Origin of the sequence: Streptomyces sp. NPDC029041, from assembly GCF_040637515.1 — a bacterium.
Lineage (GTDB): Bacteria > Actinomycetota > Actinomycetes > Streptomycetales > Streptomycetaceae > Streptomyces.
The window spans coordinates 265296-366155 of record NZ_JBEZWO010000005.1 but is presented as its reverse complement, the minus strand read 5'-3'; the positions used below and the strand labels follow the sequence as shown (position 1 = coordinate 366155).

Sequence of the window (100860 nt, the reverse complement as noted above, 5' to 3'; positions counted from 1 at the left end):
GTAAGGCCTGGGGCCCGCCGTCGTCGTGTGCCGCGCCGCGGGGGCTTGTCGCGCAGTTCTCCGCGCCCCTGGGGTGGGAGCGGTGCCGGCCGTTACCCGTCCGGGGCGGTCAGGTGGGCGTAAGGCCTGGGGCCCGCCGTCGTCGTGTGCCGCGCCGCGGGGGCTTGTCGCGCAGTTCCCCGCGCCCCTGGGGTGGGCGCGGCGCCGGCCGTTATGCGTCCGGGGCGGTCAGGTGGGCGTAAGGCCTGGGGCCCGCCGTCGTTGGCTGCCGCGCCGCGGGGGCCTGTCGCGCAGTTCCCCGCGCCCCTGGGGTGGGAGTGGTGCCGTCCGTTATGTGTCACCCGTCCGGGCCGGTTGTCTCAGTCGTCCGCCCTCCCCGCGCGATAATTAGGGCATGGCCGCCCCTCCTCCCGTCTCCGAGCCCGTTGGGCGGCTGCTCGGTGATCTGGTGGCGGTGGGGGAGGAGTACTCGCTCGTTCTCGCCGGGAGCTGCGCCGTGCTGGCGCACGGGCTGGTGGAGCGGGCCGGGCGGGATCTGGACGTGGCCACCGAGCACCCGGCCGCGACGGAGGTCGTCGCGGGCGCCGTCCGGAGCGGACTGGTCGGACGCGGCTGGCTGGTGCAGACCCTGGAGGCCGGGCCGTTGTCCGCCCAGTTCCTCGTGACCGACGCGCCGAGCGGCGTGGAGTGCGAGGTCGCCCTGCGCAAGGAGGTGCTGTGGCGCCCGCCCGTGGTGACGGAGCTCGGGCCGGCGCTCGCCCTCGACGACCTCGTCGGCACCCGGGTGCGGGACCTGGCCGACCGCGGGCTCGCGCGCGACCTGGTCGACGTGCACGCCGCCTCGGCCCGCTGGAGCCACCCCGAACTGGAGGAGCTGGGCCGCCGCCACGCTCCCGACACCTTCGACCTCACCGACCTCCAGGCCCGGCTGACCGGCACGGACTGGCTCGACGACAGGGCGTTCACCGTCCACGGCGTCGACGCCGCCGCCGTCGCCGGGCTGCGCCGCTGGGCTCAGGAGTGGGCCGACGACATCGCCGAACGCCTCATCGAGGGCGGGGCCCCGGACGAGGAGTGACCCGCAGCCCCGCACGGCGACCTACCGGTCGGTACCCTGACCCGATGGGGAACGGGGCAGCCGGGCAGGTGGGGGTCGTCGCCGCGCTGGTACGCATGGCGTTCCTGGTCGACGGTGTGTACGCGGAGGCCGGGCGGTCGTACGGGCTGACGCCGCAGCAGGGGCAGTTGCTGTGTGTGCTGCTGGATGGGCCCTACGGGATGAGCGAGTTGGGCGAGACGCTCGGGCTGGCGAAGTCGAGCCTGACCGGGCTGGTGGACCGGAGCGTACGGCGGGGGCTGGTGCGGCGGGAGGCCGACCCGCGCGACGGACGGGCCGTGCGGGTCGGGCTGACGGACGAAGGTGCCGCACTCGCCGGGAAGTTCCACGCCGAGACCTGCCGTCGTGTGGAGGCCCTGCCGTCCGGGCTGAGCGGTTCCGAGCGGGACCGGCTGGCCGTCCTGCTGTCCCGGGTCGTGGTGGACAACGAGGTCCCCGAAGTGTTCGCGGAGGCCACGAAGGCCCAGGCCCCCGGCGCCGGCTAGCGGGCTCCCTCCCCGGCCGGTCGGCGGACCTCCCCCGTCCTGCGTTCCTCCCGCTTTCCCGCGCGCATCAGCAGCGACGTCACTCCGGCCGAAGCCACGGCCATCACCGTCATCGCCGTGGCGGCGGACGTGAGTTGGGCCACCGACCCGGCGAGGACCGCCGCCACCCCCTGCGTCGTGAGCATCCCCGCCGAGTGCAGGCCCAGGGCGTGTCCCGTGAGCCCGCCGGGCGTGAGGGCCACCAGGCGCTCCTGCTGCACGAGGCTCGCGCCGAACCCCACGGAGGCCAGCGTGACCGCGGCTGCCGCGAGCGGCAGCGCCGGGTGCAGGAGGAACGGCACGTACGGGAGGGCCAGGAGCAGCAGGAGCGGGAAGCCCAGCCGGTGGCGACGGCGCGGCGGGAGCACCCGGCCGACCAGCACGTCCCCGGCGAGCATGCCCAGCGCGGCGCACGCGAAGAGGATGCCGGCGGAGTCGGGGTCGTAGGAGACGAAGAGGGATTCGCAGCCGACGACCAGGCCGTTGGGGATCCACAGGGCCAGGTAGACCTGGCGACGCGGCGGGGCGGACCAGAGCAGCGCGTTGGCGCGCCAGGTCGCCCCCACCGAGGGGCGGCCCGCGGTACGGGGCGGGCGGCGGGTCAGGCCGAGGCGGACGACGACGGCCGCCAGGACGTACAGGGCGGCCGCCGCCAGCAGGGACAGCCGTGGGGACAGCAGGGCGACGAGGGCGCCGCCGGCGGCGTAGCCGGCGATCTGCATCAGGCCGCTCATCATGTTGAACACCGAGCGGCCGAGCAGATAGCCGTCCTGGGAGAGCATCTCGTTGAGCAGGCCCCAGCGCACTCCCCCGCCCACGGACTCCACCAGCCCCTTGGCGAAGACGAGCGCGAGGACCGTCCAGACGGGCAGGCCGGGCAGGGCCAGGGCGGCGGTGGCCGCGGCGAAGAGCAGGGGCAGGGCCGTCAGGGCCGCGCGCGGGGGCATCCGGTCGGCGGCGGAGAGCAGGAACGTCGCGCCCAGCACCTGCACCAGCGACGAGCCGAACATGCTCACCGCGGACAGCAACGGTGATTCGGTCGCCCGGTACACCAGGACGCCCAGGGCGAGTCCGCCCATGGTCTGGGCGACCGTCTGCGCCGACGCGGCCAGGAAGAACGGGCTGAACTCGGGTGTGCGGAACAGATCGCGGTAACTGCGCATACGCGGAGTCTTCGACGCCCCTGCGCGCGCGGATATTGTTTCGCGCAGACGCGAAACCTCGTGAAGGGGACCGGCGGGAGGGGGGCCCGTGGGCTGGTGGCAGGTCAACGCCGACACCCTGGCGGGGAGCCGGTTCGTCATCTCGCCGTTCGCCGAGGCCTTCGCGAGTCTGCGGCTGCTCCAGACGGCCGAGGCGGCGCACCCCGGTGAGCGGCGGTGGCTCGACGCCCATCTGCCGGCCTATCGGCGGCGGCTGGCCGGCGACCCGGTGACCGCGGAGCTGATCCGCGCCGGGATCGGGCGCGAGTGGACGGCGGACTTCCTCTCCCCCACCCCGCGTGACGGTGAGTCCTTCGAGCAGGGCGTCGCGCGCGTGGGGGCGGCGGACCCGGACGCGGCCCGCGCCGACCTCACCGTCTCCCTGGACGGCCCGGTCCCGGCCCTGCTGCACCGGGGTGATCTTCCCGAGCGGGCCGCGGACCTCCTGACGTACGTCTGGACGTCGTCCGTGCTGCCGTACTGGCCGCACCGCCGACGCGTCCTCGAAGCCGATGTGGTCGCTCGGACCGCGCAGGTCAGCCGGGGCGGCTGGGCGAGTGCGCTGGACACGCTGCGGCCGGGGACGCAGTGGCTCGGGGAGAACCGGCTCCAGGTGAACGCGCGCGCGTACCCGCCGCGCGAGCTGTCCGGTGCCGAGCTGGTGTTCGTGCCCATCACGACGCAGCGCATCGGCTGGGTCGCCTGGGAGGGCACGGACCGGTACGCGCTGGTCTACCCGTGTGCCGGGGCCCTCGCCGACCCCGGCGGCAGGCCCGTGCCCACGAGCCTCGGCGCGCTGCTCGGCCCGGCCCGCGCCGGTGTGCTGGTCCGGCTCGGGTCACCGCTGAGCACCAGCCAGCTGGTCGCCGTGACGGGGCAGGGCCTCGGCTCGGTGGGCCGGCATCTGCGGGTGCTGCTGGACGCCGGTCTCGTGGAGCGGCGGAGGGCCGGCCGGTCGGTGCTGTACTCGCGGACGGCGGCGGGTCAGGTGCTGGTGGAGGCCGGCAACCGGCCCGGCACCCGGCGGAGCTAGCATCCGCTCATGACGACCAGCAACGGTTCCTCTCCCCTCGACGTCGAGATCGGTGCGCTGCAGGGCGGTCCCGCCGACCTGTCCCAGTACGCGGGCAAGGCGGTGCTCGTGGTGAACGTCGCCTCGAAGTGCGGCCTGACCCCGCAGTACACGGGCCTCGAGAAGCTCCACGAGCAGTACGCGGCGCGCGGCTTCACCGTCCTCGGCGTGCCCTGCAACCAGTTCCTCGGGCAGGAGCCCGGCAGCGCCGACGAGATCGCCGAGTTCTGCTCGGCGACCTACGGTGTGACCTTCCCGATGACCGAGAAGGTCGAGGTGAACGGTGAGGGGCGGCACCCGCTGTACGACCGCCTGACCGGCTTCGCCGACGCCGAGGGTCACAGCGGGGACGTCCGCTGGAACTTCGAGAAGTTCCTCGTCGGCCGGGACGGCGAAGTCGTGGCCCGCTTCTCGCCGCAGACCGAGCCGGACGCGCCCCAGGTCGTGGCGGCGATCGAGGCCCAGCTGGCCTGAAGCCGGGCCCGCGGGGCGTTGACCTTGCCCCTGGGTCAGGCCCGAGTGTTCTCGTCGTCGGGCGGAGAAGCCGCCCGGTGACGGAGGATGCCGCGGTGGACGGACCGGACCAGGAACTGCTCACCATCGGGGCGTTCGCCGCCCGCGCCCGCCTGTCGGCGAAGGCCCTGCGGCTGTACGACCGGCTGGGGCTGCTGGCCCCGGCGCATGTCGACGAGGCCACCGGCTACCGCTACTACCGCGCCGGCCAGGTCGAACGGGCCCGGCTCGTGGCGATGCTGCGGCAGCTGGACATGCCGCTCGCCCGGATCGCCGAGGTGGTCGGGGCGGGCGACGGGCCCGCGGCGGCCGGGCTGCTCGGTGCCTACTGGGCGGACGTCGAGGCGCGGGTGGCGGCGCAGCGGACGCTCGCCGAGTACCTCCGTGGACGACTGTCGGGGAGGAGCTCCGAGATGTACGGGAAGTTCACGGTCGAGACGGTGGAGATGCCCGCCCAGGTGGTGATCTCCGAGAAGCGGCACACGCTGGCGGACGAGCTGCCGGCGTGGATCGGGGCGGCGCTGGGCCGGCTGGAGGAGGCGGCCCGGGAGTGCGGGGGCATGGCCGGAGTGCCGTACGTCGCCTACCACGCGGAGGTGTCGATGGAGAGCGACGGCCCCGCCGAGGCGTGTGTGCCGGTGGCCGACGAGGCGGCGGCCCGTGCCTGGGCGGAGCGGCGGGGCCGGGCGTGGGAGACGACGGTGCGGGTGGAGCCGGCCCGGCGGCTCGCGTACACCAGGATCACCAAGGCGCAGGTGGCGCACCCGCAGATCCTGGCGGCGTTCGAGGCGGTGGAGGAGTGGATGGCGGCGCGGGGGCTGACGGCGACCGGGCCCTGCCGGGAACTGTACTTCGCCGACTGGGAGGCGTCGGGGCCCGGGGACCCGGTGTGTGATGTGGCGTTCCCGGTGAGCTGATCTCCCTCGCGGGGGCCTCCGGGCACCAGCGGAGCCCTCTCGGCTAGGACGGCGATGCTGGTCGAGAGGGCTCTGGCGGTGGTGCTTGTGGAGCTGCCGATCGCGGGGTCAGGCCTTGACCGAGGCCACGAAGGCGTTCCACGCGTCGGCGGGAAACGCGAGCTTGGGGCCCTCGGGGACCTTGGTGTCCCCGAGCTCGAGGGCCTCGTCGACGGTCGACCTGACCATCACGCACGCGCCGTTGTTGTTGGTGTAGGAGGAGGTCGTCCACGTTTCCGTGGCGCCCAGACGAATGGCCATGTTCGCTCCGTTGCGAGTTCCGTTTACGCCAACCTGTGCTGGTGGTTGGCGTGATCGACGCTACTCGCCACCTTCCTCGTTCGGCGCAGCCATTCACTCGACCGGATGGCATATTCCAGGGGAGTCTTCCAGCGGGCCTGCCAGGGGTGTAGCATCCCGCGCCTCGTCCGTCGGAAGGTCATCCTCCGGTTCCGGCTCAGCGCGCGTACTCCTTCGCCACGCGCTCGATGAGCTGCCGGGACTGGTCCACGTTCAGCGACTGGGCGCGCAGGTGCTCGTACATCACCGTGTACTTCTGCACGTCCAGCGGCTTCTCCAGGTACAGGTCGCTGGTGACGCCCTCGATGTAGACGACGCTCGAGTCGGCCGCGTCGGCGAACTCCAGGATCGAGTACTGGCCGTTGATGCCCGCGTGCGCGCCGACCTCGAACGGCAGGACCTGCACGGTGATGTGGGGCAGCTGCGACATCTCGATGAGGTGCTCCAGCTGTTCGCGCATCACCGGCCGGCTGCCGACGACCCGGTGCAGGGACGCCTCGTCCAGGACCACCCACAGCCGCAGCGGTTCGGTCTCGGCGGTGATCCGGCCCTGGCGGCGCAGCCGCACCTCGACGCGCTTGTCGTTGTCGGCCTCCGACGCCTCGGGCGAGCCGCCGCGGATGATGGCCTCGGCGTACGCGCGGGTCTGCAACAGGCCGGTGATGATCTGGGGTTCGTAGACCCGGAGCGACTCGGCGTCCGTCTCCAGGCCGATGTAGACGCTGTACGGGATGTCCCCGAAGGCGTGCCACCAGCCCTGCTGCCGGGAGTCCTTGGCCATCTGCATCAGCGATTCGACGATGCGCTGGTCCTCGACCTCGTAGACCCCGCACAGGTCGCGGACGTCGCGCTGGCTGATGCTGCGCCGGCCGTTCTCCAGCCGGCTGATCTTCGACTGCGACACCAGCAGCCGCTCCGCCACCTCTTCGGCCGTCATGCCCTTGAGCTCGCGGAGCCTGCGGAGCTCCTGGCCCAGCCGGCGCCGCCTGACGGTGGGATTGACATTGGACGCCACGGGACGTGCACCTCCGGCTGCGTGCCTCTACTTTGCGTGTCTGCTGTTGAGCAGACTGCCACCAAGGTGCTTACTACCGCTGGGAAACGGTGGATATGCGACGGGTACACGCCAGTTCGGGCATCGTGCACGGCACGCCGAGCGGGGCGGAGAGAGTGTGCGCTCTCTCCGCCCCGCTCGGACAGCGGCTCCCGTGACCGGGTTCGTGGGTCCCGTGGTGCGTGCCGGTCGTAGGTCGTGCGGGCGCGGCGCGCGGCTCAGTGGGCCACGGCGCGCGCCATGGTTCCGTGGCGCGGCTGCATCGGAACGCCTCGGGCGGGTTCCGTTGCGGGCCTGCTTCCGCCGACCGCCGGACGGCCGGGCGGTGCCGGGCTGCGGCGCGGCTGGGCCGCGACGCCGTTCTGGACGTCCATCACCGCGTGCGCGACGAGACCGCCCATGGGGTCGTGCCTGATCAGGTCCCTGAGCCGGGAGCGAGAGGAACGTCCCTCGTTGCCCGGGTACAGGTGCTTGCCGAGGCCGACCGCGTGAGCGAGGGCGGCGAGTGCCGCGGTCCGCGGGTCCGGCGGTACGCCGGTGCGGATCGCGGAGTCCAGACGGGACCTGATCTCCCGGCTGATCTCGGTGTCCGTCGCCTGGTAGCGAGTCGTCGGCAGCACTCCGCACATCTGGCCGACCACGGCGTGCACCATGCCGCACCGCTCCAGATGCGAGAGGTAGGTCTGGCGCAGCCCCAGTCGCGGCCCGCCAATCCAGTTCACTGCCCGCACGGGAGCGCCACGCCTTCGCAGCAACTCCAACGCGCAGTCCAACGTTGGGTCTCCAGTCGGCCGTGGTGCCACCACGGCGATACGATCCCCGTCTGGGGCTATCCGTCCGGCCAGCGCCAGCTCCACTAGCTGTGCTCCGGCCAGACCGAGGTCGAGCGACTGCGGCTGTGCGGTGGTACCCGTGGTCGGGTCCAGCGCCAGCAGCAGAAGCTCCTCCGGAAGTGTTCTGCGGCTCCTGCCCATCCATGCCTCCCCGCGTGGATGAAAGACAGGGTGACCCCTCTCACATTGGTCTGTCGAGGGTGCGTGACCGGTTCGTAGTGGAACCAGTAGGTATGTCGTTCTCGTCTACCGGATGGGTTTGGCCCGCGCACAGGACACTGGTACATGGTTCGGACAGCGCCGGGCGGTGTCACGGGCGGCGGTTCACGGTTCGGTACGCGCACGCGGGGAGTGCGGCGCGAGGAGGAGGCATCGGTGGCGGGCGAGTCCCCCGACAGGTCGAAGCAGCGCGAGTCGTCGGCACGAGAGACGTCGGGGAGCGCGAGTCCGGTTCCGGAGGCCAGGAGCAAAGCCGCCGACCCGCGGCTCGCGGTGGCCCGGGACGCGGAGAAGTCCTCGGCACGAGGCGGCGCCGATACGGCGACCCGTGTGCTGTCCACGCGGACGGCGGAGGAGCCGAAGAACTCCGGGCGGCCCGCGAGCGACTCGGACGCGGAGGGGGCTGCCGGCGACTCGGACGCCGAGGGGTCCGGGAGCGGTGGGTCCTCCGACGGCGAGGGCGGTGACGGGCGGCTGCGGGATGCCGTGGCCGCGTGGGTCGCCTCGGCGGACGGTGAGAAGGAGGCTGCCGCCGAGAGCGACGACGAGGATCCTGCGGCCGAGCGCGCGCAGAAGCCCGGGAGGGCGGATGCCGGGGCCCAGGAGGCCGGGAAGGCCGACACGGGCACCCGGGGCGGTCGGGAGGCACCCGAGGGCCCGGGAGAAGGCGCGGGCGCGTCCGCGGGCCCCGACCGGGGCGACGAGGACGACGCGGTGGCCGCGGAGGCGGCGTCCGAGGGCTCCCAGACGGGCCAGGACGACGCCGACGAGCCCGAGGCGGACCGTTCCGCCACCGCCGGGACCGACACCGGGTCGAAGGCCTCCGACGCCGAGCCCGAGGCGAAGACGGCCGACGCCGACGCGAAGGTGACCGACACCGACGCGAAGGTGACCGGCACCGAGGACGAGACCGGGTCGAAGGCGGCCGACACCGAGGACGGCGCCGACGCGAAGGCGACCGACGCCGAGGACGACGCTGCCGAGCGGACCGGCGACAACGGCCGCGCGCCCGCCGACCCTCGGGTCTCCGCCGGCTCCAAGGCCGCACCGAAGGCGGCCGACGCGAAGACCGGCGACGCCGCGACCGCCGACGATGTCGAAGCCGTGGAGGACGAGCCCTCGGCCACCGGCACCCCGGAGGCCGAGCCCGGCACGGGCAAGGCCCCGAAGCCCGGCGGTACCACGGCCGCCTCCGCGGACAAGCCCGAGACCGGCAAGGCCTCGAAGCCCGGCGAGGTCACCGGCACCCCCGACGCCACCGGCACCCCCGCGGACAAGCCCGGCACCGGCACGACCCCGAAGAGCGGCGAAGCCGCCGGCAGTGGCTCCGCCGCGGACGACGCGCGCGAAGACGGCGACGCCCCCGCCGAGCCCCCCGTCGACCAGCCCACCGCCGTCTTCAAGGTCCAACGGCCCCCGGTCGATCAGCCGACCACCATGCTGAAGCTCGGGGGCGCGGCCAAGGACCTTCCGAAGTCGGACCTCCCGAAGACGGCCGCCCCCGCGACGGACGGTCCGAAGAAGGCTGCTCCGGAGAAGGCCGCTGCAGAGAAGGCCGCTCCGGAGAAGGACGCCGAGCGGACCAGCAAGTTCGTCGCGCTCAAGCACCTGGACGACCCGGCGACCAGGAAGCCGCCCGCACCGCCGGAGGCCACCGCGCCCGTCCCCACCGTCGGCCCCGAGCGGACCACGCAGCAGCCGCTGCCGCCCAAGCCGCCGCTGGACCTGCTGGCCGAGCTGACGAACACCCCGCCGCCCCCGGACACCCCGCTCCGCACGGCGGCCCGGCGGGTGAAGATCTGGACCCCGCTGGTGCTGCTGCTGGTGGTCGTCTTCGCGGTCGTGCAGAGCGTGCGCCCGCTCCCCACGCCCACCCTGGAGCTCACCGCCAAGGACAGCTACACCTTCGAGGGCGGCAAGGTCGACATCCCCTGGCCCGCCGACGGCCAGGCCGCGCTGGACGTCCAGGGCATCGGCACGTTCGGGTCCTCCGGCGAGCAGAAGCCCGTCCCGATCGCGAGTGTCGCCAAGGTCATGACCGCCTACCTCATCCTGCGCGAGCACCCGCTCAAGAGCGGTGAGGACGGCCCGAAGATCCTCATCGACCAGACCGCCGAGGACCAGTCCGACGCCGGCCAGGAGTCCACCGTCGACGTCACCAAGGGCGACAAGATCACCGAGCGGGAGGCCGTGGAGAGCATCCTGATCGCGTCCGCGAACAACGTCGCCCGGCTGCTGGCCCGCTGGGACGCGGGGTCCGAGAAGGGGTTCGTGGCGAAGATGAACGACGCCGCCAAGGACCTCGGCATGAAGAACACGACGTACACCGACCCGTCGGGCCTGAACAACACGACCGTCTCCACGGCCGTGGACCAGGTGAAGCTCGCCAGGGCCGCCATGCAGCAGCCCGCGTTCCGCGAGGTCGCGGCGATGATGTCGTACGTCGACTACAAGGGCACCAAGCACGACAACTGGAACCGCCTGGTCGGCTCCAACAACGTCACCGGCATCAAGACCGGCACCACCACCTCGGCGCTCGGCAACCTCGTCTTCGCGGCCAAGAAGGACGTCGACGGCGAGACCCACCGGATCATCGGCGCGGTCGTGCGCCAGCCCGCCGGCGGCCCGGACAACACGATCCTGGGCGCAGCGCTGCACGAGGGCGACAAGCTGATCCGGGCCGCGCAGGGCGCGCTGGAGTCGGCGACGATCCTGAAGAAGGGTGACGTCGTCGGGTACGCAGACGACGGTCTCGGCGGCAAGACGCCGGTCGCCGTCACCGAGGACGTCACGGCCGTCGGCTGGGCGGGCCTGTCCGTCAAGCTGACGTTCGCCGGGGACGACCTGCCGCACACGGCCAAGGCCGGTACGAAGGTCGGCACGCTCACCGTCGGTGACGGCACCACCAGTGCCGTGAAGGTCCCGGTCGCCCTCCAGAAGGACCTGACGGAGCCGGGCTTCGGGGCCAAGCTCACGCGCATCGGCTGACCCGCGGCGCGACCCGCACCACCGCACCCCGCCGGTAACGGCCCGTCCGGGCGCCGCCCGGCGGGGTGCGTGCTAGCGTCCCGAACCGGGACAGGTCGCCGCTCGCGCCGGCGCGGCGGCGGAAGTCGCAAACAGAAGACGGGACACGGGGAGTGCCTTCGAGTGGCCACTGCGGAGCCGACACGCGCAGACGACACCGAACCGGGCTCGGTATCAGGCCCGCGAATACGCCTGCCCGAAGCACCGGAAGGCAGCGGGCCGGACGCCGACGCGCCTGAAGGCAGCGCATCCGGAACGAACGGGCCGGGCTTCCAGTGGCCCGCCCCCGTCCTGGCCCTGCGCGAGCGCATGCTGCGGCACCCGGTCCTGTCCGTCACGGGGCTGGCCGCGGCGCTGCACGTCCTCTGGTTCTTCACGTTCGCGAACAGTGGTGGCGATCTGGCCGCGCAGGACGCGTGGGCCGAGTTCGTCGGCCGGCACCCGGACTCGGCGTACAACCTCGCCTGGTACGGCGGGATGCACCCGGTGTCGTACAGCGTGGTGTCGCCGTATCTGATGTCGGTGCTCGGCGTGCGCACCACGATGATGATCGCGGGGACGGTCTCGGCCGGTCTGCTGACCCTGCTCCTGCTGCGCAGCCGGTCCGTCCTCAACCCGCTGTGGGCGTCGCTGGCGGGCGTGTTCGGGCTGTTCTGCAACGCGGTGTCGGGGCGTGTGACGTTCGGTCTCGGCATGATGTTCGCGCTCGGCGCGGTCGCCGTCGTGTTCTGCTGGCCCTACCGGTGGCGGTACAAGCGCTGGGCGAAGGCCCTGAGCGCGGCGCCGCTGGCCGCGCTGGCCACCATGGCGTCGCCGGTGGCGGGCCTGTTCGTGGGCCTGGTGGCGGTGGCGCTGTTCCTGCAGAAGCGGCGGCCGGGCGCGTGGGCGCTGGGCCTGGCGCCGACCGCGGTGGTGGCGGTGTCGGCGTGGCTGTTCCCGTTCTCGGGCACGCAGCCGATGGTGTTCGGCTCGGTGCTGCTGCCGCTCGCGTTCTCGATTCTCGCCTACGTGCTGGTGCCGCGGGAGTGGAAGACGGTCCGGCTCACGGCCGCGGTGTACGGCCTCGGGGTCGTGCTGGTGTGGCTGATCAGCTCCCAGATCGGTTCGAACATCACCCGGCTGGCGATGCTGTTCGCCGGGGTCGCGCTGGTCGCCGCGCTGCCGTTCACGGTGCCGCGCAGCCGCAAGTGGTACGCGGCCGTCGTGGCGCTGTGCGGTTTCGGGGTGTGGATCGGCTTCAAGACGGTCGACGACATCGTGCACACGGCCCCGGCGGCGTCCTGGTCGCGTGAGCTCGCGCCGCTCGTCAACGAGCTGCAGCAGGTCGGCGCCGAGAAGGGCCGGGTCGAGGTCGTCCCCGCCCGCTCCCACCGGGAGGCCTCCGCGCTCGCCCCCTACGTCAACCTGGCCCGCGGCTGGAACCGCCAGGCCGACATGGAGCGCAACCCCCTCTTCTACGACGACACGCTCAACTCGGCGAACTACCACGAGTGGCTCAAGCGCTGGGCGGTGCACTACGTCGTGCTGCCGAAGGGCGAGCCGGACGGCGACGGGGGGCAGCGGGAGCGGGCGCTGGTGCAGCGCGGGCTGCCGTATCTGACGCAGATCTGGGGCAACGACACCTGGCAGCTGTTCAAGGTGACGGCGCCGACCCCGCTGGCCGAGCCGAACGCGGTGGTCGACCGGGCCGAGCAGGGCGAGATGATCCTCCAGGTGAAGAAGCCGGGCCGGATCCTGGTGCGCATCCCGTACTCGCCGTGGCTGAGCATCGTCGACGCGGAGGGCAAGAGCCTGAAGCCGCCCCAGGAGACCGAGGAGTCCAGGAACCGTCCCGAGGGCGAGCCGAAGACGTACGTGAACGTCAACGGCTGTCTGATGGAGACGGAGGAGGACGCGCAGGGCGACAAGTGGACGGAGCTGCTGGCGCCGAAGGCCGGGACGTACCGGCTGGCGGCGCCGTACCAGCTCCCGCGGGGCACGCCCTGCCCGGATGAGCTGCGCTGAGCCTCAGCGCAGCCGGTCCACGTACCGGTCCGTGCCCGGCACCGTGGGGATGAACGGCGCGACCAGTTCCACCCTGCCCAGACCCGATTCCGCCACCGCCGCGTCGAGGCCGGTGAAGCAGGGGTCCCAGCACTCCCTGGGGTCGGTCTGGAGGAACCACAGCAGCGTCAGGCGGGTGTCGACGCCCTCGACCTGTTTGACGTAGGTCATGCGGTCGCCGGGAAGGGGTGTCGGGCGGAAGAGCGTCACCAGGGCGGCCGGGGTGCCCGTCAGGCGCTTGGGGAGGTGGCGGGTGCGCAGCCAGTGGAGGAGCGGGGCGCGCTGCTCGGGGGTGTCCGCCTCGACGACCTGGAGGACCAGGCCCGCGTAGGGGTGGTCGAGGGCGTGGATGTCGCGGGGGCCGGCCGCTCCGTCGCGGTACACCGTCGCCTCGTGGTTCTGGAACGCCGTGAGGACGTGCGTGCGGTGGTGGTAGACCCGGGCGTCCCGGTTGAGGCGTGTGTTGATGGCGACGGTCCAGCGCATGTGGTCGTCGTAGCGGCCGTCGGTGATCCAGTAGGTGGAGAGGTAGCAGCCGGCGGTGACGGGCTGGGCGACGGCCGACTTCTCGGGGTAGCGCAGCAGCTGGAGGTCCCGGGTCGCCACCCAGCGGCGGCCGGCCTGCATCCAGGGCATGGCCATCGCGCCGGCGTAGTAGTGGTCGTCCTCGTACCAGCGGTTGTAGGCGTACTCGTGGCCGGGGTGCGGCTCGACCATGGTGATGAGGGCGTGTCCGGGGTGGGTGCTGTAGGGGCCGACGGCGGCCAGTTCGGCGTACTGCGCGCTGCGGGTGTCCTCGCTCATGGCCTTCCCCTTCGTCGGTGACTGACCCATACTCTGACGCTCCGTCAGATAGAGCGCCAGGGTTCCGGTCCGGGGAGGTCCTGCCATGTCACTGCTCGCGGGGAAGACGGTCGTGGTGTCGGGGGTCGGGGCCGGTCTCGGGCGGCAGGTCGCGGCGGCCGTCGTGCGGGACGGCGGGCGGGCCGTGCTCGGGGCCCGTACGGAGGCGAGCCTGGCGAAGACGGCCGCCGAGGTCGATCCCGGCGGGGCGCACACCGCGTACCGGGCCACGGACATCCGTGACGAGACGCAGTGCGAGGCGCTGGCCCGGCTGGCGCGGGAGCGGTTCGGCGGGATCGACGCGGTCGTGCACGTGGCCGCGCTCGACAGCTACTTCGGCGGGCTGGAGGACGCCGACTTCGAGTCCTGGCGGTCGGTCCTGGATGTGAACCTGCTGGGCACGCTGCGGATGACGCGGGCCTGTCTGCCGTCGCTCAAGCAGGGCGGCGGTTCCGTGGTGTTCGTGGGGACGCAGTCGGCGGTGGCCGCCCCCTCGCAGGTGCGGCAGGCGGCGTACGCGGCGTCGAAGGGGGCGCTGACGAGTGCGATGTACTCGCTCGCGCGCGAGCTCGGACCGCACCGGATCCGGGTCAACACCGTGCTGCCGGGCTGGATGTGGGGGCCGCCGGTGCAGGCGTACGTGCAGTTCGCGGCCCATTCCGAGGGTGTGCCGGAGGCGGCGGTGCTGGAGCGGCTGACCGAGCGGATGGCGCTGCCGGAGCTGGCCACGGACAAGGACGTGGCCGACGCGGTGGCGTTCCTGGCGTCGGACAGGGCGCGGGCGATCACCGGACAGTCGCTGCTGGTCAACGCGGGAGAGCTGATGCGTTGAGTTCATGTGCATGAACTGCAACCAGCACACAGAACTTCTTTACCTCCCTTTGACTCAACGATCACTTGTCGTGTCCACGCGGCAGCGCCCACGATGAGCGCCGGGCTGATCCCTGGGAGGGCGCACATGAACGGTCTCGACTGGGCCGTGCTCGTCGGCTACTTCGCCGTGATGGTCGCGATCGGCGTCTGGTCGCACAAACGGGTCGACAACGTCAGCGACTTCTTCACCGCCGGCGGCAAGATGCCGTGGTGGCTCTCCGGCATCTCGCACCACATGTCGGGCTACAGCGCGGTGATGTTCACCGGGTACGCGGGCATCGCCTACACCTACGGCGTCACGTCCTTCGTCACCTGGTCCTTCCCCATCGCCCTCGGTATCGCCATCGGTTCGAAGCTGTTCGCCCCGCGCATCAACCGGCTGCGCTCCCGGCTCCATGTGGCCTCCCCGCTGGAGTACCTGAAGAACCGCTACGACCTGAAGACGCAGCAGGCGCTGGCCTGGTCCGGAATGCTGCTGAAGATCGTGGACGTGGGCGCCAAGTGGGCCGCCATCGCCACCCTGTTGTCGGTCTTCACCGGGATCTCCCTCAACCAGGGCATCCTCATCACCGGCGGCATCACGGCCGTCTACTGCACGATCGGCGGCCTGTGGGCGGACGCGCTGACCGAACTCGGGCAGTTCGTCATCCAGTTGCTCGCCGGCGTCGCGATGTTCGTGGCGGTCTTCGTGCGCCTCGACGACCACGGCGGCTTCTTCGGCGTCTGGGACGCACCGGAGCTCCAGGGCCACGGCAAGCCGCTGGTCGGGCCCTACGGCACGGTGTTCCTGCTCGCGTTCCTCTTCATCAAGCTCTTCGAGTACAACGGCGGCATGCTCAACCAGGCGCAGCGCTACATGGCCACGCCGAACGCCAAGGAGGCCGAGCGCTCCGCCCGGCTGTCGGCGATCCTCTGGCTGGTCTGGCCGCTGGTGCTGTTCTTCCCCATGTGGATGTCGCCGCTGCTGGTCGAGTCGCAGAAGCAGGACGGCTCGGACTCCTACGCCCTGATGACCGAACAGCTCCTGCCGCACGGTCTGCTGGGGCTGGTCATCGTCGGCTTCTTCTCGCACACCATGGCCATGTGCTCCTCCGACGCCAACGCCATCGCGGCGGTGTTCACCCGGGACTGCGCGCCGGTGATCTGGGCGCGGGCCCGGGCCTGGAACCAGAGCCAGGGCCTGCGGGTCGCCCGGGTCGCCACGGTCGTCTTCCTCGGCCTGTCCATGGCGGCGGCGACGCAGGTCAACTCCCCCGCGTTCAAGGACATCATCACGGTGGTCATCAAGTGGGTGGCCGGCCTGATGGGCCCGATGGCGATCCCGATGATGCTGGGCCTGCTGCGCGCGTTCCGCCGCTCCGGCCCCACGGCCGCCCTCGTCAGCTGGTCGATGGGCCTGTTCGCGTTCTGGCTGGTGAACTACCCGATCGACTCGCACGTCGAAGGCGGTGTGCCGCTGCAGTACCAGGTGTCGATCCCGCTGGCGGTGTCGCTGGTGTTGTACGTCCTCATCGGCTTCATCCGCCCCGAGGACACACCGGAGCGGCTGGCGCTCATCGAGAAGATCAACACGGACGGCGACGGGGCGGCGGCCGCGGCTCTCCCGGCACCGGCCGGGGCGGCGGACGAGGTGGCAGGGACGACGACCAGGGACTGACCGCTTCCCCCCTTCGTGGCACGGAGATTCCGACGCACCCGACCGACGGCGCGAACGTCGACCGTCACAATGTGTACGTCCGGGTTGTCTGCCGTGACCAGGGTTCGTTCATCCCGGACGACTTGGTGAACGAGACCACAGCTCCACATGCCGGGCCCAGGCTGACCTCCTGGGCCCGGTCGCTTCTTTGGGGGAAGCCATCAGTACGTCAGAAGTCCTGTCCGCCACGGGCGTCGACCTCTCCTACGGCGAGCAACTGGCTGTCCGTGACGCCCACCTGTCGATCTCCCGCGGGGAGGTCGCGGCCATCACCGGCCAGAGCGGATCGGGAAAGTCCTCACTGCTGTACTGCCTCGCGGGAGTGCTGCCTCCGGCGCGCGGACAGGTGAGGTTCGAAGGGCAGTCGCTCGGCGATCTCACCGACGAGGAGATCAGTGAACTCCGCCGTGAACGCTTCGGCTTCGTCTTCCAGTACGGCGAACTGCTCCCGGAGCTGACCATCGAGGAGAACACCGCCCTGCCGCTGCGCCTGGCCGGGCAGCGCAAGCGGCCCGCCCTCGCGGCCGCCGGCGAGGTCCTCACCCGGCTGGGCCTGGGCGAGCTGCGCGAGCGCCGTCCGTCGCAGGTGTCAGGTGGTCAGAACCAGCGCGTCGCCGTGGCGCGAGCCCTGGTCCACCGCCCGGCCGTCGTGTTCGCCGACGAGCCGACCGGGTCACTGGACAGCGCCAACGCGTCCGCCGTGCTGAAGGAGTTCCTCGGCCTGGCGCGCTCGCAGGGCACTGCCGTCATCCTGGTCACGCACGACCCCGGCGTCGCCGCACAGGCCGACAGCCACTACACGATGTCCGACGGAGTCCTCACCCCCCGGGGGGCGGTGTGAGGGAGCTCCTGCTCGGCCTGCGCCTGCTGTTCGGCGCGGGCCGGGGCAACCGCATCCGCTTCTTCCTCATGGCGGCCGGCGGCTCCCTCGGGGTCTGCTGCCTCGCCCTCGTCCTCACCATTCCGCAGATCCTCGACGCGCACGACGGCCGGGCCGCCGCGCGCCAGCCGCGGACCACCTCCGCCCAGTCCGCGGACTCCACTCTGCTCCTCCAGCGCACCGACCCCTACGGCTCCAAGGCGTTCACCCGGGTGTTCATCGCCAAGGGGACCGAGAACGCCGGCGAGGTCCCGCCAGGGCTGAAGGAACTCCCCGGCCCCGGCCAGGTGGTCCTCTCCCCCCGCGCCCACGACCTGCTGCGCGACCAGCCCGGCGTCAAGGGACTCCTGCCGGGGCACGAGACGGGGCTGATCGGCGCGAAAGGTCTCGCCCACCCCGACGAGCTGTTCGCCTACATCGGCACGACCCGCGACAAGATCGCCGACGACGGCCGCGCCCTGAAGGGCTGGGGATACGACTACGCCCCCTTCCCCGCCGTCGAACCCTCGACCCTGACCTACATCCGCTTCGCCCTCGGATCACTGGTCCTGCTCCCCCTCGGCATCTTCCTCTCCGTCTGTGCCCGGCTCTCCGCCGCCAGCCGTAACCGCCGCCTCGCCTCCCTGCGCCTGCTGGGCCTGAGCACCAAGGGCACCCAGCGGGTCAACGCCGCCGAGACCGTCGTCGCGGCCCTCCTCGGCGCGCTTCTCGGCCTCGGCGAGTACTGGGTCCTCAACCAGGTCATGACCCGCACCGGGCTGCCCAGCCTCAGGTGGTACCCGGCCGACGGCGCACTGTCCGCGACGACCATCGCCGTCTGCCTGATCGGGTGCCCGCTCCTCGCCTGGTTCGTCGGCCGCGCCGGCGCACGCGAAGCCGCCGCCAACCCCCTGGCGGTACGCCGCACCGCCGCCCCCAAGCGCCCCACCAAGTGGGGCGGCCTGCTGCTGGTGACCGGCGTCGGCATCGTCTCCGGCTACTGCGCCACCGGCCTCACCGACCACCCCGCCAACAGCCTCGGCCCGAACGCCATCGTGATGCCGGCGGGCATTCTGCTGACGGGCCTGGGGCTGGTGCTGACGCTGCCCCTGATCTCCTACGGCATCGCCCGCGTACTGGCGCGCACCACCCAGTCCCTCACCCTGAACCTGGCGATGCGCCGCAACGAGGTCGAGCCGGGCAGCACCATGCGCGTCGTCACCGGCCTCGTGCTGCTCGTCTTCTCCGCCTCCCTCGCCCAGGGCGTGCTCCTCCAGCTGGAGCAGGTCACCCGGCCGTCCGCTCCCGTGCAGGACAACGCCGTCCCCCTGGCCTCGCTGACCACCCGGCAGCAGAAGGAGGTCGCCGACGTACCGGGGGTGCGCGCGCACGCGGTGACGATGATGTCCTGGACCGGCCCCGACGGATCCTCCGACCAGCCCTGGGCCAGCGCCGTCGTCGCCACCTGCGACCAGCTGGCCGAACTGGTACGGCACTCCGAGGGCTGCGTGGACGGCAAGGTGATGCGGCTCAGCGACCCGAACGCGGGCACCGGCCAGGGCGCCCGCCCCGGCGACGCGCTCCCCTTCCGCCTGTCGAAGGGCGGTCGTGACACGACCCTGACCCTCACCCTTCCGCACGACGAGATCAGGTACAGCGCCTACGACCCGTCGGCGGTCCACGGAGCCGATGTGCTCGTCCCGCCGTCGGCCGTGCTCGGCGCGGGCCGGCCGCAGGGCGCGCAGTACGTCCTCACCAGCAGCTCCGACCACGACGAGGTCCGCAGGGTCCTCGACGGTATCGCCGCCGTCGCCCCGACCGTCGCGGTGGAGCCCATCGGCGTGAACATCGAGGGACTCCAGCAGATCGCCGTCCTCGAGACCCTGCTCGCCGTCGGAATGATCATGGGTCTGGTCATCGGGACCGCGGCCTTCGTCGTCTCGGCGACCGACCGGGCGGTGGAGCGGCGCCCCCAGGTCACCGCCGTCACGCTGATCGGAGCCCGGGCGCGGACGATGCGAGCCGTGCAGTGCGTGCAGGTCGTGCTCCCCCTGAGCGTCGGGCTCGTCCTGGCGCTCGTGACGGGCAAGCTCGCCGAGTCCTGCTACCTGATCACCGGGGGCAGCGAGATCTACTGGGACTCCGCCGGTCTGCCGGTGCTCGCGCTCGCGGCAGCGGGCGTGGCGGCCGTGTCCGCCGTCGGCACCCTTCCGCTCGTCGGACGGCGCATCGACCCGGAACTGATCCGCCGCGACTGATCTCGCGTGCGCAGCCGCCGACGGCTCGGCCGCGGCGCGGACTCAGGCCCTCGGATAGCGGGCGAGCCAGCCGGGGGACGAACCGCCCGGGCCGTGCAGGGCCGGGCCCTGGGTCATCTCCATCGCGAAGTCGTCGGCCAGCTCCAGCATCGTGGGACGGCCCTCCAGCTCGGCCAGCCAGGCCGGGGGGAGGGCCGTCTCGCCGTGCAGGGCACCCAGCAGGCCGCCGGTCAGCGCGGCGGTGGCGGCGGACGGGCCGTCGTGGTTGACGGCGAGACACAGCCCGTGCCGGACGTCGGCGGCGACGAGGGCGCAGTACACGGCGGCGGCGACGAGCCCCTCGGCCGTACCCGCCCCGCTCAGCTCGGCCACCCGCTCCGGGCCGGGCATACCCTGCCGCACGGCGCCCAGCGCATGCTGCAGCGCGTCCGCCACCGGCTGGTGCCCCGGCCGGGCGGCCAGCAGCCCGAGCGTGCGCTGCACGGCCGAGTCGAGGCTCTCGCCCAGCGCCAGCGCATGCACGATCACGGCGTAGGCGCCCGCCGCGAGGCAGGCCGTGGGATGGCCGTGGGTCTGCGCGGCGCACTCGACGGCGAGCTGGGCGACCAGCTGCGGTTCCCAGCCCACGAGCAGCCCGAAGGGCGCCGACCGGGCGGCCGCCTCGGGCCCGGCCTCACCGGGGTTCTTCGGCGCCTCGGGCGTCCCCATGGTCTCGTCGCCGAGCCCCAGCAGCAGGGTGCGGCTGGGGTCCCGCCGCGCGTAGAGCCACTCCTCGCGCGCCAGCCAACCGTCCTCCTTGCGCCGCTCGTCGGGCCCCCAGTCGCGCTGGGTGGCGGCCCAGCGCAGATACGCCCGGTGCAGATCGGTCGGCGGATGCCAGGCACCCGTGTCCCGTCTGACCTGGGCCCGGATCAGCCCGTCGACGGAGAACAGGGTGAGCTGGGTGAGGTGCGTGACGGCGCCGCGTCTTCCGTAGGCGGGGGCCAGGTCCACCAGGCCCTCCGCCCCGTGCGCCTCCCGGATCCCCTGGAGGGTCAGCCCGTCGACGGGCGTCCCCAGCGCGTCACCCACGGCCACGCCGAGCAGGGTCCCCCGTACCCGGCTGCGGAAGTCCTGCTGCTCCGTACGGCCCCAGACGGCGCCGGCAGTCGCACCCACCTCGACCTCCCAGGGAACCGTCCACACGTACGACGCCCAGCACTGTAATCGAACGGGGACGGGGGGTTCAGAGGCCGGAACGCCAGCCTTCACAGGCGGCTACGGACCATAGCTCTGAGCATTCGAGGGTATCGGACAGGCGTGCGAGGATCCCCGGGTGAACGATCTACACGTACGCCCGGCCGCCGAGGCCGATCTGTCGACTCTCGTCCGCCTCCGCGACGACGCGGCCCGCTGGATGCTGGCCCGGGGCGTCACGGGGCAGTGGCAGCCGGGAGAGCTCGACGAGTCCCACTTCCGCCGGGTCATGACCCACGGCGAGGTGTGGCTCGCCGAGGTCGGAGGGCACGGCGCGGGCGCCTGGGAACTGTGGTGGGAGGACGAGGCGGCCTGGGGCCCGCAGCCGCCCGTGGCCGGGTACGTGCACCGGCTCATGGTGGACCGGAGCACCGCCCCGCCCGGGACGGGCCGACACCTGCTGTGTTCCGCCGAACACCGCGTGGCCGCGGCCGGACGGACCTGCGTACGCCTGGACTGCCTGGCCGGCAACGTGCCGCTCACCACCTACTACCGGAGCGCCGGTTACCGCGTCGTGGGCCACAACGAGGGCAAGCCCCAGCCGGGCGGGACGCCCAAGTCCTTCACGCTGCTGGAGAAGGAACTCGGGCGGGCTGTCTGAGAGACGTGGCGGGGTTGCCGGACTTCCGCGTCGTCAGCGCGGTCTTGATCGATGACGGGTGGATGTCAGCCGTACCAGATCACATTGCAGACGTAGACACACGCGTGGCGTGGTACGGCCAGAAAGCCGAGGTCGAACGGCCTACCGACTCTCACCGAATCATGGCCCAGCGCTGCCAACTCGGCTGCGAGTCGCTCGACCTCCGCCACGACTCCGGGCGGCAGCCCGTCCGTCACGTACTCGGCACTCGGGTTGTACTCCCAGGACCAGTCGGTGACAGCCCTGCCTCTGCCTCTGCGGCCTCCCGCATGGTGCGGATCTCGGCGATGGCGTCGGAAGGGTCCTGCTCTCCGGCGTCCACGATCCGTTCCAGCTCCCGCAGCCGCTCGGCCCGCACGGGGTGCCGTTCGATCGCGACGAAGACCGCCCAGGAATGTACGAAGGCGCGCAGGGGGGCGAGGCTCTGGGTCTGCTGTGCGTTGGTGGTGGCCTCGAAAAGGTGCTGTGTGAGCGCGGGCAGCCGACTCGGGGCGATCCGGGCGACGGCATCACGCAGGGCGTCCGGGGTCACCTGAGGCATGGGGATCAGCGGTGCGTACGGGCCGTCGCTCTGAGCACTCACGGTGACCTCCGGTGCTGGTGCTTCGCTCCTCGTACGGTACCGGCGAACGCCCCGATGTGGCGCGAGGCCGCCGGGCTGAAGCAGGCGGAGCTGGGGTCGGCCATCGGGTACGGGGAGGAGATGGTGTCGTCCGTGGAGCGGGCCCGGCGCATCCCCAAGCCGGACTTCCTCGACAAGGCGGATGAGGTACTGGGGGCGGGCGGCAAGATCGCCGTGATGAAGGAGGATGTGGAGAGGGCTCGGTATCCGAAGAAGGTGAGGGACCTTGCCAAGCTGGAGGACGAGGCCCTCGAACTCGGGGCGTACGACACCCACCAGATCAACGGGATGCTGCAGACTCCCGAGTACGCCCAGGCGTTGTACGCCATGCGAAGTCCTTCCTTCACGGAGGACGAGATCGAGCGTCATGTCGCCGCCCGCATGGCAAGGAAGTCCGTCTTCGACCGCCTGCCGCGACCGCTCATCACCTTTGTCCAGGAAGAGTCGACGCTTCGGCGACCCATCGGGGGCAAAATGGTGCTGCGCCACCAGCTCGAACACCTCTTGGAAGTCGCCACGTTGCGGCATGTGTCGATCCAGATCATGCCGGTCAACCGGGAGGACCACGCGGGCATGGCAGGTCCGTTCCGGCTTCTGAAGTTCCAGGACGGCAAGACGCTGGGGCACTGCGAATCCCAGCTGCACCACCGCGTGATCAGCGATCCGCGGGACGCCCGGATCCTCGACATGCGCTATGGAATGATCCGGGCGCAGGCCCTCTCACCCCGAGAGTCCCTGGCCTTCATTGAGAAAGTTCTGGGAGACGAGACGTGACCACTGAACTCGCCTGGTTCAAGAGCAGCTACAGCAGCAATGACGGGCCCGACTGCGTCGAGGTCGCCATATCCTCGCCCTCCATCCACATCCGCGACTCCAAGAACAAGCACGGCGCCCAGCTGTCGTTCACCGGCGGTGCCTGGTCCGAGTTCCTGGAGTTCACGGCAGGACGCTGATGTCCGGGTCGAGTTCCCGGACGCGGGCCATGTCGGCCCGGGCCTCCTCCGGATGCCCCATGGCCGTGTGGAGCACGGCCCGGCGGCGCAGGGCCCAGACGTATCCCGGGCGCATCTCCACCGCCTTGTCCAGGTCGGCCAGGGCTTCCGTGTGACGGCCCAGGCGGGACAAGGCCTCACCCCGGCTCGCGTAGGCCGACGTGTACGTGGGGTCCAGGGCCAGGGCGATGTCCAGGTCGGCGACCGCCTCCTCGTCGCGGCCCGCGCCACGCAGCGCGTCGCCGCGTTCGCAGCGGGCCCAGGGCCAGTCGGGGCTCTGGGTCAGCGCCCGGTCCAGGTCGTCCAGTTGGCGGACCGAGTCGCCCAGTGCCCGCCACACCCGGGCGCGGCGGGCGAGCGCCCACGCGTAGTCGGGGTCGAGGTCCAAGGCCCGTCCGAGGTCGGCGAGGGCCGCGTCATGGTCTCCGGCGCGCTCGTGCGTGGCGCCCCGGGAGGCCCATGCGAACGCGGAGGCCGGGTCGAGGCGTAGCGCTTCGGTCAGGTCCCGGATCGCCTCGGCGTCGCGGCCGGCGGCCCGGTGGTGTTCCCCGCGCAGTGCGACGTACCAGGCGTTGTCCGGGTCCAGCGCGACGGCCCGGTCCAGGTCGGCGATCGCCCCGTCGTGGTCGCCCAGGTCGCCCCGGATACCGGACCGGTGCCGGTAGGCGAGGGCCAGTTCCGGATCGAGCGCGACGGCCTGGTCGTACTCGGTGAGGGCCTGAGCGTAGGCGCCCTCGCCGCGCAGCTCGTCGCCCCGTACGAGGCGGGCGCGGGCCTGGGCCGGAGCGTCGAGTACGGCACGGCGCAGGAGCAGGCCGAGGGCGGCGGCGATGCCCTCCGCCTCGAGTGCCGCCGTCAGCTCGGTTCCCCACTCGGCCACGGGCCGGAGGTCGGCGTCCTGCCCCGCGTCCACCAGCACCCGTGCCCATCGCACGGCCATGACCTCACCGGCGCCGCAGGCGTGGACGAAGTCCCGCAACGCCTGCGGCAGCGTCTCCCGTTCACCGGAACAGAGCTGGTGGTAGGACTCGGCTTGGCGCAGGTCCCGCCAGGTGTCGTCGAGCCAGGGATCGGCCACGTCCCGTCCGGCCTCCTCCCGCCACTGCCGGAACGTGCCCGCCAGGCGCCGCTGCCGCTGTGCCCACTCCCGGGGTGCCCTGCGGCGTTCCGCGCGCAGCATCGGCGCCCGTACGACGTCGTGGTAGCGCAGCCGTCCCCCGCCGCGCTCACTGACGAACGGCATTCCCCGCAACCACGTGTAGAGGGACTCCAGTTGCCCCGGTGGGCCGTCGACCGCGGCCCGGAACACATCGCCGTCCAGCCACCTCGGCAGCGCGCAGGACAGGGCGGCGGCCCGCCGGACCGGGTCCTCCTCCCACTTCAGGAAGCGGTCCACGGCCGTCACGCTCGGGTCGCCCACGTCGTGCGGGGCGGTGGGGCGGGACTCGGCGAGGGTGGAGACCAGGACGGGAAGGCCGCCGGTGAGGCGCAGCACCTCCTCGACGACCGGTTCGGACGTCACGCCCTTGGCGGCCAGCAGGCCGCGTGCCTCCGGCTCCGTGAAGGGGGCCAGCGGGAAGTCCGCCACGAAGTCCGCCAGTCCGCCCCAGCGGGCCGGGTCCAGGGGCGTCCTGCCCGCCGTGGTCACCACGGTCGTGGCGGGCACGCTGCCGTGGCGGTCCGTCGTCATCGTCTCGTGCAGCCAGGGGTCCAGGTAGGGGCCCGTCCGCTCATAGGTGTCCAGGAAGAGGGCGGTCCAGGGCGCGTCCGTGTCCGCGAGCTCGCGCAGGAGCACCGGGGTGAGCACCTGCTCGGGGGTGAGGACCAGCCGGAGGTCCTCGTGGTTGCGGAAGCGGGCGACGAGGCTCGCCCGCAACCGGTCGGCCACGCCCGCGAGTTGCTCCGCGTCCAGCATCCCGGCCAGCGGCCCGACCACCGGCACCATCCCGGCGGCGACCACCCCGGCCCGTGCCGCCATCCGGCCTCCCGTGGAGGGGCCGGTCTCCTCGGGCCCGGTGCCCAGGACGGCCAGTGCGGCCAGCTCCGCCTCGTGCCGGTGTGCGCGGTGGGCGGCGAGCAGGCGGTCCAGTTCCTTCAACCGCCGTCCCTGGGCGGCGAACTGGCGGCTGATCTCCGCCATCGCCTCCGGCACGCTGCCCGCGCTGTCGTCGACGTACGCCGTCAGTGCGCCGTGTTCGCGGGCGGTCTGCTCCAACTCCCGCAACAGGAAGGTCTTTCCGACACCGGCGTTGCCGTGCACGTGGAAGCGGAAGCGGTGGCGCTCGTCGTGCGGCGCGGTGCCGAAGTTGGCGCGGAAGGCGGCGCGTTCGGCGGAGCGGCCGACGAAACCGGCCCGGCCGCGCTGCCGTATCAGCTCCTGCATGGACGGTTGCTGCTGCGCCATCCGTACGTTCCCCTCGTCTCGCGCGGTCGGCCAGGATCCTCATTCTCGCTCAACCGCCGCCGGGTACATCGGATGCGTGTGCGCGGGGAGAATGATCAGTATGGCCACCTCCACCTCCACCTCACGCGGCGGGCTGTCGCTCGCCGCCACCCTGCTCACCGCGACCATCGCCCTCTACATGGCACTCGTCGCCTTCGGGAACATCACCGACTTCGGGACCAACCAGCAGTTCGTCCGGCATGTGCTCGCCATGGACACCACGTTCAAGGACGAGGACCTGATGTGGCGGGCCGTCACGAGCCAGGGCCTCCAGGACGCCGCCTACGTCGGGATCATCGTCTGGGAGACCCTCGCCGCGCTGGTCCTCATATACGGGAGCTGGCTGTGGGCCAGACGCGATGAGCGGCGCGCCCGGCAGTGGTCCACCTACGGGCTGCTGATGGTGATGCTGCTGTTCGGGGCCGGGTTCATCGCGATCGGCGGTGAGTGGTTCTCGATGTGGCAGTCGAAGAGCTGGAACGGGCTGGACGCCGCGACCCGGATCTTCCTGTTCAGCGGGGTCGTGCTGATCGTCAACCAGCTGCCGTCCCGGCGGCCGGAGACGCCCGCCTCCTGAGCGCCGCTTCTGGGCACCGCTCCGGCGCGACCGGGCCGTTACCTGACCACGGTCACGGTCGTGCCGACCGTGCCGAACGTCCACAGGGCCGTGCCGTCCGCCTTCCGCATCCTGACTCCGCCCGTCGCGGTGCCGGAGGCGGCGGGTGGCGGTGAGGCCCCGTCGACCGCGTTGGAGAAGGCGACCGAGACGCCGGACTTCGCGGCGAAGTACAGGATGTGCTCGATCTGGACGCCGTCCGAGCCGGTCGTGGCCGGGTTGCGCGAGGACACCGTGTAGCGGCCCGGGTCGGGGCTGACCGAGCCCGGCCAGACGGTGAACGTCCGGCGGGTCGCCTCGCTCGCGTCGACCAGCCAGACCCGCTTCTCGCCGAGGGAGTAGACGATGCGCCGGCCGGTGCCGGAGCCGTCGGGCAGCCGTGCCGGGACCGAGGCGGTCGGGGTGGGCTGCGCCGAGGCCGTGGCTCTCGGCTTGGCGGAGGCGGCGGTGGGGTGCGTGCCCCGGTCCGCCTGCACGCCCAGGACCGTCACCGCGGCTATCGCTCCCACGGTCAGCCCGGTCACCCAGGCCCACGAAGGAAGTCGGGCAGGCACCGGCACGCATCTCCTCAGTCACGGGACCCCGCGTCGAAGCGGGGCTCCGATCATCGTACTGCGCGCCCGCGGCCCCTCGGCTCCCTCCCTCAGGCGCCCCCGGCCGTCTTGCGGACCGGCACCGGGCCGGTGCCGGCGCCGCGGGCGGTGTAGCGGGGGGTGCGCACCGGGGCCGGGTAGGAGAGGTGCACCAGCCGGGTCTGCTCCTGGCGCATGTGCGTCAGCGATTCGAGGATGTAGCCCACGAGCAGCACCAGCGCCGCGATGGTCATGATCGCGGCGGCGAGGATCGCCGTGGGGACCCGGGGCACGGTGCCCGTCTCGACGAAGTCGGCGATCACGGGGATGCCGAGGATGACGGAGACCAGGGCGAGGACGCCCGCGAGCACGGTGTGGACCAGCGAGGGGCGCTCGCGCCGGGCCAGGTCGAGGATGACGCGCAGGATGCGCCAGCCGTCCCGGTAGGTGCGCAGCTTGCTCTCGCCGCCGGCGGGCCGGACCCGGTAGTCGGTGAGGATCTCCGCGGTGGGCAGCCGCAGGTGCAGGGCGTGGATGGTCATCTCGGTCTCGGTCTCGAACTCGCGGGCCAGCGCCGGGAAGGACTTCACGAAGCGCCGCGAGAAGACCCGGTAGCCGCTGAGCATGTCGGTCACGTCGTTGCCGAACAGGGACCGCACGGCCCCGGTGAGCAGCTTGTTGCCGACCGCGTGCCCGGCCCGGTAGGCCCCGTCCGCACTCACCCGGCGGGCGCCGACGACCTGGTCGTAGGGGCCTTCGAAGAGCAGGTCGACCAGGTCGCGGGCGCGGGAGGCGTCGTAGGTGTCGTCGCCGTCGATGATGAGCAGCGCGTCGGCGTCGACGTCGGCGAAGGCGCGGCGGACGACGTTGCCCTTGCCCTTGCGGTTCTCCTGCCGGACGAGCGCGCCGGCGGCCCGGGCGACCTCGGCGGTCCGGTCGGTGGAGGCGTTGTCGTACACGTAGACGACGGCCTCGGGCAGGGCCAGGCGCAGGTCGCGGACCACCTTGCCGACGGCTGCCTCCTCGTTGTGGCACGGCACGACACACGCGATCGTCGGTTCCACGAGCACTCCTTCCTCGACCGGTCCCGCACACCGTCAGCACCTCATACATCAGCACCTCATACAGTGGGACATAGTGCGATATGAGCGCGCCTGACCGGATGGAGCACGCCGGGTCGTTACGCTCGCCGTGTGCCGGTCCTCGACTCTGTGACGCTGCGTGCGCGGGACGCCATCAAGGGCATCTGGCGCGAGGCCGCGAAGTTCGGCGTCGTCGGGATCCTGGCGTTCGTCGTCGACAACGGCGGCTACAACCTGCTCGTCTTCGGCCTGCCCGGCGGCACCGGAGGCGGGGTGATGCGGAGCGCTCCCGTGCAGGCCTCCGTCGTCGCGACGGCCGCCGCCGCGCTCTTCAGCTGGGCCGGGAACCGCTGCTGGACCTACCGCGGCCGGCACCGCGCGAAGATGACGCACGAGCTGGCGCTGTTCCTCGTCGCGAACGGGGTCGGGCTCGCCATCACCGCGGGCACCGTCTTCGCGTCACGGCACCTGCTCGGGCTCGACTCGGCGCTCAGCGACAACACCGCCCGCATCCTCGGCTGGGTCCTGGCGACCCTGTTCCGCTTCTACGCCTACCGGCGCTACGTCTTCGTCGCACCCTGACCGGCCCGCGTCCGCCTACCCGTTAGCATCCGGCATATGGGACAAACAGGATGGGTCTGGTGGGGGCAGCGGTACTGGGCCTGGGGGCTGGCCGCCGTCGCCGCGGTCTGCTGCCTGGCCACGATCCTCGTCTTCGCCCCCGGCTACCTGAGTCCCGACAGCCTCGACCAGCTCCGCCAGGCCGAGGGGAAGAAGCCCCTGACCGACTGGCATCCGCCCGTGCTGAGCCTGGTGTGGCGGGCGCTCATCGCGGTTACCGGCTCGATCGCGTCCCTGCTGGTCGTGCAGTGCCTCGTCCTCTGGGCGGCGCTGTGGGTGCTGGCGCGGTGCGTGTGGCGGCTGACCGCGAGCCGGGGCGGATCGCTCGCGGTGCTCGGCCTCGGGCTGCTGCCGTACGTGCTGACGTTCGCCGGGGTGGTGTGGAAGGACGTGCACGCGGCCTTCGCGCTGCTCGCCGCCTGCGCGGTCGCGTTCACCGGCCTGCTGCTGCGGGACCGCGGCCCCCGCCCCGCCGTGCGCTGGGGCCTGCTCTGCCTGGGCGTGCTGTTCCTCGCCTACGCCATGCTGGTGCGCAAGAACGCCTTCCTCGCCGCGATCCCCGTCTTCGTCATGCTGGTCCTCGCGCTGTGGGGCGCTCCCGGACGCCGTACGTGGGTGACGTGCACGGCGGCCCTCGCGGCCGCGCTCGTCGTCCCCGCCGCCGCCGTCTCCCTGTTCGCCGCGCCGCTGCAGACCAAGCAGGGCGCGCAGATCATGCTCGACGACCTCGTCCACGTACTGACCGTGGACGAACTGCGGTCGGCGGACGTGTCACCCGCCCTGCGGGACCGGCTCGTGGCCTCCGCGCGGGAGTGCGAGCGCGTCGGCGCCCTCTCCGACGCCTACTGGGCCTGCTACCGGCGTCCGGCGGACGGGCTGCGCGGCGACTCGGGCGAGATCACGTCCCTGTGGCTGCGGGAGATGAGCGGGCACGTGCCGCAGTACGTCGCGTACCGCCTGCTGCTCTTCACGACCCTGCTGTTCGAGACCGACTACCCGTACAAGGCCGGCGTCTCCCGCAACGACCTGGGCGTCGAGGTGGCACACCCCCGGCTGCGGGACATGCTCGGCACCTACGTCAAGGGCATGGCCCGGGACCTGCCGTGGCTGTTCCGCGGCTGGTTCTGGCTCGCCGTCGCGCTGGTGCTCACCCTCCGCCCGGGCAGGGGCGTGTGCGCGATGCCCGTCCGGGCGCTGGGCGTCAGCTCGGCGGCCTACGTCCTCGGCTATCTGCCGATCATGCCCGCGACGGACTACCGGTACGTCTACTGGCCGGCGATCGCCTGCTCCCTCGGCGTGCTGCTGCTCCTGCTGGGCCGGGGCAGGCAGGCGCCGCCCCCGACGGCCCCCGGCACCACGGCCGAACGCACCCTGACGGCGCGTCGGCCGGCGGATGCCGGGAGCCAGTAGGCCACCGGTCCGTCGAGCACCGGTCAGTCGAGCACCGGCAGCAGCTCCGGCAGGTGTCCGTCCGACGCGGTCGCCGCCCGCTGCCGCTCCTCGGAGACCTCGCCGTAGAGGGTGTTCCGGGGCCGGGCCGGACGGCCCGCGGCGTCCGCCACGGCGATCAGGTCCTTCACCGACTTGTACGAGCCGTACGACGAGCCCGCCATGCGGGAGATGGTCTCCTCCATGAGCGTCCCGCCGAGGTCGTTCGCGCCCGAGCGGAGCATCTCGGCCGCCCCTTCCGTGCCCAGCTTCACCCAGCTGGTCTGGATGTTGGGGATGTGCGGGTGCAGCAGCAGCCGGGCCATGGCCGTCACCGCGCGGTTGTCGCGCATGGTCGGGCCCGGACGGGCGATCCCCGCCAGGTAGACCGGGGCGTTGGTGTGCACGAACGGCAGCGTCACGAACTCGGTGAAGCCGCCCGTGCGCTGCTGGATGCCGGCCAGGGTGCGCAGGTGCCCGAGCCAGTGCCGCGGCTGGTCGACATGGCCGTACATCATCGTCGAGGACGAGCGGATGCCCAGCTCGTGGGCCGTCGTCACGACGTCGATCCAGTCGGCGGCGGGCAGCTTGCCCTTGGTGAGGATCCAGCGGACCTCGTCGTCGAGGATCTCGGCGGCGGTGCCCGGGATGGTGTCCAGGCCCGCTTCCTTGGCGGCGGCCAGCCACTCGCGGATCGACATGCCGGTGCGGGTCGCGCCGTTGACGACCTCCATCGGCGAGAAGGCGTGCACGTGCATGCCCGGGACACGTTCCTTCACGGCCCGCGCGATGTCGAAGTACGCCGTGCCGGGCAGGTCCGGGTGGATGCCGCCCTGCATGCACACCTCCACCGCGCCCACCTCCCAGGCCTGCTGGGCCCGGTCGGCGACCTGGTCCAGGGAGAGGGTGTAGGCGTCGGCGTCGGTGCGGCGCTGGGCGAAGGCGCAGAAGCGGCAGCCGGTGTAGCAGACGTTGGTGAAGTTGATGTTGCGCGTGACGATGTAGGTGACGTCGTCGCCGACGGCCGACTTCCGCACGTCGTCGGCGACCCGGGCGAGGGCGTCCAGCGCGGGGCCGTCCGCGTGCAGCAGGGCCAGGGCCTCGTCGTCGGTGAGCTTCGTCGGATCGTCGGCGGCCGTGCGCAGCGCCTCGCGTACGTCGGTGTCGATACGCTCGGGCGCCATGCCCGGGGCGGCTGCCTCACGCAGGGCGCCCCAGTCGCCGTACACCTCGTCGAAGTCGTCCCGGCGGTCCGAGGTGCGGCCCTCGGTGTCGATGGAGCGGTGCAGGTCGGTGCGGCCGGACGCCGTGAAGGCCTCCTCCGGCTCCTGCCAGGGCAGCCCCTGCGGCAGGGCGTCGGGGCGGGCGAGGCCGGTCTCCGGGTCCGCCAGCGCCGCCACGTGCGGGCGCAGCCGCGGGTCCAGCCAGGGCTCGCCGCGCCGCACGAACTCCGGGTACACGCACAGGCGTTCGCGCAGCTCGAACCCGGCCGCCCGGGACTTCTCGGCGAGCTGCTCGATCTGCGGCCAGGGGCGCTCGGGGTTGACGTGGTCGATGGTCAGCGGGGAGACGCCGCCCCAGTCGTCGATGCCGGCGCGGATCAGCCGCTCGTACTCGTCGTCGACGAGGTTGGGCGGGGCCTGGATGTTGCCGCTCGGGCCCATGAGGAGACGGGCGACGGCCACCGTGGCGACCAGTTCGTCGAGTTCCGCGTCGGGCATGCCGCGCATCGCCGTGTCCGGCTTGGCGCGGAAGTTCTGGATGATCAGTTCCTGGACGCCGTGGTAGGCCCGGGAGACCTTCCGCAGCGCGAACAGCGACTCGGCGCGCTCCTCGTAGGTCTCGCCGATGCCTATCAGGACACCCGAGGTGAAGGGCACGGAGGACCGCCCGGCGTCCTCCAGCACCCGCAGGCGGACGGCGGGCTCCTTGTCGGGCGAGCCGTGGTGGGGGCCGCCCGGCTCCGACCAGAGGCGGGTCGCGGTGGTCTCCAGCATCATGCCCATGCTGGGCGCGACCGGCTTCAGGCGCTGGAAGTCGCTCCAGCTCATGACGCCGGGGTTGAGGTGGGGCAGCAGGCCGGTCTCCTCCAGGATGCGGATGGAGATGGCCCGGACGTAGGCGAGGGTGTCGTCGTAGCCGTGCGCGTCGAGCCACTCGCGCGCCTCCGGCCAGCGGTCCTCGGGCTTGTCGCCGAGGGTGATGAGGGCTTCCTTGCAGCCGAGGGCCGCGCCTTTGCGGGCGATGTCCAGCACCTCGTCCGGCGACATGAACATCCCGTGGCCCTCGCGGCGCAGCTTGCCCGGGACGGTGACGAACGTGCAGTAGTGGCACTTGTCCCGGCACAGCCGCGTCAGCGGGATGAAGACGCTCTTCGAGTACGTGATGACGCCCGGCCGCCCGGCCGCCTCGAGCCCCGCGTCCCGCACCCGGGCTGCGGAGGCCGACAGGTCCTCCAGCCGCTCCCCCCGGGCCTGGAGCAGCACCGCCGCCTCGGCGACATCGAGCGAGACACCGTCCCTGGCCCGTTTCAGGGCACGACGCATGGAGTTGTCGGTCGGGCCGGTTCCGGAGGTCGCGAGGGTCGTCATCCTTCGAGCATACGAGTGCGCTGATCAGCCGAGGCAGCGGCGCCCGCGTCGCCGGGCGCGTTCAGCTCGGACGTGCGGGTTCGTCGGCGGGTGCGGGTGGCGCGTGGTTTCTCGCGCAGTTCCCCGCGCCCCTGAAGGCGGCCGCAGGCCTTCCTTCAGGGGCGCGGGGAACTGCGCGACCTGCCACGACGGACCCGCGGTCGGCCACGCACCCCGCCCGGCAGACGAGACGCCGGCTACCCCACGAACACCCCGTACTGGTCAAGGGCCTTCAGCACCTCCGCCTCCCCCGCCGGGGGCAGCTGCACCACGACTTCCTCGATGCCCAGGCCGGCGTAGTGGGCGAGCTTGCCCGGGGAGGGGTGGACGGCGTACGGGACGACCTGGAGGGCCTCGGGGTCGCGGCCTGCGTCGGCCCAGACGGTGCGCAGCAGCGGCAGGGCCTCGCCCAGGCCCCGGCCGCCGATCGGCAGCCAGCCGTCGGCGTACTCGCTGATGTGGGCGAACAGCCCGGGTCCGGCGGCCCCGCCCAGGAGCGTGCGCGGGCCGATGACCGGGCCGCGCGGCTTCAGCACGGGCTTGGGATACGCGTGACTGGCCCGGACGCTCCCGAACTCCCCCTCGTACGCCGTCGGCGCCTGGGACCACAGGGCCCGCATCAGCGCCATCCGGTCCCGGACCAGTGCGCGCCGGGTGCTCCAGCGCACGCCGTGGTCGGCCGCTTCCTCGACGTTCCAGCCGAAGCCGACGCCGAGGGTGAACCGGCCGCCGGAGAGGTGGTCGAGGGTCGCGACCTGTTTGGCCAGGTCGATCGGGTCGTGCTGGGCGACGAGCGTGATGCCCGTGCCGAGCCCGAGCCGCCCGGTGACGGCGGCGGCCTGGCCGAGCGCCACGAACGGGTCGAGGGTGCGGCCGTACTCGGGCGGCAGCTCACCGCCCGCCGGGTACGGGGTGGTCCGCTCCACGGGAATGTGGGTGTGCTCGGGCAGGTACAGCCCGGCGAAACCGCGCTCCTCCAGCTCCCGGGCGAGCCGGGTCGGGGTGATCGTCTCGTCGGTGAGGAAGATCGTCACGGCGATGCGCATGACGTATCTCTACCGGAGGACGGCCCGACTGTCGATACCGACCGGTCGGACTTTCGGATGACCGGCATGACGGCCGGACGGCCGCCACCGGCGCCCCCACCGCGCTCTCTGCTCGTCGCCGTCCGATTCCCTTGCCTTGCAGGCCTGTACCGCTGACTACAAGGGTGCACACGCACCACCCCGCACCACCTGTGCCACGTCACCGACGAGACCTGGGGAGCAGCAGCATGTGCGAGGACAGCCACGGCGGGTTCGGCCGGCGCGCCCTGTTCATGACGGGAGCGGCGGCCGCGCTTACTTTGGGAAGCGTGAGCTTCGCTTCAGCGGCCGACGGGAGCCGGGAGAGCAGGACCGTGCGCGGCACGCTGCCGCCCGGCTCGCCGGACTTCGTGTACGTGCCCGTCGAGGTCCCGGCCGGGGTCCGGGAGCTGAAGGTCGCCTACACCTACGACCGGCCGGCCGTCCCGGCCGGCACGCCGGGCAACGCCCTCGACATCGGCGTCTTCGACGAGCACGGCACCGAGCTCGGCGGCCGGGGCTTCCGCGGCTGGTCGGGCGGGGCGCGCACGGAGTTCTTCGTCCGGGCGGACGACGCGACGCCCGGCTACCTCCCCGGCCCGGTGAACGAGGGCACCTGGCACATCGCGCTCGGCCCGTACACGGTCGCCCCGCAGGGCCTGTCGTACGAGCTCACCATCACGCTGACGTACGGCGAGCCGGGCGAGACGGTCGAACCCGTGTATCCGCCGGAGCGGGCGAAGGGCCGGGGGCGGGCCTGGTACCGGGGCGACTGCCATCTGCACTCCTGGCACTCCGACGGCCGCCGCACCCCCGCCGAGATCGGGGAACTGGCCCGCGCGGCCGGCCTGGACTTCATCAACTCCTCCGAGCACAACACCCACGCGGCGCACGCGCACTGGGCCGGCGTGGCCGGGGACGACCTGCTCGTCCTGCTGGGCGAGGAGATCACCACCCGCAACGGGCACGTCGTCGCGCTCGGCACCGACCCGGGCACCTTCGTCGACTGGCGCTACCGGGCCCGCGACAACCGCTTCGGCCGGTTCGCCCGGCAGATCCGCCGCGCCGGCGGCCTGGTCGTCCCGGCCCACCCGCACGCCACCTGCGTCGGCTGCAACTGGAAGTTCGGCTTCGCCGAGGCGGACGCCGTGGAGGTGTGGAACGGCCCCTGGACGCCCGACGACGAGGTGGCACTCGCCGACTGGGACAGCATGCTCGTGGCGTCCCTGCGGGACGGGCGGGGCTGGCTCCCGGCGATGGGCAGCAGCGACGCCCACCGCTCGCCGGACGCGGTGGGCAGCCCCCAGACGGTCGTCCTGGCCGACGACCTGACCCGGGCGGCGATCCAGGAGGGCATCCGGGCGGGACGGTCCTACGTCGCCGAGTCCGCGCGGGTCGCCCTGTCGTTCCGGGCGTCCGGCGGCCGCGGCGAGCACGCGGGCATCGGCGAGCGGCTCACCGTGGGCCGCGACACCCCCGTCACCGTCCGCCTGGAGGTCACCGGCGCCCCGCGCTGCACGGTCCGCCTCGTCACCGACCAGGGCGTCCTGCACACCAGCGCCCCGCTGCCGGTCTCCGGCTCGGGCGTCGTCGAGTGGCGGACGACACCGTCGTACGCGGCGTACGTACGGGCCGAACTCCGGCACGAGGCGGCCGCGGGCCCCCTGCCCGGGCCGCCGGCGGCGTTCACCAACCCGATCTTCCTCGGGCGCGACTAGGCGGTGTCCGCCAGGTCGGCGACGACCGCCGCGTGGTCGGAGGGCCAGATGCCGTCGACCGGTCCGTCACAGGCACGCCGTACGTCCCGGACGCGGCCGAGGCCGTCGGGGCCGGGCGGGCCGACGTGGATGTAGTCGATGCGGACGCCGGGCTCCCAGGTGCGTGCCACGTACGGATTGGCCGGGTCCCAGGTCACGGAAGGGGCGGCCGGGTCGGCGTACTCCCAGGCGTCCAGCAGGACCTGGCCCGCTACGGCCGGGGCCGTCTTGTAGCCACCGAGGAGGCGGACCTCGTCGGAGTCGGGCCAGGCGTTGAGGTCGCCGGTGACGACGGGCGGGAAGAGGGTGTCGCCGCGGTGCCGGGCGACGAAACCGGCGAGCGCCGCGGCCTGGTCGCAGCGGACCTCCGAGGCGTCCGGGGCGGAGGTGAAGTGCGCGGTGAAGAAGGGGAGTTCGTGGCCGGGGGCGGCCAGGCGGGCGTACAGGGCGAGGCGGCCGTCGTCGGTGTCGGCCGGGGCGGGCAGCGGCAGCACGTCCTGCTCGACGACCGGCCATCTGCTCAGCACGGCGTTGCCTATGCCGACCGCCGGGTCCCCGATCCGCCGCTGCCACCGCTGCGGGGCGGGCGAGGCGCCATAGGCACAGTGCAGGCCCAGTTCGGCGGCGAGCCACTCGGCGAGGTTATCGCCGTCGGCAGCCCACACCTCCTGCAGTCCGACGACGTCGGGCCGCAGCTCCCGCAGGGCCGTGAGGATCGCCTTCTGCCGTGTCTGCCACGGCCCGAAGCGCCACCAGAGGTTCCAGGTCACGATCCGCATCCGCAGCCACCCGCTCTCTCCGACGCCGCGTGGGCGATCATTGAAGCAGGAAGCGTCTCAGACAACCGTGAAACCTTTGTGCGAAGGAGACCCGCAGACGATGTCCCGCCGCACCGACCTGAGGTTCCGCGCGACCACGGCCTTCCAGCGCCGCCTCAACCCGCTCCTGCGCCGCCTCCCCTTCCAGACGGTCCTGGAGACGACGGGCCGCGTCTCCGGGCTGCCCCGCCGGACACCGGTGGGCGGGCGCCGCGTCGGCGGATCCTTCTGGCTGGTGTCGGAGTTCGGCGAACGCTCGCAGTACGTACGCAACATCAAGGCGGACCCGCGGGTGCGGGTGCGGATCCGGGGGCGGTGGCACGAGGGGACCGCGCATCTGATGCCGGAGGACGATCCGGTGGCCCGGCTGCGGGGGCTGCCGCGGGTCAACAGCCTGGGCGTGCGGGCGTTCGGGACGAATCTGCTGACCGTACGGGTGGACCTGGACGCCTGAGGGGCGTCAGCCCGGCCAGACGATCGACTGCACCTCGCTGTAGGCGTGCAGGGCGTACGAGCCGACGTCGCGGCCCACTCCGCTCTGCTTGAACCCGCCGAAGGGCGCCTCCATGTTGCGGCCCACGGTGTTGATCCCGACCCCGCCGGCCCGCAGCCGCCGGGCCACCCGGAAGGCCCGGGCCACGTCGCCCGACCAGACGTAGTCGATGAGGCCGTAGTCGGTGTCGTCGGCGAGCGCGATGCCCTCCTCCTCGTCGTCGAAGGGGATGACGGCCACCACCGGGCCGAAGATCTCCTCGCGCGCCACGCGCATGTCGCCGGTGCAGCCGGCGAGGAGGGTCGGGGCGACGTAGAAGCCGGCCGGCAGGTCCGGGCGTTCGCCGCCCGCCACCACCACCGCGCCCTCCTTGCGCCCCAGTTCGACGTACGACTCCACCCGGGCCCGGTGTGCCGCCGAGATGACCGGCCCGACGACGGTGTCCGGCTCCCGCGGGTCGCCCACCTTCAACCGGCCCGCGTAGGCCGCCAGTTGCTCCACCAGCCTGTCGTGGATCCCGCGCTGCGCCAGCACCCGGGTCGGTGCCGTGCAGATCTGCCCGCTGTAGAAGGAGAAGGTGGTGCCGATCCCGGCCACGGCCGAGCCGAGGTCGGCGTCGTCGAAGACGAGCGCGGCGCCCTTCCCGCCCAGCTCCATCAGCTGCCGCTTCATGCCCCGCCCGCACACCTCGGCGATCCGCCGTCCGACGGCGGTGGAGCCGGTGAAGCTGACCATGTCGACGTCCGGCGACGCCACGGCCGCCTCGCCCACCTCGGTGCGCGAGCCGCTGACGACGTTCACCACACCCGGCGGGGCGCCCGCCTCCTGAAGCGCCTCGGCCATCCGGTAGACCGACAGCGGATCCTGCGGGGCCGGTTTCACCACGACCGTGTTGCCCATGGCCAGGGCCGGGGCGACCTTCCCGGCCGGGTTGGCCCAGGGGTTGTTGTACGAGGTGATGCAGGTGACGACCCCGACGGGCTGCCGGACGGCCAGGGCGCCCATCACCCCGGCCTTCCCCATCGGCCCGGCCTCGTTGATCTGCGGCGGGATCGGCCACTCGGCGGGCTCCACCCGCGCGTAGCGCCGGAAACGGGCGGCGGCCACCCCGACCTGCAGGGCGCGTGCGGTACCGAGGGTCGCCCCGGTCTCGGCCCGGGCCAGCTCCGCGTGCTCCTTCAGCCGGCCGGCGATGATCCCCGCCGCCCTCCCGAGGACCGCGGCCCGCTCCTCCGGGGCGGTGCGCGACCACGGACCGAAGGCCTCGCGGGCCGCGGCGCAGGCCGCGAGCACCTGATCCCGCGAGGCCTCCGGCGCCCACCCGACGGTCTGCTCGCCCGCCGGGTCGATCACCTCGTAGTGGCCGCCGTCCGGCTGCACCCAGGAACCGCCGACGAACAGCGACTGGCGTGCCGTCACCTCGTGCTCACCGTCTCCGTGTCCCGCCCCGAGCGGAGCACCCGGCCCGGTACCGCCCCGGTCACCACGTCGTCCCGGATGGCCTCGACGCCGTTGACCCACACGGCCCGCACGCCCAGCGCCCGGGAGTCCAGCCGCGGACTGTCACCCGGCAGGTCGTGCACCAGGGTGGCCGGGCCCGCGTCGATGCGCTCCGGGTCGAGCAGGACCAGGTCCGCGTGCCAGCCCTCCCGCACCTGCCCCCGCTCCCGCAGCCCGAAGAGCCGGGCCGGGTCGTCGGTCAGCATCTTCACGGCCTGCTCCAGACCGACCAGCTTCCGGCCCCGCAGACAGTCCCCGAGGAACCGGGTGGTGTACGGCGCCCCGCACATCCGGTCCAGATGGGCACCCGCGTCGGACCCGCCGAGCAGCACGTCCTCGTGCTGCCAGGTCTGAGCCCGCAGCGCCCAGGACGCCGGGTCGTTGTCGGTCGGCATCGGCCACAGCACCGTGCGCAGCCCGTCGTGGGCGCAGATCTCCACCAGGCACGCGAAGGGCTCCTGCCCGCGCTCCTCGGCGATGTCCCGCACCACGCGCCCGGTGAGCCCGGCGTTCGCCTCGCTGTAGGTGTCGCCGATGACGTACCGCCCGAAGTTCGCGAGCCGCCGGAAGACCCCCGCCTCCTTGGAGTTCGCCCGCCGCAGCAGCTCGGCCCGTACGTCCGGGTCCCGCAGCCGCTCGATCCGCTCCGGCACGGGCAGCCCCAGCACCGGCCCCCAGCCGGGGATGAGGTTGAGCGCGCAGAACGTCCCCAGGGACATGTTCATGGGAGTGAGGATCGGCATGGTGAGCGCCACGACCCGCCCCCCGGCCTTCCGCGCCCGCTCGCTCGCGAGCAGCTGCCGGGGCACGCGCTCGGGAACGGACGCGTCGATCGTCAGCACGTTCCAGTTCAGCGGCCGTCCCGCGACCGCGCTCATCTCCACGAACAGATCGATCTCCGCGTCGCTGAACTGATCCAGACAGCCCGCGACGATCGCCTCGATCTGCGTGCCCTCGCACTCCCCGACGGCCCGCGACAGCGCCAGCAGCTCGGCCGGCTGGGCGTGCCGCGAGGCGACCGGCTGCCCGTCCCCGTCGGAGTGGCTGCTCGACTGGGTCGTGGACAGCCCCCAGGCCCCGGCGTCCATGGCCTCCCGCAGCAGCCGCACCATCGCGGCGAGCTGCTCCTGACGCGGCTGCCCGCCCACCGCGTCCGGCCCCATCACGTACCGCCGCAGCGCACAGTGCCCCACCATGAAACCGGCGTTGACGGCGATCCGCCCCTCCAGGGCGTCCAGGTACTCCCCGAAGGAATGCCAGCTCCAGGGCGCCCCCTCCTCCAGCGCCACCAGCGCCATGCCCTCGACCCTGGACATCATCCGCCGCGTGTAGTCGGCGTCCTCGGGCCGGCCGGGGTGCAGCGGCGCGAGCGTGAAACCGCAGTTCCCGCCGGCGACGGTGGTGACCCCGTGGTTCAGCGAGGGCGTGGCGTACGGATCCCAGAAGAGCTGGGCGTCGTAGTGGGTGTGGGGGTCGACGAAGCCGGGGGTGAGGACGAGGCCGGTGGCGTCTTCGGTGGTGCGGGCTTCCTGGGTGACCTGACCGATGGCTGCGATCCGGCCGTCTCGTATGCCGACGTCGGCGGTGTATGCCGGTGCGCCCGTCCCGTCCACGACGGTCGCCCCTTTGATCACGTGATCGAGCATGACCACTCATCTCCCTGGGCTGCATGTCCCTCAGGGGCGCGGGGAACTGCGCGACCAGCCACACACCACCCGCACCCGCCAACGACGCTCAAACACCCCGCCGGAACCGCGAAGTCCGATGCACGGGATCCGTATCGATCTTGGGAATCACGTACTCCCCGACCAGCCGGATCGTCTGCAGCGTCTCCTCCTTCGGCACCCCCACCGGCAGTCCGAAACTCAGCTGGTCCGCCCCGGCCCGCTCCCACCGCTCGCACTGCCGCAGCACCTCGTCCGGATCCCCGCAGATCAGCAGCTCCTCCTCGATCAGCACCTCCACGAACTCCTCGGTGTACTCCGGCAACGTCTCCGGCCACACCGGGAACCCCTCGGGCCGCGGGAACGTGTCGTGGTACCGGAACACCAGCGAGGGCAGATAGTGCAGCCCCCCGCTCGCCGCGATCCGCACGGCCTCCGCGTGGGTCGGCGCACAGATCGCCGTGGTCGTCACCATCACGTTGTCGTTCACGAAGTCCCCGACGGGCTCCGCGTCCACGATCGCCGTCTTGTACTGCTCCAGCACCCACTCCATGTCGGAGACCTTCTGCACGCTGAAGCCGAGCACGCCGAGCCCCTTCTTCGCGGCCATGGCGTACGACGGCGGCGACCCGGCCGCGTACCACATCGCCGGGTGCGAGCCGCCGTACGGCTTGGGCAGGACCTTGCGCGGCGGCAGCGACCAGTGTTTGCCCTGGAAGCCCTGGTACTCGTCCTGGAGCCACATCTTGGGGAACTCGGCGATGGTCTCCTCCCAGAGTTCCTTGGTGTGGTTCATGTCGGTCACCCCCGGCATGAACCCGAGGATCTCGTGGGACCCGGCGCCCCGGCCGCTGCCGAACTCGAAGCGGTTGCCGCTGAGGTGGTCGAGCATGGCGACCTTCTCGGCGACCTTCACCGGGTGGTTGACCGGGGCGAGCGGGTTGAAGATCCCCGAGCCCAGGTGGATCCGCTCGGTCGCGTGCGCCAGGTAGCCGAGGAAGACGTCGTTGGCGGACAGGTGCGAGTACTCGTCCAGGAAGTGGTGCTCGGAGGCCCAGGCGTACTTGAAGCCGGACTTGTCCGCCTGGATGACGTACTCGGTCTCCTCCATCAGCGCCTTGTGCTCGGCGAGTGGGTCGGTCTCGGCCCGTTTGCCGACGTATCCCTGAACGAAGATGCCGAATTCCAAGGAGGTTCACCGCCCCACGGTCAGTTCTGACGATGCGTCAGATTTATGGCTCCGACTGTTCCACCGGCCCCCGGGGGCGTCAATACCTGATGGAGCGTCAGATGACGTTGACCCCGGCCAGCCACCCGCCGTCGATCACGAACGGCTGTCCCGTGATGTACGAGGAGTCCTCCGAGGTCAGGAACAGCGCGAGCCTCGCCACCTCCTCGGGCCGCCCGGCCCTGCCCAGCGGCACGAGCTTGCGGTACAGCCGGTCGAGGCCCTTCGCCGCCCGCACCGGGTCGGCGTCCGGGTCGAGCAGGGCCGGGTTGGCCATCGGGGTGTCGATCGCCCCCGGGCAGACGGCGTTGACCCGTATTCCGCGCCCCGCCAGCTCCAGGGCGGCGACCCGGGTCAGACCGATCACGGCGTGCTTGGTGGCCGCGTAGGAGCCCACCGCGGCCATCCCGGTCAGGCCCGTGCAGGAGGCGGTGTTCACGATCGTGCCCCCGTCGGCCATCTCCGGGGCGACCGCCTTGATGCCGAGCAGGCACCCCACCTGGTTGACCTGCACGACCTGCATGAACTCGTCGAGGGGCGTGTCGAGGAGGGAGTTGAAGCGCAGGATCCCGGCGTTGTTGACCAGCCCGTCGACCTGGCCGTAGGCGTCCTTGGTGGCGGTGACGGCGGCCCGCCAGTCGTCCTCCCGGCCCACGTCGAGATGGACGTACCGCGCGCCGATCTCCTTCGCGAGGGCCTCGCCCCGGTCGTCGAGCACGTCCGCGACGACCACCCGGGCCCCCTCGGCGGCGAACAGCCGGGCCTCCTGTTCGCCCTGGCCGCGTGCGGCGCCGGTGACGATGACGACGCGTCCGTCGAGCTTGCCCATGGGGTCTCCTCACAGCTCGGGGGCGACCTCGGCGCCGAACGCCGCGATCTGGTCGATGAGTTCGCCGCGGCTCCGGCTGCGGAACCGCACCTGGACCTGGTGCACGCCCATCGCCCGGTACGCCCGCAGCGACTCGGCGAGCTGTCCCGGCTCGCCGGTGAGGGTCCGGCGCCCCACCCCCCAGCGGGGCGTGCCGACGTACAGCGGCTCGGCGATGGCGCCCACGGTGAAGGGGCCCCGCACACCGGCCTGCTCGCGCAGCTGCCTGATCCGGCCGATCTGCGCGGGCAGCCGGTCCCGCGGGTCTCCCTGGGGCAGCCAGCCGTCGCCCTTGAGCGCGGCCCGGCGCACGGCGGCGGGCGAGGAGCCGCCGACCCACAGGGGTACCGGGTCCTGCACCGGCCGGGGCCGCTGCCCGAGCCCTTCGAAGTCGTACAGCTTGCCGTGGTGCTCGGGGAACTCGCCGGGGCCGAGGGCGGCGCGCAGGGCGTCGACCGTCTCGTCCAGTACGGCCCCGCGCCGGCCGAAGTCGACGCCCAGGGCCTCGAATTCCTCCTGGACGTGCCCGGCGCCGACCCCGAGGATCAGGCGGCCGCCCGAAAGGTGGTCGAGGGTGGCGTACTGCTTGGCGGTGAGCAGGGGGTGCCGCAGCCCGACGATCGCGACGTGGCTGAGCAACCGGACGCGTTGGGTGGCGGCGGCGAGGAAGGCGAGGGTGGCGACGGGGTCGTACCAGACGGTGCTCATCGCGGCGGCGAGCCGGCGGGGGATGCCGACGTGGTCGCAGCCCGCCAGGTAGTCGAACCCGGCCCGGTCGGCGGCGCGGGCGATCTCCAGCAGGTCGTCCGGCCCGGCCTGCGCCTCCCAGCCCTCGGCATAGAGGGTGCTCTGCGACTGGACGGGCAGCTGCATGCCGTAGCGCAGGCTCACGGCGGGTCTCACCGCGCACCGCCGCCGCCCGGCCACAGCCCCTCGGCCGTCAGCCCGAGCAGCTCGATGGCGTTCCCCCGCACGATCCGCTCGACCACGTCGGGCTCCAGGTGCCCCATCTGCGCCTCGCCGACCTCGCGGGACTTGGGCCAGGTGGAGTCGGAGTGGGGGTAGTCGGTCTCGTAAAGGACGTTGCCGACGCCGATGGAGTCCAGGTTGCGCAGCCCGAAGGCGTCGTCGAAGAAGCAGCCGTAGACGTGCTCGGCGAACAGCTCGGACGGCGGCCGGTGCACCTTGTCGGCGACGCCGCCCCAGCCGCGGTTCTCCTCCCACACCACGTCGGCCCGCTCCAGGATGTAGGGGATCCAGCCGATCTGGCCCTCGGCGTACATGACCTTGAGGTTCGGGAACTGCTCGAACTTGCCGCTCATCAGCCAGTCGACCATGGAGAAGCAGCAGTTGGCGTACGTGATGGTGGAGCCGACGGCGGGCGGGGCGTCCGCGGAGGTGGAGGGCATGCGGCTGCTGGAGCCGATGTGCATGGCGACGACCGTGCCGGTCTCGTCGCACGCCCGGAGGAAGGGATCCCAGCCGTCGGTGTGGACGGACGGCAGCCCGAGGAAGGGCGGTATCTCGGAGAAGGCGACGGCACGCACCCCCCGGGCGGCGTTGCGCCGGACCTCCGCCGCCGCAAGCTCGGCATCCCACAGGGGAATGAGGGGCAGGGGGATGAGCCGCCCGTGCGCGTCCGGGCCGCACCACTCCTCCACCATCCAGTCGTTGTAGGCCCGCACGCAGAGCAGCCCCAGCTCGTGGTCCTTAGCCTCGGTGAAGGTCTGGCCGCAAAAGCGCGGGAAGGTGGGGAAGCACAGGGCGGACTGGACGTGGTTGACGTCCATGTCGGCGAGCCGCGCGGTGACGTCGAAGGAGCCGGGCCGCATCTGCTCGTAGGTGATGACCTCCAGCCGGATCTCGTCCCTGTCGTACCCGACGGCGGTGTCGAGCCGGGTCAGGGGCCGCCGCAGATCCTCGTAGACCCACCAGTCCCCGACGGGACCGTCGTCCCCGGGCTGTCCCATGACGGGCTTGAAGCGCCCGCCGAGGAAGGTCATCTCCTTCACGGGGGCCCGGACGATCCGCGGTCCGACGCCCTTGTACTTCTCCGGAAGCCGGTCCTGCCAGACGCTCGCGGGCTCCACGGTGTGGTCGTCCACGGAGATGATCAGCGGAAAGGTGCTGTCGTGGGTGTCCATGGCGCTCACGGTAGCGCTGATCTGACGGGGCGTCAGCTATGTGTACAGGGGCGGGTTCCGGCCCGGATGGCGTGATGTACACGGTGCGGACGGGTGCGTGCGAAGAGAGTGTGCAGACCTGGTGGACTCCCCCACGCCGCCCTGTGATCGGCGTCTCCCACGGCTGACGTATCCGCCGCCAACAAGGCAAACTGGCCTGGTTGCTCAGGATGTCTAGGGGGACTGCATGGACGGTGTACCGAACGGTGTGCCGCGCGTACCGGAGCAGCGGCGTCCAGACTCCACGCGCGAGTCGGCGACGACGGCTGGGGCGGCCGGACCCGCGGAGTCCCCGAGACCGGCCGGACCGGGTACGCCGGCCCGACCCGCCGAGTCCGCGGCCCTGCGTTTCGGCGTGCTCGGTCCCGTGCGCGCCTGGCGCGGCGGCGAGCCCGTCCCCACCGGATCCCCCCAGCAACGTGCCCTGCTCGCCGCCCTGTTGCTGCGCGAGGGCCGGACGGCCACGGCGGCGGAGCTGATCGACGCCCTGTGGGGCGAGGAACCGCCCTCGCAGGCACTGGCTGCGGTGCGGACGTACGCCTCCCGCCTGCGCAAGGTGCTCGGCCCGGGCGGCGAGGCAGGGCGGCCGGGCGGCGCCGGCGCCACCGCCACCGCCGTCCTGGTCAGCGAGTCCGGCGGCTACGCGGTCCGCGACCTCGCCGAGGGCGCCCTGGACCTCCTCGTCGCCCAGGACCTGGCGACCGAGGCGGACAAGGCCCGCTCCGCCGGCGACCTCTGCCACGCCCGCGCCACCCTGCGCCGCGCCCTCGCCCTGTGGGACGGGGAGACCCTGGCCGGAGTGCCCGGCCCGTACGCGGAGGCACAGCGCGTCCGGCTGGAGGAGTGGCGGCTCCAGCTCCTCGAGTCCTGCCTGGACCTGGACCTGGAGCAGGGCTGCCACGCGGAGGCCGTCTCCGAGCTCACCGCCCTCACCGCGGCCCATCCGCTCCGGGAGCGACTGCGCGAGCTGCTGATGCTGGCGCTCTACCGCAGTGGCCGCCAGGCCGAGGCCCTGGCCGTCTACGCCGACACCCGCCGGCTGCTCGCCGACGAACTCGGTGTGGACCCGCGCCCCGGCCTGAGCGAGCTGCAGCAGCGGATCCTCCAGGCGGACCCGTCGCTGGCGGAGCCCTCCTCGCCGGCGCCCGAGCCGGCCTCCGTCCCGGTCCGTCCGGCCCAACTGCCCGCCACGGTGCCGGACTTCACCGGCCGTTCCGGCTTCGTGCGCGAACTCGGCGAGATCCTGGCCTCGGCCGAGGGCCGGGTCATGGCGGTCTCGGCCCTCGCGGGCATCGGCGGCGTCGGCAAGACGACCCTCGCGGTGCACGTGGCCCACCAGGCCCGCACGGCGTTCCCGGACGGGCAGCTGTACGTCGACCTGCAGGGCGCGGGCGCCCGGGCGGCGGAGCCCGAGACGGTCCTCGGGTCCTTCCTGCGCGCCCTCGGCACGGCCGACTCGGCGATCCCCGACTCCCTGGAGGAGCGCGCGGCCCTGTTCCGCTCGGTCCTGGCCGGGCGCCGGGTGCTGGTCCTGCTGGACAACGCCCGCGACGCCGCCCAGGTGCGCCCCCTGCTGCCCGGCACGGACGGCTGCGCCGCGCTGGTCACCTCCCGGGTGCGGATGGTGGACCTGGCGGGCGCCCACCTGATCGACCTCGACGTGATGTCCCCGGACGAGGCGCTGGCGCTGTTCACGAAGATCGTGGGCGAGGAGCGGGTGGCCTCCGAGCGCAAGGCCGCCCTGGACGTGGTGGCCGCCTGCGGTTTCCTGCCGCTGGCGATCCGCATCGCGGCGTCCCGCCTGGCGGCCCGCCGCACCTGGACGGTGTCGGTCCTCGCGGCGAAGCTCGCCGACGAACGCCGCCGCCTGGACGAACTCCAGGCCGGCGACCTGGCCGTGAAGGCCACCTTCGAACTCGGCTACGGTCAGCTGGAACCCGCCCAGGCCCGCGCGTTCCGCCTGCTGGGTCTCGCGGACGGCCCCGACCTCTCCCTCACCGCCGCCGCGGCGGTCCTGGACCTGCCGGCCGAGGACACCGAGGACCTGCTGGAGTCCCTCGTGGACACCTCCCTCCTTGAATCGGCGGCCCCCGGCCGCTACCGCTTCCACGACCTGGTGCGGCTCTACGCGCGTGCCTGCGCGGAACGGGACGAGCTGCCGCCGAGCGAACGGGGCGCGGCGCTGTCCCGGCTGCTGGACTTCTACCTGGCGTCCGCGGCGGGGGTGTACGCGATCGAGCGGCCGGGCGACCGGCTGGTGGATCACCTGGAGCCCACGTCGTACCCGGGGCTGCGGTTCGGTGACCGGCACGCGGCGCAGGACTGGCTGTACGCGGAGGCGATGTGCCTCCTCGCGTGCGCACGGCAGTCCGCGGGACGGCCGGAGAGCCTCCCCCGGGCGATCGACATGCTGTGGGCCGCGCACGACCTCTCCGAGTCGGGGGCCAACTCCCGGGAGTACGAGGCGACGGCCGAGGCGCTCGTCGGCGCGGCCCGCTCGCACGGCCTCGGGCGGGCGGAGGCGCGGGCGCTGATGACGCTCGTCAACGTCCATCACGTGGGCGGACGTTTCGAACGGGCCGAGGAGGAGGCGGAGCGGGCGATCCTGCTCGCCCAGGAGTCCGACGACCTGCTCCCGGTCTGCTGGGCCCGCAACGCCCGCGGCATCATCGCGCTGTACCAGAACCGGCACACGGACGGCGAGGAGCACCTCTCCCGGGCCATCGAGCACTTCCGCGCCCTGGGCGACCGTCCCGGCGAGGCCGCCGCGCTCTGCAACCTCTCCCGGATCCATCTCGCGACCGGACGCACGCAGAGCGCTGTCGCACTGGCCCAGGAGGGCATCGCCATCTACGACGGCATGGGCAACTCCATGCGCGGGGCGAACGCCCGTTACGCCCTCGGACTCGCCCTCACCCAGAGCGGGGAACTGCGCAGCGCGGCCGACCGGCTCCAGGAGGCGCTGGAGGTGTTCCGCGACAGCAGGCAGCGCCTCTGGGAGGGCATGAGCCTGTTCCGGCTGGCCGAGGTGGATCTGGCGGCCCGGCGTGCGGCGCGGGCCGCCGCGAACGCCGAGATGGCGCTCACGGTGCTGCGCGGGATCGGCGGCCAGTGGCGGCGGGGTAATGTCCTCACGGTCCTAGGGCGGGCGCTCAGCGGCATCGGCCAGACCGGCCGGGCCCAGGTCTGCTGGCAGGAAGCGGCCGCGATCTACGAGGAGTTGGGCTCGCCGGAGGCGGCCGAGGTGCGGGCGCTGCTGTCCCCGGTGCAGGCGGCCTGAGGGGCCGTCCGGGGCGTCGTCGGGGCGTTCATCATTCGTTTATCGCCTCCCGCCATGATGGACGCAGTCGATCCGTCGCGTCGGGGGGCAGACGGGTCGCCGCACGGGCCTCGCCCTGATGTTCCGGGGTGGGCGGCCCTGGTGGGCCCGTCCGGCCGTCCTCGGGGGAGTGGCCGGGCGGGCCCGCCGACCTCACTGCTGATCCATGCCAAGGGGAGTTGACGATCATGGGCGACGAGCTCAAGCCGCAGGACCTGCACGCCACCGGCGAACCGCTCAAGACCGAGGATCTGCACGCCACGGACGAGCCGCTCAAGACCGAGGATCTGCACGCCACGGACGAGCCGCTGGAGACGAAGGACCTGCACGCCACGTCGGAGCCGTTCAAGCCGACGAAGTAAGCCACCGTTACACGGGGATCGGCCGCGGCGGCGCGGAGGGGGAGCCGTCGCGGCCGAGGTGTGTCCGCGGGGCGGACGGCGTCGCGTCAGAGGTGAACGACCCGCACGCCCGGCCCGCAGAGTTTCCCCATGTCGTCCTCGTCCGACGTGAAGAGGACCACGCCCGCGGGCTGCCGACTCGCGATCACGGCCAGGGCCGCGTCGATCGCGTACTTGTGGCCGTGCAGGCCGGTGTCCTGGAGCAGGGTGACGGCCGCCTCGGCGACCTCCCGGGTCACGGGTTCCACCACGACACGCGACATCGCCCATGCCCAGGCCGCCCGTCTCACCCGGCCGTGGTACGCCTCGATCAGCGTCATCGAGCTGGTCACGACGCGGATGCCGGAACGGTGCGCGTCCTTGAGCCGAGCGAGCATCACGCGGTCGCCCAGGACGGCCCGGGACAACGCCTCGCAGTCCAGCACGTAGCAGGACGGCACCACTAGCTCGCCCTCCGGTGCCGCTCGCCGGCCACCCCGGGGCCCTGCTCGGTGAAGTGGCGCTCGAACTCCCTGCGCTCTGCCTCCGCCGAGGCGAGCTCCTCCTCGGTGACGGCGCCGTGCTCGTCTTCCAGCCAGGTCACCAGCTCTCCCAGCCGGTCCTGCTCGCGCTGGCGCTCTATGGCCCGTGTGACATAGGCGCTGAAGCCACCGGACCCGACCTCGTGCCGGATCTCCTCGGCGAGCTCCTCCGGCAGCGTCACGGTGTACTTCTTCGTTGCCATACCGCTTACCATACCGGCCGGGAGTGCCGTCCGCCCAGCAGAGTGCGCCGCCGGTTCCGGCGCGCGATAGTGGACCCGCGCAGATCACCCGTCGGCCCACTGACGAAGGCGGCCCCCATGCCCGGCGAGCAGCCCCACCTCTACGAGACGCTCGACGAGCGGTTCCGGACCGGCAGGTGCCAGGCCGGGGACTCGCGGCTGGAGACGCTGTACGAGGGGTGCCGGTGGGCCGAGGGGCCGGTGTACGTGCCCGCCGGGCGGTACGTCGTGTGGAGCGACATCCCCAACGACCGGCTGCTGCGCTGGGACGAGACCACCGGGGCCGTCGGGGTGTTCCGCTCCCCCGCCGGACACCCGAACGGCAACACCCTGGACACCGAGGGCCGTCTCATCACCTGTGAGCAGGGCAATCGTCGGGTGACCCGGACCGAGCACGACGGCTCGGTCACCGTGATCGCCGAGCGGTTCCGGGGCAAGCGGCTCAACAGCCCGAACGACGCCGTCGTGAGGTCCGACGGGTCGGTGTGGTTCTCCGACCCCGAGTTCGGGATCGCCACCGACTACGAGGGGCATCGCGCCGAGAGCGAGATCGGGGCCCGGAACGTCTACCGCGCCGACCCCGCGAGCGGCGAGGTGCGGCTGGTCGCGGACGGGTTCCAGGGGCCCAACGGGCTGGTCTTCTCGCCGGACGAGCGGCGGCTGTACGTGTCGGACAGCGTCGCCAACCACATCCGCGTCTTCGACGTCGGCGAGGACGGGACCTCGCTCCTGGGCGGCGAGGTCTTCGCCGCGTGCGCGCACGGCAACTTCGACAACATCCGCTTCGACGACCAGGGGCGGCTCTGGGCCGCCGCCATGGCCGGGGGCGTGCACTGCTACGACCCCGACGGCACGCTGATCGGCCGCGTCCTGGTGCCCGGCACCGTCGCCAACGTCCGGTTCGGCGGGGCCCGGCGCAACCGCCTGTTCATCGCCGCCGACACCACCCTGTACTCCCTGATGATGTCGGTCACCGGAACGCCGGCCCTGCCGGTCGGCCGGTGACCGCGTCGCGCAGGGCGCCCTTCACGACCTTCCCGCTCGCGTTGCGCGGCAGCTCCGCGACGAACTCGACGGTTCGGGGGACCTTGTAGTTCGCCATCTCCCTGCGGGACCAGGCGATCAGGTCGTCGGCGGTCAGCAGGGCGCCGGGGCGCCGTACGACGTACGCCCGGCCGACCTCCCCCAGCCGGGCGTCCGGCACGCCGACCACCGCCACGTCGGCCACGTCCGGGTGGAGGCCCAGAAGCTGCTCTATCTCGGCCGGGTAGGCGTTGAAGCCGCCGACGATGAACATGTCCTTGAGGCGGTCGGTGATGCGCAGGTTGCCCGCGGCGTCCAGGACACCGACGTCGCCGGTGCGCAGCCAGCCGTCCTCCGAGAGCACCTCGGCGGTGGCCCGCTCGTCCTCGTGGTAGCCGGTCATGACGTGGAAGCCGCGCACCAGGACCTCGCCCGGCACGCCGGGTTCCAGGGGCCGGCCCCCGGGGTCCACGACCCGCAGCTCCGTGCCGGGGATGGCCCGGCCCGACGTGGACGCGATCACCGTCGGGTCGTCGCCGCGCCGGCACATCGTGACGACGCCGCTCGCCTCGGACAGGCCGTAGGCGGTGAGGACCGTGCCGATGCCCAGTTCGGTGCGCAGGCGCTCCACGAGACGCAGCGGTACGACGGCCGCTCCCGTCACCACCAGGCGCAGTGCCGACAGGTCGTGGGCGTCGCGCGCGGGGTGGTCCAGGAGGGACTGCAGGAGGGTCGGGGGGCCGGGGAGCACGGAGACCCGCTCGGCGGCGATGTTGGCCAGGACCGTGGTCACGTTGAACACCGGCTGGGGGATCATCGTCGCGCCCCGCATCAGACAGGCGATCACCCCGGCCTTGTAGCCGAAGGTATGGAAGAAGGGGTTGACGATCAGGTAGCGGTCGCCCCGGGTGAGTCCGGCGAGTTCGCTCCAGATGGCGTACGCCCGCAGCGTCTGGTCGTGGGTGATGACCGCGCCCTTGGGGCGGCCCGTCGTGCCCGAGGTGAAGATGATGTCCGAGGGCCAGGTGCCCCGTACGGCCGCGGACCGTGCGCGGACCGCCGCCGGCCCCGTCCCCTCCCCCGCGGCCAGGAAGTCCTTCCAGGTCAGGAAGTCGGCCGGGGCGTCCCCGGAGAGGACGACCGCGTGCCTCAGGGCGCGCAGGCCGGGCAGGGGTCCGGTGCCCGGGCCGTCTCCGGCCGCCCTGCGCAGGGACGCCACGTACGACGTGCCGAGGAACGTGCCGGTCACGAACAGCAGCCGGGCACCGCTGCGGCGCAGGACGTCCGCGGCCTCGGCACCCTTGAAGCGGGTGTTCAGCGGGACGAGCACCGCACCCGCCGAGACCGCGCCCAGGGCGCCGACGATCCAGTCGAGCGAGTTCGGGGCCCAGACGGCGACCCGGTCGCCCGGTTCCACGCCGGTCGCCAGGCAGGCCGCCGCCGCGCGCTCCACGCGTGCGCCCAGCTCCGCGTAGGTGACGCGGGTGCGCCCCTCGACGACGGCCTCGACGTCCGCGTAGCGCTCGGCCGCCGCCCTGACCAGGTCCGGAACGCTTTCCCATGCCGTATCCGCTCGCACAGCGCGCCTCCCGACGACGTAGGAGCTGACTGGCCGTCAGATTATCTGTAATCTGACGGGCTGTCAGCGATCGTTCGGGCCCGGAGGTGCGCGCAGCATGGCAGCAGGATCGGGCGGCCTCAAGGACGCCACCGCTCTCGTCGGCATAGGCCAGACCCCCTTCGCCAAACGGCTCCCGGAGGACGAACGCACCCTCGCCTGCCGTGCCGTCCTGGCCGCGCTCGACGACGCCGGGATCGCGCCCGGCGAGGTCGACGCCCTCGCCTCCTACACCATGGAGGAGACCGACGAGGTGGAGCTGGCGAAGGCGTGCGGCTTCGGCGACCTCACGTTCTTCAGCAAGGTCGGCTTCGGCGGCGGGGGTTCGTGCGCCACCGTCGCCCATCTCGCCGCCGCCGTCGCCGCCGGGCAGGCGAGCGTCGGGGTGGCCTGGCGCTCCCGCAAGCGGGGCAGCGGGCCCCGGCCCTGGACCAACACCACCGTCCAGCTCCCGACCCCGGCCCAGTGGACCCGGCCCTACGGGCTGCTGCGGCCCGCCGACGAGATCGCGATGCTCACCCGCCGCTATATGCACGAGTACGGCGCCACCCGCGACCATCTGTTCAACGTCGCCCTGGCCTGCCGCAACCGGGCCAACCAGAACCCCGCCGCGATCATGTACGAACGGCCCCTCACCCGCGAGATGTACATGACCTCCCGCTGGATCAGCGAGCCGCTCTGCCTCTTCGACAACTGCCTGGAGACCGACGGGGCACTGGCCTGTGTGGTGGTCTCCGCCGAGCGCGCCCGCGACTGCCGGCACAGGCCCGTGTACGTCCACTCCGCCGCCCAGTCCCTCCCGGCCCAGCACCACGGCATGGTCAACTACTGGAACGACGACCCCCTCACCGGCCCCGCCTGGAGCGCCGCCCGGCACCTGTGGAAACACTCCGACCTGACCCCCGAGGACGTGGACGTCGCCCAGATCTACGACGCCTTCACACCCCTGGTCCTGCTCTCCCTGGAGGGCTACGGCTTCTGCGGGCGGGGCGAGGGCGGGGCGTTCACCGAGGGCGGGGCGCTGGAGAGCGGCGGGCTGCTGCCGCTGAACACCGGCGGGGGCGGGCTGTCCGAGGCCTACGTCCACGGCTTCAACCTCATCAACGAAGGGGTCAGGCAGCTGCGCGGCACCAGTACCGCGCAGGTCCCCGGCGCCTCCGCCTGTCTGGTCACGGCGGGTGAGGGAGTCCCGACCTCCGCCCTGCTGCTGAGGAACTGAGGAGCTGACGATGCTGCGTCCCGTCCCCGACACCGACGGCGCCCCCTTCTGGGAGTACGCCGCGCAGGGCGAACTGCGCGTCCAGGCCTGCGCCGCCTGCGGCGAGTTCCGCTTCCCGCCCCGGCCCTGCTGCCCGCACTGTCAGTCCTTCGCGGGCGAATGGCGTGCGGTGTCCGGCAGGGGCCGGATCTGGTCCTACGTCGTCGCCCATCCGCCGCTGCTGCCCGACTACGCGGCACAGGCGCCCTACAACGTGATCGTCGTCGAGCTGGACGAGGCGCCCCGCATCCGGCTGGTGGGCAACCTGGTCCCGAGGGCCGGAGCGCCCCTCGGCGCCTTCCCTCCGGAGAGCCTGCGCATCGGGGCGCGGGTGCGGGCCGTCTTCCACGACGGCCTTCCCCAGTGGATTCCGGAGCGGTCATGAGCCGTGTACTCGTCGAGGCCGACGCGGACAGCGGGGTCGCCGTCGTGACGCTGAACCGGCCCGGCCGGCTGAACGCCATCGACCTCGCCATGGCCGACGAACTGGCCTCCACCTGGGACGAACTGCGATTCGACGACTCCGTGCGGGCGATCGTCCTCACCGGGGCCGGGGAGCGTGCCTTCTGCACCGGCATCGACCGGGACGCCGTCGTGCCGCAGCCCAACTCGCCCTACGCCCAGGACGATCCGCTGCTCGGGATCGGGCCGAAGGCGAACGACCTGTGGAAGCCGGTCGTCGCCGCCGTGCACGGCATGGCCTGCGGCGGGGCCTTCTACCTGCTCGGCGAGGCGGAGTTCCTCGTCGCCGACACCACCGCCTCCTTCTTCGACCCGCACACCACCTACGGCATGGTCAGCGCCTACGAGTCGGTCCTCATGGCGCAGCGCATGCCGTACGGGGAGGTGGCGCGGATGGCGTTGATGGGGACGGCGGAGCGGATCTCGGCCCGGCGGGCGTACGAGACCGGGCTGGTGTCGGAACTCGTGGCGGAGGGTGAGGCGTTGGGAGCGGCGACCGCCTGCGCCGCCGTCCTCGCGGGGTATCCGACAGAGGCCGTGCAGGGGACCGTTCGGGCGCTGTGGGCCGCGAGCGAGGCGGGCCGGGCGCAGGGGCTCGCACAGGCGCCGCACCTCATCGCACTCGGGAACGCGGCGGGCGAGCGGCAGGCCCGGCTGTTCGCGGAACGGTCACGGGAGTACCGGTTGCGGTAGGAAATGGTTTCCCCCTACACGCGTATGCTCGGGTCGTGGTTGAGCATCGGATGATCGACGTCAATGGCATACAACTGCACATCGCGGAGCAGGGCGAGGGCCCGCTCGTGGTGCTGCTGCACGGTTTCCCGGAGTCCTGGCACTCCTGGCGCCACCAGTTCGGACCGCTGGCCGAGGCCGGTTTCCGGGTGGTCGCGCCCGACCAGCGCGGGTACGGCGGCAGCGACCGCCCCGAGGACGTGTCCGCGTACAGCATCCTCCACCTGGTGGGGGACGTGGTCGGGCTGATCCACGCGCTGGGCGAGGAGCGGGCGTTCGTCGTCGGGCACGACTGGGGCGCCCCGGTGGCCTGGCACACCGCGCTGCTGCGGCCGGACGTGGTGCGCGCCGTGGCCGGGCTGAGCGTGCCGCCGCCGTTCCGTGGCAGCCGGCCCCCGCTCCAGACCATGCAGGAGCGGTTCGAGGGCCGCTTCTACTGGAACTACTTCAACCGGCCCGGGGCCGCGGAGGCCGAGTTCACCGCCGACACCCGCATGGCGCTGCGCAAGCTGCTGTACGCCACCTCGGGTGACGCGCCGGGCGCCGGACGGCCCGAGCAGGCCCTGGTCGACCCGGAGCGCGGCTGGCTCGCGGACGCGCCGAACCCCGAGGTGCTGCCCGCGTGGCTCACCGAGGGCGACCTCGACGTGCTCACCGAGAGCTTCGAGCCGGGCTTCACCGGCGCCCTGAACTGGTACCGCAACCTGGACCGCAACTGGGAGCTGACCGCCCCCTGGCAGGGCGCGGTCGTGTCCCCGCCCGCGCTGTACATGTACGGCGACCGCGACCTGGTCCCGGCCTTCCCGGGCACGCCGGAACTCATCGAGCGGCTGCCCGACCTGATGCCGAACCTGCGCCGCAAGCCGCTCGTGCTGCCGGGCTGCGGTCACTGGACGCAGCAGGAGCGGCCCGCCGAGGTGAACGAGGCGCTGATCGAGTTCCTGACGGAGCTGCGGGGCTGACGTCCTGTCGCCCGTGTTCCCGTCAGTCGTCGACGGGGGCCCGGCCCTCGACCTTGCAGTGGTCGACCGAGTCCACCAGGCTCGAGTCGCCCACCCGGACGTCGACGGTGGCCTTGCCGTTCGCGGGGACCGTGACGTCGCCGTGCCGGCTGACGACGTTGATGCCCAGGTCGTCCTCGAAGGTCACCGCGACGGAGAAGTCCGCCGTGCGGCCGTTGGGGTTGCTGACCTCGACGGTCGCATAGGGGGCCGCCGGGGTCGCGCAGCTCACCAGCCTCGCGGTGCCGTCCTTCAGGGCCTTGTGGCTGCCGGAGCCGGAGGAGGACGTCGGTGTGGAGCCGTAGTCGGGCCTGCGGGTGTAGGAGCTGCCACCGGTGCTGCCGGTGCTGCCGGTGCTGCCGCTGTATTCATCGTCGTCGGAGCCGTAGGAACCGCCGCTGGAGCCGCCCGAGCCGTAGGCGCCGCCGCTCGACGTGGACGACCTCGAACTGTCGTGGTCCTGGCTGGAGCTGCTGCACCCGCCGCCTCCACCGCCGCCGTGGCCGTGGCTGCCGCCGCGGCCCCGGCCGGAGGAGAAACCGGTCAGTGCCAGCACCACCAGGACCAGCACCGCCGTGAACCTGAGCCCGCGCCCCCGTGTCCGCATGCCGGAGAGCCTAGTGATCTTCTGTCACGGCCATGTCACCGCGTGGCGACCGGAGCGTGCCCGGCGTAGCGTCGGGGGTGGAAGCGGTGGACGGACCGCTCCCCATCGAACGACGGCCGCCGTCCGGAGCCCCTTCCGTACGCCGGTGCGACGGCCGTCCCGGGCCTGGTCCGGCGGTCCTGCGGCCGTCCGGGACCCGTCAGGCGGTGCGGGCCGCCCTGACCCGTCAGGCGGTGCGTGCCGTGCCCGTGCCCTTCTCCGCGTCCAGTGCGTAGACACAGCGGTCCTTGCTGCACGCGTACACCACCCCGTCCCGGACGACCGGGGAGCCGGTGATCTCGCCGCCGGTGGCGAGCTTCCAGCGCAGCCGGCCGTCGTCGGCCTTCAGGGTGTAGAGCAGATGGTCGGTGGAGCCGAAGTGGATACGGCCCTCGGCGACCGAGGGGGCGCCCACGATGTCGCCGCCCGCCTGGAAGCGCCACTTGGGCGTGCCGGTGACCGCGTCGAGGGTGTAGAGGCCCTTGCCGCTGCCCACGTGGACATGGCCCGCGGCGACGAGGACCGGGTCGACGCAGGAGCGGGACTCGGTGGCGATGCGCCAGCGGTCACGGCCGTCGGTGGCGTCGAGGGCGTAGACCGTGCCGAGGTAGTCGGCGAGGTAGATGCCGCCGCCGGTGACGGCCGGGCCGGGGACGAAGGTGGGCGGGCAGAGGAACACGGCCGGGGCCTCGAAGTGCCACTTCACGTGCCCGGCGGCCACGTCCAGGGCGAGGACGCGGGTGCCGGCGCAGACGTAGACGTAGCCGTCGGGGGCCTGGGTGAGCCGGATCGGGACGCCGCCGCAGGAGGCCGCGTCGCCGATCGGGTACGACCAGCGCTCCTCGCCGGTGCGGGCGTCCAGGGCGCGCAGCCGGGCGTCCTGCCACACGTAGACCGTGCCGTCGTGCAGGACCGGCCCGGCCTCGGGGGACTCGAAGTCGGTCTGGCAGCCGGTGATCTCCCAGAGCTTCTGGCCGCCGGAGGCCTCCCAGCCCTGCACACCGCCGCCGCGGGTGCCGGTGACGACGGTGCCGCGGCCGGCCTGGAGCGTGTAGACCCAGGCGTCGGTCTGCAGGCGCCACAGGTCGGCGCCCTCACGGGCGTCCAGGGCGAACAGGGTGGGCCCGTCGGAGGCGTGGATCCTGCCCTCCGCGACCGCCATGGACCAGGCGACGTCCCGGGTCTTGAAGCGGCGGCGGCCGGTGGCGACGTCCAGGGCGTGCACCTCGAAGGAGGTGACGTAGACCAGGTCGTCGGCGACCGCCGGGGTCCCCCAGACGTCGTTGGACATGCGGAAGCGCCAGGGCCGCCAGCCACCGGCCTGCTCCGGCGGCGCGGCCGGGGCCGGAGGCGCGGCGACGGCCGGGCCCACGGCGGGGCCGGTGCCGTTGACGCCGGGGCGGGGCTTGGCCCAGGAGGCGGCGAGGGCGGCCTCGGGAGGGGGCGCCTTGACGGCGGCGGCCCGCACGTCGGCGACGCGCGGGCCCGGGCCGATGGGCACCTGCGCGCCGGCGAGCCGGACGGGGCCGGTGTCGGGCCCGCCGACCGGCGCGGCCACGGACGCGGCGGGCGCCTGCGCCGGGACGACGGGGTCGTGCGCGGGCGGGGGCGGGATGGGCGCGGGACCCGGAGCGGGACCGGGGCGCCCGCCGCCGCTGCGGCCGGCGCCCGGGGCGGGCTTGCCGGCCGGGCGGCCGTTGCGGCGGGACTCGATCAGGCCCACGGCCCGCTCGGGCAGCCATGCGGAGGCCGTGCCGCTGTCGTCGGAGCCGGAGCCGAAGAGGTGCGGGGCGAGCTGGGCCTGGAGGTCGGCCGGGTTGGGGCGGGCCGTGGGGTCCATCTGCATACAGGACTCGATGAGCGGACGCAGTTCGTCCGGGAGCCCTTCGAGGTCCGGGCCCTCGCGCAGCAGCATGAAGACCGTCTCGACCGGGTTGGCGCCGTGGAAGGGCGGGTGTCCGGTGGCGGCGAAGACCAGCATCGAGCCCAGGGAGAAGACGTCGCTGGCGCCGGTGACGCTGCGGGAGTCCTTGGCCTGCTCCGGGGACATGTAGGCGGGGGTGCCGACGGCGACGTTCGTCATCGTCAGACGCGTGTTCGACACGCCCGACGCGATGCCGAAGTCGATCACCCGGGGGCCGTCCTCCACGACGAGGACGTTCGACGGCTTCAGGTCGCGGTGCACCAGGCCCGCGCCGTGGATGGACTGGAGCGCCTCGGCCACGCCCGCCGCCAGCCAGCGCACCGCCTGGGCCGGCATCGGGCCGCAGTCGTTCACTATCTCCTCGAGGGAGGGCGCGGGGACGTACGCGGTGGCCAGCCACGGCACGGCGGCGCGCGGGTCGGCGTCCACGACCGCGGCCGTGTAGAAGCCGGAGACGGCGCGGGCCGCCTCCACCTCCCGCGTGAAGCGGACCCGGAACAGCTGGTCCTCGGCGAGCTCCGTCCGGACGGTCTTGATCGCCACGCGCCGGCCGGATGCCGAACGCGCGAGATAGACCAGCCCCATGCCGCCGGCACCCAGCCGCCCCAGCACCTCGAACGGCCCGATCCGCCGCGGATCGTGCTGCGTCAGCTGATCCACCACTCTGCCTGCCACCTCCCCGTACGAGCCGCGCCAAGCCACATGTTCCACGCGACCTTCGTGCAGCGTCTCACCACCGCACCGCCATGGCGGCACGCACCCCGATTCTTCCTGGCCGGAGCCCTGGTGGCGAACCCGGTGACAATTGGGATGTCTCGGTATGGAAGTGATCGAACGATGACCAAATGATGCGCACTCAGCGGCGCAGCAGCGCGAAGGAGGCCCCCTGATCGTCCGTGACGACGGCGACCTCTCCGTACGAGGTCTCGAAAGGCGGCGCCTGGACCCGGCCGCCGAGCCGCCGCACGTCCTCCAGAGCGGCCGGTACGTCCTCGACGGCGAAGTGCACGAGGAAGTGGGGCGGCATCCGGTCGGAGAAGACGGTGGTCACGGGGGCCCGGCCGAAGTCGGGCTCGGCCTCCGGCCCGAACAGGGCCTCATGGAAAAGATCGCCGTAGAAGGCGTTGGCCGCCTCGGTGTCCCGGGCGTACAGCTCGACCCAGGCGAAGGTGCCCGGCTCGTGCCGTGCGCCGAAGCCGGGGTGGTCCTCCGGCTGCCACAGGGCGAAGACGGCGCCCTCGGGGTCGGTGACGAGCGCGGTGACGCCCAGCTCGCCGGCCGGCACCGGTGCCGAGACGACCTGCCCGCCCGCGTCCCGGATGCGGCGGGCCAGCGCCGGTGCGTCCGGGGTCGCGAAGTACACCGTCCAGACGCTGGGCAGCCGCCCGTCCACCTTGCGGACCAGGGCGGCCACCGGTTCGCCGTCCTTCAGCGCCTGCGCGAAGGAGCCGAACCAGTCCTCGAAGGTCCACCCGAAGAGTTCACCGTAGAACCGCTTGCCCGCCTCGACGTCCGGGAGCTGCGCGTCCACCCAGCAGGGGACGCCCTCTCCGTACACCGATGCCCTGTTTTCGGCCATGCGGACAACGTAACCGCGACCGCCGCACCCCGCAGACCAGGCACACCAGCCCCTGCACTCCCTTACACCCCATTTGCAGTCGGCCGAATCGCGCCCCGATCACGCCTCGGTAAGCTGACGTCATGACAGGACAAGTGCGTACCGTCGACGGCCGCGTGGCCGGCCGACGTGGGCAGGCGACCCGGCAGAAGCTGCTCGACTGCCTCAGCGAGATGCTCAGCTCCTCCCCGTACCGGGACGTCAAGGTCATCGATGTCGCCCGGAAGGCGGGCACTTCGCCCGCGACCTTCTACCAGTACTTCCCGGACGTCGAGGGCGCCGTCCTGGAGATCGCCGAGCAAATGGCGACCGAGGGCGCCGCGTTGACCGAGCTCCTGGAGGGCCGCTCCTGGGCCGGCAAGGCCGGCTGGCAGACGGCTCAGGAACTCGTCGACGGCTTCCTGGAGTTCTGGCGCAAGAACGACGCCATCCTCCGGGTCGTGGATCTCGGCGCCGCCGAGGGCGACAAGCGTTTCTACAAACTCCGCATGAAGATCCTCAACTCGGTGAACAACTCCCTCGCGGACGCGGTCGCCGAGCTCCAGGCCAAGGGCCGGGTCGACAAGGACGTGAACCCGGCGGCCGTCGCCGGTTCGCTGGTCGCGATGCTCGCGGCCGTCGCCTCCCACCAGAAGGGTTTCTCCTCCTGGGGCGTGAAGCAGGCCGAACTGAAACCGAACCTCGCCTTGTTGGTGCACCTGGGCGTCACCGGCCGGAAGCCGACGAAGTAGCGCGGCGCGAAGGCTTCTTACCCAGCCAAGTCCTGTCTGGCAGGCGGTGGTCCACCCGGGTGGACCACCGCCTGCCGCGCGTTCGCGCCCCGCGTCCTACCTCCGTACGAGCCGGAAGACGCGGATCTCCCGTTCCACCCGCGCCTGGTACGCCGCGTACGGCGGCCAGAACGCCAGCAGCGCCTGCCACGCCGCCGCCCGCTCCTCCCCCGCCAGCAGCGAGGCCGTGACCGGGACGTCCCGGCCCTTGAAGCTGATCTCCGCCTCGGGATGGGCGAGGAGGTTGTGGCTCCAGGCGGGGTGCCCCGGCCGTCCGAAGTTGGACCCGACGAGGATCCATCGGCGCCCGCCGTCCTCCGGCATGCAGGCCAGCGGGGTACGACGGGGCAGACCGCTCCTCGCCCCGGTCGAGGTCAGCACCACGCCGGGCAGCATGTGCGCGCTGAGCAGCACTTTTCCCCGGGTGAGCCGGTGGACGGCCCGGTCGAGGGCGGGTATCACGTGCGGCGCCACCCGCGCGAAGCCCCGGGTCGACGACACCTTCTGCACCATGCGTGCGCCCCTCATGTGCCGGCCTCCTCGAAGACGTGGGCCGCGTCGGCCGCGTGTGCCCGCAGCCGGTGCACCGGCCCGAACAGCAGCTCGTCACCCGCGGCGCGCTTGAAGTACAGGTGGGCCTCGTGCTCCCAGGTGAATCCGATGCCGCCGTGCAGCTGGATCCCCTCGGCGGCGGCCCGGCGCAGCGCTTCGAGCGCCTGGGCGAGAGCGAGAGCGCCGGCCCTCTCCTCGCCGGCCGGGGCGGTGGTTTCAGCCGCGGCCCAGGCCGCGTAGTACGCCGCCGAGCGGGCCGCCTGGACCTGGACGTACGCGTCGGCCAGCCGGTGCTTGACCGCCTGGAAGGAGCCGACCGGCCGCCCGAACTGCTCGCGCTGCCCCACGTATTCGACCGTCCGCTCCAGCACCCGGGCGGCGGCCCCCACGGCCTCGGCGGCGAGGCAGGCGGCGACGGTGCCGCCGAGCCCGGCGAGGGCGGCGACGGCGTCGGAGTCCTCGTCCCCCAGCAACTCGGCTCGTGCGTGACGCAGTTGGACTCTGCCCTGCGGGCGGGTCGCGTCCAGTGCGGTCTGCCGTACGCGGGTGAGGCCGGCGGCGTCCCCGCGCACGAGAAAGAGCAGCATCCGGGAGCGGGCGAATCCCCCGGTGTGCGCGGCGACCACGAGCAACCCGGCGCTGTGCCCGTCGAGGACCTGGTCGGCCTGCCCGTACAGCTGCCAGCCGCCCTCCGCCCGCCGGGCCTGTACGCCGCCGGCCCGCCCCCCGCCGGCCCACTGCCCGCCCCGGTCGTGGCCGGTGAGCGCGAGGGCGGTGGCGAGGGCGGGCCCCGGTACGGCGAGGGCGGCGGTGAGTTCGCCGGAGGCGATGCTCGGCAGGAGCGCGGCGCGCTGGGCGCCGGTGCCGAGGGCGAGCAGCAGCGGGGCGGCGAGGACGGCGGTGGCCGGCAGCGGGGTGGGGGCGAGGACCCGGCCCGTCTCCTCGCAGGCCAGGGCAAGTTCGGTCACGGTGCAGCCGGTGCCGCCGTAGGTCTCGGGGAGGGCCAGTGCGGGCAGGCCGAGGTGGCCGGCGAGGAGGGTCCACAGGGCGGGGTCGTGCCCGGCCGGGGTGTCGACGGCGGCCCGCAGCTCTTCCGGACCGCACCGCTTGCCGAGGAGTTCGCGAAGGGTGCGGCGGATCTCGTGCTGTTCGTCGGTGAAGCGGGCGTCCATGGGGCACCTCTCTCCGCATCTGACGGTTCGTCATATTAGGGCGATGAAACGGGGAAGCCCAGAGCCCTGCCGCGCCGGGCCGCATCTGATGTACCGTCAGATCCATGGTGGCCCGGAGGAAAGTGGCCGTCGTCGGCGTGGCCCTGTCGGACTGCGGCCGGGTGGACGACGCGACCCCGTACGCCCTGCACGCCCAGGCGGCCCGGCGCGCCCTGGCCGACGCGGGCCTGGACCGGTCACTGGTCGACGGCTTCGCCTCGGCCGGCCTCGGCACGCTGGCGCCCGTGGAGGTCGCCGAGTACCTCGGCCTGCGCCCCACCTGGGTCGACTCCACCTCCGTGGGCGGCTCCACCTGGGAGGTCATGGCGGCCCACGCGGCGGACGCGATCACGGCCGGGCACGCCCGCGCGGTGCTGCTCGTCTACGGCTCGACGGCCCGCGCGGACGTCCGGGCGGGCCGCCGCACCGGAACCCTGTCCTTCGGCACGCGCGGCCCCCTGCAGTTCGAAGTTCCCTACGGCCACACCCTGATCGCCAAGTACGCCATGGCGGCCCGCCGTCACATGATCGAGTACGGCACGACGATCGAGCAGCTGGCCCAGGTCGCGGTGCAGGCCCGGGCCAACGCGGCCCTCAACCCCGAGGCGATGTTCCGCACGCCGATCACGGTCGACGAGGTCCTGGCCGGGCCCATGATCGCCGACCCCTTCACCAAGCTGCACTGCTGCGTCCGGTCCGACGGCGGGGCGGCGGTCCTGCTCGTGGCGCAGGAGTACGTACCGGACTGCCGTACGGCGCCGGTGTGGGTACTGGGGAGCGGGGAGTCCGTCTCGCACGCGGCGATGTCCGAGTGGCCGGACTTCACGGTGTCGCCCGCGGCGGTGAGCGGGAGGCTGGCGTTCGAGCGGGCGGGAGTACGGCCGTCGGAGATCGACTTCGCCGAGCTCTACGACGCGTTCACCTACATGACGCTGGTGACGCTGGAGGACCTCGGCTTCTGCGGGAAGGGCGAGGGCGGGGCGTTCGTGGAGAAGGGGCGGCTGCGGGTGGCTGGCGGTGAGCTGCCGGTGAACACCGACGGGGGCGGTCTTTCGGCGCAGCATCCCGGGATGCGGGGGCTGTTCCTGCTGGTGGAGGCGGTGCGGCAGCTGCGCGGGGAGTGCGGGGAGCGGCAGGTGCGGCGAAGCGACGGTGCGCTGCCGCGGCTGGCGGTGGCGTCGGGGACGGGGGGCTGGTTCTGCTCGTCGGGGACGGTGGTGCTGGGGGCGGGGTGAGGGGGCGAGGGTGAGGGGCTGCATGTCCCTCGGCGTGCACGGGCCGGCCCTCGCGGCGAACCGGTGACAATCGAGGCATGGCAACCGATCTTCACGAGCTGCTGAGGTCACTGCGGGTCTGGGACCCGGAGGTCACGGACCTGCCCTCCTTCGAGCCGGACACCGCTCCGGCCACTCCCCTGCCCCTGTTCACGGAGTGGTTCGCGGCGGCGGTGGCGGCCGGCCAGACCGAGCCGCACACCATGTCGCTGGCGACGTCGGACGAGTCGGGGCTGCCCGACGTGCGGATCGTGATGCTGCACGGCGCGGACGCCGACGGCTGGTCCTTCGCGTCCCACACCGGCAGCCGCAAGGGCCGGCACCTCGCCGCCCGCCCGTACGCCGCGCTCGGCTTCTACTGGCCGGTGCTGGGCCGGCAGGTCCGGGTGCGCGGCCCCGTGACGGCGGCTCCGTCCGCGGAGTCCCAGGGCGACCTGCACGCCCGGTCGACGGGCGCCCTGGCGGCGGCGCTGACCGGCAGGCAGAGCGAGGTCCTGCCCTCCCTGGACGATCTGGCCCGGGCCTCGCAGTCGGCGTGGGAACGGGCGTCGCGCGAGCCGGAGGCACCGGTGCCGTCCTGGACGCTGTACCGGCTGCGGGCCGAGGATGTGGAGTTCTTCCAGGGCGACGAGCGACGACGGCACGTCCGGCTCCGCTACCGACGGGGAGAGGACGGGGAAGAGTGGTCGCGGGAGCTGCTGTGGCCGTGAGTACGGCCCTCAACGAGCTAGTACGACAGCGACTTGAGGACCAGGACTCAGGTTCCGGCCGATTGGTCCCGCGGACCGATTCGTGGGACCGGGGCGCAGGCTAGCGTCGCACCATGCGGATAGGACTTCTCGGCACCGGTAACGTCGCCCGCGCCCTGGCCCACGGCTGGAGCGCGGCCGGACACGACGTACTCCTCGGTTCGCGCTAGCCCGGGGAACGAACGGACCTGGGCCTGCCCGTGGCGGGCCTCGACGAGACAGCGGCCCACGCGCAGGCCCTGGTCAACGCCACCCCGGGGAACGTCTCCCTGGACCTGCTCCACTCCATCGGGGCACCCGCCCTGGTCGGCACGCTGCTGATCGACGTCGGGGTCGGCCTCTCCGAGGACTTCACCGAGCTCTCGCACCCCAACAGCAGCCTGGCCGAACAGGTCCAGGAGGCCTTCCCGCGGACTCCCGTCGTCAAGACGCTGTGCACCATGGACTCGACCGCGATGACGGCGCCGGGCGGCCTGGCGGGCCCGAGCACCGTCTTCCTCTCCGGCGACGACCCCGACGCCAAACGGACCACCGGTCGGCTGCTCACCGACCTGGGCTGGCCCCCCTCGTCCCAGCTGGACATCGGCGGCATCACCACGGCCCGCGGCCAGGAACACTTCGCCCTGCTGTTCATGGGCATCGCGACCGGCCTTGGATCCCCCCCCCGTTCACGTGAAGTCGTACACCGCGAAGTCCGCCACCGGGCGGTAGCCGATGCGCTGGTAGAGGCCGTTGCTGGTCGGGTTGGCGAGGTCCGTGAAGAGGAGGACCTCGTCCGCCCCGGCGGCCAGGGCGGCACGGCTGACCTCGGCCGTCGCCGCGCCCGCGTAGCCGTGGCCGCGGAGGTGGGGCGGGGTGTAGACGGTGGTGACACGGACCTGGCCGGCGACCCGGGGGCTCGTGCCGGCCATGGCGACGGGAGTGCCGTCGGGGGTCTCCCAGAAGGTGATGGTGCCGCTGTCGATGCGGGCGTCCGCCCACTCCGCGGAGTCCCGTACAGCGCCCAGGCCGACGGAGTCGGCGAACTCGTCGTGCCAGCGCCAAAGTCGCTCGCGGTCGGACGCCACGGCGATCCTGGGGCGGCCCGGCGGCACGGGTCCGGGTGCGGTCAAGGTGCCGAGCCGGTAGAGCCGCTGGCGCCGGCGCAGGACGGCCGGGGCGCCCGTGTGCCGCTGCCAGGCCTCGGCGAATGCGGCTGCGGTGTCCCGGTCCGCGTTCACGCCGGGCAGGCGTCGGCCGGGGGCTGCCAGGCGCGCGGCGAGGGTGTCGGCGTCCTCGGGGTCGAGGGCCGTGAGGTTCAGCCAGTGCGGCGGGGTGCGGAAGAAAGTCGCCCGGACCGCGCCGTCCCGTTCCAGTACGCCGAACTCCGGTGCCCCGTCTCCGTACACGGTCCGGCCGTTGACCCGCAGTGTCTCGGTGACGGTCAACGGCACGGTGTGCAGCGCCGGCCGGGAGTGGAGGAAGGCGCCCGCGCGGGCGAGAAAGTCGTCGAGATCCGGGGTGAGGTGCCAACTGCCGGTGCTGATCGGGGTGTTCGTGTCGGTTTCCATGGTTCATGGTGCCGTCCGCCCCCAAGCGTGCACCCCTGATTTTTCGGCAGGCCCCCATGGGCTCAGGCGCCGCTGTTCTCGGCCAGTGTGTACGCCACCAGCGCGTTGGCGTGGCCGTGCCCCAGGCCGTGTTCGGCCTTGAGCCAGCCGACGAGCTCCATGTGCCGGGTCAGCGGCGAGGTACGGATCAGCTCCTGCCAGTCGGCGATCGGCCGGCCGTACTTCTTCTCGATGGACGGGAAGTAACTGGCGGGGCCCTTCACGGGTGCGGTCATGACGGCCGGTCCCTTCTCTGCGTGGCGGTCGCGCTGCGGTCGCCGGGTAGGACCGCCGGTGCGGGAGGAACTGATCGCCCATCCGAAGTGACACCCGTCACATCGACTGCCCCGCCCCCTCAGGGATGCGCAGGGTCCGGGTCCGTGGCCAGGCGGGCGTGCAGATGGGCGTCCCGGAAGGCGTCATGCCGGTCCTCCTGGAAGATCGCGCCGCGCAGGGTGCCCTCGTACGGGAACCCGCACCGCTCGGCGATCCGGCACGAGGCGTCGTGACCGACCGCGTGGTCCAGCTCCAACCGGTGCAGACCGAGCTCCGTGAGGGCCCAGCGTGCGGCAAGCAGGAGGGCACGGGTGGCGACGCCCTGGCCGCGGGCCTCCGGGAGCACCCAGTAGCCGACCCGGGCCACCTTCAGGTGGTACTTGATCTCGTTGACGCCGATGTGCCCCAGCGGGGTGTCGCTGCGGGCGTCCGCGACGCGGAACGACACGGACGTCCCCTCCAGGGCGCTCTGCGCCCGCGCGAGCAGCGACTCCCGGGCACTCGCCCGGTCGGTGACCGGCCGCAGCGGGGTGTTCCAGCGCCGGAACTCCGGATCACGCAGCCCGCGCAACCAGACGTCGACATCGGCACCCGCCCCCGCGTCCCAGGGACGCAGGGAAAGGCCGTGGCCGTGCAGATCCGGGTGGGGGCCGGTCAGGGAGTGGTCGCGTATGGGGGCCATGGGTCCCATTGAATCCCCTGGGGCGCGATCCGGGATGTCGTGACGGGAAGAACGCGGTTGCCCCCAGAGGCCCGGGTTCCGGGACGCCGGGCCTCTCGGACACCGGCCGTTCAGCCCCTCGGCACCGGCCGGAACACCGGGATCCCCTCCCGGAACACCACCTCCAGTTCCGCGCCGCCCGACAGTTCCGGCTCCTCACCGGCCCGGTGGCCCTCCGCCCCGACGACCTCCGTCATCATCCGCGGCCCCTCCGCCAGATCGACCACGGCGGCGACGTACGGGACACGGTCCCCGAAGGGCGGCAGGTCGTTGCGGTGGACGACGGACCAGGTGTAGAGGGTGGCGCGGCCGCTCGCCGTCTCCCATGTCACGTCCTCGCTCCAGCAGTGGGGGCAGAACTCGCGCGGGTAGTGGTGGGCCCGGCCGCAGGCCCCGCAGCGGCGGATCAGCAGCCTGCCCCCGGCGGCGGCGTCCCAGTACCTCCGTGTGAAGGCGTCGGGCTCGGGCAGGTCGAAGCGGCCGGTCATCGGAACAGCCCCAGCGCGCTGTCCAGCGACCACGTCTGCCAGGACATCCCGAACAGCCCGACCACCGACATCAGCGCCATCATGGAGTTCTGCCCCTGCTCGGCGACGTCGTGGACCATGAGCGTGAAGTACAGCGCGTTGAGGAGGAACCCGCCGACCAGGGCGACCGGGGTGAGGAAGCCGCTGATCAGGCCCAGTCCGAGTGCGAGTTCCGCGTAGACGACGACGTACGCCATCAGGCGCGGGTGCGGGGCCACGGCCGCCTCGAAGCCCCGACGGACGGCGCTCCAGCGGTGCTCGGCGGCTATGCCCGCGGCCCACGTGATGCCGGTGCCCCGCTGGAACCAGGCCGTGCGGTCCTTGTGCCGCCAGCTCTCCAGCCACCACAGCCCGAGCCCGATCCGCAGCACGGCCAGCCATTCCGCTCCGGTGAGCCAGATCGCGTCCATGCGATCTGACGGTACGTCAGATCAGCGGATGCGCAAGAGTCCCCGCGGCGTCCGGGCCACCCGAAGGCCACGGCCCGGAACGATCACCACCCCGCCACAACCAGGCCCGCAGCGCCACGAGCCTCACCCCCTCCCCCTACAGCCGTGATCAATCCGAAACCAATTCCGGTCTTGACCGAGACCCATCAAGCAGTCCCGTGATTACGCTCGCGCTCATGGCCGACTCCACACCCCCCACACATCCCTCCGCGCAGCCCCCATCCGACCGCCCCGTCTACGTCATCGGCGGCGGCCCCGGCGGGCTCTCCGTGGCGTACGCGCTGCGCGCCCGGGGCGTCCGGGCCGTCGTCCTGGAGAAGTCCGGCCATGTCGGGGCGTCCTGGCGCCGCCACTACGACCGGCTGCACCTGCACACCACGCGCCGCCTCTCGGCCCTGCCCGGACTGCCGATGCCCCGCCGGTTCGGACGCTGGGTGTCCCGGGACGACGTGGTGCGGTACCTGGAGAAGTACGCCGAGCACCACCGCCTGGAGATCGTCACCGGCGTCGAGGTGTCCCGCGTCGAGCGCACCCCCGACGGCACGGGCTGGCTGCTGCACGCCACCGGCGGCCGGGAACTGACCGGCGCGGCGGTGGTCGTCGCCACCGGCTACAACCACACCCCGCGCCTGCCCGACTGGCCCGGCCGCGCCGCCTTCACCGGCGAGTTCCTGCACGCCGGCGAGTACCGCAGCGGAAAGCCCTACGCGGGCCGGGACGTCCTCGTCGTCGGGGTCGGCAACACCGGCGCCGAGATCGCCGTCGACCTGGTGGAGAACGGTGCTTCCCGGGTCCGGCTCGCCGTGCGCACGGTCCCCCACATCGTGCGCCGTTCGACCGCCGGCTGGGCCGCCCAGTACAGCGGCGTCCTCGTCCGCCGGCTGCCGGTCGGCCTGGTCGACCGGATCTCCCGGATACAGGCGAGGGTGGCCGTGCCCGACCTGTCGGCCCACGGACTGCCGCGTCCCGACACGGGGCTGTACACGCGGGTGAAGCAGGGGGCGATCCCGGTGCAGGACGTCGGTCTGATCGACGCGGTGCGCAAGGGCAAGGTCGAGATCGTGGCCGCCGTGGAGGGCTTCGAGGGCGGCGACAAGATCGCCCTGGCCGACGGCAGCCGGATCTCCCCGGACGTGGTGATCGCCGCCACCGGTTACGTCCGCGCCCTGGAGAACCTGGTCGGCCACCTCGGCGTCCTCGACGACCGGGGCAGGCCGGTGGCCCACGGCGCCCGCACCCCGAAGACCGCCCCCGGCCTGTACTTCACCGGCTTCACCAACCCGATCAGCGGCAACCTCCGCGAGCTGGCCCTGGACGCGGTGAAGATCGCGAAGGCCGTCACGCGGAACGGCTCGGGGAGCGTGTCCCGGCTGCCGGGCTGAGAGGCCGGTGTCACTCGGTCGGCAGCTCGGGCAACTTTGCCCGCCCACACCGTTCCTGACGTCGCATCAGTTCAGTAATCTGACAGAGCGTCAGTTAGCGGCTGTCTCACAGGAGCGGGCGGAAACGATGCTTGGATCGACCCACGGCACCCTCACCACCGACTCCCGCCGGGCCCGGGCCATCGCCTGTGGCGAGCGGTCCGGGCCCGTCGTGCACGGCAGGCCGGCCCAGGCGGGCGACCTCGACGTCAGCGGACGGCCGCTGCACGCGGGCGTACCCGACCTGGACCGCTTCTTCCGCCCCCGGTCCGTCGCCGTGATCGGCGCCTCGGACACCGAGGGCCGCCCGAATGCCGGCATCACACGGCAGCTGGCCGACTGGGCGGAGCGGGTCGGCGCCCGGCTGTACCCGGTGCATCCCAGCCGGCCTGCCGTCTTCGGCATCCCCTGCTCCCCTTCCGTCGCCGGTCTGCCCGAGCAGGTCGATCTGGCCGTGGTGCTGGTCGGCGACCCGCTGCCGGTGATCGAGGAACTGGCCGAGGCGAAGGTCCGGTTCGCGGTCGTCTTCGCGTCCGGGTTCGCGGAGACCGGGCCGGAGGGCGAGGCCGCCCAGCGGCGACTGGCCGCCGCCGTGGAGCAGTCCGGGATGCGGCTGCTGGGGCCGAACACCAACCTCAACGCCTTCGAGCGGTTCCGCGACGACCTCGAAGGCCCGGCGATCGCGCTGATCACCCAGTCCGGCCACCAGGGCCGCCCCGTCTTCGCCCTGCAGGAACTCGGCATCCGCCTCTCCCACTGGGCCCCCACCGGCAACGAGGCCGACCTGGACAGCGCCGACTTCCTGTCCTACTTCGCCGAGCAGCCCGAGGTCGGCGCCATCGCCTGCTACCTCGAACGGCTGAAGGACGGCCGTTCCTTCCTGCTCGCCGCCGACCGGGCCGCCCGGCGCGGAGTCCCGGTCGTCGCCGTCAAGGTGGGCCGTACCGAGACCGGCGCCCGCACGGCCGCCTCCCACACCGGCCGGCTGACCGGCGCGGACGCGGTGGTGGACGCGGCGCTGCGCCAGTACGGCGTGATCCGCGTCGACGGGCTCGACGAACTCCAGGACACCGCCGCTCTCCTGGCCCGGGCCCGGCCGCCGCGCGCCGACGGCGTCGTCGTCTACTCCATCTCGGGCGGCACGGGCGCCCACGTCGCCGATCTCGCGACCGGGGCGGGCCTGAGCCTGCCGGTCCTGTCCGAGGCCAAGCAGGCCGAACTGCACCAATGGATCCCCGCGTACCTGTCCGTCGCCAACCCCGTGGACAACGGCGGCCATCCGGTCGGGGACGAACGCGGGCGGAAGATCATCGACGCGATCCTCGACGATCCCGCCGTAGGCGTGCTGATCTGCCCGGTCACCGGGCCGTTCCCGCCGCTCAGCGACCGGCTCGTCCGGGACCTGGTGGACGCGGCCGAGCGGACCGACAAGCTGGTGTGCGTGGTGTGGGGCTCGCCCGTCGGCACCGAGCCCGCCTACCGCGAGGTCCTGCTCGGCTCCTCCCGTGTGGCCACCTTCCGCACGGTCGGCAACTGCCTCACCGCCGTCCGCGCCCACCTGGCCCACCACCGCTTCACGGCCGCCTACCGCTCCCCCTTCGACGAGGCCCCGCGCAGCCTCTCGCCGTCCTACCGCAAGGCGCAGGCGCTGATCCAGCCCGGCCGGCAGCTGAGCGAGCACGCGGCGAAGCAGCTGCTGCGGGCGTACGGCATCCGCGTACCGCGCGAGCAGCTGGTGACCAGTGCGGCGGCGGCCGTGCGCGCGGCCGGGCTGGTGGGCTACCCGGTGGTGATGAAGGCCTCCGGCGCCCGCATCGCCCACAAGACGGAGCTGGGCCTGGTGAAGATCGGGCTGACCTCGGCCAGCCAGGTCCGCGACGCCTACCGGGAGCTGACCGACATCGCCCGCTACGAGGACGTCGCCCTGGACGGCGTCCTGGTGTGCCAGATGGTCGAGCAGGGCGTGGAGATGGTCGTCGGCGTCGCCCACGACGACCTGTTCGGCCCGACCGTGACCGTCGGACTCGGCGGTGTCCTCGTCGAGGTGCTGCGCGACACCGCCGTCGGGGTGCCGCCCTTCGGGGAGGAGCAGGCGCGGGACATGCTCGCCGGGCTGCGTGGGCGGGCGCTGCTGGACGGGGTCCGGGGGCGGCCGCCGGCGGATCTGGACGCGCTGGTCGAGGTGGTCCTGCGGGTGCAGCGCATGGCCCTGGAACTCGGCGATCAGCTGGCGGAACTCGAGATCAACCCGCTGATGGTGCTGCCGCACGGGCAGGGCGCCGTGGCGCTGGACGCGCTGGCGGTGTGCCGCTGATGACGGAGCCCGCACTGGTGCACTCGACCGCCGGCCACGTCCTCTCGCTCACCCTCAACCGGCCCGGGAGCCTCAACGCCCTCACGCCCGCCCAGCGGGAGGACATCATCCGGCTGCTGGCGGAGGCCTCGGCCACGGCGGAGGTGCGGGCGGTCGTGATCACGGGGGCGGGGCGCGGTTTCTGCTCCGGAGCGGACCTCCGGGGCTCGGGCGCACCCGGCGAACGTCTCGCGGGCGATGTCGCACGCATGCTGCGCACCGGTGCCCAGCGTCTTGTCGCCGCCGTGCTCGACTGCGAGAAGCCGGTGCTCGCGGCGGTGAACGGCACGGCGGCCGGCCTCGGCGCGCACCTCGCGTTCGCCTGCGACCTGGTCATCGCGGCCGAATCCGCCCGCTTCACCGAGGTGTTCGTGCGCCGCGGGCTGGTTCCCGACGGCGGCGGCGCCTATCTGCTGCCGCGGCTCGTCGGCCCGCAGCGGGCGAAGGAGATGATGTTCTTCGGTGACGCGCTCACCGCGCCGGACGCCGAACGCCTCGGGCTCGTCAACCGGGTCGTGCCCGACGAGGAGCTTCAGAAGACGGCGCGTGCCTGGGCCGAGCGCCTCGCCGCAGGCCCGACTCGCGCCCTCGCCCTGACCAAGCAGCTCGTCAACGCCTCCCTCGACACCGACCGCACGGCGGCCTTCGCCGCCGAGGCCGCCGCGCAGGAGATCAACATGACGACGGCGGACGCCCAGGAGGGCGTGCGGAGCTTCGTGGAACGGCGCGGCGCGCAGTTCGGAGGACGCTGACCCTTCCTATCTGACGGCGCGTCAGCTTCAATGGCGGTGTGATGGGACAAGCAGGGATGGCGGAAGCCGCCGTCCGCTACCTCAGGTCGGTCCGCACGGCCGCCCCGGAGCCCGTCGAGGCGCTGCCGCGGCCCGAACTGCGGTGTGTCGGCGCCGACGAGCGGGCCCCGCTCGACCCGGGGGAGTTCCGCAGGGTCCTGGGGAACTTCGCGTCGGGCGTGGCCGTCGTGACGGCACCGCCTGCCACCGCCGGCGACCCTCCCGCCGGCTTCGCGTGCCAGTCCTTCACCTCCCTCTCCCTCGACCCGCCGCTCGTCGCGTTCATGGTCGGCCGTACGTCGACGACCTGGCCGCGGATCGCGCGCGCCGGGGTGTTCTGCGTGAACGTCCTGGCGTCCGGTCAGGGCGAGTTGTGCCGCTCGTTCGCGGTGAGCGGCGCGGACAAGTTCGCAGGGGTGGCGTACGACGCGGCCCCGGTGTCCGGCTCGCCCCGCCTGACGGGCGGCGTGGCGTGGATCGACTGCGCGATCCACGCCGTCCACCCGGGCGGCGACCACCTCATCGTGGTCGGCCGGGTGAACGCCCTCGGCGCGGCCGCCGGCCCGGACGGACCGCTCCTGTTCCACCGGGGGCGCTTCGCGCGGCTGACGGCCCCGCAGGGCACGGGGTGACGACCCCGGAGGCGAACAGAGGGCCAGCCGGGTCCGGCTAAGGCTCGGCATTCCCCCGGCGCCGGCTTGTCACCGGTGATCGGGATGCCGACGGCACGGAAAGGAACAGCCGCATGAACGCCGAGGACGGTTCGCAGGAGCCGCCCGAGCACGCCCGCTTCGCCGCCCACCTGGCCGCACTGGAGCAGGTCACCGACGCGGACGAGGAAGGGCTGGTCGCCGGGGTCCTCGCCGACCCGGACCCGGTGATGGCCGGGGCCGCCGTGGTGCGGCATCTCGACCGCCGGGCCGAGGAGTTGTATGCCGCATCCTCCTGGGAGGAGTGGGCGGAGGCGATGGCCCGGGTGGTGGGCGACCGTCCGTTCCTGGTCCGGCGCCTGCGGGAGTGGGCCCTGTTCCGGGCCGTCGCACTCGGGCTGCCCTGGGAGCAGGACGACCTGCTCGCGTCGTCCGACTGGCTCCAGCTGAGGACCGCGGCCGGGTCGAGTCCCGGCGCCCTCGCCGTCCTCACCGAGCGCGGGCGGACGAAGCGGATCCGCGGCACCGCCCGGGCAGGTCTCACGCGGCCGGCCCCCGCCTGAGGACCGCCCGGTTCCTGCTCGCGTCGTCCGACTGGCTCCAGCTGAGGACCGCGGCCGGGTCGAGCCCCGGCGCCCTCGCCGTCCTCGCCGAGCGCGGGCGGACGAAGCGGATCCGCGGCACCGCCCGGGCAGGTCTCACGCGGCCGGCCCCCGCCTGAGGACCGCCCGGTTCCTGCTCGCGTCGTCCGACTGGCTCCAGCTGAGGACCGCGGCCGGGTCGAGCCCCGGCGCCCTCGCCGTCCTCGCCGAGCGCGGGCGGACGAAGCGGATCCGCGGCACCGCCCGGGCAGGTCTCACGCGGCCGGCCCCCGCCTGAGGACCGCCCGGTTCAGGCCACCGCCACCTCGCCCGCCGGCGTCCGCCGGCGTCCGCCGGATCACCAGCGCCATCAACGCCGCCGCCGCGCACAGCGCCCCCGACGCGTACCAGACCACGTCGTACGTGCCGAACGCGTCGCGGGCGACGCCGCCCAGGAAGGCGACGAGGGCCGCCCCGACCTGGTGGGAGGCGAGGACCCAGCCGAAGACGATCGCGCTGTCCTCGCCGTACTGCTCGCGGCACAGCGCGAGGGTGGGCGGGACCGTGGCGACCCAGTCGAGGCCGTAGAAGACGATGAAGAAGACCATCGGGGGGTGGACCGCGGGACCCAGCAGGAGCGGGAGGAACATCAGCGACACGCCCCGCAGCGCGTAGTACACGGCCAGCAGGCGGCGCGGTTCGAATCGGTCCGTGAACCAGCCGGAGGCGATCGTGCCGACGACGTCGAAGACCCCGATGACCGCGAGCAGGGAGGCGGCGGCCTGGACGGGCATGTGCGCGTCGTGCGCCGCGGGGATGAAGTGCGTCTGGATCAGACCGTTGGTGGAGGCGCCGCAGATCGCGAAGGTACCGGCGAGCAGCCAGAACGGGCCCGTGCGCACGGCGGACAGCAGCACGGTCACGGCCCGGCGGGCGGCTCCGCGGACGGGCGGGGGCTTCGGCACGAACTCGGCTGACCCGTACGGCTTCTGCCCCACGTCGGCCGGGTGGTCGTGCAGCAGGAGCCAGACGAACGGCACGACCGCGAGCGCGGCGAGCGCGACCGTCACGGCCGCCGGGCGCCAGTCGTAGCGGTCGATCATCCAGGACAGGAGGGGCAGGAAGATCAGCTGGCCGGAGGCCGAGGCGGCGGTGAGGATGCCGCTGACCAGGCCGCGCCGTGCGGTGAACCAGCGGTTGGTGACGGTCGCCGCGAAGGCCAGCGCCATGGAGCCGGAGCCGAGGCCGACCAGCAGGCCCCAGCACAGCATCAGCTGCCAGGCCGCGGTCATCCACACGGTGAGCCAGGAACCGGCCGCGATCACGGTCAGGGCTACCGCGACGACCCGGCGGATGCCGAAGCGGTCCATCAGGGCAGCGGCGAACGGGGCCGTCAGACCGTACAGCGCGAGATTCACCGAGACGGCGGCGCCGATCGTGCCGCGCGACCAGTCGAACTCGTCGTGCAAAGGGTCGATGAGCAGGCCCGGCACGGAACGGAAGGCGGCGGCACCGATGATCGTCACGAAGGTCACGGCGGCGACGAACCAGGCACGGTGCACGCGCACCCGGGTCGGCTTCGGCGGCTGCCGCACAGCCGCTGCTTCGGTTGTCTGGGTCACGACATAGAGCTTCCGGCCTGCGGCGCTCTCCCTCCAGTGGCCCGAAGGACAGCATTCGTTGGGATCGGGCCATACGATCGGGCCATGCGTCGTGACCCGGAGTTCCGCCCGCACCGCGTCGTCGTCCTCGCCCTGGACGGCCTGCTCCCCTTCGAGCTGGGCATCCCGCACCGCATTTTCGGCCGCCCCCGGGACGCGGAGGGACGCCTGCTGTACGACGTCGTCACCTGCTCCGTCCGGCCGCCGGGCCCGGTGCAGACCGACGCCGACTTCGCCGTCCAGGTGGAGCACGGCCCCGAGGCGCTGGCCACGGCCGACACGGTGATCGTCCCGGCGTCGTACGAACTCGGCCCGGTCTTCGAGCAGGGCGTGCTGACCCGCGAACTGGCCGCCGCCCTGGCCCTGATCCGCCCGGGCACGCGCCTCGCCTCGATCTGCACCGGCGTCTACGTCCTCGCCGCCGCCGGTCTCCTCGACGGCCGGCCCGCCACCACCCACTGGGCCGACGCCGACCGTTTCCAGCGCCTCTTCCCGCACATCGCGGTCGATCCCGACGTGCTGTTCATCGACGACGGCGACGTCCTGACCTCCGCGGGTGTCGCGGCCGGCATCGACCTGTGCCTGCACATGGTGCGCCGGGACCACGGCACGGCGGTCGCGAACGACGTGGCCCGCCGCACGGTCGTGCCGCCGCACCGGGACGGCGGCCAGGCGCAGTACATCCACCGGCCCGTGCCGGACCCGCAGCAGGCGACCACGACCACCGCCCGCGCCTGGGCCCTGGGCCGTCTCCACGAGCCGATCCAGCTGCGCGACATGGCCGCCCAGGAGTCCATGTCGGTGCGCACCTTCACCCGCCGCTTCCGCGAGGAGACCGGCGTCAGCCCCGGCCAGTGGCTCACCCAGCAGCGCGTGGAGCGGGCCCGGCACCTGCTGGAGTCCACCGACCGCTCCGTCGACCGGGTGGCCCGGGACGCGGGCTTCGGCACGGCCCAGTCGATGCGCCAGCACCTCCAGGCGGCCCTGGGGGTCACGCCCACGGCGTACCGGCGGACGTTCCGGGCGGAGAACGACGGGGCCGCGGCGCACAGAAGGTGAGCACCGCCCGCGGCTCTCGAACGGTGAGCACCGCCCGCGGTTCTCGAACGGTGAGCACCGCCCGCCGCTCTCAGAAGGTGAGCACCGCCCGCGCCACCCGCCCGGCCTCCGCGTCCGCCGCCGCCTTGTCGAAGTCCTCGACCGGGTAGGTCCGGGTGACCAGTTCGTCGAGCAGCAGGCGCCCTTGGCGGTACATCTCGGCGTACAGGGCGATGTCGCGCTGCGGGCGTGAGGAGCCGTAGCGGCAGCCCAGGATGGACTTGTCGAGGTACATCGAGGAGACGCGGAAGGACGCCTCGGCCGTGGCGGGCGGGACCCCGAGGAGGATCGCCTGGCCGTGCCGGTCCAGCGCGTCGATCGCCTGCCGGATCAGCTCCACACGGCCGACGCACTCGAAGGCGTGGTCCACGCCCGTGGGCAGGAGGTCGCGCACGCCCTCGGCCGAGGGGAGGAAGTCGGTCGCGCCGAACCTGCGCGCCGCCTCCTCCTTCCCCGGGTTGGCGTCGACGGCGACGATCCGCCCGGCGCCCGCGATGCGCGCCCCCTGGAGCACGTTCAGGCCGATGCCGCCCGTCCCGATGACCAGGACGCTGTCGCCGCGGTCGACCCGCGCCCGGTTGAGTACGGCGCCGACCCCCGTCAGCACCCCGCACCCGATGAGCGCCGCCGACGCGGGCGGGACGTCCTCGGGGATACGGACCGCCTGCACGGCTTTGACGACCGTGCGCTCGGCGAAGGCCGAGTTGGACGCGAACTGGTGCACCGGCGAGCCTCCGTGGCGGAACGGCCGGCCCGGGCGTCCGATGGCCCGCCGGCACATGGTCGGCCGCCCCCGGTCGCAGTCCGCGCACGTACCGCAGTTCGCCAGGGTGGACAGCGCCACCTGGTCCCCGGGCGCGACATGGGTGACGCCCCCGCCCACCGCCTCCACGATCCCGGCCCCCTCATGGCCCAGCACCACGGGAAGGGGGAAGGGGATGGTCCCGTCCACCACCGACAGGTCGCTGTGGCACAGCCCGGCCGCCGAGATCGCCACCCGCACCTCACCCGGCCCGGGCTCGCGCACCTGAAGGTCCGTCACGACCCGGACCTGCTTCCCGTCGAAGATCACGCCTCGCATCACACGGCCCCCTTGGGCTCCCTGGGCAGGCCGAGCACGCGCTCGGCGATGATCGTGCGCTGGATCTGGTCCGAGCCGCCGTAGATCGTGTCGGCCCGCGAGAAGAGGAACAGGTGCTGGGCGGCGTCCAGTTCGTAGGGCGCCGAGGCCGACCAGTCGGCGGGTCCCACTCCCGCCGCCGCGCCCCGCACCAGCACCGCCAGCTCCCCGAGCCGCTGGTGCCAGCCGGCCCACAGCAGCTTGGCCACGCTCGGGGCGCCGGCGTCACCGGAACCCCCCAGCGTGCGCAGGGCGTGCCAGCGCATCGTGCGCAGTTCGGCCCACTGCCGCACCAGCCGTTCCCGTACGACGGGATCCCGGGCCGCGCCCGACTCCACGGCCGCCCGCACCACCGCGCCCAGTTCCTCGGCGAACCCGATCTGCTGGGCGAGCGTGGACACACCCCTCTCGAAGCCGAGCAGGCTCATGGCGACGCGCCAGCCGTCGCCCGCGCCGCCGACGACCTCCTCCGCGCGGGCGCCGTCGAAGAAGACCTCGTTGAAGTCGCTGGTGCCGGTCATCTGCCGGATGGGGCGGACCTCGATCCGGCCCGGCTGGTCCATGGGGACGAGCAGGAAGGACAGGCCGTGGTGCCGCACCGAGCCGGGTTCGGTCCTGGCCAGCACGAAACACCAGTCCGCCTCGTGCGCGAGCGACGTCCAGATCTTCTGCCCGGTGACCCGGTACGTACGGCCGGCCGGCTCGGGCACCGCCGCGGTCCGGATCCCGGCCAGATCCGATCCGGCGCCGGGTTCGCTGTACCCCTGGCACCAGAGTTCCGCCCCGGCGGCGATCGGCGGCAGGAAGCGCGCCTTCTGCTCGTCGGTGCCGTGGGCGATGAGCGTCGGGCCGAGCAGATTCTCCCCGATGTGCCCGGAGCGCGCAGGCGCCCCCGACCGCGCGTACTCCTCGGCCCAGACGACCTGCCGGGTGAGACCGGCGGTGCGATTGCCGTACCCGGAGGCACCCCACCCGAGCCCGATCCATCCGGCCGCGCCGAGGGTGCGTTCCCAACTGCGGCGGTCAGCGACGCCACTGACGTGCGAGGCCAGCCAGTCACGAGCTTCGCTGCGAAACGCGTCGTCCTCCGGGCTGAAGCCGAAGTCCATCAGGGCTCTCCTCTCGCTGCCGCAGGGGCGGACTCCCCAGGGGCGCGGGGAACTGCGCGACACGCCACAACGCGCCCGCACCCGCCGAACAACCCCAGCCCCCCGAGCTACCGGGCGTTGGGCCGCCGCCCTTCCCCCGCCGCCCTCTCCATCTCCCCCACCCGCTCCAGCATCGGCATCGGATCCACCCCCACCGACCCGGGCAGAAACTCTGCGATCCCCTCCACGGTCCACCCGCCCGAGGCATACGCGGCGCGCAGTTCCCTCGGCTGCGCCCACACCGCGATCTTCGGCCCGGCCACCGTGTACACCTGCCCGGTGATCCCCTCCCGGGAGGCCGCGTCGGACAGCAGGTACACCACGAGCGCGGCGACGTCCTCCGGCTCGCCGATCTCCGCCAGCTCCGTCGGCACCCCCGCCGACATGCGGGTCCGCGCCACCGGCGCCACCGCGTTCGCGGTCACCCCGTACTTGTGCAGGCCCAGCGCGGCGCTGCGCACCAGCGAGATGATCCCGCCCTTCGCGGCGCTGTAGTTGGCCTGGGAGACGGACCCCTGGTGGTTGCCGCTGGTGAAGCCGATCAGCGTCCCGGCCCGCTGTTTCCGCATGACCGCGGACGCCGCCCGGAACACCGTGAACGTGCCCTTCAGGTGCGTCGCGACGACCGGGTCCCACTCCTCCTCGGTCATGTTGAACAGCATCCGCTCGCGCAGGATCCCGGCCACGCAGACCACACCGTCCAGCCGTCCGTACGACGCCAGCGCCACGTCGACGACCCGCTGCCCGCCTGCCATGGTGGAGATGTCGTCGGCGACGGCCACCGCCTCCCCACCCGCCGCCTCGATCTCCTTCACCACGGCCTGGGCGACCTCACTCGCCGGCGAGCCCCCGTCGACCGCGACGCCGTAGTCGTTGACCACGACCTTCGCCCCCTCGGCCGCCGCCGCGAGCGCGACCGCCCGGCCGATGCCCCGCCCGGCACCCGTGACGGCGACGACCTTGCCTGCCAAGAAGTTCCCCACGCCCGGCCCCTTCCCGTCCCACGGTTTCTGACGGACCGTTAGATTGTCGGTTCCCGAATTCTACGACCCGTCAGATACGGGAAGACAAGCCCCGGGGAGGACTCATGTCGCTGCCGGACGCGTTCCACGACATCGCCAAGCGCGTGAACAACTGGGGGCGTTGGGGGGCCGACGACGAGATCGGCACGCTGAACCTGATCACCGACGAGGTCGTCAGGCAGGCCGTGGCGACCGTCCGCACCGGCCGGCGCATCCCCCTCGCCCTGCCCCTGAAGCAGGACGGTGTGCAGACCGGCGTGATCCCCGGCCGCGTCAACCCCCTGCACACGATGGTGCAGATCAACCAGGAGATCTTCGGCCCGGGCACGGTCGCGTGCAGCGACGACGTCGTGACCATGGGCCTCCAGGCGGCCACCCACTGGGACGCGCTGCCCCACGTCTCGCACTCCGGCCGGCTCTACAACGGCCGCCCGGCCGACAGCATCACCCCGCACGGCGGTGCCGGGTTCAGCGGCATCGGCACGGTCCGGCACGTGGTCTCACGCGGCGTGCTGCTGGACGTCGCCCGGGCCCGGGGCGCGGACCGGCTCGACGGCGGGTACGCCGTCACGCCCGAGGACCTGGACGCCGCCGAGGAGCTGGCCGGCACGCGGGTGGGGGCCGGCGACATCGTGCTGGTGCGGACCGGGCAGATGCGGACCTGCCTGGCCGGGGACCGGCACGGCTACGCGTATCCCTCGCCGGGACTGTCGATCCGTACGCCGGAGTGGTTCCACGCGCGCGATGTCGCGGCCGTCGCCAACGACACCCTGACCTTCGAGGTGTTCCCGCCGGAGGTGGCGGATCTGTGGCTGCCGGTGCACGCGCTCCACCTCGTGGAGATGGGCATGCCGCAGGGCCAGAACTGGAATCTCGAAACGTTGTCCACAGCCTGTGGAGAAGAGGGCCGGTACGCGTTCCTGCTGACGGCCACCCCCGAGCCGTTCACCGGGGCGACCGGCTCACCGGTGGCACCCGTCGCCGTCCTGTAGGCCGGTCCGCCGGCCGGCCGGCGGACCACAGGGCCGTCGCCGCTCCGGGCCGCCATCCGCCCCAGCTGGATGGCGGCGCCGCGCTGCTCGCCCCGAGCACGGCAGCGCGCGCCGCCACCCGACTCCGGCGCTCCCGCCCCGGCTCCCCGCCCCTGAAGGAAGCCGACGCCGAATCACGACTCACACTCGCCGAGGGCTGCCGTCCACCGAAGCCCTCGCCGTCCCCTCACGGCGAATCGCTGCCCACAAGCGTGAGCAAGCGATCACGACCCGTCAACACCCGTCCGGCGTTTTGTCACTCTTGAGGCTTTTGCCGTAGGCGCGCACGGAAGCACGTCCCGGCGCACCGCCGCATGGCCCGGCCGAACCCGCCGGCCCGGTGCATCCGTGCCCCGACCTCGCCGCACACACCCGCGGCATGTGCCGTCGTACACCGCGTCCGGCAGGCGCGGGCGGGGGCTGCGGCCCTACACCGCTTCGTACGCCAGCCCCTCGAAGGCCGCCCCGCCGCCGTACGCCACCGCGCCGCCCCCGCACGACGTCGCGGCGTCGCCGGACTTCGCACACCGGTCCAGTTCGCACCAGATGCGCTTGCCGGTGGCCTCGACGCTCCAGCCCCAGCGGTCGGCGAGGCCGTCCACGAGGGCCAGGCCCCGGCCGCCGGTCGCGTCGTCACCGGCGCACCGGGGCACCGGGGCCCGGCCGCTGCGGTCCGCGACCTCGAGCCGGACCGTGGCCTCCTCCGTCACCACGGGGGGCAGGGACAGCCGCAGGACGGCGGGACGTCCGGTGTGCACCACGGCGTTGGTGACCAGTTCGGAGACGAGCAGGATCAACGTCTCGGCGAGGGGTTCGTCGGCCTGTATCCCGGACCCGGCCAGGCGGGAGCGGGCCCACCGCCGGGCTCGCCCCACTTCTGCGGGGTCGGGCCGGATCTCCAGCTGCACTTGAAGCACCTGCACCGCTCACACCATCCGAACCGGCGGACACTTAGGCTCGCGCCTCACGAGGGCCACGATCGTAGCCATTTTCTGCATGGCCAGAACAACGGCCGGGACAGGGATCACGGAACGTGAATCCCTTGTGGGACAGCATGGTTGACGTACAGTCACGTCAACAAGCGCTTCGGGCATATTCCAGCGCGAAGGAGTACCCGTGCGGCATACTGTGCGACGCCCGTCGCGGGCAGTCGAACAGGCGGCGCCACGGGGTCGCACTGCGCTCGGAGCCACTCGCATCTCACACAAGGTACCGGAGTGGGCAATCGACTCCGGGCCGTAACGAGTCACACTGAGGACACAAGCCGGTATCAACGCTCCGTGATTCCGGTGTGCCACGATCCGCGACATCTCCGGAGGCGTGCGGGGCGACACCGCAGCCAGACGGCCCGTCAGACCGTCTCGGACGTCAGAGCCGCCGCGAGCATCTCCTCACTATCCGTCACACCGCCCGCACGCTGGGTTCGAACCCATGCGCGTTTCAGATGCAGGTGGACCTCGGACTCCCAGGTGAAGCCCATGCCGCCGTGCACCTGGAGACAGTCGCGGGCGCCGCGCACGGCGGCCTCGTCGGCGAGGAGCCGGGCCGCGGCGATGTCGGCGGGGTCGGCGGTGACGGCGGCCGCGTACACAGCGGCACGGGCCGTCTCCGCCCGGACCAGGATCCCCGCGCACAGATGTGCCACCGCCTGGAAGGCGCCGACGGGGCGGCCGAACTGTTCGCGCGCCCGGGCGTGTTGCGCCGCGAGTTCGCCGACGCGGACGGCCGTGCCGAGTTGCTCGGCGGCGGAGAGCAGGATCGCGACGGGGTCGGGCGCGGGCGGCCCGGCGGGTACGCGGTGCAGGGGCGTGAGCGGATCCAGCGAGCGCAGGGGCACGGCCCCGGCGGCGTCCCCGCGCACGACGTCCGCCTCCGCCAGCCACTCCACGAGTCCGCCGTCCACGGCCGCGACCACCGTCTCCCCGGTGGCGGCGCCCGGTACGGACCCGGCCGCGAGGTGGGTGGCGACGAGCGGCCCGGGCAGCAGCACCCGCCCGGCCTCCTCGAACACCAACACGGCCTCCGGCAGCCCGAGTCCGACCCCACCCTCCGCCTCCGGCAGCCGCAGGGCGAAGAGCCCGAGCTCCCCGAGGCCCTGCCACAGCCCCCGATCGAGCCGCGCTTCGCCCTCGGGAGCCGCAGAGGCTTCCGGCCCCTCACCGCCCGTACCGCCACCATCCGCCCCTGACCGCCCCGCGCCCCGACCGCCACCGCCCTCGGAACGCCCCGCCCCTTCAGTCACCGCGCGGCCGTCGACCACCGCTGAACACTTCGCGCCCGCAGCGCCACGACCCTCGGAACGCACCGCCCTTCGAGTCCCCGAACCGGCATCGACCGCCGCTGAACGGCCGACGCCCGAACCGCCGCCGGCGCCCTCGGCACACCCCGCCCTCTCACCTCCGGCACCGGCGCTCCGAACTCCCGCACCCGCCACCGCAGCCCGCAACGCGTCCCCGTCGAAGCGCCGGGCCAGGGCCTCGCGCACGGCCTCCCGCAGAGCCCGTTGGTCGTCGGTCGGACGGAACCGCACGGCACCTCACCGTCCCTTCGGCAGGCCGAGGATGCGCTCGGCGATGATGTTGTGCTGGATCTGCGAGGTGCCGGCCGCGATGGTGTACGCCAGGGAGGACAGCCGGTCGAGGGTCCACCGCCGGTCCAGATCGAGGCAGTCGGGGCCGAGCACCTCGGCGGCGGCGTCGTAGAGCTCCTGGCGGGCGTGCGAGTAGCGGAGCTTGAAGACCGAGCCGCCGGCGCCCGGCACCCCGCCCGTCGCCTCCGCCGCGCTGACGTTCCACTGCGTGAGCCGCCACAGCGCCCGGAACTCGGCGTGCAGCCTGCCCAGCCTGCGCCTGAGGGCGGGGTCGTCCCAGCGGCCGTTCTTGCGGGCCTCGACGGCCACCTCGGCCAGCACGCGCCGGCAGGCCACGACCTCGCCGGCGAACGCCGTACCGCGTTCGAAGGACAGCGTCACCATGGTCACGCGCCAGCCGTCGTTCTCCTCCCCGACCCGGTTCGCCGCCGGCACCCGCACCTCGTCCAGGAACACCTCGGCGAACTCGGCCGGACCGGCGAGCGTCCTCAGCGGCCGTACGGTGACGCCGGGTGCGTCCATGGGCATCGCCAGCCAGGTGATGCCCCGGTGCCTGGGGGCGTCGGGGTCGGTGCGGACCAACAGCTCGCACCAGTCGGCGACTTCCGCGTGGGACGTCCAGATCTTGGAGCCGGTCACCACGTAGGCGTCGCCGTCGCGCCGTGCGCGGGTGCGCAGGGCCGCGAGGTCGGAGCCCGCCTCCGGTTCGCTGAAGCCCTGGCACCAGACCTCCTCCCCGCGCAGGATCAGCGGCAGCCAGCGCGCCCGCTGGTCCGGGGTGCCCTCCGCGGCGATCGTCGGACCGGCGTGCAGCAGGCCCACGAAGTTGGCGCCCACATAGGGTGCACCGGCCCGCTCGGTCTCCTCCAGGAAGATCAGGCGGACGCTCGGGGTGGCGTCCCAGTGGACGCCGGCGTACCCCGCGTCGTGGAGCCGGCGCTGCCAGCCGAGGTCGTAGGCCCGCCGCCCCGGCCAGTCGCCGGGGGACGGCGGGGGCGGGAGGCCGGGGAGCACCGCCGCGAGCCACTCCCGCAGCCGGGCCCGGAAGGCGGCCTCCTCGGGCGTGTCCGACAGGTCCATCAGCGGTCGAGGTCCAGGTCGAGCATCCGGATGGCGTTGCCCCGCATGAGCTTGTACACCGTCTCGTCGTCGAGGCCCGCGACGTGCTCCAGGGCGACCTCCTTGGTGTGCGGGAAGGTCGAGTCGACGTGCGGGTAGTCGGTCTCGAAGGTGGCGTTGTCGCGGCCGACCACGTCCAGGGACGCCACGCCGTGCTTGTCGCGGAAGAAGCAGCAGTACATCTGCCGGTAGTAGTACGTGGAGGGCGGCTCGGGGACCGTGTCGCGCACGCCGCCCCAGGCCCGGTGCTCCGCCCAGACGTCGTCGGCGCGCTCCAGGGCGTACGGGACCCAGCCCATCTGGCCCTCGGAGTAGGCGAGTTTCAGCCGCGGGAAGCGCACCAGGACCCCGCTGAAGAGGAAGTCCATCATCGAGGCCATGGCGTTGTTGAAGCTGAGGGAGGCCTGGACGGCGGGCGGGGCGTCCGGGGAGGCGGCCGGCATCTGCGAGGACGAGCCGATGTGCATGTTGACGACCGTCCCGGTCTCCTGGCAGACCGCGAAGAACGGGTCCCAGTAGCCGGAGTGGATGGACGGCAGCCCGAGGTGGGTGGGGATCTCGGAGAAGGTCACCGCCTTCACCCCGCGTGCGGCGTTGCGGCGGATCTCCTCGACTGCCAGGCCGACGTCCCACAGCGGGATCAGGCACAGCGGGATGAGCCGCCCGCCGCTGTCGCCGCACCACTCCTCGACCATCCAGTCGTTGTAGGCGCGCACACAGGCGAGGGCGACCTCCTTGTCGTGCGCCTCGGCGAAGGTCTGGCCGCAGAAGCGCGGGAAGCTGGGGAAGCACAGGCTCGCCTCGACATGGTTGAGGTCCATGTCCTTCAGGCGCTCCTTGGGGTCCCAGCAGCCGGGCCGCATCTCCTCGCGGGTGATGCCCTCCAGGGTCATCTCGTCCCGGTCGAAGCCGACGGCGGCGATGTTGCGTTTGTACGGGAACTTCAGGTCCTCGTAGATCCACCAGTCGGTGGGCTGGCCGTCCGGGTCCATGGTGATCCGGTACTTGCCGCCGATGTAGGCGAGTTCACCGATGCCGGCGGTCAGCGCCCTGGGGCCGCGCTCGCGGTACCTGGCCGGCAGCCAGGTGTCGAAGAGGTGGGCGGGCTCGATCACGTGGTCGTCGACGCTGATGATGCGGGGCAGTTCGGTGGCCATGGGTCCCCTCCGCCGGACGGTACTTATCTGATGGCTCGTCAGCTAGCATCCCATCTGACGACCCGTCAGCCAAGGAGCAGGGGGCGCAGCCGTGAACGAGACCCCGCACGCCCTGAGTTCGTCGGCCACGCTGTGGGAGCTGGTGACCCGCCGCGCCGCCCTCACCCCCGGCCGGCCGCTGTTCCACCAGGACGGCCGCACGCTCACCTTCGAGGCGCTGCGCGCCCGCGCCGAGCGGGTCGCGGCCGGGCTGTACGGCATGGGGGTACGCCCCGGCACGGTGGTCGCCTGGCAGCTGCCCACCCGCATCGAGACGGCCGTGCTGTCCTTCGCCCTGGCCCGGCTGGGCGCCGTGCAGACCCCGGTGATTCCCTTCTACCGGGACCGCGAGGTCGGCTTCGCGCTGCGCGAGTCCAGGGCGGAGTTCTTCGCGGTGCCGGGCACCTGGCGCGGGTTCGACCACGCGGAGATGGCCCGGCGGCTGGGCGCGAAGGGCGTCTTCGAGGCCTACGACGACCTGCCCGAGGGCGATCCGTCCGTGCTGCCTCCCCCGCCCCGCGACGGCACCGCGGTCCGCTGGATCTACTGGACGTCCGGCACGACCTCCGACCCCAAGGGTGTGCTGCACACGGACCGTTCGCTGCTCGCGGGCGGCTCCTGCCTCGCGCACGCGCTGCGCCCCTCGGCGGACGACGTGGGCTCGATCGCCTTCCCGTACGCGCACATCGGCGGCCCCGACTACACGGTGATGCTGCTGCTGTACGGCTTTCCGGCGGTGCTGTTCGAGCAGTTCGCGCTGCCGGACGCGCTGGCGGCGTACCGCGCGCACGGGGTGACGATGGCGGGCGGGTCGACGGCGTTCTACTCGATGTTCCTCGCGGAGCAGCGCAAGCGGCCGGGCGAACCGGTGGTGCCGTCACTGCGGCTGCTGGCGGGCGGCGGGGCGCCCAAGCCGCCGGAGCTGTACCACGCGGTCGTGCGCGAGATGGGCGTGCGGCTCACCCACGGGTACGGCATGACCGAGGTGCCGATGATCACCATGGGGGCGCCGGACGACGACCCCGAGCTGCTGGCGACGACCGAGGGACGGCCGCCGGAGGGGATGGAGATCCGGATCGTGGACGGGGAGGTGCGGCTGCGCGGGGAGGCGGTCTGCCGCGGGTACCTGGATCCGGGGCAGACCGCGGAGGCCTTCGACGAGCAGGGGTTCCTGCGCACCGGCGACCTCGGTCGGCTCACGGACACCGGGCACCTGGTCCTCACCGGCCGGCTGAAGGACGTGATCATCCGCAAGGGCGAGAACATCTCGGCCCAGGAGATCGAGGACCTGCTGCACCGGCATCCGGCGGTCGGGGACGTGGCCGTGATCGGGCTGCCCGACACGGCGCGCGGCGAGCTGGTGTGCGCGGTCGTGGAACAGCCGCCGGACGCCGGGACCTTGACGCTCGCGGACCTGACCGCCTTCCTGCGCGCCGAGGGCCTGGCGGCGCACAAGCTGCCGGAGCGGCTGGAGGTGGTGGACGCCCTTCCGCGGGGCGAGACCCTGCGGAAGGTGCTGAAGTACCGGCTCCGCGAGCGCTACTCGGGCACATGACCGGCACCGGGCGGGCCCCCCAGGGGCGCGGGGAACTGCGCGAACAACCACCGCCAGCCCACAGCCGCCCGCCCACAACAGCCCCTACGGCGAAAGGGCACCGACATCCCACGCCCCGGCGGACACGCGACCCACAGCGGACAGGCCCCCCAGGGGCGCGGGGAACTGCGCGAACAACCACCGACAGCCCACAGCCGCCCGCCCACAACAGCCCCTACGGCGAAAGGGCACCGACAACCCACGCCCCGGCGGACACGCGACCCACAGCGCACAGGCCCCCCAGGGGCGCGGGGAACTGCGCGAACAACCACCGACAGCCCACAGCCGCCCGCCCACAACAACCCCTACGGCGAAAGGGCGCGCGTGGCCCTACTCGGGCACGGTGAAGTAGCGGGCGAAGGCCGGGACGACCTCGGTCTCGCCGACCTTGCCGTCGCCGTCCGCGTCGAGCGTGGCGGCAGCCGGTCCGGCGGCGTCCTCGGGGACGCCGAGGCACTTCAGGACTCGGCCGGCCTCCTCGACCGTCGCCGCCCCGTCACCGTCGGTGTCCGCGACGTCCAGAGCCGCGTGCAGGAAGGGGCGGGCGATCTCGGCGAACCGGTCGGGGTTGTCGCGCAGGCGCTTGACCGCGCCGTTGACGAACTCCTCGCGCGTGATGCGCTGGTCGCCGTCGCGGTCCGCTATCCCGGCCATGCCCTGCCAGAAGGCCTCGGCACCGCCGTACAGGGCCTGTCCCTTGTCGGACCGGGCCGCCACGCCGAACTCCGTGAGCAGCGCCTTGGCCGCGCCGTAGAAGTCCTCGCGGTCGATGTAGCCGTTGCCGTCCTGGTCGAAGGTGGCGAACCGGGCGGCGATCCTGCGCTCGTACTCGCTGCTGACCATGTCTCTTTCGGGCCGCCTTACGTCGGGTGGGGTACGTCTGGGTCGGAGCGTACGACGGAGGGCGCCGTTCGGGCGCGCGAAAACGTCACTTGTGCCAAGACCGGGGGAATTCCGGGACAACGGCGTGCCGGAACAGCGACATTCGCCGTACGGTGCGTCATCGGGCCGTCACGCGGACAGGGGTTCGCCCTCGTCTCCGAGGGCCGCGTCCACATCGCCGTACACGTCGAACAGTCTGCGTACGCCCAGCGCGCCGAGGACGCGGTTCACGTGGGACCCGTCGGCCGCGCCGCGGGCGGGCAGCACGAGGCGCAGCCGGCCCTGGCAGGAGCGGATCAGCCGGCGGGCCGCGATGAGCACGCCGACACCGCTGGAGTCGCAGAAGAACACTTCGGACAGATCCAGGACGAGACAGTGATGCCCCTCGGCCACCACGTCGTGCACGCGCTGACGCAGCACCGGTGACGTCACCAGATCCAGCTCGCCCGACACCTGGAGCACGGCCCATTCGCCCTGCTCGCCGCCGGTCACTTTGAAGGTCACCACCACGCCCTTCGATCGCCAAACCGGAAGCAGACCCTACGCTTCCTTGCAGCGCGGCTGCCCAGCGGCGGTTCCCTGAAACGCAACCCGGAAAACGGATCCCCCGCAGAAGAGGCTTGATTTGGCCGACTTCGATCCTGTTCGATCCTTTTTCAGTCATGTCTGATCGACGGACGGCGGGGTAGGCGGGAGTCCAAAGGCCTCCGGTGCAGGTGCCGGCGGTCCTCTACCACTTGCAGCCGCTCAGGGGGCGCACATTGCCACAAAGGGGCGTGCGCCACCGGACGTGCCGACTACATTCGAGGAGACATCGGGCACAGGCTGGACAGAGCACGGGCGCGGGACACGAGCAGGGGGTGAGGGCATGGCGAGAAAGGACGCACCGCCTCGCTGGGACCGCAAGATGCAGCAGCGGCTCGCCCGCGGCGAAGCGGCCGCCCTCGGTGAGCTCTACGACCGGTTCGCCTCCCTCGTGCACGGCCTCGCCCACCGCGTGCTCGGCGACGAGCGCGCCGCCGACGGCATCACCCGCGAGGTCTTCATCCACGTCTGGGAGCATCCCGACTCCTACGACCCCGGGCAGGGTCCGCTGCGCACCTGGATCGCCTCCCTGACCCACCGGCTCGCGGTGCAGCGACTGCGCGCCACCGAGACCGCCGCCCTCGCCCGGGAGGGTGCCGGCACCACGGAGGAACTGGAGCGCCGGGTGCGCCGCGCCTCGGTCGCCGCCCGCGCCGACTACATCGTGCAGTCCATGCCCGTCCCGCTGCGCTCGGCGCTGGAGCGGGCCTACTTCCAGCGCCGCGACTACCGCCAGACGGCCACCGACCTCGGCATCACCGAGGACGAGGCCCGCCGCCGCCTGCGGCTCGGCCTGCAACTGCTCTCCACCGCCCACGACACCGAGCCCCCCGGCACACCGCCGGGACACGGGGGTGCGGTGTGAACGGGCCGGACGGGTTCGAGGCGCACGAGTACGGCGAGGGGGACGCCGGCCACGAGGAGAAGGGCACCACCCGCGACTCCCCTGACGAGGGCGGCATTCGACCTGAGAGCGGCGACACCGGGCACGGCAGCGGTGACGTTCCGGAGCACGGGCGGCCGCCGCGGATTCCCCCGCCCCGGGCCTCCGTCGAGGACAGCGGGCTGCCGCTGCCCCCGCCGGGGGACCTCGGCGACACGGCGGCGCCGCGGCGCGACGAGGTACCGCTGCGCCCACCCGCCCCGGCCGTCTTCGAGCACCCCGTGCTGAAGGCCCTGCTCGGTGCCTGGGCGCTGGCCGCGTGTTCGGCCGAGGAGGCCGCCGCCGTCGAAGAGCACCTCGGTGCCTGCGGGTCCTGCGCCGACGAGGCCCGGCGGCTGCGCGAGGCGGTCGGGCTGCTGCAACGCCCCGAGAGCCTGGACCTGGACCCGGGACTGCGCACCCGTGTCCTGGACACCTGTCTGGAGCGGCGCCCGCCGCGCATCCCGGTACCGGAGTGGGCCGCCGCGTACGATGCCGAGACCGCGCGCCTGGACGCCCTGCTGCAGGACTTCGGCGACGCCGAGTGGCACGCGCCGGTACGGCTGCGCTGGTTCCGCTCCGACGAGTCGACGAGCCGCCGCACCACCGTCGCCGGCGTCATCGCCCATCTGCTCAGCGTCGACGGCCTGGTGGGGGTCGCGCTCGGCCTGGACGACCCGCTGGGCGACGTCCCGTCCAAGCGTCCTACGCCGGCGTCCCGCACCGAGGCGTTCTGGCGCGCCTCCCACTTCCCGCCCACCCGGTCCGTCCGGACGCCCTGGCGGGAGCAGAGCCACAGCCTCGTGCGCACGGTGTCGTTCACGCGCGGCGGCGCGGAGATGACACCGGTGTCGTACGGCGACTTCGAACTGCCCCTGCACGACGCGATGCTGGATCGCGCCTTCGAGTGCTGGGTGCACGGGGAGGACATCGCCGAGGCGGTGGACTACCCCTACGCCCCGCCCTCGCCGCGCCATCTGCACCGCATGATCGACCTGGCGGCCCGCATGCTGCCGACAGCCCTCGCCCACCGCCGGCGGGCCGGTCTGGCCGCCCCGGCCCACCACCGCCACTTGGTCGCCGCGGGCGAACCGGGCCGCAGCCTCCGCCTGGAGATCGAGGGCTCGGGCGGCGGCGAGTGGCTGATCCCCCTCGACTCCCCCGCGGCGAAGGGCTCCGCCGAGCACGAGGTGGCCCATGTGGCCCTGGACGGCGTCGAGTTCTGCCGCCTGGCCGCCGGCCACGTCCCTCCGCAGGAGGCGGCAGCGGGCCAGGTCGGAGACAAGGAGGCGATCAGAGACGTCCTGTTCGCGGCGGCATCACTGAGCAGGATGTGAGGTTTTTTGGGGGCGCGGGGAACTGCGCGAACAACCACGCACAACCCGCACCCGCCACGAAACAGGACAACCCGAGCTCCTAGGCGAAGATCACAGTCCGCCGCCCATTGAGCAGAATCCTCCGCTCGGCATGCCACTTCACACCCCGGGCCAACGCCTGGCACTCCACGTCCCGCCCGATCGCGACAAGCCCCTCAGGCGTCACGTCGTGCCCGACCCGCTCGACCTCCTGCTCGATGATCGGCCCCTCGTCGAGATCAGCCGTCACGTAATGAGCGGTCGCACCGATCAGCTTCACACCCCGGGCATGTGCCTGGTGATACGGCTTCGCCCCCTTGAAGCTCGGCAGGAACGAGTGGTGGATGTTGATGATCCGCCCGGAGAGCGCCTTGCACAGGTCGTCCGACAGCACCTGCATGTACCGGGCGAGCACGACCAGCTCGACACCCTCCTCACGCACGATGTCGAGCAGCCGCCCCTCGGCCTCCGCCTTCGTGTCCTTCGTCACCGGAATGTGGTGGAAGGGGATGTTGTACGACCCCACCAGCTCGGCGAAGTCCGTATGGTTCGACACCACTCCGGCGATCTCCACCGGCAGCGCCCCGGTCCGCGCCCGGAACAGCAAGTCGTTCAGGCAGTGCCCGAACTTGCTGACCATCAGCAGGATGCGCATCTTCTGGTCGGCCCGGTTGATCTGCCAGTCCATCTGGAAGGAGTCGCCGATCGCCGCGAAGCTGGCCCGCAGCTTCTCCACGGTCACCGGGGCGTCCGCCGAGAAGTGGACCCGCATGAAGAACAGTCCCGTGTCGTGGTCGCCGAACTGCTGACTGTCCTCGATGTTGCAGCCGGTCATGAACAGGTAGCTCGACACGGCGTGCACGATGCCCTTCCTGTCCGGGCAGGAAAGGGTGAGGACGTACTGGTCGGCCGGGGCCGCGGCGCTGGTGGACTGCTCGTTCATGCAGGACAGGTTCCCACAGGGGACGACACGACCGGCAACCGTCCCGCAGGTCGGACCGCCGCCCGGCCGCCGGTCCGGCCGGCTCGGAAGACCGCTACGCGGACCTGGTCATGATCCGCAGCACGTCCAGGCTGCGCGGCGCGGCGTCCGGCTCCTCGCCGTCACTCGCGGCGAGCCGCACATGCGCGTCGCGGGCCGCCTGGACCGCCTCCGGCCACGCCTCGTGCTGGAGGTACGCGGCGACCGGCGCGTCCGGCCCGACCTGGTGCATGATCCGCAGCACCCGCAGCACCGCGGTGTCGACCAGGGCCGCCTCCTGCGAGTCGCGGAAGATCGTGCCGACGTACTTCTCGGCGGACCAATGATCCAGCCAGGTGTCCTCGACCAGCCGGTACACCGCGTCGGTCACGTCGCCGTAGCCGTCCACACCGGCCAGCCAGACGTCCCGCTGGAACCCGGGATCGGAGAGCATGTGCAGCGCCGAGCGCACGTTGCTGCGCCAGCGCCACCACGGCATGTCGTTGACAGGCATGCCGCCCATGGTGGATGAGCGACGGCCACGACGGGAAGAGTTCTCCGAAGCTTGCACGGTCATCGATCGTACGTTCCCCTCCACATCGGTCACACCGGCCCCTGCAATTCACCTGTGCGTCACCCATTGTTGATCGGACATCACGCAAGGGTTAGTGATGTGACGGAATCGTGCGGAACCATGACCGGCAGGCGACGCACCCGCAGCACATTCCTCCCCGGCCTCCTCACCCGTCACGCCAGACACGGCATCGTCTCCGCGGGCACGGCGGTCGCGTGCGCGTCGCTCCTCGCCGGATGCGGTGTCGTCCCCGGCACCACGGGGGGAGTCGGGGACGACACCATCACCGTGATGACCTGGGCCCCGCAGGACACCGAGGCCACCAACAAGCCCGGCATGCCCGCCTTCGCCCGCGCCTACGCGCGCTGGGTCAACGCCAAGGGCGGGATCAACGGCCGCAAGCTCGACGTGCTGACCTGCAACGACCACAACGACAGTGTGGCGGCCGCGAAGTGCGCCCGGCGGGCCGTCAAGGAGAACGCGGTCGCGGTCGTCGGGTCCTACAGCCAGTACGCGGACTCGTTCTTCCCCTCGCTCGAGGGCGCGGGCATCCCCTACATCGGCGGCTACGGCATCACCAACGCCGAGTTCACCAGCCCCCTGTCCTACCCCGTCAACGGCGGGCAGCCCGCGCTGCTCGCCGGTCTCGGCAGCGCCCTCGCCGGTTGCGGGCCCGTCGCGCTCATCCGGCCCGACACCATCGCGGGGGACCAGCTGCCCCCGCTGCTCGACTCCGGTCTGAAGGCGGGCGGGCACCGGGGCTCGCACGACCAGCGGGCGGCGGAGGACGCCACCGAGTACGACGGCCAGGCCGAGCGTGCCCTGCGTGCCACGGCGGGCGGCACGGCGGACGACGGGTGCGTGGTGCCCGCGCTGGGGGACCGCAACGGCACCTTCATGGACTCCTTCCGGCGGGCCCGCCAGGACTTCCCCGAGGTGCGGACGGCGACCGTGCTCGGCAGCGTCGACCAGACGGTGATCGACGCGACCGGCGGAGCCTCGGGCCCCTACGAGGGCTCGTACATCACCGGCTGGTACCCGGTGGCGAGTGATCCGCGCTGGGACGGGATGAAGCAGGTGATCCGGGAGCAGGCCTTCGGCGACAACCGCATCGACCCGGCGGACGCCGGAGTGCAGACCACATGGATCGCCTACACGGTGTTCCGGCAGATCGTCGAGTCGCTCGGCGACGGCGAGGTGAGTGCCGACACGGTGACGGAGGCCCTGAACGACGGCCTGCAGGTCGGCACGGGCGGGCTCACGCCGAGGCTGCGCTGGCGGTTCCAGGACAAGCTCGCCGCCGTGGGCTTCCCGCGCCTGGTCAACGCCAACGTGACCCTCCAGGTGGTGCGGGACGGGCGACTGGTCTCGGCGCGCAAGGGCTTCGTCGACACGACGCGGACGCTGGAAAACGCCGACGTCAGCGCCTGAGCCCCGCCTCCGGCGGCTCCCGCCGGACCCGGGCCTCCAGCCCTTCCCCGGTGCCCCACCTGACGGCTCACGCCGGGCGGGCCTCCGGGACTTCTCCAGCACCCCGCACCGCGGCTCCCGCGGGGCCCGGGCCTCCAGGCCTCCCCCCGTGCCCCACCTGACGGCTCACGCCGGGCGGGCCTCCGGGACTTCTCCAGCACCCCGCACCACGGCTCCCGCGGGGCCCGGACCTCAGGACTTCCCCGGTGCCCCCACCTGACGGCTCACGCCGGGCGGGCCTCCGGGACATCCCCCGCCCCGCCCCGCGGCTCGCACCGGACCGGGACCTCCAGGCCTCCCCCGCCCCGCACCCCGGCCCACACCGGGCCCGGGCCTCCCCCCGTGCCCCACCTGACGGCTCACGCCGGGCGGGCCTCCGGAACATCCCCCGCCCCGCCCCGCGGCTCGCACCGGACCGGTCCCTCCAGGCCTCCCCCGCCCCGCACCCCGGCCCACACCGGGCCCGGGCCTCCGGGACTTCTCCAGCGCCCCGCACCCCGGCCCACACCGGGCCCGGGCCTCAGGACTCCCCCCGGCCCCGCAGCTCACACCGGGGCGGGCCTCCAGGCCGTCTTCGTTTCGTCAGAGCTGCGTCGGCTGGCGCTCGGTCAGGCCGTACTTCTTGGCGATCCCGTTCCACAGGCCGGCCGCCTTGGCCTTCTCGGTGCTGGCGACGCCGCTGGCCCGGTTGCCGGCCAGGGTCTGATTGGTGGTGCGGGCCTGGCCCTTCTTGCAGCCCTTCTTGCCGGCGGTCTGGTCGGCCCAGGCCGCGTAGTGGTTGTCGGCCGACGCGGAGGCCTGCCAGGCCTTGGTGAGGGCGGCGGTCAGCGCGGCGTGGCCGGGCAGCTTGTCGACCTCGACGCCGGAGAGCCGGGTGACGAGCCCGCTGCGCTGCTTGGCCGCGTCCCGCAGGTCCTTCGCCGCCTGCGGGAGGTTGTCGCAGCCCTTGACGTCGGCGACCGCGTTGATCACGGTGCTGCGGCTGTTGCCGCTGTCGGCCAGCAGCTTGTCCAGTTCCACCGCCTGGGCCCGGGCCGGGTCGGCCGACGGCGAGGCGGAGCCGTCCGTCGCGGGGGCGGAGGCGGCCACGGTCTTCTTGTCGCCGCTGTCGTCCTCACCGCCGCCTCCGCCACCGGCGAGCAGCGCTCCCGCGCCGACACCGAGCACGGCGATGCCGAGGCCGACGGCGGCGATGACGGGCACACGCGATCCGGTACGGCCACCGCGCGAGCCGCCTCCGGCGGGCGGGACGTGGGAGGGCTGGGGGGCGCCGCGGTACGCGGGCCGCGACTGCGGCTGCTCGATGCGGGGCATCTGCTGGGTGGCCCCGGACGGGGCACCGGCGCCCCGGTCACTGCGGAAGAGGCTGTCGAACTCGGCGGGCGGCTGCTTGTCCCCGCCGGGCACCGGCGGGATGTACTGCGTCGCCTCGGAGTCCGGGTGCGCGGCCGACGGCAGCGGCCCGGCTCCCGTCCCCGCCCGGGGCCCGGTCCCGAGGTACCGCGTCGCCTCCGGGTCCCCCCCGGACGGCGTCTCGGGCGGCAGCGCCCCCGGGGACACCGGGGGTATGTACTGGGTCGCCCCCTCGTCGCCGGCCGGAGCGACGGGCGGCAGGTACTGCGTGGCCGCGGCGGCGTCGCCCGCGACGGGCGGTATGTATTGGGTCGCACCCTCGTCGGCGGGCGCGGGCAGCGGGGCGCCGCCGACGGGTGCCCCGTACGCCCCGGAGGCCGGCGGCAGACCGCCCCCGTACGACTGCTGCGGTGCTCCCCCACCCGGAGCGCCGTACGGCCCGCCGGCCGGCTGACCGGCACCCGGCGGGTATCCGTACCCGGAGCCTGCCTGCGGCGACCGCGCGTCGCCGTTTCCGGCACCGTGCGCGTCGGCCCCCTGCGCAGGCCCGTAGCCGGAGCCCTCCGGGGGCAGCGGGGCGGTGCCGTACGAGGCGTACCCGGCGGCGCCCGCGGGCGGCTGGGCCGTGCCGTACGGGTCGGGGTTCGCCGGTGTGCCGGTGTAGGGGTCCGGGGACCGGGTGCCCTCCGGGGGGAGGGAGCCCGGGGCCTGGGCGTCCCACGCGGGCTGCTCCGGCGTGCCCCACTGCTGGGGCTGGGACTGCCAGGTCCGGCCCGGCGGCGGGGGCGGGGTCTGCTGCTGCTCCGGGCCCCACGGCTGGCCCCAGGTCTGGCCCTCCGCGGGGGCCGACGCCTGCGGCCCGCCCGCCGCGGGCGGGGCGGGGCGGCGGCCGGGGGCGTCGGCGGGTCCGCCCGTCATGCCCGGCAGCAGGGGTTCGCCACCGTCGGAGGGCAGCACGATGCCTTCGCGCGCGGGGCGCGCCGAGGGCTCCTCGCCCTGTCCACTCTGCGTCACCGGGACTCCTACTTATGGGGGACCTTGTGAATCGTCGGCTCACGCTACCGGGTCCCCAGAGCCCCGTGCCACGCAGCACAGGGCCCGACCGCATGCCCTGTGAGCGCGGTAACACCGGCGGGTCAGGGCGCGTTGCCCCTGTCACCTCCCCCGCACGCCGCAGCCGTTTCCCGCATGTTCACGCATCCGCAGACCCTGTGTTCACGCAGCCGCCTGCAGGTCGAGCCGCGCCCCGAACTCCCTCACCACCGCCTCGTCCCGGTACGGCTCCAGCCGCTGCTGGAAGTCCTCCAGGTACTCGGCGCCCCGGTTGGACCGCAGCCCCTCCAGCAGCTCCACGGCCTTCATGCCGGTGTTGCACGCCTCCTCGATCTCGCGCTGCTGCACCTGTGCCGTGGCCAACAGCACATATCCGATGGCCCGGCGGCGCGCCCGCGTCTCGGGATGCCCGTCCAGCGACTCCTGCGCGCACCGCGCCGCCGCCTCGGCCTGCCCGAGATCCCGGTGGCAGTGGGCCAACTCGTCGGCCAGGTAGGCCTCGTCGAAGTGCGCGATCCACACCGGGTCGTCCCCGGCGGCCGGGTCGGCCGCCTCCAGGGCGCTCACCGCGCGCCCCGCCGCGGACTGGGCGGCGCGCACGTCACCCAAGAGGGCGTGCCCGCGCGCCTCCGCCGCCAGGAACATCGACTCCGCCCGCGGCGACACGCGCCCCCGCGCCCCCTCCTGCGCCGCCCGCGCCAACTGCGCGATCTCCCGCGGGTTTCCGAGCTGCGCGGCGAGATGGCTCATGGAGGCCGCGAGGACGTACCCGCCGTAACCGCGGTCCCCGGCGGCCTGCGCCAGTCGCAGCGCCTGGATGTAGTAGCGCTGGGCCAGGCCGGGTTGTCCCGTGTCGACGGCCATGTACCCGGCGAGCTCCGTGAGCCGGGCCACCGCGGCGAACAGGTCCCGCCCGACCGCTTCCCGGTACGACCCCGCCAGCAGCCCCGAGACGACGCTGTTGAGGTAGTGCACGACGACCGGCCGCACATGCCCGCTGCCGTACTGGTGGTCCAGGTCCACCAGCGCCTGCGTCATGGCCCGCACGGCCTGCACGTCGGACTGCCCCACGCGCGGCCCCGCCGAGCGCGACACCTGCGCGTCGGGGGCGGAGATCAGCCAGTCCCGGCTGGGCTCGACCAGCGCGGACGCGGCGACGGAGGAGCCGGACAGGAAGTCCCGCCGCCCCACGTCACTGCGCCACAGCTCGCAGACCTGCTCGATGGCCCCCAGCACCGTCGGCGAGAACTGCAGGCCCACGCCCGAGGCGAGGTTCTTGCCGTTGGCCATGCCGATCTCGTCGATCGTGACCGTACGGCCGAGTTTGCGGCCCAGCGCCTCGGCGATGATCGCCGGTGCCCGGCCCCGTGGCTGCTGTCCGCGCAGCCAGCGCGCCACGGACGTCTTGTCGTAGCGCAGGTCGAGGTTGTGCTCGGCGCCGCACATGTTGACCCGGCGGGCCAGGCCGGCGTTGGAGCATCCGGCTTCCTGGATGAGCGCCTGGAGCCGTTCGTTCGGCTGCCGGGCGACGAGCGGCCTTGCGGCCATGGCGTACCCCCTGTGGCTGCGGTGCCTGCCCACGCACCGAGTTGACGTGTCTTCCGCGGCCGAGCCCCTCACGTCCCAGCGAGAAGATCCGGCCGTGAAGATCAATGCCCCGCCCACCAGGTGAAAATGCGAGGCATGTGAGGATTGCCGGGTAACGGCTGTTGCCGACCCCACACCTGGCTACCCAGCTCCGGCCACCGTTCCTCCTGCGCGCCCCCGCACATGCACCCATGCGCCCCGGGAACAGGGGCGATGCTCTCCCCCGCGCACGGGGGCAGGCGTAACCCCTGGTGACGACCAGAGTTGTGTTCATCGTGGAAGAGACGATCGCCGGCGCCCAGGCCGCTCAGATCCCGAAGCAGCGCGGGGAATCGCTGCTGGAGACCGCTGTTCGCTACGCCGAGGAGCGCCACTGGGACGTGTTCCCCGGCACCTGGCTCGAAGCCGTCGACGGCAGCCAGCGCTGTTCCTGCGGTGACGCGGCGTGTCCGGCGCCCGGGTCGCACCCGGCGCGTCCGGACTGGGCGACGCAGGCGACGGGCAGTGCGACGGTCGCGCGGCGGATGTGGCAGAAGCAGCCGACCGCGTCGATCCTGCTGCCGACGGGGCGGACCTTCGACGCGATCTCCGTGCCGGAGACGGCCGGGTTCCTCGCGCTCGCGCGGATGGAGCGGATGGAGCTGACGCTCGGGCCGGTGACGCTCACGCCGGATCGGCGGATGGAGTTCTTCGTGCTACCGGGGGCCGGGGTGAAGGTGCCCGATCTGGTGCGGAAGCTGGGGTGGTCGGTGTCGTCGCTGGATCTCACCGTGCTGGGTGAGGGGGCGTATGTGGCCGCGCCGCCCACGCGGTTCGGGGCCCGGGGGGCCGTGCAGTGGGCCTGCCGGCCGACTCCGGCCAATCGGTGGCTGCCGGATGCGGAGGAGTTGATCTCGCCGTTGGCTTACGCGTGCGGGCGGGATCGATAGCCGCGCCTCTTCCCCTGCCTGGTTTCTGTGGTTGGGCGACTGCCGGACGCGCGTGGTCGTTCGCGCAGTTCCCCGCGCCCCTGAAAAGGGCGACGCCCCACCGTAGGGTGCAAGGTGACGGAGGGAGGCGCGGTGGGATCCAGCGCTGTGCGGGTGCGGGGGCTGTGGAAGCGGTTCGGGGAGCAGGTCGCTGTCGCCGGGGTCGATCTCGAGTTGCCCGCGGGCAAGTTCATCGGGCTCGTCGGGCCGAACGGGGCCGGGAAGACCACCACCTTGTCGATGGTGACAGGGCTGCTCCGGCCCGACCACGGGACCGTCGAGGTGGTCGGGCACGACGTGTGGCGGGACCCCGTCGAGGTGAAGGCCCGGATCGGGGTGCTGCCGGAGGGGCTGCGGCTCTTCGAGCGGCTCTCGGGGCGGGAACTGCTGGCGTACAGCGGCCGGTTGCGGGGGCTGCCGGGCGCCGAGGTCGACAAGCGGGCCACGCAGCTCCTGGACGTCCTCGACCTGGCCGGGGCCCAGCACAAACTGGTCGTCGACTACTCGACCGGCATGCGCAAGAAGATCGGGCTCGCCGCCGCTCTCCTCCACAACCCGGAAGTGCTGTTCCTGGACGAGCCGTTCGAGGGCGTCGACCCGGTCTCCGCGCAGACCATCCGGGGCGTCCTGGAGCGGTACACGGCCTCGGGCGCCACGGTCGTCTTCTCTTCCCACGTCATGGAGCTCGTCGAGTCGTTGTGCGACTGGGTCGCCGTGATGGCCGCGGGGCGGATCCGCGCCACCGGCACCCTCGCCGAGGTGCGCGGGGACGCGCCCTCGCTGCAGCGGGCGTTCCTCGAACTCGTCGGCGCCCAGGGCCGGGACGCCGGGTCCGACCTGGACTGGCTGGGCGGTGGGTCGCGGTGAGCACCCCCGCGATCACCCCCGTCTTCATCCGGCTGAAGCTGTCGCTGCTGCGCAACGGACTGCGGCAGTCCGGCGGGCGCAAGGCCGCCTACATCACGTCCGCCGTCTTCGCTCTGCTCTTCGCCGCGCTCCAGCTGCTCGGGCTGATCGCGCTGCGCGGGCACGCGCACGCCGAGTCGGTGGTGGTTCTGGCGGTGGCGGTGCTGGGCCTCGGGTGGGCGGTCATGCCGCTGTTCTTCCCCAGCGGTGACGAGACCCTCGACCCGACCCGGCTGGTGATGCTGCCGCTGCGCCCCCGGCCGCTGGTACGGGCGCTGCTGACGGCTTCGCTGGTGGGCATCGGGCCGTTGTTCACGCTGTGTCTGCTGGCCGGTTCCGTGATCGCGGTGGCACGGGGCGGGGCCGCGTTCGTGGTGGGGGTGGTCGCCGTCGTGCTGGCGCTGCTGGTGTGCGTGGCCCTCGCGCGGGCCGTCGCCGCCGCCAACGTACGGCTGCTGACCAGCCGCAAGGGGCGGGACCTCGCGGTGCTCAGCGGGCTCGTCATCGCGATCGGGGCGCAGGTCGTCAACTTCGGCGCGCAGCGGCTCGGGGCGTCGGGACTGGGCGAGCTCGACCCGCTGGCGGAGGTGCTGCGCTGGGTGCCGCCGGCGTCCGCGATCTGGGCCGTGCACGCGGTGAGCGAGGGGTCCTACGGTCTCGCCCTCGCCCAGCTGGGGCTGGCCGCCGGTGCGCTGGTGGCGCTGCTCGCGCTCTGGTCGCGGCATCTGACGCGGCTGATGACCTCGCCCGACGGATCCACCCTGCCGGGCGCCGAGTCGGCCGTCAGGGAGCGGTCGTCGACCGGGCTGGGGCGGCTGCTGCCGGCGGGCCGTACGGGCACGGTCATGGAGCGCAGCCTGCGGTACGTGTGGCGCGACCCGAAGATCAAGGCCGCCTGGGTGACGTCGCTGGCCATCGGGCTGATCGTGCCGGTGTTCAACGCCTGGCAGGGCACCGGGTCGGTGTACTTCGCGTGCTTCGCCGCCGGGATGCTCGGCATCCAGATGTACAACCAGTTCGGGCAGGACACCTCGGCGTTCTGGATCGTCGCGATGACGATCTCCTCGACGCGTGACGCCTACGTCGAACTGCGCGCCCGGGCGTACGCCCTGCTGCTGATCACCCTGCCGTACGCCACGCTGGTCACCGTGGTGACGACCGCCATGCTCGGCGACTGGCATCGGCTGCCCGAGGCGCTGGGACTGTCCTTCGCGCTGCTCGGCGCGATGCTCGCGACCGGGGCGTGGACCTCCGCCCGCTTCCCCTACTCCATCCCGCAGGAGGGCTACAAGAACGTCGCCCCCGGGCAGACCGGGCTCGCCTGGATCTCCATCTTCGGCGGGATGATGGCGGCCGCCCTGCTGTGCGCGCCCGTCATCGCGCTCACCATCTGGCTGAACGCGAGCGCCGACGGCGACGACTGGGCGTGGCTGCTGCTGCCGGTGGGCACGGCGTACGGGGCGGCGCTCACGGCGGCGGGGCTGAAACTGGCCGCGCCGCAGACGGCCCGGCGGCTGCCGGAGATCCTGGCGGCCGTCAGCAAGGGGTGAGACGCCCGCGGACCTCCCCACAGGCGTCCCGGTGAGCGGCCACCCGGGCCTGCACGGGAAGGCGTCCCGCCAGTGGTCGCCCGGGGCCTGCCCGGGAAGGCGTCCCGGTGAGCGGTCGCGCGGGCCTGCGCCGGGCGGCATCCCGCCAGTGGTCGCCCAGGGCCTGCCCGGGAAGACGTCCCAGTGAGCGGCCGCCCGGGCCTGCGCCGGGCGGCATCCCGCCAGTGGCCGTCCGGGGCCTGCCCGGGCAGGTGTCCCGGTGAGCGGCCGCCCGGGCCTGCCCGGGGCGGCATCCCGGTGAGCGGCCGCGCGGGGCCTGCCCGGGAAGACGTCCCGGTGAGCGGCCACCCGGGCCTGCGCGGGAAGGCGTCCCGCCAGTGGTCGCCCGGGGCTGCCCGGGAAGGCGTCCCGGTGAGCGGCCACCCGGGCCTGCGCCGGGCGGCGTCCCGCCAGTGATCGCCCGGGGCCTGCCCGGGAAGACGTCCCGGTGAGCGGCCACCCGGGCCTGCACGGGAAGGCGTCCCGCCAGTGATCGCCCGGGGCCTGCCCGGGAAGGCGTCCCGGTGAGCGGCCACCCGGGCCTGCGCGGG

The 100860-nt window shown here is 72.9% G+C and carries 89 protein-coding genes and 1 pseudogene; 44 read left to right on the top strand and 46 right to left on the bottom strand.

Annotated features, from left to right (window positions below; translation table 11 throughout):
- Positions 1-394: 394 nt before the first annotated feature.
- Complete coding sequence (locus AB0F04_RS15020) at positions 395-1078, top strand: hypothetical protein (protein ID WP_362041451.1); 684 nt, start codon at positions 395-397, stop codon at positions 1076-1078.
- A 44-nt stretch (positions 1079-1122) separates the two neighbouring features.
- The gene (locus tag AB0F04_RS15015; RefSeq protein WP_362041448.1) at positions 1123-1602 is read left to right on the top strand and encodes a MarR family transcriptional regulator; all 480 of its coding nucleotides are present in this window, start codon (positions 1123-1125) and stop codon (positions 1600-1602) included.
- Here AB0F04_RS15015 and AB0F04_RS15010 read toward each other — a convergent pair.
- Positions 1599-2804 (bottom strand): MFS transporter, encoded by a 1206-nt coding sequence (locus AB0F04_RS15010; protein WP_362041445.1) that lies wholly within the window; start codon positions 2802-2804, stop codon positions 1599-1601. The two genes, AB0F04_RS15015 and AB0F04_RS15010, sit on opposite strands and share 4 nt — an antisense overlap.
- A gap of 88 nt (positions 2805-2892) precedes the next feature.
- Here AB0F04_RS15010 and AB0F04_RS15005 point away from each other — a divergent pair, with 88 nt between their 5' ends.
- The 3 genes from AB0F04_RS15005 (at position 2893) to AB0F04_RS14995 (ending at position 5345) form a co-directional block, all read left to right on the top strand.
- Complete coding sequence (locus AB0F04_RS15005; protein ID WP_362041443.1) at positions 2893-3876, top strand: winged helix-turn-helix domain-containing protein; 984 nt, start codon at positions 2893-2895, stop codon at positions 3874-3876.
- A gap of 9 nt (positions 3877-3885) precedes the next feature.
- Complete coding sequence (locus tag AB0F04_RS15000; protein WP_362041440.1) at positions 3886-4389, top strand: glutathione peroxidase; 504 nt, start codon at positions 3886-3888, stop codon at positions 4387-4389.
- Positions 4390-4466: 77 nt separating this feature from the next.
- Positions 4467-5345: a MerR family transcriptional regulator gene (locus AB0F04_RS14995; protein ID WP_362041437.1), complete on the top strand. Its 879-nt coding sequence runs from the start codon at positions 4467-4469 to the stop codon at positions 5343-5345.
- 108 nt (positions 5346-5453) lie between these two features.
- Here the strand turns inward: AB0F04_RS14995 and AB0F04_RS14990 are convergent, their stop codons facing one another.
- From AB0F04_RS14990 to AB0F04_RS14980, 3 genes are all read right to left on the bottom strand, one after another.
- Positions 5454-5645, bottom strand: coding sequence for a DUF397 domain-containing protein (locus tag AB0F04_RS14990; RefSeq protein ID WP_030849723.1), 192 nt, complete (start codon positions 5643-5645; stop codon positions 5454-5456).
- 196 nt (positions 5646-5841) lie between these two features.
- Positions 5842-6699, bottom strand: a complete 858-nt coding sequence (locus AB0F04_RS14985) for a helix-turn-helix transcriptional regulator (RefSeq protein WP_362041433.1) — start codon at positions 6697-6699, stop codon at positions 5842-5844.
- Between the two features lie 257 nt (positions 6700-6956).
- Complete coding sequence (locus AB0F04_RS14980) at positions 6957-7712, bottom strand: GPP34 family phosphoprotein (protein ID WP_362041430.1); 756 nt, start codon at positions 7710-7712, stop codon at positions 6957-6959.
- A 234-nt stretch (positions 7713-7946) separates the two neighbouring features.
- On the opposite strand from AB0F04_RS14980, the gene AB0F04_RS14975 reads away from it, so the two are divergent.
- On the top strand, positions 7947-10778 hold the full coding sequence (locus AB0F04_RS14975; RefSeq protein WP_362041427.1) for a D-alanyl-D-alanine carboxypeptidase: 2832 nt from the start codon (positions 7947-7949) through the stop codon (positions 10776-10778).
- Between the two features lie 162 nt (positions 10779-10940).
- On the top strand, positions 10941-12821 hold the full coding sequence (locus AB0F04_RS14970) for an MFS transporter (RefSeq protein ID WP_362041424.1): 1881 nt from the start codon (positions 10941-10943) through the stop codon (positions 12819-12821).
- Positions 12822-12824: 3 nt separating this feature from the next.
- Here AB0F04_RS14970 and AB0F04_RS14965 read toward each other — a convergent pair whose 3' ends face one another.
- Positions 12825-13664, bottom strand: a complete 840-nt coding sequence (locus AB0F04_RS14965) for a hypothetical protein (RefSeq protein ID WP_362041421.1) — start codon at positions 13662-13664, stop codon at positions 12825-12827.
- Between the two features lie 85 nt (positions 13665-13749).
- Here AB0F04_RS14965 and AB0F04_RS14960 point away from each other — a divergent pair, with 85 nt between their 5' ends.
- The 4 genes from AB0F04_RS14960 to AB0F04_RS14945 all read left to right on the top strand — a co-directional run bounded on the left by AB0F04_RS14960 (position 13750) and on the right by AB0F04_RS14945 (position 19389).
- A complete protein-coding gene (locus AB0F04_RS14960) occupies positions 13750-14535 on the top strand; it encodes an SDR family oxidoreductase (RefSeq protein WP_362041418.1) in 786 nt (261 codons plus the stop codon).
- 126 nt (positions 14536-14661) lie between these two features.
- Positions 14662-16233 (top strand): sodium:solute symporter family protein, encoded by a 1572-nt coding sequence (locus AB0F04_RS14955; protein WP_362041415.1) that lies wholly within the window; start codon positions 14662-14664, stop codon positions 16231-16233.
- A gap of 187 nt (positions 16234-16420) precedes the next feature.
- Positions 16421-17113, top strand: a complete 693-nt coding sequence (locus tag AB0F04_RS14950) for an ABC transporter ATP-binding protein (protein ID WP_362041412.1) — start codon at positions 16421-16423, stop codon at positions 17111-17113.
- Positions 17110-19389 (top strand): ABC transporter permease, encoded by a 2280-nt coding sequence (locus AB0F04_RS14945; RefSeq protein ID WP_362041409.1) that lies wholly within the window; start codon positions 17110-17112, stop codon positions 19387-19389. The genes AB0F04_RS14950 and AB0F04_RS14945 overlap by 4 nt, the downstream gene beginning before the upstream one ends.
- Positions 19390-19431: 42 nt before the next feature.
- Here AB0F04_RS14945 and AB0F04_RS14940 read toward each other — a convergent pair whose 3' ends face one another.
- Positions 19432-20547, bottom strand: coding sequence for an ADP-ribosylglycohydrolase family protein (locus AB0F04_RS14940; protein ID WP_362041406.1), 1116 nt, complete (start codon positions 20545-20547; stop codon positions 19432-19434).
- 157 nt (positions 20548-20704) lie between these two features.
- Here AB0F04_RS14940 and AB0F04_RS14935 point away from each other — a divergent pair, with 157 nt between their 5' ends.
- Positions 20705-21226: a GNAT family N-acetyltransferase gene (locus AB0F04_RS14935; RefSeq protein WP_362041403.1), complete on the top strand. Its 522-nt coding sequence runs from the start codon at positions 20705-20707 to the stop codon at positions 21224-21226.
- A 232-nt stretch (positions 21227-21458) separates the two neighbouring features.
- On the opposite strand, the gene AB0F04_RS14930 is transcribed toward AB0F04_RS14935, so the two are convergent.
- Positions 21459-21848, bottom strand: coding sequence for a hypothetical protein (locus AB0F04_RS14930; RefSeq protein WP_362041400.1), 390 nt, complete (start codon positions 21846-21848; stop codon positions 21459-21461).
- Between the two features lie 54 nt (positions 21849-21902).
- On the opposite strand from AB0F04_RS14930, the gene AB0F04_RS14925 reads away from it, so the two are divergent.
- Positions 21903-22661, top strand: coding sequence for a helix-turn-helix transcriptional regulator (locus tag AB0F04_RS14925; RefSeq protein ID WP_362041398.1), 759 nt, complete (start codon positions 21903-21905; stop codon positions 22659-22661).
- Positions 22658-22840, top strand: a complete 183-nt coding sequence (locus tag AB0F04_RS14920; protein WP_362041395.1) for a DUF397 domain-containing protein — start codon at positions 22658-22660, stop codon at positions 22838-22840. The genes AB0F04_RS14925 and AB0F04_RS14920 overlap by 4 nt, the downstream gene beginning before the upstream one ends.
- Here AB0F04_RS14920 and AB0F04_RS14915 read toward each other — a convergent pair.
- A complete protein-coding gene (locus AB0F04_RS14915) occupies positions 22824-25283 on the bottom strand; it encodes a tetratricopeptide repeat protein (RefSeq protein ID WP_362041392.1) in 2460 nt (819 codons plus the stop codon). The two genes, AB0F04_RS14920 and AB0F04_RS14915, sit on opposite strands and share 17 nt — an antisense overlap.
- 100 nt (positions 25284-25383) lie before the next feature.
- Here AB0F04_RS14915 and AB0F04_RS14910 point away from each other — a divergent pair, with 100 nt between their 5' ends.
- Positions 25384-25899, top strand: coding sequence for a DUF2165 domain-containing protein (locus AB0F04_RS14910; protein ID WP_362041389.1), 516 nt, complete (start codon positions 25384-25386; stop codon positions 25897-25899).
- A gap of 38 nt (positions 25900-25937) precedes the next feature.
- On the opposite strand, the gene AB0F04_RS14905 is transcribed toward AB0F04_RS14910, so the two are convergent.
- On the bottom strand, positions 25938-26492 hold the full coding sequence (locus AB0F04_RS14905) for a hypothetical protein (protein ID WP_362041386.1): 555 nt from the start codon (positions 26490-26492) through the stop codon (positions 25938-25940).
- Between the two features lie 89 nt (positions 26493-26581).
- The gene (locus AB0F04_RS14900; RefSeq protein WP_362041384.1) at positions 26582-27580 is read right to left on the bottom strand and encodes a glycosyltransferase family 2 protein; all 999 of its coding nucleotides are present in this window, start codon (positions 27578-27580) and stop codon (positions 26582-26584) included.
- A gap of 123 nt (positions 27581-27703) precedes the next feature.
- On the opposite strand from AB0F04_RS14900, the gene AB0F04_RS14895 reads away from it, so the two are divergent.
- Both AB0F04_RS14895 and AB0F04_RS14890 read left to right on the top strand, forming a co-directional pair.
- Positions 27704-28174 (top strand): GtrA family protein, encoded by a 471-nt coding sequence (locus AB0F04_RS14895; RefSeq protein ID WP_362041381.1) that lies wholly within the window; start codon positions 27704-27706, stop codon positions 28172-28174.
- Positions 28175-28210: 36 nt separating this feature from the next.
- A complete protein-coding gene (locus tag AB0F04_RS14890; RefSeq protein WP_362041378.1) occupies positions 28211-29623 on the top strand; it encodes a hypothetical protein in 1413 nt (470 codons plus the stop codon).
- A gap of 23 nt (positions 29624-29646) precedes the next feature.
- Here the strand turns inward: AB0F04_RS14890 and AB0F04_RS14885 are convergent, their stop codons facing one another.
- Positions 29647-32232, bottom strand: a complete 2586-nt coding sequence (locus AB0F04_RS14885) for a bifunctional FO biosynthesis protein CofGH (RefSeq protein ID WP_362041375.1) — start codon at positions 32230-32232, stop codon at positions 29647-29649.
- A gap of 236 nt (positions 32233-32468) precedes the next feature.
- Positions 32469-33317, bottom strand: coding sequence for a TIGR03619 family F420-dependent LLM class oxidoreductase (locus AB0F04_RS14880; RefSeq protein WP_362041372.1), 849 nt, complete (start codon positions 33315-33317; stop codon positions 32469-32471).
- Positions 33318-33544: 227 nt separating this feature from the next.
- Here AB0F04_RS14880 and AB0F04_RS14875 point away from each other — a divergent pair, with 227 nt between their 5' ends.
- The gene (locus AB0F04_RS14875) at positions 33545-35053 is read left to right on the top strand and encodes a CehA/McbA family metallohydrolase (protein ID WP_362041369.1); all 1509 of its coding nucleotides are present in this window, start codon (positions 33545-33547) and stop codon (positions 35051-35053) included.
- On the opposite strand, the gene AB0F04_RS14870 is transcribed toward AB0F04_RS14875, so the two are convergent.
- Positions 35050-35871, bottom strand: a complete 822-nt coding sequence (locus tag AB0F04_RS14870) for an endonuclease/exonuclease/phosphatase family protein (RefSeq protein ID WP_362041366.1) — start codon at positions 35869-35871, stop codon at positions 35050-35052. The genes AB0F04_RS14875 and AB0F04_RS14870 overlap by 4 nt on opposite strands.
- Positions 35872-35971: 100 nt before the next feature.
- Between AB0F04_RS14870 and AB0F04_RS14865 the strand changes: the two genes are divergently transcribed.
- The gene (locus tag AB0F04_RS14865; RefSeq protein WP_362041363.1) at positions 35972-36364 is read left to right on the top strand and encodes a nitroreductase/quinone reductase family protein; all 393 of its coding nucleotides are present in this window, start codon (positions 35972-35974) and stop codon (positions 36362-36364) included.
- Positions 36365-36370: 6 nt separating this feature from the next.
- Here AB0F04_RS14865 and AB0F04_RS14860 read toward each other — a convergent pair whose 3' ends face one another.
- The 6 genes from AB0F04_RS14860 to AB0F04_RS14835 form a co-directional block, all read right to left on the bottom strand.
- Complete coding sequence (locus tag AB0F04_RS14860; protein ID WP_362041360.1) at positions 36371-37822, bottom strand: aldehyde dehydrogenase family protein; 1452 nt, start codon at positions 37820-37822, stop codon at positions 36371-36373.
- Positions 37819-39549: a D-aminoacylase gene (locus tag AB0F04_RS14855; RefSeq protein WP_362041358.1), complete on the bottom strand. Its 1731-nt coding sequence runs from the start codon at positions 39547-39549 to the stop codon at positions 37819-37821. Before AB0F04_RS14855 ends, AB0F04_RS14860 begins: the two co-directional genes overlap by 4 nt.
- An 88-nt stretch (positions 39550-39637) precedes the next feature.
- Positions 39638-40756, bottom strand: a complete 1119-nt coding sequence (locus AB0F04_RS14850; RefSeq protein ID WP_362041355.1) for an LLM class flavin-dependent oxidoreductase — start codon at positions 40754-40756, stop codon at positions 39638-39640.
- A gap of 97 nt (positions 40757-40853) precedes the next feature.
- Positions 40854-41624: a glucose 1-dehydrogenase gene (locus AB0F04_RS14845; protein WP_362041352.1), complete on the bottom strand. Its 771-nt coding sequence runs from the start codon at positions 41622-41624 to the stop codon at positions 40854-40856.
- Between the two features lie 9 nt (positions 41625-41633).
- Entirely contained in the window at positions 41634-42536 is a 903-nt protein-coding gene (locus tag AB0F04_RS14840) for a TIGR03619 family F420-dependent LLM class oxidoreductase (protein ID WP_362041950.1), read from the bottom strand.
- A gap of 26 nt (positions 42537-42562) precedes the next feature.
- On the bottom strand, positions 42563-43807 hold the full coding sequence (locus AB0F04_RS14835) for an amidohydrolase family protein (protein WP_362041350.1): 1245 nt from the start codon (positions 43805-43807) through the stop codon (positions 42563-42565).
- Between the two features lie 226 nt (positions 43808-44033).
- Here AB0F04_RS14835 and AB0F04_RS14830 point away from each other — a divergent pair, with 226 nt between their 5' ends.
- Together AB0F04_RS14830 and AB0F04_RS14825 are read left to right on the top strand one after the other, a co-directional pair.
- On the top strand, positions 44034-47126 hold the full coding sequence (locus AB0F04_RS14830; RefSeq protein WP_362041347.1) for a BTAD domain-containing putative transcriptional regulator: 3093 nt from the start codon (positions 44034-44036) through the stop codon (positions 47124-47126).
- A 227-nt stretch (positions 47127-47353) separates the two neighbouring features.
- Positions 47354-47527, top strand: a complete 174-nt coding sequence (locus tag AB0F04_RS14825) for a hypothetical protein (RefSeq protein ID WP_199825661.1) — start codon at positions 47354-47356, stop codon at positions 47525-47527.
- A gap of 86 nt (positions 47528-47613) precedes the next feature.
- Here the strand turns inward: AB0F04_RS14825 and AB0F04_RS14820 are convergent, their stop codons facing one another.
- Complete coding sequence (locus AB0F04_RS14820) at positions 47614-48009, bottom strand: PIN domain-containing protein (RefSeq protein ID WP_362041344.1); 396 nt, start codon at positions 48007-48009, stop codon at positions 47614-47616.
- Entirely contained in the window at positions 48009-48290 is a 282-nt protein-coding gene (locus AB0F04_RS14815; protein WP_362041341.1) for a hypothetical protein, read from the bottom strand. The genes AB0F04_RS14820 and AB0F04_RS14815 overlap by 1 nt, the downstream gene beginning before the upstream one ends.
- A 117-nt stretch (positions 48291-48407) precedes the next feature.
- On the opposite strand from AB0F04_RS14815, the gene AB0F04_RS14810 reads away from it, so the two are divergent.
- Entirely contained in the window at positions 48408-49334 is a 927-nt protein-coding gene (locus AB0F04_RS14810; protein ID WP_362041339.1) for an SMP-30/gluconolactonase/LRE family protein, read from the top strand.
- Here AB0F04_RS14810 and AB0F04_RS14805 read toward each other — a convergent pair.
- Positions 49300-50931 (bottom strand): FadD3 family acyl-CoA ligase, encoded by a 1632-nt coding sequence (locus AB0F04_RS14805; protein ID WP_362041337.1) that lies wholly within the window; start codon positions 50929-50931, stop codon positions 49300-49302. The two genes, AB0F04_RS14810 and AB0F04_RS14805, sit on opposite strands and share 35 nt — an antisense overlap.
- Before the next feature lie 97 nt (positions 50932-51028).
- On the opposite strand from AB0F04_RS14805, the gene AB0F04_RS14800 reads away from it, so the two are divergent.
- The 4 genes from AB0F04_RS14800 to AB0F04_RS14785 are packed head-to-tail and all read left to right on the top strand — an operon-like array spanning position 51029 to position 54384.
- The gene (locus AB0F04_RS14800; protein WP_362041335.1) at positions 51029-52189 is read left to right on the top strand and encodes a lipid-transfer protein; all 1161 of its coding nucleotides are present in this window, start codon (positions 51029-51031) and stop codon (positions 52187-52189) included.
- A 10-nt stretch (positions 52190-52199) separates the two neighbouring features.
- On the top strand, positions 52200-52613 hold the full coding sequence (locus AB0F04_RS14795; RefSeq protein ID WP_362041333.1) for an OB-fold domain-containing protein: 414 nt from the start codon (positions 52200-52202) through the stop codon (positions 52611-52613).
- Positions 52610-53383 (top strand): enoyl-CoA hydratase/isomerase family protein, encoded by a 774-nt coding sequence (locus AB0F04_RS14790; RefSeq protein ID WP_362041331.1) that lies wholly within the window; start codon positions 52610-52612, stop codon positions 53381-53383. The genes AB0F04_RS14795 and AB0F04_RS14790 overlap by 4 nt, the downstream gene beginning before the upstream one ends.
- Before the next feature lie 50 nt (positions 53384-53433).
- Entirely contained in the window at positions 53434-54384 is a 951-nt protein-coding gene (locus tag AB0F04_RS14785; protein ID WP_362041948.1) for an alpha/beta hydrolase, read from the top strand.
- A gap of 22 nt (positions 54385-54406) precedes the next feature.
- Here the strand turns inward: AB0F04_RS14785 and AB0F04_RS14780 are convergent, their stop codons facing one another.
- The 3 genes from AB0F04_RS14780 to AB0F04_RS14770 all read right to left on the bottom strand — a co-directional run bounded on the left by AB0F04_RS14780 (position 54407) and on the right by AB0F04_RS14770 (position 58572).
- Positions 54407-55030: a hypothetical protein gene (locus AB0F04_RS14780; RefSeq protein WP_362041330.1), complete on the bottom strand. Its 624-nt coding sequence runs from the start codon at positions 55028-55030 to the stop codon at positions 54407-54409.
- Positions 55031-55256: 226 nt separating this feature from the next.
- A complete protein-coding gene (locus tag AB0F04_RS14775) occupies positions 55257-57656 on the bottom strand; it encodes a serine/threonine-protein kinase (protein ID WP_362041328.1) in 2400 nt (799 codons plus the stop codon).
- Between the two features lie 193 nt (positions 57657-57849).
- Positions 57850-58572 carry a VOC family protein gene (locus tag AB0F04_RS14770; RefSeq protein ID WP_362041327.1) on the bottom strand — a complete coding sequence of 241 codons (723 nt, stop codon included), beginning with the start codon at positions 58570-58572 and terminating at the stop codon, positions 57850-57852.
- 122 nt (positions 58573-58694) lie between these two features.
- Here AB0F04_RS14770 and AB0F04_RS14765 point away from each other — a divergent pair, with 122 nt between their 5' ends.
- On the top strand, positions 58695-59342 hold the full coding sequence (locus tag AB0F04_RS14765) for a TetR family transcriptional regulator (RefSeq protein WP_167345935.1): 648 nt from the start codon (positions 58695-58697) through the stop codon (positions 59340-59342).
- Between the two features lie 96 nt (positions 59343-59438).
- On the opposite strand, the gene AB0F04_RS14760 is transcribed toward AB0F04_RS14765, so the two are convergent.
- Positions 59439-59909 carry a nitroreductase family deazaflavin-dependent oxidoreductase gene (locus tag AB0F04_RS14760; protein ID WP_362041325.1) on the bottom strand — a complete coding sequence of 157 codons (471 nt, stop codon included), beginning with the start codon at positions 59907-59909 and terminating at the stop codon, positions 59439-59441.
- Positions 59906-61105, bottom strand: coding sequence for an acyl-CoA dehydrogenase family protein (locus AB0F04_RS14755; RefSeq protein ID WP_362041323.1), 1200 nt, complete (start codon positions 61103-61105; stop codon positions 59906-59908). The genes AB0F04_RS14760 and AB0F04_RS14755 overlap by 4 nt, the downstream gene beginning before the upstream one ends.
- 104 nt (positions 61106-61209) lie before the next feature.
- On the opposite strand from AB0F04_RS14755, the gene AB0F04_RS14750 reads away from it, so the two are divergent.
- The 3 genes and pseudogenes from AB0F04_RS14750 to AB0F04_RS14740 all read left to right on the top strand — a co-directional run.
- Positions 61210-62379, top strand: a complete 1170-nt coding sequence (locus tag AB0F04_RS14750) for an acetyl-CoA acetyltransferase (RefSeq protein WP_362041321.1) — start codon at positions 61210-61212, stop codon at positions 62377-62379.
- A gap of 77 nt (positions 62380-62456) precedes the next feature.
- Complete coding sequence (locus AB0F04_RS14745) at positions 62457-63128, top strand: pyridoxal 5'-phosphate synthase (protein WP_362041319.1); 672 nt, start codon at positions 62457-62459, stop codon at positions 63126-63128.
- A gap of 113 nt (positions 63129-63241) precedes the next feature.
- Positions 63242-63826, top strand: a pseudogene (locus AB0F04_RS14740) (NAD(P)-binding domain-containing protein); the annotation flags it as partial.
- Between the two features lie 9 nt (positions 63827-63835).
- Here the strand turns inward: AB0F04_RS14740 and AB0F04_RS14735 are convergent.
- From AB0F04_RS14735 to AB0F04_RS14715, 5 genes are all read right to left on the bottom strand, one after another.
- On the bottom strand, positions 63836-64717 hold the full coding sequence (locus tag AB0F04_RS14735; RefSeq protein WP_362041318.1) for a GNAT family N-acetyltransferase: 882 nt from the start codon (positions 64715-64717) through the stop codon (positions 63836-63838).
- A 62-nt stretch (positions 64718-64779) separates the two neighbouring features.
- The gene (locus tag AB0F04_RS14730) at positions 64780-64992 is read right to left on the bottom strand and encodes a DUF4287 domain-containing protein (protein WP_362041317.1); all 213 of its coding nucleotides are present in this window, start codon (positions 64990-64992) and stop codon (positions 64780-64782) included.
- A gap of 119 nt (positions 64993-65111) precedes the next feature.
- Positions 65112-65714: a GNAT family N-acetyltransferase gene (locus AB0F04_RS14725; protein WP_362041314.1), complete on the bottom strand. Its 603-nt coding sequence runs from the start codon at positions 65712-65714 to the stop codon at positions 65112-65114.
- Between the two features lie 110 nt (positions 65715-65824).
- Positions 65825-66241, bottom strand: a complete 417-nt coding sequence (locus AB0F04_RS14720) for an OB-fold domain-containing protein (RefSeq protein WP_362041312.1) — start codon at positions 66239-66241, stop codon at positions 65825-65827.
- Complete coding sequence (locus AB0F04_RS14715; RefSeq protein ID WP_362041310.1) at positions 66238-66690, bottom strand: DoxX family protein; 453 nt, start codon at positions 66688-66690, stop codon at positions 66238-66240. Before AB0F04_RS14715 ends, AB0F04_RS14720 begins: the two co-directional genes overlap by 4 nt.
- A 215-nt stretch (positions 66691-66905) precedes the next feature.
- Here AB0F04_RS14715 and AB0F04_RS14710 point away from each other — a divergent pair, with 215 nt between their 5' ends.
- The 5 genes from AB0F04_RS14710 (at position 66906) to AB0F04_RS14690 (ending at position 72507) form a co-directional block, all read left to right on the top strand.
- Entirely contained in the window at positions 66906-68111 is a 1206-nt protein-coding gene (locus tag AB0F04_RS14710) for an NAD(P)/FAD-dependent oxidoreductase (protein WP_362041308.1), read from the top strand.
- A gap of 127 nt (positions 68112-68238) precedes the next feature.
- Positions 68239-70464, top strand: coding sequence for an acetate--CoA ligase family protein (locus tag AB0F04_RS14705; protein WP_362041307.1), 2226 nt, complete (start codon positions 68239-68241; stop codon positions 70462-70464).
- Positions 70464-71255, top strand: coding sequence for an enoyl-CoA hydratase-related protein (locus tag AB0F04_RS14700; RefSeq protein ID WP_362041305.1), 792 nt, complete (start codon positions 70464-70466; stop codon positions 71253-71255). Before AB0F04_RS14705 ends, AB0F04_RS14700 begins: the two co-directional genes overlap by 1 nt.
- Before the next feature lie 56 nt (positions 71256-71311).
- Positions 71312-71926, top strand: coding sequence for a flavin reductase family protein (locus AB0F04_RS14695; protein WP_362041947.1), 615 nt, complete (start codon positions 71312-71314; stop codon positions 71924-71926).
- A 113-nt stretch (positions 71927-72039) separates the two neighbouring features.
- Positions 72040-72507 carry a hypothetical protein gene (locus tag AB0F04_RS14690; RefSeq protein ID WP_362041303.1) on the top strand — a complete coding sequence of 156 codons (468 nt, stop codon included), beginning with the start codon at positions 72040-72042 and terminating at the stop codon, positions 72505-72507.
- A gap of 293 nt (positions 72508-72800) precedes the next feature.
- Here AB0F04_RS14690 and AB0F04_RS14685 read toward each other — a convergent pair whose 3' ends face one another.
- Positions 72801-74147 (bottom strand): MFS transporter, encoded by a 1347-nt coding sequence (locus AB0F04_RS14685; RefSeq protein WP_362041302.1) that lies wholly within the window; start codon positions 74145-74147, stop codon positions 72801-72803.
- Between the two features lie 84 nt (positions 74148-74231).
- Here AB0F04_RS14685 and AB0F04_RS14680 point away from each other — a divergent pair, with 84 nt between their 5' ends.
- Positions 74232-75245 (top strand): helix-turn-helix domain-containing protein, encoded by a 1014-nt coding sequence (locus tag AB0F04_RS14680; protein WP_362041300.1) that lies wholly within the window; start codon positions 74232-74234, stop codon positions 75243-75245.
- A gap of 70 nt (positions 75246-75315) precedes the next feature.
- On the opposite strand, the gene AB0F04_RS14675 is transcribed toward AB0F04_RS14680, so the two are convergent.
- From AB0F04_RS14675 to AB0F04_RS14665, 3 genes are all read right to left on the bottom strand, one after another.
- Positions 75316-76365 (bottom strand): Zn-dependent alcohol dehydrogenase, encoded by a 1050-nt coding sequence (locus AB0F04_RS14675; protein WP_362041298.1) that lies wholly within the window; start codon positions 76363-76365, stop codon positions 75316-75318.
- A complete protein-coding gene (locus AB0F04_RS14670; RefSeq protein WP_362041297.1) occupies positions 76365-77513 on the bottom strand; it encodes an acyl-CoA dehydrogenase family protein in 1149 nt (382 codons plus the stop codon). The genes AB0F04_RS14675 and AB0F04_RS14670 overlap by 1 nt, the downstream gene beginning before the upstream one ends.
- Positions 77514-77620: 107 nt before the next feature.
- Entirely contained in the window at positions 77621-78535 is a 915-nt protein-coding gene (locus tag AB0F04_RS14665) for an SDR family oxidoreductase (RefSeq protein WP_362041295.1), read from the bottom strand.
- 104 nt (positions 78536-78639) lie between these two features.
- Between AB0F04_RS14665 and AB0F04_RS14660 the strand changes: the two genes are divergently transcribed.
- Complete coding sequence (locus AB0F04_RS14660) at positions 78640-79566, top strand: cyclase family protein (protein WP_362041293.1); 927 nt, start codon at positions 78640-78642, stop codon at positions 79564-79566.
- Positions 79567-80033: 467 nt separating this feature from the next.
- Here the strand turns inward: AB0F04_RS14660 and AB0F04_RS14655 are convergent, their stop codons facing one another.
- The 4 genes from AB0F04_RS14655 to AB0F04_RS14640 form a co-directional block, all read right to left on the bottom strand.
- Entirely contained in the window at positions 80034-80513 is a 480-nt protein-coding gene (locus AB0F04_RS14655) for an ATP-binding protein (RefSeq protein ID WP_362041945.1), read from the bottom strand.
- 443 nt (positions 80514-80956) lie between these two features.
- Positions 80957-81847 carry an acyl-CoA dehydrogenase family protein gene (locus AB0F04_RS14650; protein WP_362041291.1) on the bottom strand — a complete coding sequence of 297 codons (891 nt, stop codon included), beginning with the start codon at positions 81845-81847 and terminating at the stop codon, positions 80957-80959.
- Positions 81848-82141: 294 nt separating this feature from the next.
- Positions 82142-83275: an acyl-CoA dehydrogenase family protein gene (locus AB0F04_RS14645; RefSeq protein WP_362041289.1), complete on the bottom strand. Its 1134-nt coding sequence runs from the start codon at positions 83273-83275 to the stop codon at positions 82142-82144.
- Positions 83275-84471, bottom strand: coding sequence for an amidohydrolase family protein (locus tag AB0F04_RS14640; protein WP_362041287.1), 1197 nt, complete (start codon positions 84469-84471; stop codon positions 83275-83277). The genes AB0F04_RS14645 and AB0F04_RS14640 overlap by 1 nt, the downstream gene beginning before the upstream one ends.
- Positions 84472-84562: 91 nt before the next feature.
- Here AB0F04_RS14640 and AB0F04_RS14635 point away from each other — a divergent pair, with 91 nt between their 5' ends.
- Positions 84563-86065, top strand: a complete 1503-nt coding sequence (locus tag AB0F04_RS14635) for an AMP-binding protein (protein ID WP_362041285.1) — start codon at positions 84563-84565, stop codon at positions 86063-86065.
- Positions 86066-86434: 369 nt separating this feature from the next.
- Here AB0F04_RS14635 and AB0F04_RS14630 read toward each other — a convergent pair whose 3' ends face one another.
- Both AB0F04_RS14630 and AB0F04_RS14625 read right to left on the bottom strand, forming a co-directional pair.
- The gene (locus AB0F04_RS14630; RefSeq protein ID WP_362041283.1) at positions 86435-86947 is read right to left on the bottom strand and encodes an EF-hand domain-containing protein; all 513 of its coding nucleotides are present in this window, start codon (positions 86945-86947) and stop codon (positions 86435-86437) included.
- Positions 86948-87115: 168 nt separating this feature from the next.
- Complete coding sequence (locus AB0F04_RS14625; RefSeq protein WP_030849533.1) at positions 87116-87496, bottom strand: STAS domain-containing protein; 381 nt, start codon at positions 87494-87496, stop codon at positions 87116-87118.
- Positions 87497-87854: 358 nt separating this feature from the next.
- On the opposite strand from AB0F04_RS14625, the gene AB0F04_RS14620 reads away from it, so the two are divergent.
- Together AB0F04_RS14620 and AB0F04_RS14615 are read left to right on the top strand one after the other, a co-directional pair.
- Positions 87855-88436, top strand: coding sequence for a sigma-70 family RNA polymerase sigma factor (locus AB0F04_RS14620; protein WP_362041281.1), 582 nt, complete (start codon positions 87855-87857; stop codon positions 88434-88436).
- A 95-nt stretch (positions 88437-88531) separates the two neighbouring features.
- Positions 88532-89830, top strand: coding sequence for a zf-HC2 domain-containing protein (locus tag AB0F04_RS14615; protein ID WP_362041943.1), 1299 nt, complete (start codon positions 88532-88534; stop codon positions 89828-89830).
- A 79-nt stretch (positions 89831-89909) separates the two neighbouring features.
- Here AB0F04_RS14615 and purU read toward each other — a convergent pair whose 3' ends face one another.
- The gene (gene purU, locus AB0F04_RS14610; RefSeq protein WP_362041279.1) at positions 89910-90791 is read right to left on the bottom strand and encodes a formyltetrahydrofolate deformylase; all 882 of its coding nucleotides are present in this window, start codon (positions 90789-90791) and stop codon (positions 89910-89912) included.
- Between the two features lie 94 nt (positions 90792-90885).
- Entirely contained in the window at positions 90886-91386 is a 501-nt protein-coding gene (locus AB0F04_RS14605) for a hypothetical protein (protein WP_344466673.1), read from the bottom strand.
- 117 nt (positions 91387-91503) lie between these two features.
- Between AB0F04_RS14605 and AB0F04_RS14600 the strand changes: the two genes are divergently transcribed.
- The gene (locus AB0F04_RS14600; RefSeq protein WP_362041277.1) at positions 91504-92814 is read left to right on the top strand and encodes an ABC transporter substrate-binding protein; all 1311 of its coding nucleotides are present in this window, start codon (positions 91504-91506) and stop codon (positions 92812-92814) included.
- Between the two features lie 621 nt (positions 92815-93435).
- Here the strand turns inward: AB0F04_RS14600 and AB0F04_RS14595 are convergent.
- Together AB0F04_RS14595 and AB0F04_RS14590 are read right to left on the bottom strand one after the other, a co-directional pair.
- Complete coding sequence (locus tag AB0F04_RS14595) at positions 93436-95220, bottom strand: hypothetical protein (protein ID WP_362041275.1); 1785 nt, start codon at positions 95218-95220, stop codon at positions 93436-93438.
- Between the two features lie 201 nt (positions 95221-95421).
- Entirely contained in the window at positions 95422-96807 is a 1386-nt protein-coding gene (locus AB0F04_RS14590) for a transcriptional regulator (RefSeq protein WP_362041273.1), read from the bottom strand.
- A gap of 305 nt (positions 96808-97112) precedes the next feature.
- Here AB0F04_RS14590 and AB0F04_RS14585 point away from each other — a divergent pair, with 305 nt between their 5' ends.
- The 3 genes from AB0F04_RS14585 (at position 97113) to AB0F04_RS14575 (ending at position 100270) form a co-directional block, all read left to right on the top strand.
- Positions 97113-97775: a bifunctional DNA primase/polymerase gene (locus tag AB0F04_RS14585; RefSeq protein ID WP_362041272.1), complete on the top strand. Its 663-nt coding sequence runs from the start codon at positions 97113-97115 to the stop codon at positions 97773-97775.
- A gap of 114 nt (positions 97776-97889) precedes the next feature.
- A complete protein-coding gene (locus AB0F04_RS14580) occupies positions 97890-98681 on the top strand; it encodes an ABC transporter ATP-binding protein (RefSeq protein WP_362041270.1) in 792 nt (263 codons plus the stop codon).
- Positions 98678-100270 carry a transporter gene (locus tag AB0F04_RS14575; protein WP_362041268.1) on the top strand — a complete coding sequence of 531 codons (1593 nt, stop codon included), beginning with the start codon at positions 98678-98680 and terminating at the stop codon, positions 100268-100270. The genes AB0F04_RS14580 and AB0F04_RS14575 overlap by 4 nt, the downstream gene beginning before the upstream one ends.
- Positions 100271-100860 lie beyond the last annotated feature (590 nt).

Coding starts and splice junctions, on each gene's coding strand:
- AB0F04_RS15020 (WP_362041451.1), top strand. CDS start 395: ATGGCCGCCCCTCCTCCCGTCTCCGAGCCCGTTGGGCGGCTGCTCGGT.
- AB0F04_RS15015 (WP_362041448.1), top strand. CDS start 1,123: ATGGGGAACGGGGCAGCCGGGCAGGTGGGGGTCGTCGCCGCGCTGGTA.
- AB0F04_RS15010 (WP_362041445.1), bottom strand. CDS start 2,804: ATGCGCAGTTACCGCGATCTGTTCCGCACACCCGAGTTCAGCCCGTTC.
- AB0F04_RS15000 (WP_362041440.1), top strand. CDS start 3,886: ATGACGACCAGCAACGGTTCCTCTCCCCTCGACGTCGAGATCGGTGCG.
- AB0F04_RS14990 (WP_030849723.1), bottom strand. CDS start 5,645: ATGGCCATTCGTCTGGGCGCCACGGAAACGTGGACGACCTCCTCCTAC.
- AB0F04_RS14980 (WP_362041430.1), bottom strand. CDS start 7,712: ATGGGCAGGAGCCGCAGAACACTTCCGGAGGAGCTTCTGCTGCTGGCG.
- AB0F04_RS14965 (WP_362041421.1), bottom strand. CDS start 13,664: ATGAGCGAGGACACCCGCAGCGCGCAGTACGCCGAACTGGCCGCCGTC.
- AB0F04_RS14960 (WP_362041418.1), top strand. CDS start 13,750: ATGTCACTGCTCGCGGGGAAGACGGTCGTGGTGTCGGGGGTCGGGGCC.
- AB0F04_RS14955 (WP_362041415.1), top strand. CDS start 14,662: ATGAACGGTCTCGACTGGGCCGTGCTCGTCGGCTACTTCGCCGTGATG.
- AB0F04_RS14925 (WP_362041398.1), top strand. CDS start 21,903: ATGTGGCGCGAGGCCGCCGGGCTGAAGCAGGCGGAGCTGGGGTCGGCC.
- AB0F04_RS14915 (WP_362041392.1), bottom strand. CDS start 25,283: ATGGCGCAGCAGCAACCGTCCATGCAGGAGCTGATACGGCAGCGCGGC.
- AB0F04_RS14910 (WP_362041389.1), top strand. CDS start 25,384: ATGGCCACCTCCACCTCCACCTCACGCGGCGGGCTGTCGCTCGCCGCC.
- AB0F04_RS14890 (WP_362041378.1), top strand. CDS start 28,211: ATGGGACAAACAGGATGGGTCTGGTGGGGGCAGCGGTACTGGGCCTGG.
- AB0F04_RS14885 (WP_362041375.1), bottom strand. CDS start 32,232: ATGACGACCCTCGCGACCTCCGGAACCGGCCCGACCGACAACTCCATG.
- AB0F04_RS14880 (WP_362041372.1), bottom strand. CDS start 33,317: ATGCGCATCGCCGTGACGATCTTCCTCACCGACGAGACGATCACCCCG.
- AB0F04_RS14875 (WP_362041369.1), top strand. CDS start 33,545: ATGTGCGAGGACAGCCACGGCGGGTTCGGCCGGCGCGCCCTGTTCATG.
- AB0F04_RS14870 (WP_362041366.1), bottom strand. CDS start 35,871: ATGCGGATCGTGACCTGGAACCTCTGGTGGCGCTTCGGGCCGTGGCAG.
- AB0F04_RS14865 (WP_362041363.1), top strand. CDS start 35,972: ATGTCCCGCCGCACCGACCTGAGGTTCCGCGCGACCACGGCCTTCCAG.
- AB0F04_RS14855 (WP_362041358.1), bottom strand. CDS start 39,549: ATGCTCGATCACGTGATCAAAGGGGCGACCGTCGTGGACGGGACGGGC.
- AB0F04_RS14845 (WP_362041352.1), bottom strand. CDS start 41,624: ATGGGCAAGCTCGACGGACGCGTCGTCATCGTCACCGGCGCCGCACGC.
- AB0F04_RS14840 (WP_362041950.1), bottom strand. CDS start 42,536: ATGCAGCTGCCCGTCCAGTCGCAGAGCACCCTCTATGCCGAGGGCTGG.
- AB0F04_RS14835 (WP_362041350.1), bottom strand. CDS start 43,807: ATGGACACCCACGACAGCACCTTTCCGCTGATCATCTCCGTGGACGAC.
- AB0F04_RS14830 (WP_362041347.1), top strand. CDS start 44,034: ATGGACGGTGTACCGAACGGTGTGCCGCGCGTACCGGAGCAGCGGCGT.
- AB0F04_RS14825 (WP_199825661.1), top strand. CDS start 47,354: ATGGGCGACGAGCTCAAGCCGCAGGACCTGCACGCCACCGGCGAACCG.
- AB0F04_RS14815 (WP_362041341.1), bottom strand. CDS start 48,290: ATGGCAACGAAGAAGTACACCGTGACGCTGCCGGAGGAGCTCGCCGAG.
- AB0F04_RS14810 (WP_362041339.1), top strand. CDS start 48,408: ATGCCCGGCGAGCAGCCCCACCTCTACGAGACGCTCGACGAGCGGTTC.
- AB0F04_RS14800 (WP_362041335.1), top strand. CDS start 51,029: ATGGCAGCAGGATCGGGCGGCCTCAAGGACGCCACCGCTCTCGTCGGC.
- AB0F04_RS14795 (WP_362041333.1), top strand. CDS start 52,200: ATGCTGCGTCCCGTCCCCGACACCGACGGCGCCCCCTTCTGGGAGTAC.
- AB0F04_RS14790 (WP_362041331.1), top strand. CDS start 52,610: ATGAGCCGTGTACTCGTCGAGGCCGACGCGGACAGCGGGGTCGCCGTC.
- AB0F04_RS14785 (WP_362041948.1), top strand. CDS start 53,434: ATGATCGACGTCAATGGCATACAACTGCACATCGCGGAGCAGGGCGAG.
- AB0F04_RS14780 (WP_362041330.1), bottom strand. CDS start 55,030: ATGCGGACACGGGGGCGCGGGCTCAGGTTCACGGCGGTGCTGGTCCTG.
- AB0F04_RS14770 (WP_362041327.1), bottom strand. CDS start 58,572: ATGGCCGAAAACAGGGCATCGGTGTACGGAGAGGGCGTCCCCTGCTGG.
- AB0F04_RS14765 (WP_167345935.1), top strand. CDS start 58,695: ATGACAGGACAAGTGCGTACCGTCGACGGCCGCGTGGCCGGCCGACGT.
- AB0F04_RS14760 (WP_362041325.1), bottom strand. CDS start 59,909: ATGAGGGGCGCACGCATGGTGCAGAAGGTGTCGTCGACCCGGGGCTTC.
- AB0F04_RS14755 (WP_362041323.1), bottom strand. CDS start 61,105: ATGGACGCCCGCTTCACCGACGAACAGCACGAGATCCGCCGCACCCTT.
- AB0F04_RS14750 (WP_362041321.1), top strand. CDS start 61,210: ATGGTGGCCCGGAGGAAAGTGGCCGTCGTCGGCGTGGCCCTGTCGGAC.
- AB0F04_RS14745 (WP_362041319.1), top strand. CDS start 62,457: ATGGCAACCGATCTTCACGAGCTGCTGAGGTCACTGCGGGTCTGGGAC.
- AB0F04_RS14735 (WP_362041318.1), bottom strand. CDS start 64,717: ATGGAAACCGACACGAACACCCCGATCAGCACCGGCAGTTGGCACCTC.
- AB0F04_RS14730 (WP_362041317.1), bottom strand. CDS start 64,992: ATGACCGCACCCGTGAAGGGCCCCGCCAGTTACTTCCCGTCCATCGAG.
- AB0F04_RS14725 (WP_362041314.1), bottom strand. CDS start 65,714: ATGGCCCCCATACGCGACCACTCCCTGACCGGCCCCCACCCGGATCTG.
- AB0F04_RS14720 (WP_362041312.1), bottom strand. CDS start 66,241: ATGACCGGCCGCTTCGACCTGCCCGAGCCCGACGCCTTCACACGGAGG.
- AB0F04_RS14715 (WP_362041310.1), bottom strand. CDS start 66,690: ATGGACGCGATCTGGCTCACCGGAGCGGAATGGCTGGCCGTGCTGCGG.
- AB0F04_RS14710 (WP_362041308.1), top strand. CDS start 66,906: ATGGCCGACTCCACACCCCCCACACATCCCTCCGCGCAGCCCCCATCC.
- AB0F04_RS14705 (WP_362041307.1), top strand. CDS start 68,239: ATGCTTGGATCGACCCACGGCACCCTCACCACCGACTCCCGCCGGGCC.
- AB0F04_RS14700 (WP_362041305.1), top strand. CDS start 70,464: ATGACGGAGCCCGCACTGGTGCACTCGACCGCCGGCCACGTCCTCTCG.
- AB0F04_RS14695 (WP_362041947.1), top strand. CDS start 71,312: ATGGCGGAAGCCGCCGTCCGCTACCTCAGGTCGGTCCGCACGGCCGCC.
- AB0F04_RS14690 (WP_362041303.1), top strand. CDS start 72,040: ATGAACGCCGAGGACGGTTCGCAGGAGCCGCCCGAGCACGCCCGCTTC.
- AB0F04_RS14680 (WP_362041300.1), top strand. CDS start 74,232: ATGCGTCGTGACCCGGAGTTCCGCCCGCACCGCGTCGTCGTCCTCGCC.
- AB0F04_RS14675 (WP_362041298.1), bottom strand. CDS start 76,365: ATGCGAGGCGTGATCTTCGACGGGAAGCAGGTCCGGGTCGTGACGGAC.
- AB0F04_RS14670 (WP_362041297.1), bottom strand. CDS start 77,513: ATGGACTTCGGCTTCAGCCCGGAGGACGACGCGTTTCGCAGCGAAGCT.
- AB0F04_RS14660 (WP_362041293.1), top strand. CDS start 78,640: ATGTCGCTGCCGGACGCGTTCCACGACATCGCCAAGCGCGTGAACAAC.
- AB0F04_RS14645 (WP_362041289.1), bottom strand. CDS start 83,275: ATGGACCTGTCGGACACGCCCGAGGAGGCCGCCTTCCGGGCCCGGCTG.
- AB0F04_RS14640 (WP_362041287.1), bottom strand. CDS start 84,471: ATGGCCACCGAACTGCCCCGCATCATCAGCGTCGACGACCACGTGATC.
- AB0F04_RS14630 (WP_362041283.1), bottom strand. CDS start 86,947: ATGGTCAGCAGCGAGTACGAGCGCAGGATCGCCGCCCGGTTCGCCACC.
- AB0F04_RS14620 (WP_362041281.1), top strand. CDS start 87,855: ATGGCGAGAAAGGACGCACCGCCTCGCTGGGACCGCAAGATGCAGCAG.
- purU (WP_362041279.1), bottom strand. CDS start 90,791: ATGAACGAGCAGTCCACCAGCGCCGCGGCCCCGGCCGACCAGTACGTC.
- AB0F04_RS14605 (WP_344466673.1), bottom strand. CDS start 91,386: ATGACCGTGCAAGCTTCGGAGAACTCTTCCCGTCGTGGCCGTCGCTCA.
- AB0F04_RS14600 (WP_362041277.1), top strand. CDS start 91,504: ATGACCGGCAGGCGACGCACCCGCAGCACATTCCTCCCCGGCCTCCTC.
- AB0F04_RS14590 (WP_362041273.1), bottom strand. CDS start 96,807: ATGGCCGCAAGGCCGCTCGTCGCCCGGCAGCCGAACGAACGGCTCCAG.